Source organism: Lautropia dentalis (genome assembly GCF_003892345.1).
GTDB classification, from domain to species: domain Bacteria; phylum Pseudomonadota; class Gammaproteobacteria; order Burkholderiales; family Burkholderiaceae_E; genus Lautropia; species Lautropia dentalis.
Window position 1 is genome coordinate 390022 of the sequence record NZ_RRUE01000001.1, and the last position, 115343, is coordinate 505364.

Here is a 115343-nt window from a genome sequence, read left to right on the forward strand (position 1 = left end):
CGTGGGAAGCAAGGCTGAACCCCGGTTGGGCGATGGGGTTCGTACTTGGCATTTGCGTTTGAGTCGTGATCACGTAGATCTTGTTTCGGGTCGTGTAAAGAACCTGAGACATTTTCTGATCTATCGTGTCGAGGGTGATCTGGTCGTGATCGGCCGGTTACTTCATGATGCGACAGAGTTCGGTTCACATCAGGTTGCCGGGCATATCTGGCAGTAATGTCCGCCCTCCAGCGCAACGAAGCATACGGGCATCCAGAATGCATGAAAAGGATGTTCGGGAGATCAGACATCCCTCACATTGTGCCCCTCCCGAATCCACCCCCGCGTCGCCACGACAACCAGCCCCCACAGCACCCACAGCCACGGTGAGCCCCCATTGTCGTGGGCCAGCACCCCAATCGGCAGAACCAGCCCCACCGCGCCGACCCACGGCACCCAGTTGCCGCCCCTGCTCAGCCGTACCAGCGCTGCCAGCGAAAGCACGCTGGCCGCACCGATCACCCAGCGGCTGTCGCCGCGTGCCGGATCCAGCGCCGCAATGGCGCCCCACAAGAAAACGGCAATGCCCAGCAGAATCTGGGCCGCCAGCCGGGCAAGGACTTTCGTGAAGTTCATGGAAACCTGAAAAAACGGGGGCATCAGACGATTTGGGAATACTTCACCATTCCAAACGACTCACGCCGTTGGCAGATCAAGGCATCAGGCAGTGGTTCGAATCATGACTCGAGGTGATATTTCGTCACCTGCTCCACCTCTTCCTTCGCCCCGATGAACAGCGGCACCCGCTGGTGCAGGGAAGTGGGCTGGATGTCCAGAATGCGCTGGCGCCCGTCGGTGGCGGCACCGCCGGCCTGTTCCATCAGCATGGCCATCGGGTTGGCCTCGTACAGCAGCCGCAGCCGGCCGGGACGGTCGGGCGTACGCAGGTCGGCCGGGTACATGAACACGCCACCGCGGTTCATGATGCGGTGAATCTCGGCCACCAGGGCCGCAATCCAGCGCATGTTGTAGTCCTTGCCGCGCGGTCCGGTTTTACCGTCCAGCAGTTCGTCGATGTATTTGCGCACCGGCGGATACCAGTGCCGGCGGTTCGACATGTTGATGGCAAACTCCTGCGTCGCTTCCGGCACGCGATAGCCGCGCTCGGTCAGGTACCAGGCACCGATCTCGCGGTCCAGCGTGAATGCGGCCACCCCGTCGCCCACCGTCATCACCAGCATGGTGGAGGGGCCGTAGATGGCATAGCCGGCGGCCACCTGCTCGCTGCCCGGTCGCAGGAAGTCCTTTTCGGAGGGCTCCTTCACACCTTCCGGTGCACGCAGCACCGAAAATATCGTGCCCACCACCGAATTGATGTCGATGTTCGACGAACCATCCAGCGGGTCGAACAGCAGCAGGAATTCGCCTTTCGGATAACGGTCGGGAATGGTGAAGGGCTGGTCCATTTCCTCCGATGCAATGGCCGCCAGCTGGCCACCCCACAGGTTGGCTTCCAGCAGCGTGTCGTTGGCGATCACGTCCAGTTTCATCTGCTTTTCACCCTGGACGTTCTGGGTGCCCACATCGCCCAGGCTGTTGGTGAGCGCGCCCTTGCCCACGGCCTGGCTGATGCGTTTGCAGGCGCGCGCCACCACTTCCAGCAGCAGGCGCAGCTCGCCGGGGATCAGACCCTTGCTGCGCTGCACCTCCACGAGGTACTGCGTGAGGCTGATGTGCTTTTTCATGATTCCAGCTCCTTGGCAATCACTTCCCGGACATCCGGGGACTGTGCATCCTGTGCGGCCTGGGCAAGGACGGCCTGCATCCGGTCGGCCAGTGCCGGGACGAAACGGCGGTGACGGTTGAGCGTACGCGCCATGCGTGCCGCCACCTGTGGGTTGCTACGGTCCAGACGCAGTACCTGCTCCAGCCACAGGGCGTAGCCTTCACCATCGGGCCGGTGGAATTCGGCCAGATTGCTGTTGAAGAAGGCGTAGAGCAGGGCGCGCACCTTGTTCGGATTCTGGGCGTCCCAGCCGGGATGCGCCATCAGCCGCTTCACCCGGGCCAGCGTGGGTTCGTGGGTGCCGTGCATGGTGGCCTGTGCGGTGAACCATTTGTCCAGCACGTGGGTTTCGTGGCGGTAGACCTCCTCGAAGCGGGCCAGCGCCCATTCGGCATCATCGGCCCCGGCGCGCAGCAGCGCCTGCAGGGCACCCAGACGGTCGGTCAGGTTGTTCGCACCATCGAACTGGGCACGGGCCAGTCCGGCCGCGCCGTCGGCGCCTGCCAGCGTGAGCAGCTGCAGCGCCGTGTTGCCCAGCGCCCGCTGCCCGACCTTCGGCACGTCCAGCGAATACGGCGCCTGCCAGTGCCTGCGCTCTGCCACCTGCCGCAGCCACGGTACCAGTGGCTGCACGATGCGGAGCACGGCCTCATTGCGCCGCGTGCGCAGCCGCTGCGGATCCAGCGGCGTGAGCTGCTCGGCCAGGCGCAGCTCGTCGGGCAGCAGCAGCATCTGCTGGCGCAGGCCGTCGTCCAGCCGGGCATCCGGCAGCGAGGCCATCAGTGCATCGGCCAGCGCCTGCAGGGAGTCCCGGGCGGCGCCGGCAGACGGTGTGGAGCCACCCGTTGGCAGGGCGCTGCCTGCTGAGGTGGAGACACCCGTTACCGCGGAATCGGCAGAGGACGTGACGCCGCCGGATGGGATACCTGTATCTGCTGCCGGCGTACCCTCGCGCACTGCAGCCAGCAGCGCCCGCTCGGCCAGCTGCTGGCCGGCTTCCCAGCGGTTGAACAGGTTGTCGTCGTGCTGCAGCAGGAAGGCCAGATCGGCATCCGTTGCCGGGAAATCCACCACCACCGGCGCCGAAAAATCGCGCAGCAGCGACAGGATCGGGCCACGCGCATCGGCGCTTTCCACCCCCTCGAACACGAAGTCCTGCGAGGGGGCCTTCAGTTCCAGCAGCCGCTGGGCAATGACCGAACCGGCCGCGGCACCCTGCGGCTGGCCACCGGCCGTACCCTGCGCCCCAGCAGCCCCAGCAGCCCCAGCAACGCCAGCAACACCAGCAGCCGAACCAGCTGAACCAGCAGCGCCAGCCGAACCAGCCGAACCAGCCCCGCGTGCCAGCAGCGCCACGTTCACCGGAATGTGCAGCGCCTTTTCAGCCGGCGGCGTCACCGGATTGCCGTCGGTGTCCGGCAGCTGCTGCGTCAGCGACAGCACCAGCCGTTTCGTGGCGGCGTCGTAATGGCTGCGCACCACCAGCCGCGGCGTGCCCGGCGTGCCATACCAGCGCATGAACTGGCCCAGGTCGCGCCCGTTGGCATCGGCCATGGCGCTCACGAAGGCTTCGCAGGTCACGGCCTGTCCGTCATGCCGCTCGAAATACAGGTCCATGCCGCGCCGGAAGCCGTCCACGCCCAGCAGCGTCTGCAGCATCCGGATCACCTCCGAGCCTTTTTCGTACACGGTGGCGGTGTAGAAATTGTCGATAGCCTGGTAGCTGTCCGGGCGGATCGGGTGGCGCATCGGGCCAGCATCTTCGGCAAACTGCACTTGCCGCAGCAGCCGCACGTTGTCCATGCGCTGCAGGGCACGCACGCTGCCGGCGGCCTGCGGGGCCACGCCGGCGGCCATCTGGTCGGCCGTGAATTCCTGGTCGCGGAACACCGTCAGCCCTTCCTTCAGCGTCAGCTGGAACCAGTCGCGGCAGGTGACGCGGTTGCCCGTCCAGTTGTGGAAATACTCGTGACCGATGATCGATTCGATCCACTCGAAATCGGTATCGGTGGCCACGAACGGATCGGCAAACACGTACTTGGCGTTGAAGATGTTCAACCCCTTGTTTTCCATGGCGCCCATGTTGAAATCCGGGGCCGCCACGATCATGAACCGGTCCAGATCCAGCTCCAGCCCGAAGCGCCGCTCGTCCCAGGCAATAGCTTTTTCCAGGCTCTGCAGCGCAAAGCCGGTGCGGTGAATCTCCTCTGGTCTGGTCCACACCTGCAGCAGCACCTCGCGCCCCGAGGCCAGCCGGTAGCGGGTTTCGTTCACCGCCAGCTTCCCGGCCACCAGCGCAAACAGGTAGCAGGGCTTGCGGAACGGATCCTCCCAAACGACCTCGTGCCATTCGGTACCGGCCGCAGCATCCCTGCCGGCACCGGCACCGGCACCGGCACCGGCACCAGCACCACCGACGGCCGCATCAGCAACAGAGCCACCAGAACCACCACCAGCGCTGGCCGTACCCGCCAGCGTGGCCGGCCCGCAGGGCAGCACCGACAGCGCGGCGCGAGCCTCCCGTGCGGCCGGCGCATCATCGGCCAGCAGGTTGCCGTTGGACAGCAGCACCGGATAATCCGCCCGCCGTGCCTGCAGGATGACGCGGAAGGTGCTCATCACGTCCGGCCGGTCCATGAACCAGGTCATGCGGCGAAAGCCCTGTGCCTCGCACTGGGTCAGCAGCGTCCCCTGCGTGGCGTACAACCCGGACAGCTCCAGATTGGCGGCCGGATGGATACGCACCTGGGTGTGCAGCACGAAATGCTCGGGCAGGTCACGCAGCACCAGCTGGCCGTTCTCGATCAGCGATTCGGGCGAGGGCAGGCGGATGTCGTTTACCGCCACCGCCAGGGTCTCCAGCGCCTCGCCATCCAGCCGCAGTGGGGCGTCGGCCGGGGTCTCCGGGCGACGACGGTACTGGCAGGCGGCCGTGACCACCGTATTGTCGGCGTCCAGGCAGAAATGCAGCACCACGCCGTCGACCTGCCAGTCGGGGGCCCGGTAGTCCTCGCGACGCACCACGGTGGACTGGGCCAGGGGGGCACCAGCCGGCGAAGCAGGCTGGGCAGCCACCGAAGACCGGACCTCGACGGAGGGCTGTGCAGCGACTGATGACTGGGCTTCGGCTGATGAATGTGCAGCGGCTGATGAGTGTGCAGCGGCTGGCGACCGGGTTGCGGACTGGGCGGCACCCGGGGTCCGGGAAGGGACGGGTGGCGGGTTGGCTGTGGTGCTGGTCATGGGGCAGGTGCAGGAAAATGTTCTGAACCTGCAAAGAATAACCGTTTCGCCGGGGCTGGACCAAAGCGGCGGCAGGGTGTAGGCGAGCGGGAAAGAAACGGGCGAGCGGCAAAGAAACGGCAGGGCAGGGGATGCCCCATCCCTCACGCCTGTCCCATCCCTTCGGGGTCATGACACGCCCAAAGGAGGCGCACGGGGGCGAAAGCGTTCATGACACGCCCAAGGGGAGCGTGGGGGCAAATGAGGTCATGACACATCTTGGGGCATCACGGGCCGTTGCGGCCCGACGGACGGCAGGAAACGTTGGTTTTTTGCACTGTTGGCGAAACGCCACCTTGCGAAGCAACCCCGAAATGTGAGATCATTTCTAGGTTGAAGCAATAACTATATGATTAATCGAAGAATTTAGCTGTCTGGCGCCAACCCGGGCAGTGGGGTTCTTCAACGGTCTTTTCGGCGGGTCCGCTTTCCTCCGCGCACCGGGCGGCGGGCAGAAGTACATGGACGCCCGGTGTCAGGCGGACCCAGCCGAACCTTTTTTGCCGCCCCCGCACAGGCTTCCGGGGCAGGCACACACTGGCCAGAGCCAGTGTTCATGCGCCTTTTCAGCCCACCTGCGGTGGCCGGGCTCATCCGGCAGCAGGCGCCGCACCGTCAGGCTGCACCCGCTTCCCTCCATTATGCCAGCCCCAGCCGTGCCGGCCGTGCCTGTACTGCATGCGCGCGTGCGCCAGTCCTGCAGGCAGCGTCTGCACATCCCGTGCGCCCCTCACCCCGCTCGCGTGCCCTGTCGCGTGACTGGGTGGCACCACGACGTAGTGCCCTGTCGCGTGACTGGGTGGCACCACGACAGTAGTGCCCCGTCGCGTGATTGGGTAGCACCACGACAGCAGTGCCCCGTCGCGTGGTTGAGTGGCACCACGACAGCAGTGCTCTGTCGCCTGATCGGCTGGCGCCGCGACCCTATCGAGGGATGCAACGCTCACTCACGCCCATACAGCGTGATCTCCCACCAGTACAGCTTGCCGTGGTTGCCTGTTCGGCGGTCGGCCATGCCCAGCGTCCAGCTGCGGCTGGTGGCGGTGGCAGCCGGTTCATCCATGTGCCGGCGCAGCCCGAAGCGAAAATCCTTCAGTCCCACGCAGCGTGTGCCCTGCCGGGAACCGTCGCTGCCCAGCCGGTAGCAGTCGTGCGGGGTGGCCAGCGTGCTCACCTGGCCCAGCGGACTGGTCAGGGTGATGTGCAGGTCACCCGGGCCGGGGTGCTGGCGCCGGTAGTTGTCCGACACGGCCGTCATCCGCACGTCCACGTGCTCGATGTGCTGGATGGGGCAGTCGGCCGGAATGTCGATGGCCGACAGCAGCCCGTCCTGCACGGGCACGTTCTCGTCGATGCCGCCGTTGCCTTTGCCCCTGGTGTCCTCCATGCTTCCGGAGCTGTCCGTGTTGTCCGGGGCTGCGCCGGTCGTGGCCGGAATCCGTTCCGGAATGGCGCCGCGCACCTTCTTCCGGTACGGCCCGCACTGGCGCACCGATTCGCTGCCGCCCACACTGGACCACTGCCGGGCCAGCTTCACCGCAGCCTGCGCATCCACCCCGCCAAAACCGTAGTGGTGGTGATAGCGCAGCGACGATCCGGGCAGGCTGCGCCATCCCGGCGAGCCGGCATCCACCTGCCGGGCCGAGTGCGCCAGAACCAGCGGCACATCCCGCCAGGTCAGGTCGGGGTTGGCCTGCAGCATCAGCGCCACCACCCCCGACACCATTGGCACGGCGGCCGAGGTGCCATTGAAATTGTCGCGGTAGCCCTGTCCGGGCAGCAGGGTGGTAATGCCTGCCTGCCAGTCCCCGTAGCCCGTGCGTGAATCGCCCGAGGGCGCACATACCGTCAGGTTGGGGCCGGCCTCGCTGTACAGCGTGCGCCTGCCGCCCGCATTCACGGCGCATACCGTCACCATGCCGTAGTGGCTGACGTTGCTGTCGTACACCGAATAGTCGCCGGTCTGCGCGCCATTGCCGCCCGCAAATACATACACGGCCCCCTTGCCGCCGCGTCCCTCGCGCAGTCCGCGGCCCAGTGCCGAGGCCAGCGCCCCGTCTCCGGCCGACACATGCTCGAAGTGGCCCGTATCCAGCGCCCCCCAGCTGTTGCTGTAGATCTGGTTGTCTGCCAGTCCGCGTGTCAGCGCATCCAGCAGGCTCACGTCCGTCTGGTGGGCCAGCGCGTTGTAGGCCACCAGTCCGGCCCGGGGCGCCACGCCCACGCCGCCAAGACCATTGTCGTCCCGCGCGGCCACGATGCCGGCCACCGCAGTGCCATGATCATCACTGGGAGTGACGGGCAGTGGCAGGGCGTTGCCCTGTCCTTCGGGCAGATAGTTGTGGCTTGCGCCCGGCACCACGTTGGGCAGCAGATCGTCGTGCAGCACGTCCACCCCGTTGTCCACCACCGCCAGACGGATGCCCTCGCCGCGGAACTGCCGGTGCAGCCCGCCCAGGTTCAGATCCTCACCGGCCACCGCATTCAGCGTGCTGCCGGTATTGCGCAGGTGCCATTGCTGGGCGCGCAGCGGGTCACTGGTGGTGAACGGGGCGGGAGCAGGGGGAGAGGAATCGGTCCGTGCCGTCGCGACCGTGCCGGGGCTCGTGGACATGCCCGTGGCCGTGGCGCGGGTCACGGGCGGGATATCGGCGGCTGTACTGCTGGCCATTGCGCTCCCTGCTGCCGTGCGGCCGGCCATCGTGTTGCTCGCTGTCGTGCTGCCAGCAGTCATGCTGCCGGGGGGCTGGCCATTGGGGGCCGGCGTTGGGTCAACCGTTACCAGGTTACCGGGCGTGCCGGAGGGGCTGTCTTCGGTGACGGGGGGCGCTGTCTGCAGGGAACTGTCCCCGATGACGGGCATCCCTGCTGGCAATTGCTCCCCTTCGGCGATGGGGGAAACGGTCTGCAAGGTGTCACCGCCGCCCCCGCAGGCGCCCAGTGCCAGCAGCAGCCAGGGGGACAGATGCAGCACGATCTGACGGGCGTTGTTTTTCATGCAAAGGGTCCGGAAAATTGTGCAGCCGTCAATGGTCCGACAGGTCAATGGCCTCAGATCAATGGCCGGACAGCAGAATCGACCAGCGTTTGAGCTGACCGCCCGCACTGGCGCTGTGATCGGCCAGCGACAGGGTCCAGTCCCGGCTGTTGCCGGTAAAGAAGGGCTCGCCCATGTGGCGTGTGATGCCGATGCTGAATTTCGTCAGTCCTTCGCAGGTACCCAGCACGCTTTCGCCCAGGGCGTTGTATTCGTAGCAGGGGTGGGGCAGTACCAGCGTGCTCGTGCGTCCGCTCGGGCTGGTCAGCGCAATGTGCAGCTTGCCGGAATCCGGATGCTCTGCCTTGCCGCCGGCGTCGGTGATTTCCAGCGTCACTTCCACGTGTTCCACGGTGCCCGCCGGGCAGGAGCCATCGTCGGGCAGCGTGATGCTGTCGGTCATGCCATCGGCCACGGGCGCGTTGTAGTCGAGCTTCTCCGCAAAATCATCCAGCGCGTCATAATCGGTCAGCGGCGTGGATTTCGGAATGCTGCGGCCCACCTCGTGTGTGACCGTGCCGCAGCGCTTCACCGCGTCACTGCCGCCCACCGATGGCCAGGTGCGTGCCAGTGCCACGGCCGCCGTCGCATCGGCCACGCCAAAGCCATAGGCGTGGTGATAATGCCAGGGGCCATACTGCGTCCAGCCGGCCGACTGCGCATCCACCTTGCGTGCACTCTGCGCCAGCACCAGCGGCACGTCCCGCCAGGTCAGCTTCGGGTTGGCCTGCAGCATCAGCGCCACCACGCCCGACACCATGGGCGCTGCCGCCGAGGTATCGCTGAAACGTGCCGTGTAGGTGTCGTTCAGATGGGTGGTTTCCACCAGCGGCAGCGTTTTGCGTTCCTCTTCATCTCCGGCACTGCCTGCGGGGGCACAGACCAGCAGGTTTGGCCCCATCTCACTGTAGTGGGCGTGCAGCCCGGCGGCATGCGTGCTGCACGCCGCCATCACGCCATACAGGGTCACGTTGCCATCGTAGGCGCTGTAGTCACCCAGGCTGTGGCCATTGCCTGCCGAGAACACATAAATGGAACCCAGCCCGTTGCGGCCTTTTTTCAGTCCTGCATTGATCACGCCGGACAGCGCCACGCGGCTGGGCAGGGCGTCCTGGTACTGGCCGGTGTCGTCACCGCCCCAGCTGTTGCTGTAGATGTCGGTGTCCTCCACATGGCGCTGCAGCGCGTCCAGAATGTCCAGATCCGTTCCGCCCGACATGGCATTGAAACTGCGCAGCTGCGCCCGGGGCGCTACACCGCGAATGCCCACGCCATTGTCGTCGCGTGCGGCAATGATGCCGGCCACGGCCGTGCCATGGTCCTGGTCCTTCGTGCACGGCACGGCCCACGGGCTGCCCACGGGCCAGTCCGGCAGCTCGGCCAGATAGTTGTAGCTGCCGCCGGGCACCATGTTCTGGCGCAGGTCTTCGTGCGTCATCTCGATGCCATCGTCCACCACGGCAATGCGCACGTCTTCGCCCCGGTACCGGCTGTGCAGCGTGCCCAGATGCAGGTCTTCGCCGGCCACTGTGCCGGCCTGGCTGCCGTCATTGTGCAGGTACCACTGCAGATGTGTCAGCGGATCCGCGCCGGTCAGCGCGGCCGGGGCCGGTTTGTCTTCGTAGCGCAGGGGGCACCCGGCCGAACTCAGCAGCTTGACGGCCGGAGGCTTGCCGGTGTCCACACCGTCCGGATCATTGCTGTCCGCATCACGTGAGCCGTTCGTTCCGGGGGTAACACCGTTCGGGCTGTTCGTGCTCGTGCCACTGGGTGTGCCTGGGGCGTTCCCTGTAGATGTTCCGCCAGCAGACGAGCCGCTGGCCGATGAGCCGTCTGCGCCGGGTGAACCGGTACCGCTTGCCCCGCTGCTGCCATTCGAACCTGTGCCCGACGGGCTGGCCACGCTGCCTGTGCCGCTCTGCGGTGCACGTCCGGAAGCGTCCGATGAGCCGGTGGAACCGCTGCCATTGTTCGTTGACGGGTCATATCCGGGGCCGGTCTGACTGCCCGTGCCACCGCGCGCCAGTGTTCCGCCCGGTTGCGTGACGGGTGGGGCACCGGAGGTGCCATCCCCCATGCGCGCAATCGGGCCATCGCCGCAGCTCGCCAGCAGACAGAGCAGAAAGGGCGCGTACCAGGGCAACAGGGTCTGTTTTGGCAGCTTCATGGCAGAAAACACGGAAAGGGCGGGGCCGCACAGGGATAACGGCACGGCCCCGCAGGGAAAAGGTCCAGAAAACCATCCGCGCGGATAGCGGATGGCCAGACCTTCATCTCCTCCCGGCATCCCGCTCAGCCCCGTGACGGTGCCTTCAGCTTAAGGAAGGCCATGCCCATGTGTTCCTGCCGTTCTTCCGGCCGGACTGAAATGGCCCCCTGTGCGGCAGGTGATGTGCCCGTGGCGTTGCTGCGGGCCAACGGACGGGGCGTTGGTCAGGCGCACGCTCAACGCCCCCAGAACGTGATTTCCCAGTCCTTCAGCTGGCCGGTGCTGCCCTGCACCCGGTCCGAAGTCACCAGCTTCCACGTCCGGTTGCTGCCACTGGCCACCGGTTCTTCCAGATGCCGGCGTACGCCGAAGTGGAAATTGCTCAGGCCCTCGCAGGCCGAGAGGGTCAGCTGCTCCTCGTCATCGATTCCGGTCGGCGTGCTTCCCGTGCAGGGGTGGGGCAGCATCAGCGTGCTCACCGTGCCCAGCGGACTGACCAGTGCCATCTGCAGATCCCCCGAATTGGGATGCTGGCCGCTGCCGTTGGCGCCGGTGGTGGTCACCCGCACATCCACATGCTCGATGTGCTGGATACCGCAGCTGGCGGGTATCTGAATGGCCGATTCCAGGCCGTTCTGCGGGGCGGCGTTGTAATCCAGTGTGTCGGCCAGATCCAGCAGCGTGTTGAAGAACTGGTCTTCCGTGCTGCCGTCCTGCTTCACCTTCGGGGTCCCATCGACAGCCTGCTGCGCCACGATATGCTCTTCCGGAATGGCCTTGTTCACCGTTGCCTTCACCGGGCCACATTTCGTCAGCAGTTCGCTGCCCCCCACACTCTGCCAGTTTTTGGCCAGCGCCACCGCTGCTTCGGCATTGGCCACGCCAAAACCGTAACTGTGGCTGTAGTGCAGGGTGTCGTAGGTGCCGTTGCCATACCCCAATGGGCTGCGACGCTCGCGCCAGCCGCCTTTCTCCGCATCCACCTTGCGGGCGGTGCGGGCCAGAATCAGCGGCACGTCCCGCCAGGTCAGTTCCGGTCGCGCCTGCAGCATCAGCGCGATCACACCCGACACCATCGGTGCCGTGGCCGAGGTGCCGGCAAAGTCGTCGATGTAGGTATTGTTGAGGCCGGTGGTCACCGTGGCGGGCAAATTGGGCAGGGCATCATTGCGGTCGCCCGAGGGGGCACACACCGTCAGGTCGGCCCCGCGTTCACTGTATTGCGCCCGAATGCCGGCTGCGTTGGTTGCACAGGCCGTGACTACACCCAGCGAACTCACCAGACCGTCCAGCGAGCCATAATCGCCCTCTTGTGCACCATTGCCGCCAGAAAACACGTAGATCACACCACGTTGCTCGCGTCCCTGCTTCAGGCCCTTGTCCAGGGTGGCATTGAAGAGTTCCCAGCTGCCGGAGGGCAAACCCGGCTGGCCGTTGTCATCCGGACCCCAGCTGTTGTTGTAGATGTGGTTTTTGTCGATGTCGCGGGTCAGGGCACCCAGCTGGTCGTCCAGCAGGTTGCTGGCCAGAATGTTGTAGCCCACCAGATTGGCCCGGGGCGCCACGCCGGCGCTGCCCACGCCATTGCCATCACGCGCGGCCACGATGCCCGCCACTGCGGTGCCGTGGCTGTCGCTCTCCGAACAGGGCATGGGATAGTCTTCGGGGCCGTCGGTCGTCTGGCTGCCCACATTCAGCAGGAACGGGGGCAACCCCGTCGCGCCCGCCTTTTTCCGGTAATTGTGGCTGCCGGGTACGACATTCGGAGCCAGGTCTTCGTGTGTCACTTCCAGCCCGTCATCCAGCACGGCCACGCGAATGCCCTGACCCCGGTAGCCCATATTCCATACTGGCTTGATGCGCAGGTCCTCGCCGGCCACCATACCCGCCCGTCTGTACAGGTTGCCATGGTTTTCCAGATGCCATGCTTCGGTCAGGCGCGGGTCGGTGCCGGCCTTGATGGTCCGGTTGGGGTTGGGCAGCGTGTATTTCAGGCTGCAGCTGGTGCTGCTGATCAGGTCCCCCGGCTTCAGCGTACTGGTGGTGGAGGACTGCGCAGCGGCAGAACCCTGGCCGGGTCTGGCAGAGGCCGCGCCCGTGGTGGTCGTGTCCGTCTGGGTAGAGGCTGCCGCGCCGGGGGGGCGACCGGTGCCGCTCGTGCCCGGGGCTGTTCCGGGAGTGGGGGTGTTCGTCGTTGCGGTTATGGTTCCGGCTGTTGGCGTGGTTCCGGTTATTGGCGTAGTTCCGGCCATTGGTGTGGCCGAGCCCGTCGTTCCCGCTGCCGGTTTTCCTGCGGCCGGGTGTTCCGGTGCCGTGTTTGTTGTGGGAAGATCGTTCGTGTGCGTATTATCTGTGATGTGTACCACCGGCGTGGAGGGCAGGGATACAGGCGAGTCGTTACCCGCGAGAAACGAGGCAGGCGTGCCATCGGCGGGCCTTTCGATCACCAGATCCCCCACCTGCAGCACCGTGATCTTCGTGCTCCCGTCGTCACCGCCTCCACCGCCACAGGCGCTCAGCGCCAGTGTGGAGAGGCCCAGGGCCAGGGTGTGGGCAAGATGTGTCTTTTTCATGATGGACGGGCAGCGTGGGGAGTGTCCGCTCGGAAAACTGCGGGGCAGAGCGGGAGGGAGACAGAAAGGCGCAAAAAGGAATTCACGAAAAGGCACGGGCTGGTGTGGTGTGCACAGCAGACCGTGCCGTCAGGTGTTCAGCGGCCGTAGAAGGTGATGCTCCAGTCCTTCAGCCGGCCGGTATGGCCCGTTACGCGGTCGACCACCGAGAGCGTCCAGGTGCGGTTGCTGCCATTGGCTACCGGTTCTTCCAGGTGACGGCGCACGCCGTACTGGAAACCGTCGCCCGGTTCATTGCAGAGGGATGTGACGATGCCCTGCGTACCATCCTTTTTCAGATAGGGTGACTGGCAGGCGTGCGGAACGGTCAGCGTACTCACCGTGCCCAGCGGGCTTTGGAGTGTCATCTGCAGGTCACCCATGCTGGGGTGCTGGCCCGATCCTGCATCATCCGTGAAATTCACCTTCACATCGATGTGTTCGATGTGGCGAATGGCGCAGGTGCTGTCCACCTCTGCCGTCGAGCTGATGCCATCGGTCACGGCCTGGTTGTAGTCCAGGGCCTCGGTGACGGCCAGCAGCTGCAGTCGTGCCGTTCCGTCCAGGCCCTGGCCCTTGTCACGGTTGGTACCGAAGGTGGTGCCGGCTTCCGGAATGGGCTGGTTGACGCTCACCGAACGCACCACACATTTTTTCTGGGTGCTGCTGCCGCCCACGCTCTGCCAGTCACGGGCCAGCTTCACGGCATCTTCGGCATTCGCCACGCCGAAGCCGTAGCTGTGGCTGTAGTGCAGCGTGTTCCAGGCATTGCTGGCGGCGCGGATGGGACTGCTGTAATCCTTCCACTGGCCGTTTTCTTCATCCACCTTGCGGGCGGTACGGGCCAGAATCAGCGGCACGTCGCGCCAGGTCAGTTTCGAATTGGCCTGCAGCATCAACGCCACCACGCCCGACACCATCGGTGCGGCCGCCGAGGTGCCGTTGAAGGTATCGGTGTAGAGATTCAGGTCGGTACCTTTCGTGCCTTCCTCTTCGTTGTCGGTTCCGACGGTGGTCGTGGCCACGCCGGGCAGGGTGGTGCCTTCACTGGCTTCGGCCGAGGGGGCGCACACCGTCAGGTTGGGGCCGCGTTCGCTGTAGAAGGCCCGTTCGCCGGCAGCATTGGTTGCACATACGGTAACCACCCCCCGTTCACCCACATAACCGTCCAGGAGGGAATAATCTCCCTTGTCTGCACCGTTGCCGCCGGCAAACACGTAGATGCTGCCCAGACCGCCCCGTCCGGTGCTCAGCCCCCGTTCCAGCGCATCCCGGTGTGCAGAGGCATTTTCATAGCCAAAGAAGTGCCCCCAGTCCTGATTGCCCCAGCTGTTGCTGTAGATATGGTTCTTGTCCAGATCCCGCACAAGGGCGTCCAGCTTGTCGGCTTCCTGTTCGGTCACCAGGGCGTTCAGGCCCACCAGGCTGGCATGCGGGGCCACGCCTACCATGCCCACACCGTTGCCGTTGCGGGCGGCAATGACGCCGGCCACCGAGGTGCCGTGTGCTTCTTCGCTCGTGCAGGGCACTGGATAATCGGCATGGCCGTCGGATGTGCCATTGGCCGTCTTGCGGTAGTTGTGGCTGCCGGGCACCACGTTGGCCCGCAGGTCCTCGTGCATCAGCAGCAGCGCGTCATCGATCACCGCCACGCGCACGCCGTGCCCATCGACGCCCTGATTCCACACGCCCGTCACTCGCAGATCTTCTCCGCTCTTCATGCCAGCGTAGCCCGTCAGGCTCCCGGTGTTCTTCAGGTGCCACTGCAGGAATTCCTGCGGGTCGGCACCGGCGCTTTCGGCCCTGCGCTGGGAGCTGTCCACTTCGTACTGCAGCGGGCATTCCTTCGGGCTCACCTTCAGCGGGCCGGCCGGTGTTGCCGTGTTGTTGCCTGCTCCGTTGCCGCCCGCAGCAGAGGTGGTTCCGCCACTGCTGGCATTGCTGATATTCGTGCCAGTGCCGCTTCCCGCGTTGCCGGTGTTGGTGGTATTGCCGGTGCCGGCCGCATTGCCATGGTTACCCGGCCGTGTGATCTGCGAGTCAGCCTGTGTGGCACCTCTGGCCGGCTGAAGGGACGAGGCACCCGGCTGGCTGCCGTTATCCGGGAACAGGTTGGCCGGGCTGGTACCACCACCGGCTCCGCCGCCGCAGGCAGCCAGCAGCGTCAGCAGCAGGGGGGCAGACAGGTACGACCTGGGCAGGTGCTTCAGTTTCATGGCGAGGCTGGCATTCCGCAAAAGGTTCGGTGCAAAACGGGTTTGCACGCACAATGCGGCACTCTAGCAACGCCGTTGCTTCATGGCATCAGTTTGGGCCGAAGGGGTTGACGGGCGGTTGAGTTTTGCGGGCGGCAGGCGGGTGCCGGGTGCGTGAACCTTTTGGCAAAATCCGGTGTGCCCGTGAAATTTGCAGGGATGAAGCGTGACCGATGCATTTCTTCTGAGGAGACAGCGCGCGAGAAATGCCTTCCTGTGGGAGCAGGGGGGGATCGATGTTCCCTTCTGCCGTGATGAGCAGGGGCAGGCTGTGGTCGATGTTTCCTTCTGCAGCGATGAACAGGGCCAGGACGCGTGCCGCGCAATGAAAAAGCCCGGATGCATACCGGAAAAACCGGTACCCATCCGGGCCTGTGCTGCGGTTGTGTCGCAGAAGCGCCTGATCAGCCTGACATCCGTGCGCCGGAGTCATGTATGGCCGGTGGCGGGGCCTGTTTGGCTGGGTCTTTTTTCGCCGCAGCCATTTTTGTACCCACCTCCGCATGGTGCCCCTGGGGGGCTCTCCGGGGGAGGCGTGGCAGTTTCAGCGCCTTCTATTATTTCAGCGCCCGCCTGGTCCACCAGTTCGGGCTCACGTCCGCAAATACGCCTTTTGCGTTGGCCTGGTTGGCCATTTCGATGGTTTCCAGGCCCGCCGGGCTTTTGGCCACCCAGACGCGCGGGGTGATCATGCGGTCCGGCGTCAGGCCGGCGCTTTCCAGCTGGGCACGACCCTCGGCCTCGGAAACGTCGGCCTTCAGCGTCACGATCAGGCCGCCGGGCAGGCCATAGCTGCGGCCGGCCGAATCACGCAGTACCGGTGACACGGTGGCGCTGCTGCTGCTCTTGAGCGTGCCCTTGGTGGCCTTCAGGCTTTTCAGCTGTTTGGCCTCGGCCGTGCTGGCCTTGCGTACCTGGGTGCGGCTGCCGAACTGCACCACGTGGGCGGTATCGATCTGGAAGCTGCGCACCGTGCTGCCGGGGCCGATCAGCTGGACGATGCCGGCATCGGCCGCCTGCACGGACGACAGGCCCAGGAACAGGGCGGACAGGCCGATGGCCAGAGTCTGGATCAGGGTGTTCTTGCGCATGATGGGTGAGGTTTTCGGTGGGCAGAAAGGGTGTGATTGTGGGGGATTGTCACCGGCCGTAGAAGGTGATGGACCAGTTGCCCAGCCGGCCGGTATTGCCTGCACGACGGTCGGCAACGCCCAGCGTCCAGGTGCTGCTGCCGGAGGTGGCCACCACGGGTTCCTCCATGTGGCGGCTCAGGCCGAAGGTGAAGTTCTTCAGGCCACTGCAGGCGTTGACGGGGGTTCGGGTGGAGTTGGTGACGTAATAGCACTGGTGCGGTACGGTCAGCGTGCTGGTCTGGCCACTGGGGCTGGTCAGCGTCATCTGCAGGTCACCCGGGTTGGGGTGGTCCCCGGTGCCGGCCGCATTGGTGGCCGTGACGGTTACATCGATGTGCTCGATGTGGTTCAGTGTGCAGGTGGACGGGCTGACGCTGGAGGTGATGCCGTCGGTCACCGGCTGGTTCAGGCTGGCGGGGTTCTGGAAGGGGTTGGCCAGCTGGCTGTCGGTCACCGGGTTGACCTCGGGGATGCCCGTATTGGCGGTCACGTTGTAGGGGCCGCACTGCTTCATCGTCTGACTGCCGCCCACGCTCTGCCAGGTGCGCGCCTGGGCCACGGCAGCGGCCGCGTCGGCCACGCCGAAGCCGTATTCGTGGTTGAAGTGGTAGCCCTCGTAGCTGGTCCAGCCAGCGCTGCTGCTGTTTACCTGCCGGGCGGTTTTGGCCAGAATCAGCCGCACGTCACGCCAGCTCAGATTGGGGTTGGCCTGCAGCATCAGGGCCACCACGCCGGAGATCATCGGCGTGGCCGCCGAGGTGCCGCTGAATTCGTCACTGTAGGCGTTCTGCAGCCCGGTGGTGCTTACGCTGGGCAGGTTGCTGGCGGTTTTCTGGCCAGAGCCCGAGGACGGGGCACAGACCAGCAGGTTCGGGCCGGGTTCGCTGTAGACGGCGCGCTTGCCCGAAGCGTCGGTGGCGCAGACGGGCAGGGCGCCCAGCACGCTTGCGTTGCCATCCAGCACCGAGTAGTCGCCGTACTCGCCGCCGTTGCCGGCCGCAAAGGTGAAGATGCTGCCCAGTTTGTTGCGGCCGTTGTCGAGGCCGTTGCGAATGGTTTTGGCATGCGTGGCGCCATCGGTCGGTGCATTGAAGAGACCGTCGTCGCTGGCGCCCCAGCTGTTGTTGTAGATGTGGTTCTTGTCCTGGTCGCGCACCATGGCGTCCAGCGCGTCGGCACTGTTGCCGCTCTGCAGGGCGTTGTAGCCCACCAGGCTGGTCCGCGGGGCCACACCACGCACGCCGATGCCGTTGCTGTCGCGGGCACCGATCACGCCGGCCACATTCGTGCCGTGGCTCTGCCCGGCGTCGCAGGGCATGGGCCAGGGGCTGCCGCGCTTCCAGCTGCCGTCGCTGATGTAGTTGTAGCTGGCACCCTCCACCACGTTGGGTGCGAGGTCGTCGTGGGTCACTTCCAGACCGTCGTCCACCACCGCCACGCGGATGCCTTCACCCCGGGCGCCCAGCGAGTTCCAGACCTGGGTCACGTCCAGATCCTCGGCGGCCCGCATGCCGCTGTAGCCGGTGAGGCTGCCGGTGTTCTGCAGGTACCACTGGGAGGGAAAGAGCGGGTCATTGCCGCTGCCCTGGGATGCAGCCGCCTGGGCATAGTATTTGAGCGAGCAGCTGCTGCCATTGAGCAGGGTGCCCTGGCGGGGCGTATTGCTGCTGGAACCACCGTCATCACCGTTGCCACCACTGCCGCTGCAGGCGGCCAGCAGGGCGGTCAGCAGAAGGGGAACGGTTCTGCGGGTCAGCAACGGAAGGGAGGAAGCGTTCATGGAGGCTCCAGAAAACGGCGAACATGCCATTGTCGCGGATTGGGGCTGCGTCCGTGTGACGCCATGTGATCACTGTGTGGACGCGTGGCCAGAAATCACCGGTTTTGTACGCTCTTCACAACAACTGCCCGGCAATGGTTGATCTGCTGGCAGGGGCATGCCGGGCGATTCCCGCCCGCACTGGGCGACGGGCGTGCCGGTACGCGTTCTGCGCGTGTCCGGTGCGTCGTGTCAACGCGGGGAGGCCGGAGATGGATGACAGCACGAAGCGGTGGAGATCTCCCGGCGGCCGGAGGTTCCCCGGGAGGCTGACCTGGGGGTGCCCAGCATGGGCGCACACCTGCGGCGGCCAGTCCCGCCACAAGCATCAACGGCCGTACAGCGTCAGCTCCCAGTAGCGCAGCTGGGCCGGTCTGGCCGTGGGCTGTGTGTTGCGGTCCACCACCGACAGCGTCCACTGGTCGTTCTTCTGCATCCGGGCCGGCTGGTCCAGGAAGCGGGTGACGCCGAAGGTGAAGCTGCCCAGCCCGGTGCAGGGTGTGGGTTTGGGGTAGGCGCCGCCCTCGGGGGATTCGAAGCACAGGTGCGGCAGGGCCAGTGTGGCCACCTGGCCGCTGGGGGCCGTCAGTGTCATCTGCAGGCTGCCGGCGTCGAAGGCTTCTTCGTCCTTCGTGGCGTCAAGCACGCTCATCTTCACGTAAGTGTGTTCGATGTGGCGGATGTCGCAGTCCGCCGGCACGGGGATGGCGTGCTGGATGCCACCTTCGGGCGCCTGGTTCATGCCCAGGCCGGTGGCCGGAATGGCTGCCTGTGCAATGGGCTGGTTCAGCTCGACGCGATAGGGGCCACATTTCTTCTGCTGGTCGCTGCCGCCCACACTGTTCCAGCGGCGCGCCATGGTCACGGCCGCCTCGGCGTCCACCACGCCAAAGCCATACTCGTGGTTGTAGTTCAGGACGCGCCAGTGGGTCCAGCCCTTGTGGTCGGGGTCTACCTTGCGGGCACTGCGGGCCAGCACCAGGCGTACGTCACGCCAGGTCAGGCGGGGTTTGCCTGCAGCATCAGGGCCACCACGCCCGACACCATCGGGGCGGCAGCGGAGGTGCCGCTGAAATCGGTGCTGTAGGTGTTCTGCAGCCCGGTGCTGGGGGCGCCCAGCTGCGCCGGGGTCTGCTGGCCCTGCTGCGGGAAGTCGCCACTGGGGGCGCACACCAGCAGGTTCGAGCCCGGTTCGCTGTACGAGGCGCGCTTGCCCAGCGAGTTGGTGGCGCAGACGCCCACCGTGCCCATGGTGGAGACGCCCGATTCGTAGTTGGAGAAATCGCCGAACGTGCCTCCATTGCCCGCGGCAAACACATAGATGGCGCCCCGGCCGTTGCGCCCCTCGCGCAGCCCCTGGGCCAGCAGGGCCTGCCAGGCGCTGATGCTGGGGTTGGCGTGCTGGAAGTGACCCCAGTTGCTCTGGCCCCAGCTGTTGTTGTAGATGTGGTTGTGCTTCAGGTCGCGCGTCAGCGCATCCAGCACGTCGGCGGCTGCGCCGGTGGCCAGCGGGTTGTAGCCTACCAGCGAAGCACGCGGTGCCACGCCCGACAGGCCCGTGCCGTTGAAGTCGCGGGCCGCGATCAGCCCGCCCACGGCCGTTCCGTGGGTCTGGCCGGCACGGCAGGGCAGGGGCAGGTCATTGCCGCGGTTGTACGGACCATAGTTGTGGCTGGCGCCCGGCACCACGTTTTCCACCAGGTCTTCGTGAATCACGTCCAGCCCGTCGTCCACCACGGCCACGCGTACGCCTTCACCCCGGCCCCGGCGCCAGATGCCGTTCAGGTGCAGGTCCTCACCGGCCTTCGTGCCGGGCAGCGAGCCGTCGTTGTACAGGTGCCACTGGGTGGCCAGCAGCGGGTCCTTGCCCAGAATCAGCGGCGAAGGGGTGGGGGCCTTGTAGAGCAGCGCGCATTCGGCCGGGCTGATCGTGTCGCCCGGCTGCACCTTGCTGCCCAGTACCCGGGTGGTGGGGCTGCCCCAGGTTCTGTGCCAGCCGGTCGTGCCTGTGGCCGTGACGGTGGGCCTTGAGGGCGTTGTGCACGGCCGTCGGTGACGGGTTCGGTTCTTTGCCCGTGCCACCCTCACCGCAGGCGGCCAGCAGGGAAAGAATCAGGGCAGGGAGGGCGCAACGTCGCAGGGGCGGACGAAGAGAGGTCATGATGATGGCAGGGATGAAGGGAAAGACGGGCCTGACAGGGCAGCCAGCCTCGCCTGGGCACAGAGGCTCGTGAGCACGCGACCGGGGTCTGCGTGGTGATGAACGAGTCCATGGCACGTACGGGCGGCCGTGTCGGGGAGCGCATCATAAATGGTTCATCCCCGTTCCGTTCGGTTCCTGACCGGTGGACATGTCCCGGCGGTCTGCCTGTGTTGCGTCCGTGCAAAGCCGTCATGGCAGGCCGCAGCAGGGAGACCGGTCAGGGCGGTCCGTGCTGATGGGGCTGTCGTTGCATGCAAATAGGGGTTCTGCTGAAACCGGCACAGGACTGGTGGCCCCGCTCACGCTCCAGGCGCGGGGGGCAGACCCGCCCCAACGTCTTCGCCTGCACCCAGCCGGTCCCTGGTCAACACCCGGTCAACACCCGGTCAGCATCCGGCCAGCACCTGACCAGTGTGCGGGAGCCCAGGGACATCGGTTCTTTCATGGAGTTGAAGCCCTGCTGACCCGGTCTGGCCATGGTTCGCATCACGGGCCGACGGCTTTCCCCTGCGGGCAAAAGGGGCGCTTTTCTGCTGAAAAATGTGGCAGAACGATACATGCCACGGATATGGCCGGGGGCGGGGCAGATTGGCCTCCGGCTTTGGCGCGTTCGGTCCCTGAATCAAGGTAGAATCCGCGCATATTGCCGCTTCTGGGCGGCAGCCCGGCGTTTTTCTGCGCCAACGGGCAGGGGTGCCGTGGCCGTTGGTGGCCTGCATGGCGCCAGCCTGTTTGCCCGCCGGGTTTGGCAAATGACAAGGCACAGCCAACCAGTCAGAGGTATGAATGAACAAAAGTGATCTGATCGAGAAGATCTCCAGCGACGCCGACATCAGCAAGGCATCCGCCGAACGGGTGCTGACCTCGGTCATGAATACCATCATGGACGCCGTCGCCGGCGGTGATCGTGTGACGCTCGTGGGCTTCGGCACCTTCCACGCCAGCAAGCGCGCCGGCCGTACCGGCCTGAACCCGCGTACCGGCGAAAAGATCGAGATCGCTGCCGCCAACGTGCCCAAGTTCACCCCGGGCGCCGCCTTCAAGGAAGCTGCCAACAAGGCGAAGTAAACGCATCGGCCGCGCGCCCGCCCGGAAACGGCCGTTTCCGCCGGCAGGCGCACCACGTGGGCGCCTGCCGCAGGGTTGGGCGCCTGTTTTTTTAGGGACCCTCTGCAAAAGTCTGCGAGCGCTTTGGGCCCAGGATCGGGATGAGCCAGAAGGCGCCATTTGGCGGCAATAGCAGGGCTATTGGCGGCAAATGGCAACGCACTGGATCGCCCGAGCATGGAGACCAAAGTGCCGCAGGACTTTTGCAGAGGGTCCTTGGTGCTCAGAGCCCTGCCTGCAGCTGGGCCAGCTGCTCCTGCAGGCTGATGATCTGCCCCTGCCAGTAGCGCACCGAGCCGAACCACGGAAAGGCCGCCGGGAAGGCTGGGTCTTCCCAGCGCTCGGCCAGCCAGGCGCTGTGACGGATGATGCGCAGCGTCCGCAGTGGTTCCACCAGCGCCAGTTCACGCCGTTCGAACGGGCGGATCAGCTCGTAACCGGCCAGCAGTTCCTGCATGGCCTGCGAAACCGCGTTGCTGCCGTCGGCCTCGGCATCCTGCTGGCCGGCCGCATCGGCAATCATCCACAGATCCTGCATGGCCGGGCCGCTGCAGCAGTCGTCCAGATCCACGAAGTGCGGGCCATGGGCCTCCGTCCACAGCAGGTTGCCCAGATGACAGTCGCCATGCAGGCGGATCTGCGTGAAGTCGGCCACCACGGGCTGGTGCAGCGACGGATGCAGCCGCCGTTCGGCCAGCTCGCAGCAGCGCCGCGCCAGCGTTTCCCAGTTGTGGCGCACCTCGGGCGGCAGCCACGGGCAGCCGATCACCCGTTCGATGGAGGCCCAGCCGGCACGCTCCACGTCCAGCGCCAGCCGGTGCACGAAACCGCGCCGGGCGCCCACCTGGTGGATGCGGGCAATGAACTGCCCGATCCGTTCCCGCATGGCCGGCCCCTGGTGGATGTTGTCCAGCTCGGGCACCCGTCCGCCCTGGCGCCGGTAGACCGCCACATAGAAGCCATGGCTCTCGAAGAGCGTGTCGGCCAGGGGGCTGTCTGGTGTGGAGAGGTTGCCTGGTGCCGGAAGGCCGCTCTTCCGTGAGGAAGCGCTGGTTGCAGTGCCAGCGTTTTCGTGCCGGCCGGAGTCATGCCGGTCGGGGGCCATCAGCGCTTCGCGATGCAGCGGGGCTGCCAGCGGAATCTCTGCGGCGGCGATCTCGTGGGCAAAGGCATGCTCTTCCAGCAGTTGGTTGCGGTCCCAGCGGTCGGGGCGGTAGAACTTGGCCACCCGGCTGTCCCCGTCTTCCAGCCCCACCAGATACACCCGGTTCTCGAAACTGTTGAGGGCCTGCAGCCGGCCGTCGCAACGCAGACCGATCTCTTCCAGCGCGGCCAGTACCGTGTTGGGGGTCAGCCGGGCAAAGGGCTGAAGGGAGCTGTGCGGCGCATCATTCATGGTGCATCCCCGTTGGATCCTGATCCGCCAACGATACGCCATCTGGCGACCGGTGGCCAATTGGGGAAGGTGCTGCGTTGCGGCGTGCTGCCCGGGTGATTTCCGGGACCATGGCGCACGCTGCGCCTTGCAGTGCGTTCCGTGTGACGCGTGCGATGAGATGTGCGCTATGGAATGTGCGCTGTGAGATGCATTTCGTGCAACGTACGAGGTGTGCGGCGGAGGTTTTGAGTGCGGTGCGGAGGTTTGGGGCGTGAGGACGTCAGCGCGAGGGCCGCTCCCGGTCGCCGGAGTCCGTTGCAGCCAGCTGTGCATCCACCAGTCGCAGGGCCTCCTCGGCGGACAGGGGAGTAGGCTCGTCGTCATCGACATCATCGCTGGCGTTGGCTCCGTCCAGCGTGTCGCCAGTGTCGTCCACTTCATCACCCTCATCCGCCGCCAGCCGGCGCCGGCGGGTCAGCCGCCAGATGCCGGCGCCGGCGGCCAGCAGCATCACGGCCGGGCCTGCCCAGAGGATGCTGTTCTGCCACGACCAGGTGGGCCGGTACAGCACGAACTCGCCATAACGGTCCACCAGATAGTCCTTGATCTGCCGGTCATCCAGGCCCCGGTCGATCAGCCGCACCACCTCCAGCCGCAGGTCCTTCGCCAGGTCGGCGTGCGAATCCAGTAGCGTCTGGTTCTGGCACACCAGACAGCGCAGCTCGTGCGCCAGCGCCCGGAAGCGCGCCGTGTGCATCACGGCCTCGGCGTGGGGGTCTTCCGTGTCACTGCCCGTGGGGGCGCCGCTGCCATTGCTGGCGGCAGGTGCTTCATTGCCATTTTGCATACCACTGCCTGCGGGCATGCCGCTAGCACCGGGCGTTTTACCTCCGTCCTCCTGGAGGGCGGTGGCTGGTGTGGTCGAATTGATGGGGGCCGATGTCTGTGCGTGAAGCGGTGCGGCCATCAGGGCAGTGACGATGGCAGCCGTTGCCAGCGCGATACGGCCTATGGCCATACTCATTTCAGCACCAGCACCAGCACCAGCACCAGCACCAGCACCTGTACCTGTACCTGTACCTGCAGCCGGGCCAGATGCAGCCGGGTTTTTCGTGCGCGTGTGCACCGGGCCTTGCGGGATGGATGTTGCCGGCAGTGCCGCCGCCTGTCGGTGTACCGTCATCATTTGGCTTCCGCCTCCAGCTTTTCGATGGCCGGCAGCAGCTCGTTCTGCAGGGTCTCGATGGAGATGGCTCCCACGATCTTGCGCCGGATGCGACCCTCGCCGTCGATCAGGAAGGTTTCGGGCACGCCGTACACCCCAAAATCGATGGCCGTGCGTCCCTGCGCATCCACCATGATCTCGTCGAACGGATTGCCGTTGCGGGCCAGCCAGCGGCGCGCGTCTTCCGGCCGGTCCTTGTAGTTCATGCCCACCATCCGGATGCGATGGCGCTGCGCCAGTGCCATCATCTGCGGGTGCTCCTGCAGACAGGGCATGCACCACGAGGCCCAGACATTGAGCAGATAGGGCTTGCCCCGCAGGCTGGCCGAGCTGATGCTGTTTGTGCCGTTTGTGCCGTTTGCGCTGGTGTCTGGCGTCTGGGGGGCCTTGCTGGCTGCAGGCTGTGTGTCACCAGCAGCGGGTGTTTGGGCCGTCTGCGTCCCTGCTGCCTGTGTTCCCGCCGCCTGTGATCCGGCCGGTGCATTTCCGGATGCTTTGCCTGCTTCTGTGGCTTTCACCGGAGCTGCCACGCCCGCCAGTCGTGGCAGCTCGAAGGCCGGGGCTTCCTTGCCGATCAGCGGCGATGGAATCTCGTTGGGGTTGCGGCCCAGCCCCAGCAGCAGAAACACCGCCAGCACCACGAAAAAACCGGCAGGCAGCAGGTAACGCCACGAAAACAGCCCAGCCTTGCGGGCAGGCTTTTTCCGGCGTTTTCGGGGTGAGGCGGAAGCGTTCATGGCTGGAGTAGTGGTGCGGATCTACGGAAAAGGAGCGGGAGGGAAGGGCAGCAACAAGGACAGGGGATGGAAGCAACAAGGGCAGGGGATGGCAGCAAGGGGCAGGGAAGGGCAAGTCGTGCCGGCACCAGGTGTAACGGTCCTTCCGGAAAGATCGCTGACGCGTCACACGGCAAATGTTCAGCGCTCACCCGCGCCACGCCGCTTCTCGTGCACTCTGCGCCGGTAGCGTTTGTCGCACATGGCCATGAAGCCGCCCAGTGCCATCAGCACGCAGCCGCCCCAGATCCAGTCCACGAAGGGCTTGATCCACACCAGCATCGTCCAGCGGCCGTCGGGTAGCTTCTCGCCCAGGGCCACGTACACGTCGCCGGTCAGGCGGGTCTCGATGGCGGCCTCGGTCTGACCCATGCCCATGCGGCCGGTGTAGGCGCGTTTTTCGGGGTGCAGCAGGGTGAAGAACGCACCGTCGTGCCGCACTTCCACCTTGCCCTGGATGGCCAGGTAGTTGGGACCGGGTACTTCGCGGATGTCCTGCAGCCGGAATTCATAATCACCCAGCTGCATGCTCTGGCCGGGTGCCAGGGCCTCGTCGGCCTCGCGTTCCAGCGTGGTCACGCCGGCCACGCCGATGATGAACACCCCCACGCCGATGTGCGCCACCAGCATGCCCCAGAATGCCGCCGGCAGGGCATGGGCACGTTCGGCCAGCGTTCGCCGGGTCTGTACCTGCTGCATCGGCTGAACCTGATTCCCCTGCAACGCCCGCTCAGGTGAGGGCTGCGTATCAGCCCCTTGCTGCGGTTGCCGGGCTGGCGCCTGATTGCCCTGCATCTGCCCGGCCCTGCCGGCCGGCCACAGCCGCTCGGCCAGCAGAGCCAGTGCCGAGGCAATGGCCCAGAAGCCGATGAACGCGCCCACGGCAAACACCACCGCCCCTCCGAAACCGGCACCACCTTCGGCTGGCGGCGCCAGCCGGGTGGCCGAGAACCGCCCCGACATCACGGCCACCAGCACTGTGCTGATCACCGATACACCCAGTGCCCAGCGCAGGCGCCGGAACAGGTCGGGCACCGGCGCATTGCGCCAGCGGGCTACCGGACCGATGCCCATCAGGAAAATGGCCGGTGCCATCAGCGGCACGAACACCGCCTCGAAGTAGGGTGCCCCCACCGAAATCTTGCCCAGCTGCAGCGTGTCGAGCAGCATCGGGTACATGGTGCCGAGGAAGATGGCTGCGCAGGCCACCACCAGCAGCAGGTTGTTGGCCAGCAGCAGGCTCTCGCGCGAGCTGACGGAAAACACCGCTGGCGCATTGCCGGCCGCCAGTTTTGGGGCGCGCCACGCATACAGCACCAGCGAGCCGCCGATCACCACCACCAGGAACGCCAGGATGAACACGCCGCGCGCCGGATCGGTGGCAAAGGCATGCACCGAGGTGAGCACGCCCGAGCGCACGATGAAGGTGCCCACCAGGCTCAGGCTGAATGCCGCAATGGCCAGCAGCAGCGTCCAGTTGCGGAAGGTGCCGCGCAGTTCGGTGACGATGAGCGAGTGCATCAGCGCCGTACCCACCAGCCAGGGCATGAACGAGGCGTTCTCGACCGGATCCCAGAACCACCAGCCGCCCCAGCCCAGCTCGTAATAGGCCCACCAGCTGCCCAGCGTGATGCCCAGCGTGAGAAAGCACCAGGCCGCGATGGTCCAGGGCCGGGCCCAGCGTGTCCAGGCCGCATCTACCCGGCCGCCCAGCATGGCGGCAATGGCAAAGGCAAAGGCCACCGAAAAGCCCACATAGCCCAGATACAGCATGGGCGGGTGCAGCACCATGCCCGGATCCTGCAGCAGCGGGTTCAGGTCACGTCCGTCGGCCGGGGCCGGCAGCTCGCGCTCGAACGGATTGGACGTGGTGAGCAGAAAGAGCAGAAAGCCCATCGACACGAAGCCCAGCACGCCCAGCACCCGGCTGCGCACCTGCATGCCCAGCGTGCGGCCAAAGCCGGCCACGGCTCCCGTCCAAACCGACAGCATCAGCGCCCACAGCAGCATCGAGCCCTCGTGCGAGCCCCAGGTGGCGGCGATGCGGTAGGGCAGGGGCAGCAGCCGGTTGCTGTTGGCGGCCACGTTGCGCAGCGAAAAATCGTGATGCACGAACGACCAGGCCAGACAGCCGAAGGCCAGCAGCATCATCAGCATCTGCAGCACGGTGGCCCGGTGGCCCACCTGCATCAGCCGGCCATCGGTACGGTGGGCACCCCAGATGCCCGAAAAAAACTGCACCACGGCCAGCGCCAGCGCCAGCCACAGCGCGTAGTGTCCAATCTCTGCAATCACTGGGATTTGAAGGTATCGATGGTATCGGGGTGGACCTTCTTCATGGCTTCGGCGGCCTCGGGCGGCATGTAGTTCTCGTCGTGCTTGGCCAGCACTTCCGAGGCGGTGAAGAGACCATCGGCCCCCAGCCGGCCCTGCGTCACCACGCCCTTGCCCTCGCGGAACAGGTCGGGCAGCGTGCCCACGTAGGTCACGGTGATCTGGTGGTCACCGTCGGTGACCACGAACTGCACCCGCGTGCCCTCGCGTTTGAGGCTGCCCGGTTCGACCAGCCCGCCAATGCGGAAGGTGCGTCCCTCGGGGGCCTCGTGGTTGGCCACCTGCGTGGGGGTATAGAAGAAGACGATATTGCTGTTGAGCGCGTAGAGCAGCAGTCCGGCCACCACCGCCAGCGCCACCAGACCGGAGGCAATCCAGGCGAAGCGTTTCTGGCGGGGGGTCATGAACCGCTGTCTTCCAGTTGATGACGTGCCTGGCGGCGACGGCCGGCCAGCAGGACCAGCTCGGCCAGCAGGGCCACCAGGGAAAGACCGTAGGCGATGAGGACGTAATGCCAGTGCGTCATGGCGGATAACGGAGATATCGCAAGAGGAGAGCTGACGATACCCCCGGTGCATCCGCACTCGTTGATCGAGGTCAACGGTCGGGGCTTTCCATCCGGCAGACGGTCAGAAGGTGTGTCGGACGGGTGCAAAGCGCGGTGTGGACTGATTCCCGTTCAGAATTTTTTGACCAAAATCAACAGGATGGCGTGTCTGCTGCCTGTCCGTCATCACATGCTGCATCGATGGTGTCCTGTCTGCGCAGTGCGCCCTGTCAGCCCACGGCCGGGGTCAGCGCGGGGACGAATGAGTTCATGACACACGCCAGTGCGGGCATGCAGGCTGGCAGGTTCGCGCCCGGATTCACTTCGACAGCTGCTGCACCCACTGCGTATGTGCCTCCCGCATCAGGATGATGCTTCTGGCCCGGTGCAGCACCACCGCCACGCTGTAGCACCAGGCTGCCAGCATCATCACGAGCATGGCCAGCAGCATCACCGTGGCCATTTTCGAGCCGCTCACCGGATTCACGCTCGAGCCCTGGTGCAGCGTGTTCCAGAGGTTGACCGAAAAATAGATGATCGGCACATTGATGCTGCCCACCAGCACCAGAATGGAGCCGGCCCGGTCGGCGCGGTTCTGGTCCTCGATGGCGTGCGTCAGCGCCATGTAACCGAAGTACAGGAACAGCAGGATCAGTGTCGAGGTCATCCGCGCATCCCAGGCCCAGTAGGTGCCCCAGGTGGGCTTGCCCCAGAGGGATCCGGTCCACAGTGCAATGGCGGCCCACAGTGCGCCGGTGGGGGCCAGCGCGGAGATCATCATCGCCGACATGCGGGTACGGAAGCCCAGGTTCAGAATGGCGTAGAAGGCCATCACCAGATAGATGAACATGGCCATCCACGCGGCCGGCACGTGGATGAAGATGATCCGGTACACCTCGCCCTGCTGGAAATCCGTGGGAGCCTCCACGAAGCCCAGCCACAGGCCGAGCAGACAGAGCACGGCGGCACTCACGGCAAACCACGGAATGAGCTTGCCGGCCAGACCATAGAAGCGCTGCGGGGCAGCGTAGGCAAACAGGTTCATGGGTGTGCGTCCTGCAATCGTTCCTGCAAATTCTGTGTCGTGTCTGCGCTGCATCCCATGCCGGTGAGGTGCACGGGGTTTGCGCGGCCTCTGGGACAGTAGGGGGATGTGACGTGAACATCATGTTTCATGGGCAGGCCCTCATTCCAGCGAGGTGCGCAGCGCAAGCGCCACCAGATACGGCCCGCCCCAGACGGCCGCCACCATGGCCGCACCCAGCAGCGCCAGGTGGGACGAAGGCGACAGGCCGGCTGCCAGCATGTCCACGGCGCCCGCCCCGAAAATCAGCACCGGCACGTAGAGCGGCAGCACCAGCAGCGCCACCAGGGCGCCGCCCGCACGTACGCCCAGCGTCAGCGCCGCACCCACCGCGCCCAGCATCAGCAGGGTGGGGGTGCCCAGCAGCAGCGTCAGCACCAGCAGCCCGGCACGGGGCAGGTCCACCGACAGCGCCAGCGCCAGCAGCGGCGTGATGATCACCAGCGGCAGGGCCGACACCAGCCACACCGCCAGCAGCTTGCCTGCCACCAGCGCCGTGGGCGAGCGGCCGCTGGCCAGCATGTGTTCGAGGCTGCCGTCCTGATGGTCGTTGGCAAACAGCATCGGCAGTGCCGTCAGTTGCGCCAGCAGCGCCATCACCCAGATCAGCCCCGGCCCCAGCCGTGCCAGCCATTCGGTTTCCGGCCCCACGGCAAACGGCACCATCAGGCAGGCCAGCACGAAAAAGCCCAGCAGATTCAGCGTGTCGGCGCGCCGGCGCAGCGCAATCGTCAGGTCGCGCTGTAGCGCCCAGCGGAAGGTGCCTTTCATCGTGGTGCATCCCTCATGCAGGCACTCCGTTTATGGCGTATGTCCGTGCCATGGGGTGTGTCCCCGCGACGGTGCGGATACCTGCCCGGCCGGGGATGCCGGCCCGGAGGCGGATGCTGGCCTGGAGGCAGGGGCCGCGCCCGGTGCGGTTTTTGCCCCCAGCCAGAGTTCGTTGGGCGCCCGTGCCGCCAGCACCGGCAGGTGCGTGGCAATCAGCGCGCTGCCACCGGCGTCCAGATGTTTGTTCAGCAGGGCATCCAGCAGCGCACTGCCTTCGGCGTCCAGCGCGGCCGAGGGCTCGTCCAGCAGCCACAGTGGCCGGTGCGGCGCCAGCAGCAGCCGCGCCAGGGCCAGCCGCTGCCGCTGACCCTGCGAGAGCCGGCGGGTTTCCACATGCGTGTGCTTCGCCAGTCCTGCCCGCTCCAGCACGCCGCGCAGCCGGGCGCGGTCCGGACGGGCGCCATCCAGCTCGGCCAGCAGGCGCAGGTTGTCGATGGCCGACAGTTCGCCCTTCAGCCCGTGTGCATGGCCCAGCCACAGGGCGTGCGGGCAGAGTTTTCGGGTGCCGGGCCTGAAGGTTTCGTTTTCCCACGTCAGCTCGCCGGCCTGTACCGGCGTCAGCCCCAGCAGCGCCCGCAGCAGCGTGGACTTGCCGCTGCCGTTGGCGCCGCGCAGCATCAGCGCCGTACCGGATGGCACGGAAAAGTCCAGTGCATCGACCAGCACCTGACGGCCCCGCTCGATACGCAGACCGCTGGCCAGCAGCCTGCCGGTCACCGCCGTGGAAGCGCAGGCGCCTGCTGCAGGTGCGCGGGCCGTCGTCGTGCTCATGGCTTGCCGGCCGCCCCATTGGTCGGGGGCACGGAAGTGTCACGGCCGGCAGTCTCGCCCGCTGGTGGCGCAGAGGTACCGTTGCCGGCGCCCGGATTAGCCCGCGGGCCAGCGCCCGTGCTGTCTGCCTGCTGCCGTGCCGCGTCGATGTACTGCTGCACCTGCTGGTACTGCGGTGTACCGGGCTTGAGCTGCGCCAGCAGCGGTTCCCAGTAGCCCAGGGCTGCCCTGGCGTTGCCGTGGTTCATCTCATGGGCACCGGCCAGCGCCAGTGCCTTGCCATTGCCGGGGTTGAGCTTCAGCGCCTGCTGGATCAGTTCCCACGGCCGGCCTTCGAGCTTCATGCCGGCCCGCTGGCCCAGCGTGTCGGCCAGGTCGGTACGGATCTGTGCTGCCAGCGCCGGATCGGGGCTGTCCAGCTTCAGGGCCTTTTCCAGCGCGGCCGTGGCCCCGTCCAGATCGCCTAGCGCTCGGCGTGAGCGGCCCAGCATCAGCCAGCCTTCCACCAGATCGGGCTCGGCCTCCAGTTTTGCCTCCAGCTGCGCCAGCATTTTGTTCACATCCGGCATCTGCGCCTGCTGGTCGAAGCCCGGCACCACGGCCTCGGGCATGCCGGTAGTACGGTAGAAGGCCAGTGGCATGGCCACCAGCAGCGTGGCAAACACCACCGCCAGCAGCTGGCGGCGGCGGGTCATGCCGGGGCGTTGCTGCGCTGTCATGCCGACCGGCGTGTCGCCGGGGATACCCTGTTCCTCAAGGGTGGCATGCCCGGGGCCGTGCCCCTCCGGCGCCAGATCGGCCAGTGCGGCGGTTGCAAACTCGCGTACCAGCGCCTCGCGCTCGGGTGAATCCTTGGGCAGTGCAGCCAGCTCCTCGTCCAGCCGCTGGCGGCGCTCACGGATGATGTCGCGGTTCAGGCTGGCCCCGTCGTCGCCGATGTGGCCGGCCGCTGCGGCATCGGATGGCGTACCGCGGCGCAGCAGCGGCCACACCACATACAGGCTGACCAGAACGGCTGCAGCAACCAGCAGCCAGAGAAAGAGGGCAGGGGATGACATGCCGGCATTGTCGGGCCAACCGCCGTGGCGGTCAAAGTTCCGATGGCGGTTGGCGTTGTTTCAGGTCAAGGCACAGAAAGGCCCGCCGGACGGATCACGTCGGGCGGGCCCTGTCGGGGAAGGGCGCGGAAGGCCCAGGACTCACTTTCGGATGCAACACCCCTTCCCCAGATGAAGTGTTGCCATGGATCGGACCTGCACCTGCCTGAGCCCCGAAGCGCGGGCCGGTATCGTGCAGCAGCCGGGGCGACCATTGCGGCTGCTCAGGCAGAGCGGTCACCGCTCCCGGAACGCCTCCCGCATCTTCAGGATCGGCTTCAGGATGTAGTCCATCACCGTCTTCTCGCCCGTGCGGATTTCCACCGAGGCCGTCATCCCGGGGATGATCGGCAGCTCCTTGCCGCCCGCGCTCAGTGTCGATGACGTGGTGCGCACCAGCACGCGGTAGTAGCGGTTGCTGCCGGCCGTGCGCTGTTCGTCGTCACGCAGCGTGTCCGGGCTGATCAGCTCCACCTCGCCATGCAGGCCACCGTAGATGGCGTAGTCGTAGGCCGAGATCTTCACCGTCGCCGGCAGGCCGGGGCGCAGGAAGGCCACCTCGTGCGGGCGGATCTTCGCCTCCACCAGCAGCTGGTCTTCCAGCGGAATGATCTCCATGATGTCCTGACCCGGCTGGATCACCCCGCCGCGCGTGTTCATCCGGATGTTCTTCACGATGCCCTTCACCGGCGCCGTCAGCACGGTACGGGTCACCTGGTCCTGCCGGGCGGTCAGTGCCTGTTGCACCTGGGCCAGCTCGGACTCCACGCGCGACAGGTCGTTGGCCGCATCGGCACGGTACTTGTTCACCCGCTCCTGCATGGCGGCCTGCAGGTCGTTGTACTGCCGTTGCAGGCGCAGCAGTTCCGTTTCGGCCACCAGCCCCTTGGCCACCATCGGTCTGGTAATGCCAATCTCGCGAGCCACCAGTGCCTGGCTGGCCTTCGAGGTTTCCATGGCCTGCTGCAGCGACTGCCGGCGGGCGTTGTAGGTGTCCGTCTCGTTGTCCACCACTTCCGTGTCCGACAGCACGTCGTCGGGGAATTTCAGCGGGGTGCCCCGTGCCTCCGCACGCAGGCGGGCAGCCGAGGCCTTCAGGCTGATCACCTTGCTCAGCCCTTCACGGTAGGAGGACTGTGCCTTGGTTTCGTCGATGCGCAGCAGCGGCTGACCCTTTTCCACGGTGGCACCTTCGCGCACCATCATCTCGGACAGAATGCCGCCTTCCAGCGACTGGATCACCTGTTCGCGGCTGGATGCGATGATGCGTGCATCGCCCTTGGTGATTTCTTCCAGCTTGCTGTAATTGGCCCACACGGCGGCCGCCACCAGCAGCGACAGCATCAGCGCCAGCAGCAGAAAGCTGCTTTTCTGGCGATCATTCACCATCGCCTGCTGCATGTCACGCATGAAATCGAAATCGCTGCCGCTGCCGGCATAGACCGGATGCGCAAAGGTATCGCGCGGTTCCACGGCACGCTGGCCGGCCACCACCACGTCCTTGCCCGGGGCAGGGCGCCTGCCGCTGCGGCCGGCCGCGACCCCGGTGGGCGCTGCAGCCGCCACGGCACGGGATTCCGGCCGTGTCGTGCCGGGCTGTGTTTTACCCTGTGTGTTCACGGGTTTTCCTGTGGGTTGTTCATGATTAGGGGTGGAACGTTCAGACACGGCGCACCCCCTGGATCTTGCCTTCCTTCAGGGCCTGCAGCACTGCCTCTTTCGGGCCGTCGGCCACGCGCACACCACCATCCATGATCATCACCCGGTTCACGAAATCCAGCAGCTGCAGCTTGTGCGTCACGAACACCATCGTCTGGCGGGTGGACAGACGCGACAGCGCCTGCATCACCATCGTCTCGGTGGCGGTATCCATGGCGCTGGTCGGTTCGTCCAGCAGCATCACGGCGGGGTTGGCAATCACGGCGCGGGCCAGGGCCACGGCCTGACGCTGGCCACCCGAGAGCCCGTTGCCGCCTTCGCCAATGGGCATGTCGTAGCCGCGCGGATGGCGGCTGGCCATCTGGTGCACACCAAAGGCATCGGCAATGCGCATCATCGAATCGTCATCGATGTGCGGGTTGCCGGCCTTCAGGTTCTCGCGCAGCGTCCCGAAAAACAGTCGCGTATCCTGCCCCACATACAGCACGTGGCGGCGCACGTCGGCCGGTTCGATCTGCTGGATCTCGATGCCATCGAGCTTCACCGAGCCCTCGCGCGGCAGATACAGCCCGGCCAGCACCTTCAGCAGCGTCGATTTGCCGCTGCCGATGCGGCCCAGCACCGCCACCCGCTCACCCGGATTCAGCGTCATGCTCACCTCGCGCACCGAATCGGGCGACATCGGGTCGTAGCGGAAGGCCAGATTCTCGGCCGACAGCGCACCCGTCGTAGTGGGCTTGCGCAGATAGTTCCGTTCCGGATCGCGGTCGGTGGGCGTGTTCATCACACGGTTCAGCGAGGTCAGCGCCGTTTTTGCCTGCTGGTAGCGCACGGCCAGTGCCGTGATGCTCGCAGCCGGTGCAATGGTGCGGCCGGCCAGAATCACCGCGCCGATCAGCGCCCCTTGCGTGAGCGTGCCGTCACCGATCAGATACACGCCCCACACCACCATCGCCACCGTGCACATCGACTGCAGCAGGGCGGTAAAGTTGTTCACCATGGCCGTAATGTTGCGGCTTTTCATCGAGGTGCGGGCGGTGAGGGCCGAGGCGCGCTCGTAGCGGGTCTGCACCTGGCTTTCCATGCGCAGCGCCTTGATGGCCTCGGCACTTTCCAGCGTTTCCACCAGAATGCCCTGCTTGATGCTGCCCTCGCGCAGATGTTCCTTCACATAGCGCGACAGCGGAATCTGTGCCAGCGCCCCCACGATCACCAGAATGGGAATGCAGGCCAGCGGCACCCAGAAGAGCGGCCCCGCAATGGCGTGGATCACCCACACGAACATCAGCACGAAGGGCAGGTCGGTGATGGTGGCCAGTGTGGCAGAGGTGGCAAAATCGCGCACCGATTCGAATTCACGGATGGTGTTGGCAAAGGCCCCGGCCGACTGCGGACGGTTTTCCAGCCGTGACATCATCGCCTGACGGAAAAGTGTCGAGCCCAGCAGCAGGTCGGCCTTCTTGCCGGCGTTGTCCAGCAGCCAGCTTCGCAGGTTGCGCGACAGGTATTCGAACAGCATCGCCACCATCACACCGCTGGCCAGCGCCCACAGCGTGGTGTAGGCCTGGTTCGAAATCACCCGGTCATACACGTTCATCGTGAAGAACGTGCCCGCCAGCGCCAGCACGTTGATCAGCAGCGCCGCAATGGCCGCCTGCATGTAATAACCCCGAAAACGCCAGATCGTGCTCCAGAACCAGTGGCCCTTCGGTTTGTCGATCTCGATCGGGCTGCGCTTGTCCTCGGCAATGGCCGGACGGATCAGCAGGCAGGTGCCGATGTACTGGCGCTGCAGGTCCTCGTGCTTCACTTCCAGCTCGATGGCGCCCTGCTCGCAGGGCAGGATCACCGCCTTGCCGTCGCGGCGCCATTCCAGCAGCAGGCAGGCGCGCAGGTCGTGCAGCAGCAACACCACCGGCAGCTGCAGCGGATTGATGCTGTCGAGTGCGCGATGCTGGATGCGCACCTTGCAGCCGTGCGCTTCGGCAATGCGCATCATGCCGGCGGGTTGCAGTGGCCGCTCGTGCGGAATGCCGGTGGCCAGCGCCTCCTCGCTCTTGTGGATGTCGAAGCGCGCCAGCATCTGCGACAGCGCCGTCAGCAGCGGATCGGGCTGCGGCTGCATCGAGGGCAGTGCAATCTCGGGTTGTGTACTCATGTCGTGGTTGGTTTCTTGCCCGTGTCGGTTTCGGGTCACCGGTCGGGCGTTCGCCATCAGGCGTCGCAGGACCGGTCAGGCAGGCCCGTGTCGTGCCGGGCCTTCAGGGCGTGTCATGGACGGAATGGGTCCATGACACACGCTCAGTTCAGATCGGGCAGCGCCGGAATGCCATTGCGCTGCTGCCGTTCGGCCATCTCCTGCTCGCTCGTCACCGGCGGCAGCGGGGCAATGCCCAGCCGGGGCAGCAGCTGGCCGGTGGCACCCAGCAGCCGGTAACGGGCCTGGGTCAGCTCCGCCTGCTCGGTGGCAGCCCCCAGCCGTGCGGCATAGATTTCGTTTTCGGCGTTGAGCAGGTCGATGATGCTGCGCTTGCCGATCTGGAACTGCTCCCAGTAGGCCTCGCGCACCTTGCGTGTGCTCTCCACCAGTTCCTCGCGGGTGCTCACGCGCCCCACGCGTGACTGGATCTGCGTCCAGTGGCGTGCCACCTCGGTCTGCAGCGTGCGGCGGGTGTTCGACACCGCCTCTTCGGCCGTCAGCACCTGCGCATTGGCAGCCGCTGCCGTGGCCGCGCCCACACCGCCATCGAACGGGCTCCAGTCCGTCACCAGTCCCAGGTCATAGCCGCCGAACCACTCGCGCTTGCCATCGAAATTGCGCGGACTGGTCACGCGCGCCCGCAGGTTCACCGTGGGCTTGACCCAGGCATCGGCCACCGCAGCCGCCTTGCGGGCCGCATTGACCTCGGCACGTCGTGCCAGAATGGCCGGATGGCTGTTGAGCAGGTCCATGGCTTCCTGCAGCGAACGCACCGGTTCGCCCGGTGGCGTGGCGGCCGTCACCCCCTTCACGGGCTGGCCCACCAGCTGCGTCAGCGCCTCGCGGGCCTCGGCCAGCTGTCCCTCGCGGTCGGCCAGCGTGAGCTGTGCCTGCGACAGGCGGGAATTGGTCTGCAGCAGATCGTAGCCGCGGCCCTTGTCGATGCGCACGATTTCGCGCACCCGGGCCTGCAGCGCCTCGATGCCGGCCACATAATCGCGGGCCAGCACCGCCAGATCCTGCTGCTTCACCACTTCTATATAGGCATCGGCCACGCGCAGCGCAATGTCGTCGCGCGAGGCTTCGGTACTGTAGTTGGCGCTGGAGAGCCGTGCCTTCTGGCGGTCGGTCTCGTTGTCGGTACGGCCACCGTCGTACAGCGGCTTGATGGCCTGTGCCCCCAGATCACCACTGCGCTTGTCACGGCCCACGCCCCGCTGGTAAGCCACCGAAGGTTCGGCAATCACGCCGAAGCGGAAATTCATGCCATTGGCCGCGCCCGTCACCTCGTGACGGATGGCTTCGGCATTGCGGCGCGCACCCAGCACGGCCGGATGCAGCTTCAGCGCAATGTCCACCGCCTCCGGCAGCGTCTCGGCCCGGGCGGTGTCCTGCCAGCCGCCAGCCAGTCCGCCCGCCGCCAGCTGCAGGGCCAGCAGGGCGGGCAGCAGGCGCCGGCGGCGCGGCGTGTCGTGGCTGCCGGGCGACGGCAGCCCGTTCGAAGCGGCCGCAGCGCCGGCACGGCCGTGCCCGTGCACGGACGGCGCGTCAGTCGGATGCAGGGAGAGAACGCGGGACGTCCGGGGTGAATGTCTGTTCGTCATGGTCGAGGTTGGCTGGCTGGTTCTTGTGAAGGGGTTTTCGCGGGGGGCGAAAGCGTCCATGACACACAGGGGTCCATGGCACGCGCTGAGCCTCATTCAACGTCCGCGCACGACGGCCGCCGACAGGGGGCATTGTCCTCCCCCGCATCATCCCGGCGGCATGAATGGGCTACGGGGTCGTTTTAACGGCATGGGCGGGCCTATGGTGGTTGCAAAACAACAACTGCCGTGTGTGCGTGCAACGGCAGTGGCGTGCGCGGGAGCAGGGGGCGGCCGCCCGCCTCCCCAATCTGTGCATGGCGCCCTGTCCACGCGCAGATCCGGGGCGGATGCGGGGACGAACCCGCCCACGACACGCGCTAGCCGCGCCCCACCAGCGGCATTTTGGTGGCCATCAGCGTCATGAACTGCACATTGGCCGACAGCGGCAGCCGGGCCATGTCCAGTACCGCCTGCGCCACCAGATGCACATCGATGGTCGGTTCCGTGGCCACGCGCCCGTCGGCCTGCAGAATGCCCTCGGCCATCGGCCGGGTCATGTCGGTGGCCGCGTTGCCGATGTCGATCTGGCTGCACGCGATGTCGAAATCGCGTCCGTCCAGCGAGGCCGCCTTCGTCAGGCCGGTCATGGCGTGCTTGGTGGCCGTGTAGGGCATCGACATTGGCCGCGGTGCGTAGGCCGACACCGAACCATTGTTGATGATGCGCCCGCCACGCGGGTTCTGCGCCTTCATCACCCGGAAGGCGTTCTGGATGCAGTAGAACGGTCCGCTCAGGTTGGTGTCCACCACGGCACGCCACTGCGTGGGCGACAGTGATTCCAGCGGCACCGCCGGTGCACTGATGCCCGCATTGTTGAACAGCACGTCCACGCGCCCAAAATGCGCCACCGTGCGGTCGAACAGGCGCGTCACCGCATCCGGGTCGGTCACATCGGTGGGAATGATCAGCGCGCGGCCCGGCTGTGCGGACTGGTCGGCCGTTTCCTGCAGGGTGATCTGCCGGCGCCCGGCCAGCACCACCCCGTAGCCGGCGGCCAGAAAGGCCAGCGCCACGGCACGGCCAATGCCACTGCCGGCCCCCGTGATCACGGCAATGGGCAGGGCAGGGGCGGGATTGGGAGGAGGATAAAGCATGGTGGCAGCGTCCGTCGTTCTGAATATCGGGTCACCGCGCATTATAGGAGGGCGTTATTTCATGACTTTGCAGTATGTGGGCAGCAGCTTGCCCGGATTCATCCGGTCGTCCGGGTCCAGTGCCGCCTTGATGGCCCGCATCATCTGCAGTTCCAGCGGCTGCTTGTAGCGCGCCAGCTCGGCCAGTCGCAGCACGCCAATCCCATGCTCGGCCGAAATGGCGCCCTCGTGGGCTGCCACCACATCGTGCACGATGTGATTCACCCGCGCCTCGTCCGCCGCAAACGCTTCGTCATACTGCCGTGCAAACTGCGCACGTGGCGATACATTGAAATGCAGGTTGCCATCGCCCAGATGCCCGAACACCGTCAGCCGCACCGCTGGATACGCTGCCCGCAGCTGCGCCTCTGCTGCCACCATGAATTCGGCAATCCGCCCGATGGGCACCGAAATGTCGTGCTTGATGTTGCGCCCCTCGCGGCTCTGTGCGGCCGAGATGTTCTCGCGCAGCGCCCACAGCGCCGCAAACTGCGCCAGCGAGCCCGACAGCACGGCATCGCGCACCGTACCGGCCTCCATGGCCGCCGCCAGCACCGTCTCCAGCCCCTCGCGCGCCGCCGCCTCGCTGTGCAGGCTGCTGGCCTCCAGCAGCACGAACCAGGGACGTGTCACCGGCTGGCGGCCTGCACGGGCCCTGTCGTGTCCGGTGTCTGCGTCATGCCTCGCGCCTGCGTCCTGTCTGGCGTCTGTATCCTGCCCAGCGCCTGGGTCCTGCCCGGCTGGTGTGGCGCCCGCGGCAGCGCCGAAAGGTACTGGCAGCTCCGGAAAATGCCTGTGTACCAGCCCCAGGGCGTCGGCCGACATCAGCTCGAAGGCCGTCAGTTCGGCCGCCAGCCGGCTCTGGGCCTGCACCAGCAGCGCCAGCGCCTGTTCGGGTGCATCCACCTGTGCCAGTGCCACCACCCGGCCCGCCGGCTGCGGAAACAGCTTCAGCACCGCTGCCGTGATGATCCCCAGCGTCCCCTCGGCCCCGATGAACAGGTCGCGCAGGTCGTAGCCGGTATTGTTCTTGCGCAGGCGGTTCAGTCCGTGCCAGACCTCGCCGCTGGCCGTCACCACCTCCAGCCCCAGACACAGCTCGCGCATGTTGCCGTAGCGCAGCACCTGCACCCCGCCTGCATTGGTGGCCAGGTTGCCGCCCACCGTGCAGCTGCCTTCCGAGGCCAGTGACAGCGGAAACAGTCGCCCGTGCGCCGCCGCGGCCGCCTGTGCCGCTGCCAGCGTGCAGCCGGCCTCCACCACCATCGTGCTGCCCGCCAGGTCCACACTGCGCACCCGCTGCAGGTGTTTCAGCGACAGCACGATGACGGGCCGGTCCCGGTCCGGCTGCGGGCCTGCCCCGGTGTCCGTGGCTGATGGTTCCGCCGATGCGGTCGGTGCCGTCGGGTTCGGTGAGGCCGGCGCGGACACGCCGTTGTGCCCTGCAATCGCGCCCCCGACGATACCCGCAGGTACCGAAGCCCCGGTCAGCCCCGTATTGCCCCCCTGCGGCACGATGGCCACCCCGTGCGCCGCACACCAGCGCACCACTGCGGCCACATCGTCCGTGCTGTCGGGCAGGGCCACCGCCAGCGCCGGGCCTCCCCAGCGCTGCCGGTAGTCGCGCACGAAGGAGGTCATCTCGTCCGGTCTCTCCAGCAGCCGGCCCCGGAAAGCGCCGCGCAGGGAGGGCAGCAGGGATGCAGCGTCGAAAAACACATCACCTCCGGTGTAACAAAAATCCGGCGCGAAGCCCGGCAACCCGTGTAGGCTGCAGCACGCAGCACACAGCACACAGCACGCAGCACGCAGCACGGCATCCTGCTGCCATGCAGGGTTTCCGTGTGCCGCTGCCAGGTACGGGTGGCCGTGTGTGGCTGCCATGTCCGGTGCCATGCGTGGCAGTGCCGGCGGGCCATGGCGCAGCAGGGCAGCTCATTTGCCTCCTCTGTGTACGCCACCGTGCCGGTTTTGTAACGCATACGGACGCGCTTGTAAGGCTTTGGCACAGCTGCGCCCATCCATGGGGCCATGCAGGCGTGGCCGACGGATCATCGCCGTATCATTTGCATGATAATCCACCTCCGCTGCCGGTCCGTTCCGGAGCGTGCCCCTGGCGGCACACCCGGCCCGGTGCCCCGGCAGCCCTTTCCGATCTGGTTCGCACAACGTTGAATCCACACGCCGCCACACCCACCTCACCGGGCTTCATGGTGTCCACCCTGCTGCGGCACCGCACCCTCATCCTGCAGATGGCCCGGCGGGAAATCGTTGCCCGCTACCGCGGTTCCGTCATGGGGGTGTTCTGGTCGCTGCTCAACCCGCTGCTCATGCTGGTCGTCTACACCTTCGTCTTCTCGGTGGTGTTCAAGGCGCGCTGGCAGACGGGGGCCCAGCAGAGCCACACCGACTTCGCCATCATCCTGTTCGTGGGTGTCATCGTGCACACCCTGTTCTCGGAGGTGGCCGGTCGCGCACCGTCACTCATCATTTCCAACCCCAGCTACGTCAAGCGCGTGGTGTTCCCGCTCGAAATCCTGCCCGCCGTCAGCCTGCTGTCGGCGCTCTTCCAGGCCGGTGTGAGCATAGCCGTGCTGCTGGTGGCCCTGCTGCTCATGGAAGGGCACATCCCGCTCACCGCCCCGCTCATCGTGGTGGTCTGGATTCCGCTGGTGCTGTTCTCGCTGGGCACCAGCTGGTGGCTGGCTGCGCTGGGTGTGTATGTGCGTGACGTGTCACAGGCCATCGGCGTGGTGCTCACCGTCATGCTGTTCATCTCGCCGGCCTTCTTTTCGCTGGAAGCCATCCCCGAAACCCTGCGTCCGTGGGTCAAGCTCAACCCGCTCACCATCCCCATGACGCAGTCACGCGACGTGCTCATCTGGGGCAACCTGCCCAGCTGGACGGAGTGGGGCCTGTTCACCGCCGGCATGGCGCTGTTCGCATGGCTGGGTTTCGTGTGGTTCCAGAGCATCCGCAGGGGGTTTGCCGATGTCCTCTGAACGCACCCCCAACCCTGCCGTGGCCGGCAGCGCACCGGCGGCTGGTGTCAGTATCTCCGCCGCGACCGGTTCCGCCGTGGCAGGCGCCTCCGCCACTGCCAGCATGGTCCCGGCCGGTGGCACCCAGGCCAGCGGAGTCCCGGCCAGCGCTTCCGGTCCGGCCTTTCCCGACCAGCCCCCGGCCGTCCCGCGGGATCCGGGGCTGGACGACGACGTGGCCATCCGCGTTTCGGGCCTCTCCAAGTGCTTCCAGCTCTACGACAGCCCGGGCCATCTGCTCAAGCAGCTGCTGGTGGGGCGCATGGCCCGGCTGGTGGGCCGCACGCCGCCACAGTATTTCCGCGAGTTCTGGGCGCTGAAGGGGCTGGACTTCACCGTGCGCCGTGGCGAAACCGTGGGCATCGTCGGCCGCAATGGTGCCGGCAAGAGCACCCTGCTGCAGATCCTCTGCGGCACGCTCACCCCCACCGACGGCCATGTGGAAATCCGCGGTCGTGTGGCCGCGCTGCTGGAGCTGGGGGCGGGCTTCAACCCGGAGTTTTCCGGGCGCGAGAACGTCTACCTCAATGGCGCCATCCTGGGCGTGAGCCGTGAGGAAATCGCCCGCCGCTTTGCCGACATCGAGGCCTTTGCCGACATCGGCGAGTTCATCGACCGGCCGGTGAAGTCGTATTCGTCCGGCATGTACGTGCGGCTGGCCTTTGCCGTGTCGGCCTGTATCGACCCCGACGTGCTGATCGTCGACGAAGCGCTGGCCGTGGGCGACGCCAAGTTCCAGGCGAAGTGCTTTCGCCGTTTCGAAGAGCTGGTCTCGCGCGGCACCACCATCCTGCTCGTCACCCATTCCACCGAACAGATCACCCGCCACTGCGACCGCGCCATCCTGCTCGAAGGCGGCGTGGTGCACCAGGAAGGCCCACCCAGGGACGTGGCCAATACCTATCTGGACCTGCTCTTCGGCGTGCAGCGCCGTGACAAACCGGGCAAGGGCGGCAAGGGCAGCACGACGGCCGGCAAGGGGGCCACAGCGGCCGGCAAGAGTTCCGGCACGGCCAGCAACGGTTCCGGAACGGCCAGCAAGGGCGCCATCGCAGCGGGTACGGCCGTGGAGGGAAAATCCGTTGACGCCGACGGCCAGGATGGTGCTGCAGGCCAGGACGATGCCGTGGCCGATGAGGCCAGCAACGGTGATAATGCTGCATTACGACGCCCGGACATCGAGGGTGACGACGACATTTCCGGCCGGATAGCCCGGGCCGCGGCCCGGCAGCCCATCCGGGCGTCGGAGCTGGAAAGCGCGGCACCGGACGCACCGGGGGCGCAAGAGCAGGGCGGCGATGGCGCCCAGACGGGTGCCGGCATCCTGTCATCGCACGGCGAAATGCAGGATGACGACGCCCATAATTCAAAAAACACCCGCCAGGACAGCCCCCTGTCGCTGATTCCGCTCGCTTCTCCCTCGCGCTTCGAAGACCGCCCCGGCTACAACACCGACGAGTACCGCTGGGGCAGCCGCGAGGTGGAAATCACCGACGTGATGGTCACCACCAACGGGCACGACCACACCGTGCGCCTCAACACCGGCGAGCAGGTTCTGGTGGTCGTGTGGGTACGTTTCCGGGTGGACGTGAACGCGCCCATCTACGGCCTCACCATCAAGACGCCGGACGGCATCACCGTCTACGGCAGCAACTCGCGCGACTTCCCCGACGGCCCGGTCATGCAGCCGGCCAGGGCAGGGCAGACCGTGCGGGTGGTGTTCTCGCTGGACCTGCGCATCGGCGCCGGTGATTTTCTGCTGTCGCTGGGCGTGGCCCACGAGATCGGCGGGGGCGAGGTCGAACCGCTCGACCGCCGCTACGACAGCATGCTGCTGCACGTGAGCCGCCAGTCCCGCTGCTACGGGCTGGCCGATTTCGACATGCGGGTGGACATTCAGGCAGACTCATGAGCTACCAGAAAGACACGCGGTACAACCTGTACTTCCGCCCCGAGGCGGAAGCCTTTGGTTACTCCGAGGGCGCCGAGGCCGAGCAGCGCCTGCTCGACATCGTCGAAAGCCTGCACGACCGCAGCACCTTCTCGCCCGAGTATCTCGACAACATCGTCGACTGGTCCACCCGCTACCACTTCAGCCGCGCTCGGCACTGTCTGCTGCGCCCGCTGGACATCGGCCCCGGCGACCGCGTGCTGGAGCTGGGCTGCGGCACCGGTGCCATCACCCGCTATCTGGGCGAAACGGGGGCCGAGGTGACGGCCGTGGAAGGCAGCCTGGCCCGTGCCCGCGTGGCGGCGGCCCGCTGCGCCGATCTGCCCAACGTCACCGTCATTGCCGACGACCTGCAGGGTGCCGAGGTGGAAGGCCCCTACGACTGGGTCACCTTCATCGGCGTGCTCGAATACGCCGCGGCCTATTCGGAGGCCGAAGACCCCTACCAGTCCTACCTGCAGGCCGCCATGCGCCACCTCGAGCCTGGCGGCAAACTGGTGGTGGCCATCGAGAACCAGCTGGGGCTCAAGTATTTCAATGCCTGTGGTGAAGACCACCTCGGCAAGCCCTTCATGGGTATCCAGGATCTCTACCAGCGTACCGGCGGCCCGCGCACCTTCGGCCGCCAGGCCCTGTCCCGCGTGCTGGCCCGGGCCGGCCTGCCGCAGCAGCAGTGGCTGTACCCGTACCCCGACTACAAGGTGCCCAGCATCGTGCTGAGCGATGCTGCGCTTGCGCACCCCGACTTTCAGGCGCACGACCTGCTGCTGCGCAGCGACAGCGAAGACTACAGCGACAACCGCCAGCGCATCTTCGACGAGGCCCTGGTCAACCGCGTGCTGGCGCAGAACGGCCTGCTGGGCGACTTCAGCAACTCCTTCCTCGTCGTGGCCCAGCGGCCGGAACAGCAGGCATGGCAGCCTGCAGCCATGGCCTGGACCTTTGCGGCCGTGCACCGGCACCGCGGCATGGCCACCGAAACCCGCTTCGTCCCGCAGTCGGGCGGCAGCATCCGCGTCACCAAACGGCGCATTCTGCCGCACGAACCCAGCACGCTGCCGCTGGCCGATGGCCACACCATCAGCCTGAACACGCAGGACTCCGACTACTTCCCCGGCCAGCAGATGGCCTGGGCGGCGCTGGCCGCCCATGTGCGCGATGGCAACGTGCCCGCACTGGTCGAGGCCCTGCGCCCGTGGTGCGAAACCCTGCTGTTTGCCGCCCAGGTCGGTGCCTCACCACTGCTGCCGGTGGAGGACGAAGCCGCCGCCCTGGCCGCCGCCGGCATGCCCTGTGCGGCCCCGGGGCAGGGCGCCACGGCAGGGGCCGGTGAGACAGCCGGAGAACCCGGCGTCGACCAGGCAGCCACCCCGCCCGGCACATCCGGTACACAGGCTGCCGGTACACCGGCCGCTGGCGGCGCGCCGGGCAGCCAGCTCGGCTCCCGCGGCCGACCGCTGCGCCTGCTGTCGCTGCCCGGTGGCATGATGGACCTGGTGCCGTTCAACATCCTGACCAGCGAGAGCACGGGCCGTCACCAGGTCATCGACCAGGAATGGGAAGTCTCGTGTCCGGTCCCGGCAGGCTGGGTGCTCACCCGGGGCGTGATGCACGCCCTGCAGACCGGGCTGGTGCCGCACGATGAACTGGGCTCCATTGCCCGCGTGGTCATCGCCCTGGCCGATGCCTGTGGCTACCATGCCACACCCGACGACGTGGAACGCTGGCTGGCGCTGGAAGAACAGTTTCTGCGCGCCGTATCGGTCAAGGCCGTCAGCCACGGCCTATATACTGGCACCCGCCGCCCGGTGCCCATGGTGTTTCCGACCCTGGCCAGCCAGGCCCACGCCCTGCACGAACAGCAGCAGCACACCCACCGGGCCGAAGAAAAGGCCGAGGGCCTGCGCCAGCAGCTGGCGGCCCGCGAACAGGAAAACGTGGCCAGCCTGAAGCAGATCGACGAGGGCCGCCAGCGCGAAAAGGCGCTGGAAGCCCAGATCCAGACCCTGCTGGGCTCGCGCAGCTGGCGCTGGTCCGGCTGGCTGCGCACGCTCCGCCGCCGCAGCCGCATCTGAGCGACCACCGGCCTGTTCTCCGGTCACGGCCCGGCTTTGCCGGGCCGAACCGTTTTTTCCGCTTTTCATCTCTCTTACCGCAGCATGCCCTGTCCAAAGGACACCATGGAATCGCTTCTTTCCCAAGTGCTCGCCTTTCGCCCGGCCCGCCTGGCGCCGCCCTTTGAACAGCAGGGTCACATCCCCTTCGTGGTGTGGCTGGTACGGCAGCTCAAACCCGGCCAGTTCGTGCAGCTGGGCACCCAGTCGGGCAACCTGTACTTTGCCGTCTGCCAGACCGTGGCCGAGCACCAGCTGTCCACCCGCTGCTGTGCCGTGGGAACCTGGCAGGCCGAAGACCTGGCCCTGAAGCAGCTGAAAACTGCTTCCCGCGCTGCAGACGGCAGCACGACGGAGAGCGCCGCAACCGGCACCACGGGCAGCGCAGCAACCGGCACGACGGACAGTGCCACACATGGCGCGATGGACAGCGCCGCAACCGGTACGACGGCCAGCGTCGCCGAAAGCGGTTCGATGGCGGGCAGGGCGACAGGCGGCAAAGCCACGCAGCCGCCCGCCATTCCCGGTGCCACCGAATACAACCGCCAGCACTACGTCCGGTTTTCTGCACTGCTGCGCATGGGCAGCGCCCAGGCCCTGCCACGCTTCGAGCCCGGCAGCATCGACCTGCTGCTGATCGATGGCCGCTACTCGCCCGACACCGTGCGCAACGAGTTCGAAAGCTGGCGTGACCGCCTCTCCGACCGCGCCGTCGTGCTGCTGCTGGGCACGGCCGAAGCCGGCACGGGCGCCGCCGAACTCTGGCCGCAGCTGCAGGCCAGTCACCCGCACGTGCGCTTTGATTACGACCAGGGCATGGGCGTGGTGGCCCTGGGCAGCCAGGTGCCCGATGACATCCTGCAGGCCCTGGCCCGGGTCGGCACCCCCGAGGGGCAGAATCAGCTGCAGAACATGGCCGACATCCAGACGGTCATCCCGCGTACCGCCTGCCTGCAGCTGCAGGTGAATGGCCTGCAGGCCGAACTGGAGGAGAGCCGCGGCCAGCTGGCCCGCCTGCAGGAAGAACGTCGGCAGGAACAGGCCGAACATGCACAGCTGCAGCAGCAGTTTGCCGGCCTGCAGAAAATCGAGGCCGACAGGCTGCAGCAGCGCCTGGACGAGGCCCGCGTGGCACTGGAAGAGGCCCGCGCCGCCCGTGCTGCTGCCGAAAGCCACGCCGTCGAGCTGCACCACCTGGCCACCGCCATGCAGCAGTCGCTGTGCTGGCGCCTCACGGCCCCCATCCGCTGGGTGGGCACCCCCATCAACCGCACCCGCCAGAAGGCCGCGCTGCTGCGCCGCTCCATTGCCCTGCGTGGCGGCGTGGCCAAAACGGCCAGCCAGGCCGTGACCATCCTGAAAAACGAAGGCATGCAGGGCCTGCAGGCCCGCATCGGCAACGCCGAACGCCTGCTGAACGTGCCGGCCGCTGCCGCCCAGGCTGCCCTGCTGCAGCCGGGGGAGGACCCCTACCACGGCTGGCTGCGCCTGTATGACCCCACCGATGCCGACACCATGGCGGCGCTGAAGGCAAAAATCGACGCCATGGACCTGACCACCACCTTCTCGGTGGTGATGCCCGTCTACAACCCGCCCCTGAACTACCTGAAGCAGGCCATCGAATCCGTCCAGGCACAGGTGTACCCGCACTGGGAAATCTGCATTGCCGACGACGCTTCGCCCAACCCCGAGGTGCGCACGCTGCTCACCGAACTGGCCGAAAAGGACAGCCGCATCAAACTGATCTTCCGCGAGAAGAACGGCCATATCTCGGCGGCCACCAACTCGGCCATGGAAATTGCCACCGGCGACTACATCGCGCTGATGGACAACGACGACCTGCTGCCGCCGCATGCGCTGGCGTACATGGCGCTGGCCGTGCACGAGCACCCCAACGCCGGCCTCATCTATTCCGACGAAGACAAGGTCACCGAAGACAACGTCCGCCAGGCGCCATACTTCAAGTGCCAGTTCAACTACGAACTCTTCCTGTCGCAGAACATGATCAGCCACTTCGGCGTGTACCGCCGCAGCGTGCTGGAAGAGATCGGCGGTTTCCGTGTGGGCTACGAAGGCGCCCAGGACTGGGACCTCGCCCTGCGCGTCATTGAGAAGGTGGGGGTGGAGAACATCGTGCACGTGCCGCGCGTGCTCTACCACTGGCGCATCTTCCCCGGCAGCACCGCCCTGGCGTTGGAAGAAAAGGACTACGCCCTGCAGGCCCAGCTCAAGTCCATCTCCTCGCACCTCGAGCGCATGGGCAAGCCCGACTCCGAAGTGTTTCCCGCACCGCGTGTTCCGGGTCTGCTGCGCATCCGCCACAGGCTGCCCAGCCCCGCGCCCCTGGTGAGCATCATCATCCCCACGCGGGACCGGGTGGAACTGGTGTCGATGTGCATCGACTCCATCCTGGAAAAGACCAGCTACCAGCCCTACCAGATCGTCGTGGTGGACAACGGCAGCACCGAAGAGCGCGCCGTGGCCTACCTGAAGGGCCTGGAAGCACACGACAACGTCAGAATCGTGCGGGCCGACATGCCGTTCAACTATTCGGCGCTCAACAACCTGGGCGTGGCGCAGGCCGACGGCGAGTATCTGGTGCTGATGAACAACGACATCGAAATCACCCAGAACGACTGGATCGAGGAAATGCTGGGCTTTGCCAGCCAGCCGGACATCGGCTGCGTGGGGACGCAGCTGTGGTACCCCAACAACACGCTGCAGCATGGTGGCGTGGTGCTGGGCATCGGCGGCGTGGCCTCGCACGCCCACAAGGGCATTCCGCGCGGCAACTTCGGCTACTTTGGCCGGGCCTCGGCGCACCAGATGTTCAGCGCAGTGACAGCTGCCTGCCTGATGGTTCGCAAACGTGTGTACGAGGCCGTGGGCGGCTTCGACGAGACGCTGAAGGTGGCCTACAACGATGTGGACTTCTGCCTGAAAGTTCGTGCCAAAGGATTACGGAACCTTTACAATCCGTTCGCTTCCTTTGTACACCACGAATCTGCCAGCCGCGGCAGCGACCTGGATGGCGAGAACCAGCAGCGCCTGCTGGCCGAGGCGGCCATCATGAAGGGACGCTGGGGGGCGCTGATTGCCGATGACCCGGCTTACAGTCCGAACCTGACGCTGGCTGGGGATGACTTCTCGATGGCTTGGCCGTCGCGGGTTTCCGGGGTGATCAGCCAGACGACGTAGATGTAGTCTGTAATACTCTCTTTTTATCTGTTTCTATGTTGTAGAATCTTTACATTGACCATTTTGCACTGACTGAATGTCAGAAGAAATGGATTTCGGTTCTACCATGGGTGTGCACACTGTTGTGCATTTGCCGCAGATTTTAAGAGAGCTTGTCGTAATGACTGATCGACTTTCTGGTTTTCGAGCTAAAGTCGTCGCCGCCGCAGATGCGTTCTGCGGCATGAAGTGGTTATGGCTGCTCGCAGCGCTGCTCGCGCTGGTGTGGTCGTTGATCATCCCCCCCTTCAAATCGGTGGACGAGCAGGATCACGTGCGCAGAGCCTATCTGCTTCTGCGTGGACAGATTATGCTTGAGACGAATTCCTGCACGGATGGTCAACCACGTTGCCGGAATGGGCGGACTATGTCGGGGGGATATATAGATCAGGGGCTTGAAAATTACCTTGCATTTCGTGAGAGGCAGAATGCAGAAGGAGCAAAAATAACCCTGTCGGCAGAGCAGGAGGCGCGCAAGATCATGTGGGCGGGTCATGATGTTTTTGCGACGACGCCAGGTACTGCCTATTATTTCCCACTGGTGTATGTACCACAAACAATTGGCCTTGGGATTGGCAAGGCACTTAACATACCCGTTCATTTCAGCTATTATTTGGCGCGTATCGTCACTTTGATATCCACTGCTCTGGTATTGGCGCTTGCGTTTCGGATATATTCGCCGTCTTTTACTAATCTGGCGATCCTGTTGTTGCCGATGAGTATGTTTCAGGTCGTGTCAAATAGTCTTGATCCATTTTCATCGGCACTTTCGGTTCTGGCTATCGCCTGCTTTCAGCGAGTCATGAAGTCCGGGCAGGACACACCGCGCTCTGTGATGATACTGATGGCCTCCTCCCTGTTCGTCGTGGCAACGACACGGGCGCATCTGATCAGTATGCTCTTGCTACCGTTTGTGGGCGCTTGGGCATCTCGCAAGAAGTGGGTATGGGTTGTTGCATCGGTGACCGTATTTGCTGTACTGGTATGGATGGCTGTTGCTCTGCCCTCCGCTGTTGATTTTCGCATACAGCGGGCTATGACTACGGGGCAGGTGGCCAGCGCCTATCTGCATGACCCGGCCGAGCTTATAGCGGTGCTGAACCGAACCCTTTCCGACTATGTTACAAGAGTCGGTTATTGGATGTCGTTCATTGGTGCATTCATGGGTGTTCCAGTACCCTTTGTTGTCTATGATGTCCTGTCGGTACTTCTGGGCGGAATCGTGCTGCTGTCGCTGGCTGGTCCGATGGAAATCAGGCAAGCGCTTCTGGCAAGGGGGGCGCTCCTGCTGTGTGGCATGAGCAGTATCTTTCTAGTCTTTCTTGCCTTGCTGGTTTCGTGGAATGACTATCCGGCACAGATCATCAACGGTGTGCAGGGTCGCTACTTCCTCATCCCAGTCATGATGGTTTTGCTTGCAGTTTCCCGCTGGAGTTTTCCTGCCGGATGGCGCCGTGCCCTTCTTGTTCTGTTGCTGTGGATTCTGTTCGCCTTTGGTTTTGCCACAATAACACATCGACTTCTGGCTTCGTACTACATGCCATGGACTGCCCAGAACAAGTTGGTGCTCGGTAAAACGCGTGCAAGCCAACCGCTTCATCCAGACAGTGCCATTCCTGTTCGCTTCGAAAAGACTGCTGAAGCGCTTGCTCCGTCGGTAAACCGGATCGGGGTATTGCTGGCTACCTATCAGCGCAAACTGACGGGGCAAGCGAACATTGCCTTCCTGTCCAAAGATGGCGCAATCGTTACCCGGGATTTCAGTCTCGATGATGTGCGAGATAACGAATACATGTATTTCGATCTGCCTGCCTCCAACTGGGTCGCCGCTGAAATTGTTTTGCATGCAGGCGAGAGTGGCCTCAGTGTATGGGAGTACGAACCGGCCGCCAATCCTTCATCATGGCAGAGCTGTGTCTCTCTCATGACCGAGAAGCGTAGTCGTATGGTGACGAGCGGATGTGTTGGCAGTCAGTAGCAGGGATTTCTCTCCAAAAATCGGAGAGAAAACAAGAGAATCGTAAACCATATAGTTCACAATAGTTGTATGATCGATGGTAACCAGCAACCCGAGGGCGAAACGGGACAAAGAATGTGGCCGGATACGGAAAGACATTCAAGGAAAGAGCAGTGGCCAGACTGACGCCACCGGAGAACGCTGTTGTGGATGTGGTGACGCGAGATCTCCACATTTCGGTAACTACACCGGGGCGCTGGCGATGCCCGAGAGGGGACGGTTAAAGTCAACCTAGTTGTGATGTGATATATCAATCCCCCGCACGTATCCCCAATCGCAAGCCGTGTTTTTGCTGCCGTTTGGGCCTGCATTGATATGAATCTCGGTGAAAGTCAAGGCAGTTGTCCGATGGATCATGCAGCCACCTGTCCGTTATCGCGCGGATTGATGGCTGCCTGAGCCACGCTGTCACGCTCCGGGTTGAGCGTGACCCTCGTGATGGGTTGCCAGTTGCGGGTATTGCCCGACCAGCGTGATGGTGTCTGGCTGCGCGCCATCTCGTACAGACGGTGCCGGGCCTGCAGAATGTCCACGTCCTGTCCGCAATGTCGCTGGCTCGGCGTCACGTAGCCAATCCGGCTGTGCCGGTGTGTAATGAGTCCGTCCTGAACAACCCGCTTCGCCCCTGATTCCCAGTGCCTGAGCCCGGGAACCACCCTGCAGAAATTGCAGGATTTGCGATCATAGGGGCTCGTTTTCTTGCAATTTCTCCGGGGTTCTCATGGGTCCAAAGCCATCACAACCACAGACTGGCGAGCTGTTCGGGTATCCGCTGCGCGATCACCTGAACCTGAAGCATCCGCTGATCCTGCTGGGTGACCGGATCCAGTGGGAGCGCATCGATGCACTGGTGGCGGACCAGTTCAAGTCCCGTACAGGGCGGCCCGCCACGTCCCCACGTCTGATTGCGGGGCTGCTGTATCTGCAGCACGCCTTCGATCTGTCCGACGAGGAAGTGGTGGCAACCTGGGTAGAGAACCCGTACTGGCAGGTCTTTACCGGGGAGATCTATCTGCAGACCAGGCCGCCGATTGATCCGTCCAGCCTGACGCGCTGGCGCAAAAGGCTGGGCGAGGCTGGCGTGGAAGAGATGCTGTCTTTGACGCTGGTTCTGGCGCAGGAACTTGGCATGCTCAAGGAATCCAGCTTCAAGACGGTGATCGTGGACACGACGGTCATGCCGAAGGCGATTGCGCATCCAACGGATTCCCGGCTTCTGGAGCGTACCAGACAGCATCTGGTCAAGGCCGCCAGGGCGCGTGGCCTGAAGCTGCGGCAGAGCTACAGTCGTGTAGCCCCTCAGCTGGCGAGGCAGGTGGGCCGCCATGCGCATGCGAGACAGTTCAAGCGGATGCGAAATGTGCTCGGCAAGCTGCGCAAACGGGTCGGGCGTATCTGGCGGGATATCGACCGGCAACGAGAGCAGGTGACCGGTCCATTGCGTCAATGGCTTGATGACCTGATGGCACGGGCCGAACGGATTCTGACGCAGCAGCCGAAAGACAGGAACAAGCTGTACGCACTGCATGCGCAGGAGGTGGAGTGCATCAGCAAGGGCAAGGCCCGAAATCCCTACGAGTTCGGTGTCAAGGTCTCGATCACCACGACGCACAGGGAAGGTTTCGTTGTGGGCGCAAGATCGATGCCGGGCCGGCCGTACGACGGCCACACCCTGTACGAAGCACTGGAGCAAGCGTCGATTGTGGGAGATTGCCGTATCGACACTGCCGTTGTGGACAAGGGCTATCGCGGTGCTGACGTGCCGGGCGTGAGAATCCTGCGATCAGGACAGAGGCGAGGCGTGACGCGCGGGATCAGGGCGATGATCAGACGCCGCAGTGCCATCGAACCGACGATAGGCCACATGAAGACCGATGGCAAACTTGACCGAAACTGGCTCAAGGGGGCATTGGGAGATGCACTTCACGCAGTGCTGTGCGGTGCCGGACACAACATCCGGCTGCTGCTGCGTCGGCTGCAGCGCCGGCTGCGGCGTTTTTGTGCCTTTATTTTGCTGTCGATTCTGGCCTGTGTATGGCTGATGCTGCCGGATCGGTCAGAAATAACGTTGTAGACGGCAGAGCGGCACCAACCCGGTCCTGTCCAGTCTCTCGGTCGTTCCGTTCAGCAACAGGCTGACGTGCGGATTCTGGGTTGTTCAGGACTGACTCAGATGACCTATCAGCGGCTCGATTGCCTGTCGGCGCCGGACCCATTTGCGCTGGCGTTTCGTCATCGACTTGCTGCGTCCACGGTGCAGGATCTTCACGTCCGGGTTGTCCTGATCCACGCCCCGGTAGCCCAGGTCCACGATCACTTCACGGGGCCGCCGGCCCACATCCTGCAGCAGGATGCCGGTCTGCTCCAGCTGTGCGTTGAGCACGTGCCCGTCATACGGGTTGCCTGCGAAGGTGCGCGCTCCCACCACCAGCCCCTGACGGTGCGTGCAGACGATGCTGGTCTTGACGCCAAACTCGTAGCGCTGCTGCGCCTTGCCCTTGCTGATGCACTGTAAACGATCCATTATGAACATTCTGTTCACCTGACTTGCGTTCAGTCATAGTTGCCTCCTTTGCAACCCGATCAGGATGGAGGCATTCATGACAAACAAGGTGGACTGGGCCGCGCACCTGCAGGCCATCGAGACCGAGGGCATCAGCATCAAGGACTACGCCGCTCGCGAGGGGCTGTCCGCGGCATCGCTGTACTACCACCGTCGGCGGGTCTCGGAGGAAGGCAGGCGCCCGGAAGGAGCTTCACCCCTGGTTGCCGTCCAGCTGGCCGAGCGGCACGCCATCCAGCCCTGCACCGTGTGGCTTGCGCCGGGTGTGCGCATGGAGCTTGCCACGCTGCCTTCGCCGCAGTGGCTGGGGCAGCTGGTGGCCAGCATGAGCGCACAGGTGCACTGATGCATCCGGGCTGCCATATCGACAACGTCTACCTGTGCCGTGAGCCGGTGGACTTCAGAAAGTCCATCGGTGGGCTCTCGGCGCTGGTGGAGCAGCAGCTGCAGATGAGCCCGTTTGACGATGCGCTCTTTGTGTTCGTGAACCGCCAGCGCGACAAGATCAAGGCATTGTACTGGCACCGCAACGGCTTCTGCCTGTGGTACAAGCGACTGGAGAAGGAGCGCTTTGCATGGCCGGCACTGCAGGCGTCGCAGCAGACCTGCACGCTGAGCATGCGGGAGCTGGAGTGGTTGCTCGAAGGGTTCGACCTGTGGCGCAACCGGCCGCACCAGACGCTGCATTATCAGAACACGGTCTGACGGCCGGCTTTCCTGTTTTTAATCCGGTCACAAAACCCGTCATTGGCGGAGACATTTTCTGCATTTGATACGGGTTTATCAGCTGCCACCGGGCTATAATGGCGGGCATGCCACCTGCCCGCCGCCGTTCACCTGCTGCCGCCCCATCACCGGATATTTCTCCGGCCGACTACGGACCACATGGCTCACCCGAAGCCATGCGGCGGTTTGCGCAATACATGCAGCAAGGCATGGCAATGCAGCTCGATGCTGGCACCCGCGACCTGCTGCGCCAGGAATTGCGGCAGGATTTGCGCGATGAGATCGTGAAAGAGCTGCAGGTAGAACTCCGCGAACAAACGCGTGCAGAGCTGCGCGAAGAAATCAAGCAGGAAATCATCGAGGCTGAGATCAAGGCCCGTGTCGATGCCGGGCTCAAATCTCGTATCGAGGCCGAGTTCAAGGCCTGCGTCGAAGCCGAAGTCCTCAAGCGCCTGCGCGTCTATATCAAGGAAATGGAAATGGCGCGCCGGCGCCAGTTCGGCCGCAGTACTGAAACCTCGTCAGCCCAGTACCGGCTCTTCGATGAAGCTGATGCACTGGCAGAGAGCAGCAGTGATGCTGACGACCAGGCGGAGCTGCCCGAAGAGAACACCCGCACCACACCCCGCAAGCCGGCAAAACCCCGTGGCAAGCGCCAGCCGCTGCCGGCGGATCTGCCGCGTGTGGAGATCGTGTATGCAATGCCCGAGGACGAGCGCACCTGCCCCTGCGGTTGCACCATGGCGGAAATCGGTGAGAGTGTTCGTGAGGAGATCGACATCATCCCGATGCAGATCCGGGTGCTGCGTCATGTCTGCAAGCGCTATGCCTGCAGCCGGGGCGATTCGGCACCGCGCACCGCACCGACACCACTGCAGGTGCTGCCCAAAACCAATGCCAGCAATAACCTGCTGGCCATGCTGCTGACCACCAAGTACGTCGATTCCATGCCGCTGGCACGTTTCTCGAACGTGCTGGCCCGCTGTGGCGTCAATGCGCCCCGGCAGACGCTGGCCCGCTGGGTGATCGGTGCGGCACAGGCGCTGCAGCCCATCCACAACCTGCTGCGCGACCACCTGCTGGACAGTCCGGTGATCCACATGGATGAAACCACCGTGCAGGTGCTCAAACAGCCCAACAAGAAAACGGGATCACCCGGCTACATGTGGGTGCAAAAAGGCGGTCCGCCGGACAAGTCGGTGGTGATCTATGACTACGACCCGAGTCGTTCCGGCAAGGTACCGTTGCGCCTGCTCGCGGGCTGGCAAGGTTATCTGATGACCGATGGCTACGAGGGCTACAACGCCGTGGGCAGGACCGAGGGTGTCGAGCACCTGGTGTGCTGGGCACACGCACGGCGTGGTTTCGTCAAGGTCGTGCAGGCCAGCAAGGGCAAGCGGGGACGGGCCAATGAAGCCATGGACATGATCGGCCGGCTCTATGGGATCGAGCGCGAGTTCGCCGATGCCACGGACGAGGCACGCCTCGAGGCGCGGCAGAGCCGCAGCAAGGCGGTGCTGGCCGAACTGCGCGACTGGCTGGACAAAATGCTGCCGCTTGTACCGCCCAAAACCCCATTGGGTCAGGCACTGGGCTACCTGTACCGGTACTGGTCGCGCCTGGTGCGATACGTCGAGCGGGGAGATCTGCCGATAGACAACAATCGGGTGGAGAATGCGATTCGCCCGTTCGTTGTGGGCCGCAAGAACTGGCTGTTCAGTGACACACCGGCGGGTGCGCATGCCAGTGCAGTGGTGTACTCGCTGATCGAGACGGCAAAGGCCAACGGGCGGGAGCCGTATGCGTGGCTGCGTCATGTGCTGCAGCGGCTGCCGTATGCGAAGACGGCAGATGACTACGAGGCGCTGCTGCCGTGGAACCTGTCGGCGCTGGAGCTGGTGGAGGAAGCGATCCGGGCCTGATCAATGGTTTTGTGGATCGTTTACTAATGACCCAATAGAAATCTGCTCAGATTCTGCCCCGAGGGGAGAGGGATGTGATGGAGAAAGGTGCAGGGTGAGGAGTCTTCTCTCCTTTGCCGTATCGGACATTCAGGCACAGCATGGCCAGAAATCCCAGCAGAATCGAGAACCAGAGCGTAGCCAGTCGTGCTCCCACTGCTGCCAGTCCTGCCGTGGCGGGCTCGATACCTTGTGACATCAGCAGTGCTACGATGGTGGCTTCGGTAGATCCCATGCCGCCCGGAATCATCGAAGCCGCTCCAGCCAGCATGGCGATGGGGTAAATGGACTGGCTCACATGCCAGGGCAGAACGATGTCCAGCTGGTGCAGCAGCCAGACAAAGGCGCCTGCCGTGAACAGCCAGGCCATCAGCCCCGTACCCAGCGAAATGGCGGTATCCAGTGGTGTGGCCAGTCGTCGACTTTGGCACAACCCGTCGCGCAGCGTGCGAAGCAGCAGCACCAGTCGCCAGGCATGCAGCCGTCGAAGCGGCACGATGACCTGGTTGAACAACCGCGGGTTCCAGGTGCAGCCCAGCACCACAACCGCAAGTACCAGCACAAAGGCAGACACGCTCGCCATCAATACCGGGCTTTGCGTGGCATGAAAGGTCGCCAGCATCAACACGGCCAGCAAATCGAACAGCCGCTCGTATACAAACACGCCCAGTGTGGTCTGTGCCGGGACCCTTGCGGGCAGCAGGTACCGGATGCGTACCAATTCGCCCACCTTGCCCGGCGTGGCCGTGAAGGCAAAGCCACTCATGTAGGCCAGAAAACTGTAGCCCAGGGGAGGGTAGTGTCCCATGCGGTGCAGCAACCACTGCCAACGCGCAAAACGCACGACGAAGCTGCCCAGCGCAAGGCACGCCATCACTACCAGTGCTGGTCCGAGCTGCGTCAGCCGGGCAAATACCTGTTTCTGTGCATCCAGCCAGATCAGGGTGCCCAGATACAGTAGGGTGATCAGCGCAAAGCCAATCAGTGGTCCCCTGGTCTTCATGGGAATGAGGTTACGTGAAGGATGGATGCAGGCAGCCTTGGCCAGCACCCGGTTACTTGAACGACAGGTGCTTGTGCCCCAGGTAGCTGGAGAACACCGGAACTACCACCCCCACACCATGGGCGATCTCGTGCACGAAGTGCTCAACACCCAGCAGGGGCAGCAGCCAGTCGGCCAGCAGCAGACTGATGGCCCAGGTCTGCAGTACCGCCACCCCGTTGACCAGCACGAAGTACAGGGCCGACTGGTGCAGCGCACGCTGGCTGTTCCGGAACACGAACAGCCTGGCCAGCACGAAGGCAGTGACCATCCCCGTGATGTAGGCCAGCACGATGGCGGCCGAAAAACCCATCCACTGGTTGTACAGGATGCGGCTGCCGAAGTTGACGGCCGCGGCAATGCCTCCGGTCAGCAGAAAGACCAGAAACTGGCGGGACCGGAAGGCGCCGATCATTGCACGGCGTCCCTGGCCATCTGCCGGCCAAAGCCAATGCTTTCGGAAATGCCGCGGTCCTCGGGGTAGTAGTACGAAGTGTCGACTACCCACAGTCCTTCGACGGGCAGCTTCACCGGTGGCAGTTTCGACAGATACCCCGGATCGCAGATGGGTTGTGCATGGCGGTAGCGGCTGACGCGGATGTCGATGAAGTCATCGTCCTGCAGCGCAGGGTTGATCTTTTTCAGGTAGCGGCGCACCTTGTCCAGAAACACATTGTCGTCATCCTGGTACTTCGGGTGTTCGCCCGGCATGTAGAAGGGCACGTACACCACATGATGGCCCAGCGGCCGCAAATTGGTGTACTCCACAATGCCCGGGATGTCCATGTCCGGGTCGTTGGTGTTGAGCCAGAAATTGTCGGTCAGCGGCCTTCTCAGCTTGGCAATCACGCACACCACGGCAATGTTCTTCAGCGCCCGGTACCTTGCCAGAATGTCGGCGGGCAGATCGGGCATGATCTGCGGCACATAGGGCAGCGGGATAGTGCTGATCACACGGTCGAAGGCTTCGGTGCCGGAAGGTGTCTGCACCCCTGTGACCTTGCCATGGTCCATGGTGACCCGTGTGACCGGTGTGGATAGCCGGAACTTGCCGCCGCGCGCCTCGATGGCCTGCTTCATGCCGTTGAGCAGCGTGGCGGACCCGCCATCCAGATAGCCAAGCTTTTCACGGAACAGATCGTAGCGCGAGCGGCCAATGCGCCGGATGCGGCTCCATATCCACGCAGCCGACAGGTTGGGCGTGTAGTCGTAGAACTTCAGCTCGAAGAGCTTTTTCCACAGCACTTCCCAGGCCTCGTCGCCCACCCAGCGCCTGATCCAGCCGGTAGCCTCCACGTTGTCCAGTGGCTTCCAGTCATTGCGACGGGTGGACAGAAAGGCGTGCAGGCCGTAGCGGATCTTTGCCGGCAGGCTCAGCCCACGGAACTTCAGCAGCGCCACCGGATTGCCCCAGGGTTGCAACCGGTTCTGGAACCAGTAGCCCATCTTCGTTTCGGTCCAGTGCATTTTGCTGCTCAGGCCCAGCTCGTCCAGTACCTGCAGGAAGGCATGGTCCGAAATGCAATGGAAGTGGTAGTAGCGTTCGATGTCCAGGCCACCGAAGTCGAAGGTGGCCGTCATGCCCCCCACGCGGTCGTCTGCCTCGAATACCACGGGGTGATGCCCATCCTGCGTCAGCTGGTAGGCCACGGCCAGCCCCATTGGGCCGGCGCCCAGTACGGCAATGCGTTGGGGTGTGGCCATGTTCAGAACTCCAGCACCACGCTGCCGTAGCGTGGGTCGTTGAAGGTTTCATCGATGGCTTCCCTGAACGGCGTTGCCCGCACGCCGAAAATGCCCGGCCAGTCGATCACCTCGAACTCGTCCTTGGCAGAGAGCGCAGCGAGTTGCTGGGTGGTGAAGGGCGGGTTCCTGTCGAACAGCGCCCAGGTCCATAGCAGAGCGTAGAACAGCCCGTAAGGGATGCGCACGATGGGGGTTTTTGCCTTCGTGGCCTTCCTGATTTCGCAGATGATGTCGATGTAGTCGACCTTCTCGTGCCCCGAAATGTTGAAGATGCCGCGGATGTCCGGATGCTCGATGCAGCTGATGATGATGTCGCAGAAGTCGCCCACGTACAGCGGCTGACGCATGTATCTGCCGTCGCCCGGAATGGGGAACACGGGCACCTTCTTCATGAAGCGCGACAGCCAGCCCAGATGCTTGCGGTCGAACCAGCCGAACATCAGTGTGGGCCGCAGGATGGGGCAGGGAATGCCGCTGTCCACCACCAGCTTTTCCTGGTCCTTCTTGGTGTTGGTGTAGAAATCATCCGCCACCGATTCCACCACTGACGAGCTGATGTGCACCAGCTCCGCCACCCGGTACTGACGGATGGTGTCCAGAATCACCTGGCTGGCCGTGACGTTGTTGCGCACGAACTCGCTGTAATCGTTGCCGCCGATCTGTGCCTGCAGCATCACCACCGTATCGGCGTTTTCGAAGTGCTTCTGCCAGTTTCCGGGCTCGGCCACATCCACCAGCTCGACTGTGATGTCTGACTGGATGCGGCGCAGCACGCCCACGTTGTTGGCATGCTTGTCCAGCACGACGATGTTGCGATAGCCCCGGTCCTTCAGACGGGCGACCAGGTTCTGGCCGACCAGTCCGGCGCCGCCGGGGAGGATGATCTTTTTGTTCAGCAGGTCTGTCATTGTGTCAGTTCAGGCAGTAGATGCGGAGTTCCTTGATGGCGGTGGCGTCAGGTGGCTGTTGATGGGGGTCGATATGCAGGAATATATTCCCTGGAAAGGCCGGAAACGCGAACTGGGCCTTGATGTCTCCATTGGGGTACCATCGCCCAAATTTGTATTGTTCACCAAAGCGCTCGTTGTCGCTCCAGTAAAGGGTTACCTCGCCTTGTTGTTCTCGGTGCATGTCCATTTCGACGCCGATGTGACGTGCGTTTCTGCAGGAGAAGCCAGTTGCGATGCTTGATCCGGAGAGGTTGGGAGTGTTGAATCTGTCAGTCAGGTTTTGGTCCGGCATTTTCATCCGGTATGTTGGCTGCTCCGGTGTCTGTGGTGGAAGATGAATGTTCCATGACGGATATGCCTGCCAGACAGGATGAATCGGAATGACGGTTTTTGTGACTTCCGAAAGTTTGACAAACGATTTGAAATGAAGATCGCTCTTCTTGCTGGCGAGGGGCTGTCGGACGCAGAATAGAACCGCCGCCAGAGCCATAACTGCAGTGAGAACACGATGTGCGCCGATCGAAGCGACGCTGATTGAGGCCAGAACCATGGCGTAGGGAACCCAGGTGTAGCGCTGCCCCAATCCCCGTGAGGCAGCGCCAAGTGGGTCAGGAAACAACACATACATGCCTGCTGCACCCATTCCAAGCCCAATGAAAAGAAGCCCCAGCGCTGTCAAACGCTTGATGCGGTTACCCTTGGAAGTAAATATCAGGTATACGTAGCATCCGAGTAAAACAAGGATAAGCAGGTAGCCGAGACCGTTGTTGGCACCCAGAGAAACAAAACGCCATAGTCCTTTGGCCCAGATGGCAGGATCGAAATGGAAATCGTGTATGGAAACCCTGGGTTGTCGAATGGTGTGAATGGCCTGTACGAGGGCTGCAATCGCCATGCAGGCATAGATGGGCCAATTACCTCGCCACGTTCGCCTGGCGGGAATGAGCCAAAACACGACTACGGCGACGACAACTATCGAAAATGGTCCCGTCAGCCCTGCAATGAACGATACCACGGCGAGTACAATGAGTTCGGTACGACTGGAACAGTCCGAACGTGTCATTGCCATGAAGCCAAGCGCCGCACCCAGGTGCCACTGGGCGTTGGTGATAGTGAAGAGTACTTCTCCGTTATGGGGTTGTGCCGCTATGAGAAAGACGGTGATGGCAGCATGCAGTGGCGAGCCACCCATATGGCGGATCAGCCTGGCTGCACAGAAACACATGAAGTAGTACGCAAGAAGCCAGCCGATGAGCAGAACTGCGGGGCGGTCCGTCAGAGGTAGCGGGTCGGCCAGCAGGCTGAACATTCGGGGGTAGAGATGAAGGTAACTCGCGTAAGGTTCCAGCAGGGAGTGCCATCCAAGCGCATGCGCCTGGGATATGAACACGTTTCCGTCTTCCGCCCACAGATGACGTGCCGCAAAGTGACCGAGATGATCTGCCCTGAGCCATAGCCCCAGTGTTGCCAGCAGTAATGCGGGCCAGTAGAAGGACCCTGCGGATTGATGAGAGGACGATGTCTGCATGAATGGTGACTGCGCTCAGATATCCATCCGGTTGAACACGAACGCTGGCAGGTTGCGAATCACCAGCATGATCAACGCCCACTTTCCCGGGGTGTACAGTACGGCCTTGCCCGCATCCACGGCCTTCACGATATCGGCCGCTACCTGTTCCGATGAGGCCAGCCGTGCACCACCCTGTTTCAGGTGTGCCGTCATCGGCGTATCGGTGGGCCCGGGCTTGACCAGCAGCACCTTCACGTCGGTCGCGGCCAGCCGGTGCTGCAGGCCCTGTGCATAGCGTTCCACCAGTCCCTTGGCAGCACCGTACACGTAGTTGGACTTGCGGCCTCGGTCACCGGCCACCGAGCCGATCAGGGCAATGTGGCCTCGGCCCCTCGGCTGCATCACGCCGGCAAAGGCTTCCGCAAACAGTACCGGCGACAGGGCGTTGACCTGCAGGGACAGTGCATTGGCGGCCAGGTCCTGTTGCATGGCCGGCTGGTTGGGCAGCATGCCGTGCGCCACCAGTGCAATGTCGATACCCCCATTCGCGTCCAGCTGCTGCACCAGTGCCGCAATGGCGGCCGGGTCCAGAAAGTCTGCCGTCAGACAGCGGATGCTGGATGCCGGGCTGCGCACTTTCAGGTCGGCCGCGATGGGTTCGAGCTTTTCCAGATTGCGACCCACCAGCACCAGCTCGCGCGGGGTGCGGGCGGCCCACAGTCGGGCACACTGTTCGGCTATGGCCGAGCTTGCGCCCACGATGACGATGCGGTTGGGGGTGTTCAATTCAGGCTCCCATCAGGCGGCGGGACATGGCCGAGCTGATGCCCGGGTCGCGGAAGGGCAGGAATTCGGGCAGGCGCGGATAGCCGGACTCGAACATTGCGCGGGACATGCGGGCATCCTTGGCCGGGTAGAGGCGCCCACCGGCTTCGGTCACGATGGCGTCCAGCCGCTGGAATAGCCGCAGGGTGCGTTCGCCCCGGTTGGGGAAGTCCAGCGCCAGTGTCACGCCCGGCGCCGGAAAGCTCAGCATGCCCGGTGCGGCACGGTTGCCAAAGGTCTTCAGCACGGCCAGAAACGAACCTTCACCCGACTGCGAGATGGCCTGCAGCATGGCCTGCACGGCGTCGCGTCCCTGTGCCACCGGTACGACGCTCTGGTACTGGTAGAAGCCGCGGGGTCCATACATCCGGTTCCATTCCAGCAGGTTGTCCAGTGGGTAGAAGAAAGGCTCGTAATGCACAATGGCTGGCTCGGTCCTGCCCTTGTGCAGGTTGAAGTACGCCCAGTTGAAGGGCCGCAGCGACAGGCCATTCACCAGCGACACTGGTGGCTGTACCGGCATGGTCAGGGCACGTGGCCGTGGCAGGGGGCGGTCGCCGGCGTCCACGTGGTTGCCGCGCATGAACAGGCCCCGTCCCTTGCTGGACAGGCAGTCGATCCACGACACCGAGTATTCCCACGTGCTGGCCGAGGCGTCGGACAGCTGGAAGAACTCGTCCAGACTGGTGTAGGGCAGGGTCTGCGAAGTCAGCCATGGGCCGGGTACCGGCCTAAGCTGCAGTTCGGCCTGCACGATCACGCCGGTCAGCCCCATGCCCCCCACAGTGGCGGCAAACCAGTCGGCCTGCGTGTCCGGACCGCAGGTAATGGTTTCGCCGGTGGTGCGTACCAGCTGCAGCTGGCGGACATGGTCGCCAAACGAACCGGCTGAATGATGGCTCTTGCCGTGCACGTCGTTGGCAATGGCGCCGCCCACGGTGACCAGCTGTGTGCCGGGGCATACAGGCAGCATCCAGCCGCGTGGAACCGTCAGCCGCTGGATGTCGCGCAGCAGCACGCCAGCCTCGCAGCTCAGCCGGCCTGTCTCTTCATCAAAATGGATGAAGCGGTTCAGCCCGCGGGTCAGCCACAGCGGGCCTCCAGGGTTCAGGCAGACATCGCCATAGCTGCGGCCGTTACCGAAGGCAAGCCCCGGCTGGTGCGCTGCACCGGCGGGTGTGGCAGTGCCGTTGCCGTGCCGGTGGGATGGCGCGCCAATCTGCGCGGCCACCCGGGCGGCGTCGAGTGACAGCGGCAGATGCGGCTCGCGCGACAGGCGCCCCCAGGCCGAGAAACGGCTTACCATGGCATGTGCCCCAGAACGCCCGTGCCCATGGCCAGTACCAGCGCGAAAATGGCGCCCGTGGCCAGACTGGTCCGGTCCTTGATGGCAAATACCACCGGGTCATCGTGCATCTCGCCACGGTGGGCGCGCATCCATACCCAGCTCACCCAGAACAGCACCACCGGCACGGCGCCCCACACCAGCTTCGGATGTTCGTACATGGCCATGATGGCATCACTGTTCACGTACAGGGCCAGCACCAGTACGGCGGCATAACCGGCCACAATGCCCATCATCTGGATGATGGGGGCATCGTCACTGTGGTAGCCGCGGCCGTGCAGCGAACCGGTGCCTTTCCTGTGCAGACGCAGCTCGGCATAGCGCTTCACGAAGGCCAGCGACAGGAACAGGAAAATCGAGAAGGCCAGCAGCCAGAATGACAGGCTCTGTCCAATGGCAGCTGCCCCAGCCACGATGCGCAGCGTGTACAGCATGGCCAGTGTAAGGCAATCTATCAGCAGCAGCCGCTTGAGCCGCCACGAATACACGCAGGTCAGCGAAAAATACAGCAGCAGCCATGACAGGAAGGGCGTACCCACCTGCCAGGCCAGCGTCAGGCTTACGCCCAGCAGCACCGGGGCCAGCAATACCCCCTTCCAGGCCGGCACCAGCCCGGAGGCAAAGGGACGCTTGCGCTTGCGTGGGTGCAACCGGTCGCTTTCCAGGTCCAGCAGGTCGTTGGCAATGTAGACGGACGATGCACACAGGCTGAACGACGCAAAGGCCACCGCCAGCAGCCCCCAGGCATGCAGGTTGGTGAGATCATGCGCTGCCAGCAGCGGCACGAACAGCAGGATGTTCTTCATCCACTGGTGCATGCGCAGCACGCGCCGCCAGGCGTTGAAGCCCTGGGGGCGGGCCGGAAACACCCGGGCCACCTCCGTCACGGCGGCGGCCTGGTCGGCCAGCTTCGGGCTGCCATCGACCACGATGGCCTGCCGTGCGTGGCGCCAGACGTAGAGGTCGGTGCTGGAATTGCCGGCGTAGTCGAAACCACGGTCGCCGTAGCGTTCCACCAGTGCGGCCGCCTTGCGGGTACCGGCCAGATTGTCATGGCCGTCGCTGGCAATCACGTCATCGAAAATGCCCAGATGGTCGGCAACCTGCCGGGCAATACGCTGGTCGGAGGCCGTACACAGCACCAGCGTGCGTCCTTCGGCACGCTGTGTCTTCAGCCACTCGATGAGAGGCTGGTTGTAGGGCAGGGTTCTGGGGTCGAGCCGGGTGCGTTCGGCCAGCCGTTCCTTCAGTGTGGCCTTGCCCCGGCGCAACCAGCCCGGAATCTGCAAGGTCTGCAGTGGGTGTTCCCGCAGCAGCTGCAGGGCCGACTCGTGCAGCATGTCGGTGTGGATGAGTGTTCCGTCCAGATCGACGACAAGCGCAGGTTGCACGGTGAAAGGGACTCCCTCGAAAGAGCTGGGCATGGCGGCCACGGATGGAACCCCTGCCAGGTCCGGGGCGACGGTGGAGGCACTCCATGCCCCATGGCGGGGGTGCGCGAACCGGTCAGGCTGCGCAGGAGATTTGGGACCAGGACATGACGGTCGGTCAAAATCAGCGGATGAATGGTATCAACGAGCGGCTATTTGTGTCTATTGTTGCATTGTCGGTACACATTGTAACGAGAATGGCTGTCTGTACTTATTTTGCCGGAGCCCTGATGACAGTTCGTTTCCTTGCAATTTCTTTCGTGGTCTACAGAATTGCGTGAGAGTGGCCGTGAGGTGCAGGTGTATCCAGATGGCCTAATTCGTTCGACCTAATCCGCTTGGCCACCGGCGTGACAGGTTCCTCGCTACCCATCGCCGTCCCTGCTGCAATGTCCGGGTTGTTTCCCTTCAACCCACGAGGCATTCATCATGACAACCGACAACGATGAGCCAAAGGCTTGCCCGCCACCCTCACCGGATGAGGGGTCAGGCGAGGGCGTACCCGGCGCCGGGTTCAGTGTCGTGCCGGCCGGCAGCGGCTCCCGCACGAGGCGCATCAGCCACGACCAGTATTTCAAGTCGCTGATCACCCAGTACCCCCGGCAGGCGCTGGCCCTGTTCGACCCGGCGCGCTTTGCATCGCTGGATGACAGCGTCGTCATCACTCCGCTGCGGCAGGAGCTACCGCCGGATCGCCTAGGTGAGCGCTTCTTCGAGCTGGACATCCCGCTGGAGGTTCGCTGGCCGGACGGCTCGCGCGAGACGATGGTGATACTGATCGAGCAGCAGACCATTCCCAGCCGGTTCCGCATCAAGAAGCTGCTGATGTATTACGTGAAGCTGTCGGAGGTTTTGCATACCGACATCATCACGCCAATCGTCATCTTCCTGCGCGATGGGCGGGACATTCCCGTCCGGCTGGACATGGGGCCGCTGGACAGACGGCACGCGTTCTTCGACTACATCCCCGTGATCCTGCCACGCTGGAAGGCCATCGATCACCTGGGCACCGACAACGTGGTCGAGCAGGTGTTGCTGACGACGATGTCGCGCAAGAACCAGGACAAGGTGTTCATTCTGGGGCAGGCCATCAAGGCGCTGCTCCGGCTGGAGAAGAACATCGACAACCAGCTGAACTTCGAACGGTTCATCCGGACCTACGCGCCGCTTGACGCCGAGGAAGAGTGCCGGTACAACGAAACCTATGCAGATGAGGTCGCACACATGATGAGCGTACGGGAAGAAGTGATCAGTAGCGTGCGGGAAGAGCTGGAACGGAAGGGCGAGGCCCGTGGCCGGCTGATTGGCCGTGAAGAAGGCCGGGAAGAAGGCAGGGAAGAAGGCAGGGAAGAAGGCAGGGAAGAAGGCAGGGGGGACGGCCAGCGCCATACCCTGGCCAGGCTGCTGGCCAGGCGCTTCGGGCCTCTGGATGCCGAAACCACGAAGCGCCTTGCCGCAGGTACGCCGGAACAGATGGATCACTGGACGGATGCCCTGTTGACGGCAGGCTCGCTGGAGGAAGTGTTCCGGTTGCAGTGATCGGCCGACCGGTACAGCGCCGTCGCAAATGCAAGGCTTCGTGCCATGGCCGGCAGGGCAGGTTCTGCCTTGCCTGGCAGTATCTCCAGCGCGGCGGCGCATCGGGGAACATGCCGGACGAGACTGTCCCGTACGCTGATGTAGTCTGCATTGCCGTCACCGTACGGCATCAGCCCCGGTTCGGCCAGGTGGATGTGTTCCGTGATGTCGGCTGTATACGGCACCATGTCCTGCGGGTCTTCACCGTTGATCTGCATGGCCCCCGTGTCCAGCAGCATGCGCAGGGCGGGATGATCCACGGCCCGCACGACTGTGGCGCAGTCCAGGGTGGTGGTCATGAAGTTGGCACCGTACAGGGGGGCCACGGCCTCCAGGCACAGCATTACACCGTGTCGGGCGGCTACATCACCAGCCTGACGGAAGAAGGCCACGGCCTGGTCGTGGGCCTGCGCATCGCTCAGCCCGGTACGGTCACGGCTGCGGGGTGAGCCAAATACCAGCCGGCTGGCGCCCAGTCCGGCCCCGATACGGCACACGTGGTTCAGGTGTTCCAGCAGGGCCTGCTGGCTTTGGATGTCGCCAAAGACGTTCAGCCCTTGGGTGCCGTACAGCAGTGACTGCATGCCTACGATGTCGATGCCGTGGTCCTGCCACCAGCGACGGACGCTACGGATGGCGGCCTCGGTTGCGCCGGTCACGTCCGGAAAATACTTGGTGGGGGCAATGTCGATGGCGTCGATGCCATATTGACGCAGCAGTGCTGCTACGGCAGCGTCGTCCTGTGTATCCCAGGCCAGATTCGAGATGGACAGTCGCATGGTGTTTCAGGCACCTACCGTTACCACGATTCCCACCATGATCAGCACGACACCGGTGAAGTAGCGTGGCGTGAAGCACTCACCCAGCAGGACATGCGTGGCGGCAGGCACGATGACGAAGGCCAGCGCCATGATGGGGTACACACGCCCCAGTTCGGCCGTCTGCAGCACCCATATCCAGAAGATCGTCATCACGCCCATCAGCGAGAGGGCCGCGGCCATCAGCCCTGCGGTGCGTGGTGCAAACCACGAGCCGGTGTCGTTGAGGGCGTTGGCGGCCAGCTTGAAGAGGATCTGTGCGCCGCTCAGCCCCAGGACGCAGATCAGGGCCCAGACGTAGGTCATCATTGATAAATACCCGTTGTGACCATTTTCAGGAACGCACCGCCAGCACGATGCCGGACATGATCAGCGCCACCCCGATGAAATACTGCAGGTGGAACTGCTCGCCAAACATCCAGTGGCTGGCCAGCGGCACCAGTACGAAGGCCAGTGCCGTCAGCGGGTAGACCTTGCCCAGCTCGGCCTTGCGCAGAATCCATATCCAGGCCAGCGTCACGAAGCCATACACGCCCAGCGCAATGACCATCAGCAGCGCGGTTTCGGGCGCAAGCACCGAGCCGGTACGGGAGAGCGACGAGGCCGCCAGCTTGAACAGTACCTGCCCGGCTGCAATGCCAATGACACAGAGCAATGCCTGGAAATGGATCATGACATGAAGGTCAGCCGACCGGCCTGCTGTCGTGATGTGGGACGGGGTGCACGATATTCAGCGTGTCCACGATGCGCTGTTCCTCTTCGGTCAGCGGGGTGCTCTGCCAGCCGGGAACGGAGACGGGGGCGGTGACCGGGCTGGCGGCCTGCTGCTCGGCCGTCATGATGCGCTGCAGTGTGCGTGAGGTGCGCAGGAAGGGCCGCTTGGGTACCGACAGAATATCATGGCCAATGAAGGCCAGGATGAACTGGATGCCCACCAGCAGCGGCAGGGCCGCCAGCATGACGGTACCGGCCGATGCCGTGACGCCCGCGGCACTGCCATGAATCCACTCACGCGTACCGAAGGCGATGCCGAACAGCGTGAGCAGGACGCCCAGAGGCAGCTGCAGTGAGGCCAGCGACAGATCCCGCAGGTAGTAGTTGTAGAAAATGCGCTTGCAGGTGTTCTTGATGTGCTTTTTGAAGAATTCGCCCGCCACCTTCGAGATCCTGAGATTGCTGACCTCATCGCCGTAGGTGGCGTTCATGGGGATGTCCACCACCACGGCCTGCAGCGTGTTGAGCCGGAACAGCATGTCCGACTCGAAGAAGTACCGCTCGCTGATGCGCGCAAAGGGCAGGCTGCGGGCTACGTCCCGGTGCAGGGCCGTATAGCCGTTGGTGGGGTCGAACAGGTTCCAGTAGCCGGAGGAGATCTTGTTGAAGAACGACAGCACGGCGTTGCCGAACAGGCGGATGGTGGGCATGGCCTGGATCTGCTCCAGGTCGAAGAAGCGGTTGCCCTTGGTGTAGTCGGCTTCGCCGGCCAGAATGGGCGCCACGAAGTCGGGCACCATGCCCGGGTCCATCTGCCCGTCGCCGTCGATCTTGACCATGATGTCCATGCCATCGTCCAGCGCGGCCATGTAACCGGTAATGACTGCCGCCCCCACACCTCCATTGACCTGGTGGCGGATGACCTTCACCCGCGGGTCGATGCAGTGGGCTTCAACCAGATCGCCCGAGCCTTCCGGGCAGCAGTCGTCCACCACATACACCGCTGCTACCTCGGGGCCGATGCGGGCCAGCACGTCCAGAATGTGAGCCGTGACCTTGTAGGACGGGATGATGACGGCAATCTTCGCCTGGTAGGGGCTCATGCGCGGACTTTACAGTATTGAAAACCGGAGGGTTATTCTACCTGTTTGTCGATATTAGTTACTTGATAAGGGTAGATTGTTTGTGATGTAAATATGTCAATATAAGCGACCTCGCTACCTTGTCCTGCACGCTCCAAGGGGGCGCGGGGAGGAAAGTGTCCATGACACGCCCGGGAGGAGGAAGGACGCCACTCTGCTGGTGCAGGGCCGGGTATGACTCGCTGTTTGCGGTCGAAAGGGGAGGGGATCAGGCCGGAGCCGTCTTGCTGTGGCGGCTTCTGCGCCACAGTCTCCACCCATACCGCCAGAAACACGCCCGCGTCCAGTACCGCAGCATCCCGCCGATGTGCCAGAGAGTGAAGCGCAGTGACCGGTGGCTCTGCTTGCGGGCGTCGTGCACCACGCGGGCGTCGGCTGCCTGCGCCAGTGTCCAGCCGGCCAGGCACAGACGGCTGCAGATGTCCACGTCCTCGATGTACAGGAAGTACCCCTCGTCGAAGCCCTTGATGGCCCGGTAGGCCCGGGCATCGAACAGCAGGAACATGCCGGCAATCCAGTCCGGATCGCTGCCGTGGTTGGCCGGCTGCAGCTTCTGGCGAATCAGCTCGCGTGGCGTATACAGCCTGCGGGCGGTGTTTTCCAGCCGGCCCTCGGGGCTGTAGATCTGTGGCGCCATCAGGCCACGCTCCGGTACCGCAAAGCCCCTGAGCAGGGCGGGGAAGGGGTCACGGTCGAAGCGCAGGTCCGGGTTGAGCACGGCGAAGTACCGGGTACGGCAGTGCGAAAAGGCCGTGTTGTGGTTGGCGCCGAAGCCCTTCGGGGTTTCGTTGCGGATCATCGTCAGCCGGATGTGGCCGGTGGCAAGCGGCGGCAGCTCCTGCTCGGGCACGTTGGCGGTGTAGATGATCTCGGCCACGTCGGGCGGCATCAGGCGCAGGATGTCCTGCAGCATGCGCAGCGCAATGTCGCGCTGGCCGTGACTGACAACGGAAAGGGTGATGTTCATGTGGCCGGAAAGGGCGCCGGGCCGGCACTGGCCCAGGGAAACAGGAGACTCCCTGATGGGCTGCGTCCGCCAGGAGCAGGCAGCCCACGGCACCGTGGGTATCAGTTGGGGCGCTATTGTCGCGAATATTGGTAAGGGGTGTGTTGCGCCGAAGTTTCAATACCCCGGCTTCGCGTGACGCCGGCCGCCGAATGGCAGGTGGCATAAGGCGGCCAGCCTTGCCGGCGTGACGCTTTGCTGGCACGCGGCCGGGGCCAGCGCGGGGGTGAATGAGCCCATGACATGCGCTGAAGAGGGGTGAATGGGCCAGTGGTGCACACCGGTGGCTGGTTCAGCCCCGGTAGGCGCCGCCCCGCCCCAGCAGCCCGTCCCACAGCCCCCGGTTCATCATGCGGATGCGCGGCCAGCGCGGCGTGGCCACCAGGGCATAGAAGCCGTACTTGATGACGGTCTGGTAGGCGTCCACCACCTTCCAGCGCCAGCCGATGTGTGGCATGCGCTGCAGCAGCAGCGCGTTGCGGAACAGGTAGTAGTGGCGCAGCGGGGAATGGTCCGGCAGGTGCTTGCCCATGAAGGCGATGGGTGTCTCGCCCAGCTGGTGCTGCATGCGGGCATCGCACACGCCCAGCATGCGATAGCCGGCGTGGGCTGCCCGCAGGCACCATTCGATGTCCACATAGTCGATGAACAGCGCCTCGTCCATGTCGCCCACGGCGTCCAGCACGGCCAGCGGGATCAGGCTGCCCGAGGCAATCAGGTGCTCCACCTCGATCAGCTGGCCGGGGCGCTCGCAGGGGCAGCGCACCCGTTTGAAGCCTGCCAGCTGCACGAAGGGCGAGGGGCTGGTGGTCTGGCGCTCGTCCGCATAGCGCGGGCCGGCCGCGGCCACCGGCACGCTGCCGGGCGGCTGCTGCTCGATGGCGGCGCGCAGGGCCGCCACCATGCCCGGTTCGGGGATGCTGTCGTGGTCCAGCAGCAGCACGTGGCGGCTGCTCCGCGCACGCGCCAGCCCTATGCCCACGTTCTGCGCGGCGCCGATGCCGCGGTTCTCATGGAGGGGAGTCAGGCGGATGCGGGGTGGCGGGATGTCCCCGGGGGCAGACCGGACGGGGGACGGCGCCCTTTCGGCCGGGAGCGTTCCGGTTGGGCCGCTGGCTGGCGGCCTTTCTGCGTGGCAGGCGAAATCCGCCAGTGCCGACAGAACCTCCGGTCTGGACCCGTTGTCGATGATCTCCACGAAGCCCACCTGCGCCAGGGTGGCCTGGCACAGCAGCGTCAGGCGGGGCAGGTCGGGGTTGTAGGTCACCACCACGGCCGTGATGTCGCCTGCCGGTCCGCAGGGGGGGGCAGCAGCGGCGGGGTTTTTGGCTGCGGGTGGGCGGCCGGCCGTGGGGCGCGGGTCGGGCTCGTTCAACGAAGCATCCTCGTGGACTGGACAGGGATGGGCACGTGGGGCGTGTCAGGCCCGGCCGTAATTGTCCTGGAACCGCACGATGTCATCCTCGCCCAGGTACTCGCCGCTCTGCACTTCGATCATCACCAGCGGCAGCAGGCCGGGATTTTCCAGCCGGTGGCGGTGGGTGGCCGGGATGTAGGTGGATTCGTTGGTGGCCACGAAGATCTCCTCGTCGCCGTTCACCACCTTTGCCATGCCCTTGACCACGATCCAGTGCTCGTTGCGGTGGTGATGCATCTGCAGGCTGAGGCTCGCCCCCGGTTTGACCTCGATGCGCTTGATCTTGTAGCGCTCGCCCTCGCCCAGAATGGTGTAGGTGCCCCAGGGTCGCGCCACGGTGCGGTGCAGCTGGGCAGCCTCGTGACCGCGTGCCTTCAGTGCCTTCACCACTTCCTTCACCTTCTGGGCCTGGTCGGCGGCGGCCACCAGCAGCGCGTCGGGGGTGTCGATGATCAGCAGGTTGTCCAGCCCCACGGTGGCCACCAGCCGGTCGTCGCTGTTGTGGACATAGGTGTCGTGACTGTCGACGAACACGGTGTCGCCGGTGGTGCGGTTGCCATCGGTATCGGGTTCGGACAGGCTGCGCACGGCATCCCACGAGCCGATGTCGTTCCAGCCAAAGGCGCCGGGCACCACGGCCACCTGGCCGGATTTCTCCATCACGGCATAGTCGATGGAGATGTCGGGGGCCTCGCGAAAGCTCTCGCCCTGGATTTCCACCAGCGTGGCATGGCTGGTGTGGTCGATGCGGGCGTCGGCCAGGCAGGCCCGGGCGGCGTGCAGCACCTCGGGGGCGTGTTGCTGCAGGGCGTCCAGCATGGTCTGGGCGGCAAAGCAGAACATGCCGGAGTTCCACAGGTAGTTGCCGGCAGCCAGCAGCTGCTCGGCCCTTTCACGCGCGGGCTTCTCGATGAAGCGCACCACGTGGTTGCCCTGCGGCACGGTCGTGTTCACGGGCTGGCCGGCCTCGATGTAGCCATAGCCGGTTTCGGGCGCCGTGGGCTGGATGCCGAAGGTGACCAGATGGCCCTGGGCGGCCAGGGCGGCCGCCTGCTGTACCGTGCGGGCAAAGAGGGCCTCGTCGTGGATGAGATGGTCGGCCGGCATGACCAGCATCTGTGCCTCCGCGCCGTGGCGCTCGGCCACCTGCAGCGCGGCCAGGGCAATGGCCGGCGCCGTGTTGCGGCCAAAGGGCTCCAGCAGGAAAGTGGGCGTTTCGGCCTCCTGCGGCAGTGCCAGCTGGAACTCGTCCCTCGACAGGAAGAAGTATTCGCGGTTGGTGACGGTGAGGATCTCGCCCGGTTCGGCCACGCGGCGGGCGCGCCGGTACGTCTTGAACAGCAGGCTCTCGCCGTCGGGCAGCTTCATGAACGGTTTGGGGTGTCCCTCGCGCGAGACGGGCCAGAGCCGGGTGCCGGCACCGCCGGACAGAATGACAGGGATCAGCATGGTGAGTGACTTCCGTGGCATGGCTGCAATGAGCATGATGGTAGCGCCACTTGGCATGCTGCGTTGCAGCATGGCGGAGTCACCGGCTGGGGCGGGGCTGCCTGTGTTCAGGCATTCGATGGATGTGTGCGCCCTGATGCAAGCATGTTCGGCGCGGATGTCCGGTGCCGGAATGGGCGCAGGTCCGGCGTTGTGGCAGGGCAGCACGGCACGCCCTGCGCCTTGGGCGCAGCATCGTTTCACATGAATGCTTATGCAGGATCGTTCATCGCGGCATGCCAGAATCGGCTGCACAGGATAACCAGGGAGCCTCAACGTGCCGAAGGACTTTTGCGGAAGTTCCCAAAGGGGTTTCACGGGAATGAATGAGTACATGACACGCGCCAAAGGCGGCAGGAGAAAACATGGCCAATAAAGCAGATGACCGGAAAAATCGCCAGGCGGTGCAGGGCGTGCAGCGCATGACGCCCTCGGAGGCTTTTGTGGAAACCCTGGTGGCCCAGGGCGTGACGGACATATTCGGCATCATGGGCTCAGCCTTCATGGATGCGATGGATATTTTCACGCCGGCGGGCATCCGTTTCATTTCCACGGTGCACGAACAGGGGGCCGGCCACATGGCCGATGGTTATTCCCGCGCCAGCGGACGGCAGGGGGTGGTGATCGGCCAGAATGGTCCGGGCATCAGCAACTGTGTCACGGCCATTGCAGCGGCTTACTGGGCGCACAGCCCGGTGGTGATCGTCACACCCGAGGCCGGTACGCGCACCATGGGGCTGGGCGGCTTTCAGGAATGCAACCAGCTGCCCATGTTCCAGGAATTCACCAGATATCAGGCCCACGTCAACCACCCGGCGCGCATGGCCGAGTACACGGCGCGCGCCTTCGACCGTGCGCTGTCGGAGCTGGGGCCCACGCAGCTCAATATCCCGCGCGATTATTTCTACGGTGACATCCAGACCGAAATCCCGCAGCCCATCCGGGTGGAGCGCGGTGCCGGCGGCCGCGAAAGTCTCGACCGTGCCGCCGATCTGCTGGCGAACGCGAAGTTTCCGGTGATCGTCTCCGGGGGCGGGGTGGTGATGGCCGATGGGGTGGATGCCTGCCGGGCGCTGGCCGAACGGCTGGGCGCTGCCGTGGTCAACAGCTACCAGCACAACGACAGCTTCCCGGCCAGTCACCCGCTGTGGTGCGGACCGCTGGGCTATCAGGGTTCGAAGGCGGGTATGAAGCTGATTGCACAGGCCGATGTGGTGCTGGCGCTGGGCACCCGGCTGGGGCCGTTCGGCACGCTGCCGCAGCACGGCATGGACTACTGGCCGAAGGATGCACAGATCATCCAGGTGGATGCCGATCACCGGATGCTGGGGCTGGTGAAGAAGATCTCGGTGGGCATCTGCGGCGACGCGAAGGAGGCGGCGCTTGCGCTGCTCGACCGTCTGCAGGGCCGCACCCTGGCCGGTGATGCCACGAAGGCCGAACGCGCAGAGAAAATCCGCGCCGAAAAGGCGGCCTGGGAGCAGGAGCTGGATGCCTGGACGCACGAGACCGACCCCTACAGCCTCGACATGATTCGCGAGCAGCAGGGCGAGACTCCCTTCAGTGGCGGCCAGTACCTGCATCCGCGTCAGGCGCTGCGCGAGCTGGAGCGGGCATTGCCGCCGGACGTGATGGTGTCCACCGACATCGGCAACATCAACTCGGTGGCGCACAGTTACCTGCGCTTCGAAAGGCCCCGCAGCTTCTTTGCGCCGATGAGCTTCGGCAACTGTGGCTACGCCTTCCCCACCATCATCGGTGCCAAGGTGGCGGCCCCGCACCGGCCGGCCGTGGCCTATGTGGGCGATGGTGCCTGGGGGATGAGCTTTGGCGAGATTCTCACCTGCGTGCGCCACGACATTCCGGTCACACCGGTGGTGTTCCACAACCGGCAGTGGGGGGCCGAGAAGAAGAACCAGGTGGACTTCTACAGTCGCCGCTTCGTGGCGGGCGATCTGGAGAGCCCGAGCTTTGCCGGCATCGCGCAGGCCATGGGCGCCGAGGGCATCGTGGCCGACCGGCCGGAAGATGTGGGGCCTGCGCTGAAGAAGGCCATCGACCTGCAGATGAACCACGGCCGGACCTGCATCGTCGAGGTCATGTGCACCCGTGAGCTGGGCGACCCGTTCCGCCGCGATGCGCTCTCCAAACCTGTGCGGTATCTGGAGAAATACCGGGATTACGTCTGACAGGCAACCGGTACCGGCTGACGCTGCCCGTGTCACGTGCTCATGCGTGCCGAAGCGCCGTCGCCTCGTCCCGCGTGCCCGCAGGGAGGCGAGGGTACGACTGAATGCATGGCGCGCCGGCGGCAACGTGCTGGAGGAACGGGCTGGGGGATAACCCTTTCACCGGGGGATATCCCGGGGTGTTGCGGGGCAGCACCATGGGCGCTGGCGGGCAGGGGCTGCAGTAATATGGGCGCTCTTTCGTCTTCACTGCAGAGGTAACGCCATGACCGCACTCGCCTACACCCCGGACCTCTCCCTGCCGGCCCTGCTGCAGGGCATCCAGCAGCGCGCCAGTGCGCTCAACCGGCACATCGTGCTGAGCGAACCCGATGACCCGCGGGTGCTGCGTGCCGGCGTCGAGGCCCTGAAGCGGGGTGTGGCGCACATCACGCTGGTGGGCAGCCGGGCGGCCGTCGAGGCCTGTGCCCGGCAGGAAGGGCTGTCGCTGGAGGGGCTCACGCTGCGCGATCCTGCCACCGATCCCGAAACCGCCGCGCTGGCCCAGCGCCTCGTCGAGCGCCGCCAGCACAAGGGCATGACCCCCGAAAAGGCCCAGACCGAAATCCAGAAACCGCTGGTCTTTGCCAACATGCTGGTCACCGAGGGCAAGGTGGATGGCTCGGTCTCGGGCGCCGTGCACACCACGGCCGACGTGGTGCGCACCGCCATCCAGCTCATCGGCCCGGCGCCGGGCAGCAAGCTGGTCTCGAGCTTCTTCCTGGCGGCGCTGGACAAGCCGCATCACCCGATCCAGGGTGGCCTCATTTACACCGACTGTGGCCTGGTCATCAACCCCTCGTCCGAAGAGCTGGTGGACATTGCCCGTGCCGGTGCCCAGAGCGCCCGCCAGCTGCTGGGCGAGGAACCGCGCGTGGCCCTGCTCTCGTTCTCCACGGCCGGCAGCGGCGGCCATCACCCGGACGTGCTGAAGGTGAAAAAGGCCGTCACCCTGCTGCGTGAGGCCGACACCGGCCTGAAGGTGGACGGCGAGGTGCAGTTCGACGCGGCCATGGTGCCGTCCATTGCCAAACGCAAGCTGCCCGATACCCAGCTGGAAGGCCGCGCCAACGTGCTGGTGTTTCCCAATCTGGATGCCGGCAACATCGGCTACAAGATCACCGAGCGCATCGGCGGCGCTTTCATGGTCGGCCCGCTGCTGCAGGGCCTGGCCAAGCCGGCCAACGACCTGTCGCGCGGCTGTGACACGCCCGACATCGTCAACGCCATTGCCGTCACGGCGCTGCAGGGTGGGTGATGATGAACAGATTCCGGCTGATCTGATCACCAGAGCGCGGCTGACACGAAAAATGCTGGGGGTGATGGTGCACAGACTCCGGCTGATCTGACCGACCGGCCTAATTGGTTTGACCTAACCCGTCTGGCCATCGGCGTGACAGGTTCCTCGCCGCCCATCGCCATCCCTGCTGCAATGCCCGGGTTGTTTTCCTTCAACCCACGAGGCATTCCTCATGACAACCGACAACGATGGGCCGCGGGCATGCCCGCCACCCTCACCGGGTGACGGTGCTGGCAAGGACACGCCCGGTGCCGGGCGCAGCATCGTGCCAGCCGGCGGCTCCCGCACAAGGCGCATCAGCCACGACCAGTACTTCAAGTCACTGATCACCCAGTACCCCCGGCAGGCGCTGGCCCTGTTCGACCCGGCGCGCTTTGCATCGCTGGATGAGAGCGTCATCATCACCCCGCTGCGGCAGGAGCTGCCGCCGGACCGACTGGGCGAGCGCTTCTTCGAGCTGGACATTCCGCTGGAGGTCCGCTGGCCAGACGGTTCGCGCGAGACGATGGTGATTCTGATCGAGCATCAGACCGTCCCCAGCCGGTTTCGCATCAAGAAGCTGCTGAAGTATTACGTGACCCTGTCGGAGGTTCTGCATACCGACATCATCACGCCGATCGTCATCTTCCTGCGTGACGGGCGGGGCATTCCCGCCCGGCTCGACATGGGGCCGCCGGAGAGGCGCTACGCGTTCTTCGACTACATCCCCGTGATCCTGCCGCGCTGGAAGGCCATCGAGCACCTGGGCACGGACAATGTGGTCGAGCAGGTGCTGCTGACGACGATGTCGCGCAAGGGCCAGGACAAGGTGCTCATTCTGGGGCAGGCCATCCAGGCGCTGCTCCGGCTGGAGAAGAACATCGACAACCAGTTGAACTTTGAGCGGTTCATCCGGACCTACGCGCCGCTTGACGCCGAGGAAGAGCGCCGGTACAACAAAACCTATGCAAAGGAGGTCGCACACATGATGAGCGTACGGGAAGAAGTGATCAGTAGCGTGCGGGAAGAGCTGGAGCGGAAGGGCGAGGCTCGTGGCCGGCTGATCGGCCGTGAAGAAGGCAGAGGGGACGGCCAGCGCCATACCCTGGCCAGGCTGCTGGCCAGACGCTTCGGGCCTCTGGATGCCGAAACCGGGAAGCGCTTGGCCGCGGGTACGCCGGAGCAGCTGGACCGGTGGACTGATGCGTTTCTGACGGCAGGTTCGCTGGAGGAGGTATTCCGGTTGCAGTGAATGGCTGGCCGGTTGCGCGACACGTGCCATGGACGAATGAGTTCATGGCACGTGTCGCGCAAGAAGTGCTGGAACAGGTATTGGTTGTTCCGGGTTGAACCAGATCGGCTCATTCGTTTCTCAAGGACTCGACATGTCTGCCAGTTTGAACCCCCGGCCGGCATCAGACGGTGCCACTGGGGGTGGGGGGATCGCGGGGCGGTATCTGCCCGGCATCATGCTGTCGCTGGTCATTGCCGTGGCAGCCAGCTTCGTGTCGGAGCACTATGGCGGGCCAAAGTTCCTGTACGCGCTGCTGATCGGCGTGGCCTTTCACTTCCTGTCGGAAAATGATCGCTGCCGGCCCGGCATCGAGTTCAGCGCCAAAAAGCTGGTGCGTGCCGGTGTGGCGCTGCTGGGGGTGCGCATCGTGGTGTCCGACGTGTCGGCGCTGGGGCTCTGGGGCATTCTGGGGCTGGCCGGTGCCGTGGTGTTCACGCTGTGCTTCGGTGTGCTGATGGCCCGGGTGCTGCGCGTATCGCCCATGTTCGGGCTGCTGTCGGGTGGTGGCACGGGCATCTGCGGCATTTCGGCCACCATGGCCATTTCGTCCACGCTGCCGCAAAGCCCCGAAAGCGAGCGCTGCACCTTGATGAGCGCCATCGGCATTGCCAGCCTGTCCACGGCGGTGATGGTGCTGTACCCGCTGTGGGTACGCTGGTTCGGCATGACGGTGCCCGAGGCGGGGCTTTTTCTGGGTGGTTCCATCCACGACGTGGCCCAGGTGGTGGGGGCCGGCAGCATTCTTTCTCCGGACATTGCAAAGGCTGCCACCCTGGCCAAAATGTTCCGCGTGGCCATGCTGGTGCCGGTGGTGCTGACGCTGTCACTGGTCTTTCGCCGGACGGTGGCTGCCGAGGCCGGCATGGCGCGGCCCCTGGCCGGAGCCGTGCCATTGCAGCAACCGCAAATACCGGAACCTGTGACAACGGGCGCAACAGGGGCAACGGGCGCAACGGTGGCATCGGTGGCATCGGTGGCATCGGCCGCGCCGGCAATGGTACCCGCTGCTGCACCGCAGGGCGCATCCGGCACGTCGGCTGCGTCCGCCAGACGCCCGCCCTTGTTGCCGTTCTTTCTGGTGATGTTCGTGCTGCTGGTGACGGTGAACAGTCTGGGGCTGATCCCTCCGGCTGTGCAGCACGTGGCCAGTGACCTGTCCGGCTGGGCGCTGGTGGTGTCCATCTCGGCGCTGGGCATCAAGACCTCTTTCGAAAAGATTGCCGCCCTGGGCTGGCGTCCGATTGCGCTGATGGTGGCCGAAGCGCTTTTTGTGGCCGCATGGATGATGATGGTGGTGATGCTTATGCGTTGATGCTATTGATAAAGCTGCGTGAACCGGGCTTTCAGGTCTGAAACTCACGCAGCGTTTTTATTTATGCGCAATGGGCGCAAACGGTGCTCTGCTCCGCATTTATAGTGACGTCTTCAATCGCGACACCCGCAGGAGATGTACCGTGGAACAGGCAATTGGCAGATTTGGGGCAGAGGCCCATCCGCTCACAGGCGCAGCCGCAGCGCGCCCCCGCAGGCGCAGCACACAGGGGGGCGCAGCCGGTCATGCGGGCATTGCCGCACGCGACATGGGCGACCAGACGCCTGCAGCCCGGCCAGGGACGGCAGGCGGCCATGGCAGCATTCACGGGGCCGGCGGACATGGGGCCGTTCGTGGCGCAGAAGGACACGAAGCCGTTCACGGTGCCCACGGACATGGATCCGTTCATGGTCGCGGCGTAACGTCCGGCGGTGGCCCCGAAGGGGAGCATGGCGCGCGGCAACCCTACAACCCGACCTACGATCCATTGGTACATCCCACACCGGGGCATGGGCAGCAGTATTCGCCCACCTACTGGATCGACACGGCCGGTACCCCGCCGCAGGACGACGGCCCCATCGACAGCGACCGTGATGTGGATGTGGCCATCATCGGTTCCGGCTTCACGGGGCTGAGCACCGCCATTGCGCTGGCACAGGAGCATGGCATTCGTGCGGTGGTGCTGGAGGCCAACCGCGTGGCCTGGGGCTGCACCACCCGAAATGGGGGGCAGGCCCAGTGCGCCTCGGGCAGGCTGAAGCGTTCGGAATGGATTGCCCGCTGGGGGCTGGACACCGCGCTGGCCCTGCATGCAGAATGCGTGGACGCCATGGATTATTTCCGTGCGCAGATAGCGGACATCGACTGCGATGCGCAGCCCGGCGGCCACCTCTACATTGCACACCGCCCGCAGCGCATGCCGGTGCTGGAAAAGGAGGCGAAGCTGCTGCGCGAGACCTTCCATTACGATGCGCAGATTCTGGATGCCGACACCCTGCGCGGCCAGTACATCGACGATCACGAAGCCGCCGGTGCCATGCACGAACCGGAAGGCATTGGCGTTCACCCCGCCAAACTGGCCTTCGGTTATGTCAGAAAAGCCCGGGCACTGGGGGTGAAGGTCCATCCCGCCAGCCCGGTACTGGGCTGGGAACGGCAGGGTGAAGGTGCCAACGAACGTCATCTGCTGCGCACACCGGGCGGTGTGGTGCGTGCCCGCGTAGTGGGGGTGGCCACCGGTGGCTACACGTCGCAGACGCTGAACCCGCAGCTGAAAGACCGGATCATGCCCATTCTGGCCAATTCCATCGTGACGCGGCCGCTGGCACCCGCCGAAATCGAGGCCAATGGCCTGCGTACGTTCCAGATCATCACCGACACACGGGTGCTGCGACACTACTACCGTGTGCTGCCGGACGGCCGGCTGCAGATCGGTACGCGCAGCGCCATTACCGGCAGTGACGCCACGGCGCCCCGGCACCTGGACCTGGTCCGTGCCGGCCTGGCCCGGAAGTTTCCCGGTCTGCGGGATGTGGACATCGATTACTACTGGTGGGGCTGGGTGGACGTGAGTCACGACATGATGCCGCGCATCGCGCAGCCCGATCCGCATTCGGCCCTTTACTACGCGCTGGGCTATGGCGGCAACGGGGTGTCGTACTCGGCCCAGGCAGGTCGGCGGCTGGCGCAGCACATTGCTGGAAAAACGGCCGATGTACCGAAACTGCCCATTTTCGAGGGGGCACTGCCGTATCCGGATTTTGCCGGCCTGTTCAACGCCCGGTGGCTGGCCCCGTTCCGGCGGCTGGGCCAGTGGGGGCTGTATCACTGGTATCACCTGAAGGACGAGCGGCTGTAATCCGGGCTGCACATGGCTGGCCGGGCGCGACGACAGACGTTGTGCCCGGGACCGTACATGAAAGGCAGGACAGGGAGCGCAAACATGGAAAAGCGAAAAGCCGAAGGGCAGACAATGAAAGGGCAGGCGATGCAGGACGCTGCACAGGACCGGACGGCTGTCGCGCAGACGATGGGCGCCCCCGGCGCATTCCCGAAAAGGCGGCGCAGGAACAGGCGGATCGGCCTGCTGGCGCTGCTGGGCGCCGGCATCGTGGGCATGGGGGCGGCGGCCATGGCACGTGCACCTGCAGTCGCCGGCGCACCGGAAAACGTGCGGATTTCACGCCCGGCACAGGAGGCACGGGAGACCCACACCGCATCTGCAACATCCACGGCGTCGAGTGCATCCAGGACCACCGTGGCAGCCGAGGCGAATGGTGGTGCGGCAGCGGCAGGCGCACACGTCGTGACCTTCAAGCTGGCCATGGGCGATGCGCAGGGGGGCACACAGTGGGAGCTGGCCAAAGCCTTCCGCACGGCCTTCGAGCGCAGGACCGGGGGACGCGCACGGGTGACGGTGTTTCCGAATGGCCAGCTGGGCAGCGAAGAAGATACGGTCAACAATGCCGCACTGGGCACGCTGTCGCTGTCGGTGCTGGCCATCAACAATCTGGCGCCATTCTCGCCGTCGCTGGGCGTGCTGACGCTGCCGTATGTGATTCGCAGCGCCGACGAGGCCCGCACGCTGGTGGAAGGTGACATCGGCCACCAGCTCGTGGAAAACACCGTGCGCGATGCGCAGGTGCGGATCGTCGGCTGGGCGTTTTCGGGGTTCCGGGTGCTGACCAGCTCGCGCCGGCCGGTGGTGTCACTGGAAGATCTGCAGGGGCAGGTGATTCGCGTGCCCAAGAACCGTGTGATGATCGAGACCTGGCGGGCCTGGGGCATCAACCCCTCGCCGCTGGCCTGGTCCGAAACCTTCACGGCCCTGCAGCAGCGCGTGGTGGACGGGCAGGACAACCCCTACACCACGGTGGCTGCCATGCGCTTCGACGAGGTGCAGAAGTACATCACGCCCATCCATTACCTGTTCTCGCTGGAGCCGCTGATCGTCAGCGAGGCCGTGTTCCGCAAACAGTCTCCGGAGGTGCAGCAGGCGCTGCTGGATGCCGGCCGCGAGGCCACGGCACACAGCTTCCGCTACCTGCAGGAGACCGAGCACAAGGTGCGTGACCAGCTGCAGGCCCGCGGCATGCAGATCGTGCAGCCGGCCGATGGTGAGCGGAAATGGATCGAACTGGCACAGAACCAGGTCTGGCCAAAGTTCTACGACGCCGTGGGCGGGCGCGAACGGGTGGAAGCCACCCAGCGGGCGCTGGGACGGTGAACCCGGGCCTGTTGGCCCGTGTGCGTGAGGTGGTGATGGACGGGTTTGCCAGTTCATCTTCGCATGACACGTACCACCTGCCTGTGTGAGGTGGCGATGCCAGAGGAACCGCGGAAAAGATGAAAAACCATGATGACGACCCCGGTCAACACAACGACCCTGGTCAACGCAGCGGTCCCGGTCAGCATAACGGCCCCGGTCAGCACAACGGTTCCGGTCAACAGGTCCGCCGGCATGGTGCCCTGTGGGTGCTTGACCAGGCAGAGGAATTCATCTGCGCCGTGCTGCTGGTGGGCTTCGTGTCGCTGCTGTTTGCGCAGATTGCCAGCCGGCTGCTGTTTGGCTACACCATCCCGTGGGGGGACGAGCTGGCCACGCATCTGTTCGTGTGGTTTGCGTATTTTGGTGCCGTGGTGGCGGCCAAACTGTCGGCACACAACCGGGTGAGCTTTCAGTTCGGGTTTTTCCCGCCGGTGGTGAAGAAGGTGTGCGAGTCACTGGCCGATCTGCTCTGGGTGGCCTTCAACCTGTACTTTGCCTGGCTGTCGGTGGACTTCGTGTTTTTCCGGATGAACCGCTTCTGGCAGTCGCAAACGCTGGGCCTGCCCATGTCGTATTTCTATGCCGTGCTGCCGCTGGCCTTCGTGCTGATGTCGGTACGCATCGTCATCAACAACTGGCGCACGCTGGTGCGTGGCGAGGTGCTGCTGGATCCGGAACAGGCGCAGGTGGTGCAGGCATCGAAGGTGACGCATGCATCGAAGGCGACACACGCATCGAAGGCAGTACACACATCGAAGAAAACGCACGCATCGAAGGTGACGCACGCGGAGCATGATCCTTTGCCGCAACGGATGACGCATTCACGGGAGGGGCAACAATCTGCCCAGCCAGGGCCGTCCAGGACTGCAGGGAGGGATGACCATGGAAAATGATCTCGTGCTGGTCATTTTCGGCAGCTTCCTGGGCCTGCTGCTGCTGGGGGCGCCCATCGTGGTGGCACTGGCCGCGTCGGCGCTGGCCGGCTACTGGACGCTGGGTATCGATCCGATCTCGATGGTGCAGACCGCCTATACCTCGGTGGGGTCATTCCCCCTGATGGCCCTGCCGGCCTTCGTGCTGGCGGGGGCGCTGATGGAGGCAGCCGGCATTTCGCGGCGTCTGGTGGATATTGCCGAGGCGCTGGCTGGACCGGTCACCGGCGGGCTGGGCATGGCTACCGTGCTGGCCTGCGTGTTCTTTGGTTCCATTTCCGGATCGGGGCCGGCCACCACGGCCGCGGTGGGCATGCTGATGGTGCCGGCCATGACGGCGCGCGGTTACGACCGTGCCTATGCGGGCGCCGTCACGGCTGCGTCGGGTGGCATCGGCATCATCATTCCACCGTCCATTCCCATGGTGATCTTCGGCATTTCGGCCATGGGCCTGCAGGTGCCGGTGGAGGCCGTGCAGAAGCATGGCGAGTTTGCCGGCCTGTCCATTCCCAAGCTGTTCATGGCGGGGGCCATACCGGGACTGGTGATGGCGCTGGCGCTGATCGTCATGAATGCCGTCATTTCGCGGCAACGCGGTTACCGGGGGCTGACCGATACCTGGCGTCTGCACACACTGCTCACGGCGGTGCGGCAGGGGGTGTGGTCACTGGTGGCACCGGTGATCATCCTGGGTGGCATTTATTGTGGGCTGTTCACGCCCACGGAGTCTGCCGTGGTGGCCATTGCCTACACGGTGCTGGTGGGGGTGCTGCTGCACCGGGAAATGACCTGGGCAAAAGCCCGCGATGCACTGCGTGCCACCACATGGATCACCGGGCGGGTGCTGCTGATCCTGTTTGCGGCCACCGTGTTCGGCCGGCTGCTGGTGGAAGAGGAGATTCCCGCCCGGCTGGCCGGCATGCTGCTGGGCCTGACCGACAGCCTGAACGTGGTGTGGCTGATCCTGATCGGCCTGCTGCTGTTTGTGGGCATGTTCATGGAAACGCTGGCGGCCATCATGATTCTGGTGCCGGTGCTGATGCCCATCATGTACATGCTGGGGGCCGATCCCACCCATGTGGGCGTAGTGGTGATCTGCGCGTTGTCCATCGGCTTTCAGACCCCGCCACTGGGCGAGAACCTGTTCGTGGCCTCGGGCATCAGCGGCATGACGGTGGAGCGCATCGTGGCGAAGGTGCTGCCCTTCACGCTGGTGAGTGTGATGGCACTGCTGCTGATTGCCTATGTGCCGGAGCTTTCACTGTGGCTGCCGCGGGTGATGGGGTATAAGTGAATATTGGGGGACCGCCGCGTGTCGGGATGGCGTTGGGTGTTGGGGAGGAGGGGCTATGGACAGTGTCGCGTGTTATATTGTTGTAACGCGGCAACATTGCGCCGGATAGATGTATCTTCAGATTGCAGTTGCGTAACGCAAACATAGAATTTTGGCGGTAGTGCGTGTGACTCTCAATACGCACTGTGCTGCTGCGGCCCGCTGACCCATCGTCTGCCGGCCTCTGCGTGCGGCGCCGGCTGTCGCGTTCTGGCTTGTGCGCTCTGCCGGCTGCTGCGCCGTCGCATTGCTGGCTTGTGCGTTCTGCCGGCTGCTGTGCCGTCGCGCTGCTAGCCTGTGCATTCCGCCGGTTGCTGCGCCATCGCTCTGCTGGCCTGTGCATCCTGCCGGCCGTTGCCCGGCCGCGTTGCCCGTCTGTCACGTCCGGCCGGCTGCGAGCACTGGTGTCTGGCTGCAGGCAGCCCCTCCTCCTCCCTTCCTGTACAAAGGCTTATCCATGGCATCCCTGCCTGTCCGTTTTATCCGGTCACGTTCCCTTGTCCGTTCCGGCATGCTGCTCCCGCTGCTGGCTGCCGCTTCGTTTGCCCACGCCCAGGAGGTTGCCGATGCCGGTGAGGCCGGCGACACCGCCCTCGGCGAAGTGATCGTGGTGGGCAAGGTCAAGACCGACAAGACCGAGAAGAGCAATTCCTACACCACGTCGATGATGAGCACGACGACGGGGCTGGAGCTGTCGTCCCGCGAGACGCCCCAGTCGGTGAGCGTGGTGATGCAGAAGCAGATGAAGGATCAGGGGATCAGCCGGCTTTCCGACGCCATGCGCCAGACCACCGGCATCAACGTGGTGCAGGATTCGACCCGCACCCGCTTCCAGTCGCGTGGCTTCTACATCGACCAGATCGAGGAAGACGGCATTGCCTCGCAGGTGCCGGGTTCGGCATCCAACCCGTACCGCAGCGCCAGTACGCTGACGGACATGGTGGTGTACGACCACATCGAGGTGCTGCGGGGTGCAGCCGGCCTGACGCAGGGTAACGGCGAGCCGGGCGGCACCATCAACGCCGTGCGCAAGAAGCCCACGGCCAGACTGCAGGCCAACGCCATGGCATCGGCGGCGCGCTGGGACCGTTACCGTGTGGAAGGCGATGTCTCGGGGCCGCTGAACGACAGCCGCTCGGTGCGAGGCCGCCTGGTGATGGCCGGAGAGAAGGACCGCTCCTTCAAGGACATCGTCCACGGTGATCTGGGCGTCATCTACGGTGTGGTGGACGCCGACGTGGGAGACTCTGCCCTGGTGACGGCTGGTGTGGTGTACCAGCGCGAAAACGACATGCCGGACCCGTTCGGTGTGCCGATGGGTGAGGGGAGGACGGAACTGAACCTGCCGCGGGCCACCTATCTGGGTGCGGCGTGGAACGACACGAAAACCACCAAGCTCAACCCGTTCGTGGAGTTCGACTACTACCTGAACGACGACTGGAAGTTCAACGCCAAGCTGAACTATATCGACACCAAATCGGACCAGATGTTCGGCGCGCTGGCCAATCTGGGCAGCCGTTTCACGGGGGTGGGTGCCAACGGCCTGCTGCCGGTGAACAACCTGCAGCAGTACAACAACGATGGCAAGGATCTGGGCTTCATGGCCCGGGCCACGGGCAAATACGAACTCCTGGGACGCAAGCATGACCTGTTCGTGACACTGAGCGCTTCCACGCAGAAGGAAGACTCGCGCTGGCGCCGTGTGACCAACAGTACCCAGTACAACATTTGGGGCTTCGACCATGGCGTCATTGTCAACCCCGACTGGAACGACTACAGCCAGCTCAACCTCAATGCCACCTACCACAACGAGGTGAAGCAGCATGGCCTGTCACTGGGATCGCGCTTCAACTTCACGGATGCGTGGCACCTGCTGGCCGGCATGCGCTACGCCGGCGTGAAAACCAGCGGAAATTCGTACTTCACCTGGTTCAACGGTGCGGCGGACAACGACTACACCGCCAGCCGTGTGGTGAACAAGAAGAAGGTTTCGCCTTATCTGGGGCTGACCTGGGACTTCAGCGGCACCTCCAGTGCCTATGTGAGCTGGACAGAAATCTTCAAGCCGCAGAGCAGCGTGGACGCCAGCAACAACGTGCTGAAGCCGGTGGTGGGCCACAATGCCGAAATCGGAACCAAATCGTCCTTTCTGGATGAACGCCTGAACCTGTCGTTTGCCCTGTTCCAGATTACGCAGACGAACCGTGCCATGACGGTGGCCGGCCAGCGCTATTCGGTGCCGGAAGGCAAGGTCCGCAGCCGGGGCTTCGAGGTGGAACTGTCGGGTGAAGTGACCCCCGACTGGAACGTGTTTGCCGGTTATACCTTCAACCGCAGCAAATTCATGCGTACCGAAAGCACCACGTACAGCTATGGCACCAATTTCAGCAAGCACACGCCGAAGCACATGCTGCGTGCCTACACCAGCTACAAGCTGCCGGGTGAGCTGAACCAGTGGTCGGTGGGTGGCGGCTTCGAGACGCAGAGCGACATCGACAGCCTGGGCAGTGTGCCGCAGGGTGGCTACACCATCTGGAATGCCAACGTGCATTACGACATCGACCGGAATTTCCGCGTGAGCGTGGTGGGGCGCAACCTGACCGACAAACGCTACTACCTGCCGCAGAAAACTCGCTACCCGGGTGGCAACAACTTCTTCGGCGAGCCGCGCAACCTGATGCTGCAGGTGCACTGGAAGCTGAATTGAACCGCGCTGAACTGGAGGGGCGGGCACTGCCATGATGTCCGGTGCCGCCCATCCCTGATCGACATCAGACGCAGCGCGATCAGGCGTTCAAGGTGTACCGCTGTCTGGGTGTGATGCCGCCCAGTGTCATGTATGGGTGTGGCGGCAGGCACATTTTCACCGGACCGTGGCTCCGTGCGTATCATTGGGGTGACCCGTGACACGAACGGAGCCTTTTTCATGGCCTATGATGAAATCCTTGCCCAGCGCATCCGCGAGCGGCTGGAGAGCATTCCCAGCTACCGCGAGGTGAAGATGTTCGGCGGCCTGTCCTTCATGCTGGATGGGCACATCGTGGCCTTTGCCAGCCGCAGCGGCGACATGATGGTGCGCTGCCCGCCCGAAGACGAGGAGCGCCTGCTGGCCGAGGCCGGAGACACGGCACAGCCGGCCCGCATCGGAAACCGGAAGCAACAGCAGAAGACCACCGGCTGGATCACGGTACGGGCCAATGCGCTGACCGAGCCCGTATTCGACCGGTGGCTGGACATTGCGCTGGACTACAACCAGCGCGCTGGATGATCAGCCCTTGCTGCCGTCCGTGCGAACCAGCATGACCGGAACCGGCGCGATGCGGGCCACCTGCTCGGCATCGCTGCCCAGAAGCAGCCGGTCGATGCCACGGCGGCCGTGCGTGCCCAGGATGATCAGGTCGCAATGCTCGTCCTTAGCCTGCTGGACGATGAGCTCCGAGACACGGTGGTTGCCGCTCTCCACCACGTGCGCAGCTACCGACAGACCGCCGTCACGCAAGGGCTTGGCCGCCTTTTCCAGCAGGGCACGGGCCGTGGCCAGGAAGTGCGGCCGCACCTGCTCGACATAGACCTTCGGGCGCTCGTAGCCGTTGCTGTAGTGCATCTCCTCGACGATGGAGAGCAGGATGATGGAGGCGCCGCTGAGTCTGGCCAGCGCTTCGGCGTGTCTCAGCGCCAGCTGAGCGGTGGCGCTGCCATCCAGGGGGACCAGAAGTTTCTTGTACATGGTTTGCTCCTGCCTTGTTGCCCTTGGGGGTCGTCTTGGTTCTATTGTAAGAGGGGGAGGGGTAAAGGTTGTGGTTATCAATATGCGACGTATATACGAACCACAATGGTCTTGTAGACGGACTCTGAGGCAGGCCATATACTTTGCAAGATAGTCCGAATAGGCTTCGCTGACCCGGATCAGTTAACCAGGATGTTGAACGAACAGCTTGCAGGTCTAACCCAGCCACAACGTGATCGGCTTGCGTTCGTGGAGTTGCGCGTGCGCTTCTTGGGGGAGATACGCCGTCAGGACTTGGTTGCGCGGTTTGGCATCCAATCCGCTGCCGCCTCCAGGGATCTATCGCTGTACAAGGAGTTGGCGCAGGGCAACATCGACTACGACTCCAGGGCCAAGTCGTACGTCCTGGGGGCGAGCTTCACTCCCATCTTCGACTTCCCCCAAGAGCGGGTGCTGTCGTGGCTGACACAGGGTTTTGGTGATGGTGAGCCGATGCTGCTCAAGGCCTGGGTGCTTAGCGAAAGCCCTTCCAGACTTACGCATCCAGATCTGGATGTATTGGCAAGTGTGACCCGGGCTATTCACCAGGCGTGTCCGCTTGGTATTGAGTATCACTCCATCTCCAATGGGCGCACCGAGCGGGAGATTGTCCCGTTCGCGTTGATCGACAACGGTTTACGCTGGCATGTCCGTGCCTTCGATCGGAAGTCCAGCGAGTTCCGGGATTTCGTCATGACCCGGATCAAGCGTCCTGTTGTGCTTAAGGGACACCCAGTGGCGCCCCACGAGGTGAGCGATCAAGATATCCAATGGACCCGCATTGTCGAACTGGAGCTGGTGCCGCATCCGGATCAACCTCGGCCGGAGATCACCGAGATGGATTACGGCATGCAGGGCGGCGTGCTGCGAATAAAGCTGAGGGCGGCCACTGCAGGTTATATCTTGCGCCAGTGGGGCGTGGACTGTTCTCCGGACCACAGCCTGCGCAGCCTTGAACACCGACTTTGGTTGAAAGACCACTTGGCAATTTACGGTGTTCATAGCGCTGTTTTGGCGCCGGGGTACCGATCTTCTGATCAACAACGGCTTGAAGTCGATGCAGAATTAACTCCAAGACTGACTCTAACGTGAACGTAGAAGATAAACACAAGATTAAGTTGGAGCGACTCGGGTTTAGTTATGAGCGCGGCGGCGTCCATACCGCCCGAACGATGATGCTCGCCGAGCTGCGCGCCCTGATGTCCTTTGTGGACGCGGCAGACGCGGCCAAGCCCGACTACCTGGAAGCCATTCAGACTGCCAATTGCCTGGGCAAGCGCTCGGGCAAGACGCGGACGCTGACCTTCCGGCACCTGGCCGACCTCTATGCGCTCGATCCCAACTTATTGGTGTTTCGTGCCCTGCGGTTCTTCTGGCAACGCGATGTGGATGGACAGCCGCTATTGGCAGCGCTGTGCGCCTACTCGCGTGACCCCCTGCTTCGGGCCACGGCTCCCTTTGTCTTGGGCTTCCAGGAAGGGGCCACCGTCACCCGCGAGGCGATGGAGGAGTTCATTGATGCGCAAGAGCCGGGGCGCTTCAGCAAGGCCACGCTCAAGTCCACTGCACAGAACATCAATTCGTCCTGGACCCAGTCAGGTCATCTTGCTGGCCGAGTCCGCAAGGTGCGGGCCCGTGCTGTGGCGACGACAGGTGCGGTGTCATTGGCGCTGCTTCTGGGCTACGTCAGCGGTCTGCGCGGCGAGTCGCTACTCAAGAGCGACTTCACCCGGATGCTCGACTGCTCGTTCGAAAAGACGATCGAGTTGGCCGAGGACGCCTCTCGCCGGGGCTGGATCTCGCTCAAGCGCGTCGGCCAGGTGGTCGAGGTGCTTTTCCCGAACCTGATCACTTCGCAGGAAATGGAGTGGCTCCGTGAGCAGAATTAAGCGTTTGACCCAGTCCTACAGCAAGTACGTGGCTGTCCCATGGCGCGATGACGCCGCTGCCGCCCAGCGCGTCATTTTCTGCGTTTACCACGAGACGGAAGAGCTGCGCCTGCGGGCCAAAGTCGACGAGTTCGAGATCGCAACCCGCGCGGCGGGCCATGACTGGGCGTTGTTCGACTTGACCAATTCGTTCCCGAACTGGCTGGCCTCCCAACGGTACGCCAAGAGCTACTTCCAAAAGCCCAATCTGCTGTCCACGCTGCTGCCCAAGTACCTGAGCTACATCGAAGCCGAGTTCGAGACCTTCCTGCAAGACAAGAACGTCGGCGAAGAGTTTGTCGTGGCGCTCCAAGGCGTGGGCTCTCTGTTCGGCTTCCTGAAGGTCAAGGAGGTCGTGGACAAGCTCGCTCCCAAAGTGAAGGGCCGTCTGCTTGTGTTCTTCCCTGGCAGCTACGAAGACAACAACTACCGCTTGCTGGATGGGTACGACGGGTGGAACTACCTCGCTGTACCGATCACCGCAGACAAAGAATTCTGACTTAGGGGATGCACATGCTCAATCGCGACATCTACCAAAAGGACCCGTCGACCCGCAAGCTGGTCAACGAGGGCGTGGCCAGCGTCAACGACGAAAAAACCAACCAGGCACTGTCCGTCCTGCGGTACGAGCTGGAAACATTCGTCTGCGATGGCCAGTACGAAAAGGGCCTGGAGCACATCCTCGACGTCTACCTGAAGAACATCGAGCAGGCCGAGCAGCCTGCCGTTTGGGTCAGCGGCTTCTATGGCTCGGGCAAATCGCACCTGGTCAAGATGCTGCGGGCCCTCTGGGTCGACAGTGCGTTTGACGACGGCGCCACCGCGCGGGGTATCGCGAACCTGCCACAAGGCGTGAGCGACCAGCTCAAGGAACTCAGCACCCAGGCGAAGCGCCACGGCGGGCTTCATGCGGCGTCTGGCACGCTGGGCTCCAGCTCGCGCGACAAGTCTGTGCGAATGGCCTTGCTGGGCATCCTCTTCAAGTCGGTCGGCCTGCCGGAGCAGTACCCGGTTGCACGCTTTGTCATGTGGCTCCAGCACGAAGGCATCTATGACTCGGTGCGGGGTCATGTTGAGAAGAGCGGCTTCGACTGGAACGAAGAACTCGACAACTTCTACGTGGCCGAGGGTCTGCACGAAGCCCTGGTCAAAGCCAAGCCTAACCTGTTTACGTCGCCAGCGTCTTGCGTCGAGACCCTGAACAACCTGTACCCCTATGTGCAGGACGTCTCCAGTGGCGACATGCTCAAAGCTATTCGCCAGGCGTTGACCCGCGACGGCAAGTTTCCACTCACCTTGGTGGTACTCGACGAGGTACAGCAGTACATCGGCGAGGACAGCCAGCGCTCTATCGACGTGCAGGAAGTGGTCGAGGCCTGCTGCAAGAACATCGGCGCCAAGATGCTCTTCATCGGCACCGGCCAAACCGCGGTCACCGGCACCTCCAACCTCAAGAAACTCGAAGGCCGTTTCACTGTGCGCGTTGAGCTGTCCGACGCCGACGTCGATGCCGTGATCCGTCAGGTCATTCTGGCCAAAAAGCCCGAGGCAAAGGCGCCGGTTGAGCAGGTGATGCAGACCAACTTGGGCGAGATCTCGCGCCACCTGGCCGGCACCACCATCGGCCACCGCGCCGACGACATTCAATTCTTCCCGCAGGACTACCCAATCCTGCCGGTGCGCCGCCGCTTCTGGGAAAACACGCTGCGCGTGCTGGACCAAACCGGTACCGACAGCCAGCTTCGCAACCAGCTCTCGATGATCCACAAGGTCATCCAGACCAATGTGGATGCGCCGGTCGGCAGCGTTGTGCCAGCGGACTACCTTTACTTCGACGCAGCCGACAAGCTGCTGCAGTCGCGCATCCTGCCGCGCAAGGTGCATGAGAAGACCATGGTCTGGGCCAAGGGAACCGATGACCAGCGTCTGATGGCACGGTTCTGCGGCCTGGTCTTCCTCATCAACAAGCTGGCCAGCAGTAACAACGAGATCGGTATCCGCGCCACGGTCGACACGCTGGCTGATCTGCTGGTGGAAGATCTCACACAAGGTTCGAGCGCCTTGCGCAGCAAGCTCCCCGGGTTGCTCGACAAGTGTGAGCTGCTGATGAAGGTGGGTGACGAGTACCGCATCCAGACCGAGGAAAGCGCCGCCTGGAACGACGAGTTCCTCAGCCAGCGCAACAGCCTGGCCAATGAGGCTCACCGCGTGGATGCGGAGCGCGACGATCGCATCCGACGCCGTTTCGGCGAGATGGTGCGCAAACTGTCGTTGACCCAGGGCACCTCGAAGGTCACGCGCGACATCTTCCCTGTATTCGATGCGCAGTTGCCTCCTGACGCCAACGAAAAAGTCTGCGTCTGGGTGCGCGATGGCTGGAGCATCGACGAGAACTCGGTGCGTGCCGATGCTCGCCAGGCGGGCAACCAGTCACCCACCGTGTTCGTGTTCATCCCCAAGCGCTCGGCCGATGACCTGCGCCACTACCTGATCGACTTCAAGGCCGCCAGCGCTACGCTGGACAAACGCGGCGTGCCCAACACCGCCGAGGGCACCGAAGCCCGCTCGGCCATGGAGACCACCAGGCAGACCGCTGAAGGCAAGATCCGCGAACTGCTGCAAGAGGCCTTCTCGGGCGCCCGCGTCTTTCAGGGCGGCGGCAACGAGATCCTGGGCACCGACTTGCAGGAGATGACGTTGGAAGCCGCTACCAACGCTTTGCAGCGGCTCTACCCGCAGTTCCACGTCGCCGATCACGCCGGTTGGCCCAAGGTCTATGAGAAGGCGCAGAAAGGTGCGCCGGACGCCCTCAAGAGCGTGGGCGACGACGGTGAGCCTGCCAAGAACCCGGTTTGCAAGGCCATCCTGGCTTTCATTGCTGGCGGCAAGAAAGGCATCGACATCCGCAAGAACTTCGAAGGCGCCACCTACGGCTGGCCGGGTGACGCGGTGGACGGTGGCATGCAGGTGCTGCTGGTGGCCGGGTTGATCCGCGCTCAGGACGAAAAGGGTCAGACCATCGACCCAAAAGACCTGGAGCGCAAGGTCATCGGCAAGACCATGTTCAAGGTCGAGTCGGCCACCGTTTCGGCAGCCCAGCGCATCCAGATTCGCAAGGTGTTGCAGAAGGTCGGCCTCAGCGCTAAGCAAGGCGAAGAGCTGGCCTACGTGCCGCAGTTTCTGGTCAGCGCGCAAGAACTGGCCAACCGTGCGGGCGGCGATGCCCCTCGCCCAGCACGGCCAGAAACGAAGGGGCTAGAAGAAATCCGCCTCACCGCAGGCAACGAGCAGCTGCTGGCCCTCTACAACCAGCGCGACGAACTCAGCGCCGCTATCGACACATGGACGGATCTGGCAGAGCGCATCGACAAGCGCCTGCCGGCTTGGAACACTCTCAAGCGCCTGCTGGCTCAGGCCAATGGGCTGTCGGGGGCTGAGTTCTTGGTGGCACAGGTCACGCACCTGGAGCAGCAGCGCCAGTTGTTGGAGGAACCTGATCCCGTCACGCCGCTGGTGGCCAGCCTCACTCAGTTGCTGCGTGACGAACTGAACCGCCTGCACACCGATTACCAGACCCGCCACAAGAATGGCATGGCGCGCCTGGACGCCGACACCAACTGGCAGCAGCTGGAGCCTGAGCAGCGCAACAGCCTGCTGGCCGCCCAGAAGCTCACCCTCACCGACGCACCCAAGGTGCAAGTGGCCAACACCGACGAGGTGCTGGCCACAGTGGATCGGCTGTCGCTCTCGTCGTTCGCCGACCGCGTGGCCGCCATTGACTCGCGCTTCGACGCCGTGCTGGTGGCTGCCGCCGAGCTGATGGAACCCAAGGCGCAATTCGTCAAGCTGCCCAGCCGCACCATCAAGTCTGAGGCCGAGATCGACGCCTGGCTGAACGATGCCCGACAAACCATAGCGCAGGCCCTGAAAAACGGCCCGGTCGTTCTTCACTGAGGCCTGAATACGCATGATGCAAGCACTGGATAAAGACCTGCGCAGCGCGCTGGAGAAAACGGTTAAAGCAGCTCGCACGGTTGCTGAAGCTGCTGCGCACGCGGCGGTAGACCAACTGGGCGTTGGCCACGACAAGCCGGAAGCATTTCTGAGCGATGCCGAGAAGGCGCTGCGCAACCGCCTGCGCACTCATGGTAAGCAGCTGGGTGACGCCCGTGACTCGAAGAGCACCAACCCGACTTACGGCAAGCAAGAGGTGCAGCACCTAGTGCAAGAAGTGGCCTACCAGCACTGGCACCGCATGCTGTTCGCCCGCTTCCTGGCCGACAACAACCTGCTGATGTACGACGGCGTGGCCGTCACCATCGAAGAGTGCGATGAACTGGCGCCCGACGAGGGCGCCAAGAGCGGCTGGGAGCTGGCCGGCAAGCTGGCCGCCCGCATGCTGCCGCAGGTGTTCAAACCCGGCTCGCCGGTGTTTGAGCTGACCTTTGCACCCGAACATCAGAGCGAGCTGGAACGCCTGCTGAAGGACCTGCACGATGCCGTGTTCAAAGCCAGCGACAGCCTGGGCTGGGTGTATCAGTTCTGGCAAGCCGACAACAAGGAGCGTATCAACAAGTCCGAGGTGAAAATTGGCGCAGACGAGTTGCCCGCCGTCACCCAGCTCTTCACCGAGCCATACATGGTGGCTTTCTTGCTGCACAACTCGCTCGGCGCATGGTGGGCCACGCGGCATCCGGGCAAACCGTGCCCGGTCAATCTCGACTACTTCCGCACCCTGGAAGACGGTACGCCCGCTGCTGGCAAGTTCGAGGGCTGGCCCAACTCCCTGGCCGACTTCAAGCTGCTCGACCCGTGCTGCGGTTCGGGGCACTTCCTGGTGGCCGCCTTCCTGATGCTGGTGCCGATGCGCATGACAGCGGAGGGCCTGAGTGCCAAAGAGGCGATTAACCGAGTCTTGGCCGAGAACATCCATGGGCTAGAGCTGGACCAGCGCTGCGTGGAAATCGCCGTGTTCGCTGTGGCGCTGGAAGCCTGGCGCTACCCGGACGCATCGGACAAGCCGCTCGGTGTACGGGAGATCCCCGCGCCCAACATCGCCTGCTGTGGGCTAAAAGTGGCGGCCAAGGCGCAGGACTGGGAGGCGCTGGTGCCCGACGAAGCCTCCAACGCCGAGTACGTGCGGCAGGAGTTGCGTCACTTGCATGCCAGCTTTGCCCAAGCGCCCTTGTTGGGTAGCCTGCTTGATCCTTCGCGTAGCCTTAAGAATGACTTGGCGACCTCCAGTTATGAAACGCTGACTGCTTTACTGCGTAAAGCATTGGCAACTGAACGCCACGCAAGCATGCTCAACGAAGACGATGATCGCTGGGAATTGGCATTGAGCGCACAGGGACTGTTGGAGGCTGCAAGGCTACTTGATGTGCGCTACCACTTGGTAATCACAAATGTTCCATACAAAAACTTGAATGAATTGTGTAAAGAATTGCGCGATTTCTGCACAAGATCATATCCAGACGTAAAGGGTGACTTAGCCAATGTATTCCTCGAACGCTGTATAGAGTTAACCAAGCCGTCTTGTTCTGTCCAAGTGGTGATGCCTCAAAATTGGCTTTTCCTTACGAGCTACAAGAGGCAACGCGCAAACTTACTCCAAAAACATACCTGGAACCTTCTTGCGCGATTAGGTCCTGGAGCATTCGAAACAATTTCCGGTGAGGTAGTCAAGGCAATACTTCTGACGCTTGCCAGATCAACGCCACCAGCAGACTCTAATTTTTCGAGTCTTGATACGTCTCTGGAGTCAAATGCGTCGTTGAAAGCCGTCGAATTGAAGAATCAAGCATTGAGGCTTCACTCACAACGTAAGCAAATGAGCCACCCTGACCACAGGGTTGTTCTCGACAAATTGGCAGAGCACAAATTATTACTGAATTACGCCGAATCGTTTGTTGGACTTCAAAACGGAGACACGCCAAGGTATCTATTTTCCTTCTGGGAAATGAATGATGGATGCAGGATTAGTTCGTCTTGGGCATTTTTCCAAATGCCATGTGAAGATGTGTGCTTGTATCAAGGGCGCCATGGACTACTGCGATGGGAAAATGGCGAAGGCAGTTTGCATGAGTCACATCAAGCAAGGATACAGGGCTCTGATGCATGGAACAAAGAGGGGGTTTTGGTACGGCTGACTAAACCGTGCCCAAGCGCAATTTATTCAGGGGATCTGTATGACCAAAGTAGTGCCGCAATTATTCCAAAGGATACGTCTCATTTACCGGCGATCTTTCTTTTCTGCCAGTCTACGGATTTTTTTGAAGAATTAGAAAAAATCGACCAGAAGAGAAATGTCACCAATGCAACCTTTGTAAAAGTGCCGTTTGATTTAGATTTCTGGTCTAGAGAAGCAGCAGAGAAATATCCAATGGGGTTGCCGAAACCTTATTCAGACGACCCAACTCAGTGGATTTTTCATGGCCACCCACAGCCCGCTACTGATTCTCTACAAGTCGCTGTTGCTCGCCTAGTCGGCTACACCTGGCCAGCCGAATCTGATGACGATATGGAGTTCTCTGATGAGGCGCGTCGATGGGTCGCGCGCAGTAAGGTTCTGGCCCCGCATGCCGACAAAGACGGCATCGTCTGCATTCCGCCAGTAGGCCGCGAAGCATCAGCCAGCGACCGTCTGCTGAATCTGCTGGCGGACGCCTACGGTGCAGATTGGAGCAACGACGTCCTTGCACAACTACTAACGGCCGCCGATCACGCCGGCAAATCGCTGGAAACCTGGCTGCGCGACAAGTTCTTCACCCAGCACTGTGCGTTGTTCGGCAATCGCCCGTTTGTGTGGCACATCTGGGACGGCTTGTCCGATGGCTTTGCCGCCTTGGTCAACTATCACAAGCTCGACTACAAGGCGCTGGAAGCCCTGATTTACACCTATCTGGGGGATTGGATCAGCCGCCAAAAGCGCGATGCCGACAACGGCGTAGATGGCGCGCAGGAAAAGCTCGCCGCTGCTGAGACCTTGAAGAAGCGCCTTGAGCTGATTTTGGTGGGCGAGGCCCCCTACGACATCTTTGTGCGCTGGAAGCCCATCGAGCAGCAGCCCACTGGCTGGAACCCCGATCTCAACGATGGTGTGCGCCTCAACATCCGCCCCTTCCTCTCTGTTCCTGATGTCGGAAAAAAAGGTGCCGGTGTTCTGAGAGACAAGCCAAAGAGTCTGCATTGGGAGAAGGATCGCGGTAGCGATGTGCCCTCGGCGCCTTGGTATGAGCTGGGCCTGCAGTACGGCGGCAAGGTGGGCGACCGGATCAATGACCACCACTTGAGCTTGGCCGATAAGCGCAAGGCGCGGGAGAAGGCCAAATGATCAAGTCGGTCAACAACTACCCGGTCTCGCAGCTCTTCGACATCGAGGCAGGTGTCGTCTATGCAATCCCGTGTTACCAGCGTGAGTACACCTGGAGCAAGGCACAGTGGGAATCCCTATTCGATGACGTCGAAGAGAACGACCCTGGGTACTTTCTGGGTTCGATCATCTGCATCAACCAGACCACTGACACCCTGGCGGTGCAGCGGCTGGAGGTGGTGGACGGGCAACAGCGGCTGACGACGCTGTCGCTACTCTTCGCGGCGCTGTACCAGTCGCTGAAGCTGCACGAGAAAGACCTGGATGACGATCAGCGCGTGGAGCTGATCAACCTCAAGCGCAAGCTGGTGCTGAAAAAGGGCGACGACCAATTGCGCGTCATTCCGCAGATTCAGAACAACAACCAGAATGACTACCGTGCCGTCCTGTCCGACGTGGGCGTGATCAGCCCATTCGATACGCCAGCCTACGCGGGCAACCGCAAGATCTTCCGTGCGTTCCGCTACTTCCAGGCGCGCATCGAAGAGATGGTGGACGGCGAGAACGATCGCCTGGCGTCGATCATGGCCTTTCTCGACAAGGTGAGCCAGGCCTGCCTGGTGAAGATCGAGGTGGCCAGTCACGCGGATGCCTACACGTTGTTCGAGTCGCTCAACAACCGGGGCATGCCGCTCACTGCGATCGATCTAATAAAGAACAAGCTGCTGGCCCGGCTAGAAACCACCGAGCCTGGCAAGGTGGACCACTACTTCGACGTGTGGAACAAGCTACTGGGCTATCTAGGCGACGACTCCAGCGTCCAGGAGCGCTTCTTCCGGCACTATTACAACGCATTCAAGGAACCACTGAACGTGCCGTTCCGCAAGGACGAGGACAAGAAGAAGGACCCGCTGGGCCCGGTGGCCACAAGGTCCAACCTGATCCAGATCTACGAAAAGCTGATCAACCAGGACGCCAAGCACCACCTGCAGGCCATCCGTTCCGCTGGTCAGCTGTATGCGCTGATGCTGGCCCGGAATACGGACGAGGCCTGGACTCCGCTGGACAAGCCGCTGAGGGACCTGGACCGCATTCAGGGTGCCCCGTCTTACCTATTGATGCTGTACCTGCTGGTGCGTCGTGAGGCGCTGGGCATCGACGTGGCGCAGCTGGAAGACATCGCGCGGCTGCTGGTCTGCTTCTTCGTTCGACGCAACCTCACCGATACGCCGCCCACCCGTGACCTGACGCGCCTGTTCATGGCCACCATCGACAAGGTGGCAGAGCTTTCGGGTGACGCCGTGGTGACGACGATTCGCGACGAGCTGCTGGCGGTGTCGGCCAGCGACGAGACTTTCCGCAGCAAGCTGGAAGGCGCCATCTACGAGGAGAACGCCGGGGTCACCCGGTTTGTGCTGTGCGCCTTGGCCGAGCAGAGCATGACCAAGGAGACCTGGGTTGATCTGTGGAAGTACGAGGGCAAGCTCTTCGTGTGGACCATCGAGCACATCTTCCTGCAGGGCGACAACATTCCCGCGTCTTGGGTGACGATGATCTCAGACGGAGACGAGAAGAAAGCCAAAGCCATTCAGGAAACGCATGTCCACAAGCTGGGCAACCTGACGGTCTCCGGCTTCAACAGCGCGCTGGGTAACAAGAGCTTCAAGGACAAGCGCGACCGCACCGACAGCAAGGGCCGTGAGGTCGGCTACAAGAACAGACTCAAGCTGAACGCCGAATTGGCGACGGCCGAGGCATGGAGCGTCGAGCAGATCGAAGCGCGGACCACGACGCAGGTGGATCAGGTGATGGGGCTCTTCGCCATGACGGAGGGCCAGCTATGCGCGTGATCGAACATCTTGTCAAGACCCTGCGCGACTCGGCGATCTTCAACCCCGAGGTTCAAGTCGCGCCCTCGTGCATCCTGTGGCCCGACAAGGACCGCCAGTGGGAGGCGGTGATCCCGCGTCTGCAAAGCGAGTTGGCGGAACTCTTGGTGCTGGGCGAGTATGCGCCCGAGAGCCGTACGGGACCGGCCATCTGGCTGCGCTGCGTGATTGCGGGCAAGGCGCCCGATGTCACTTTGCCAGCCGACCGCGTGCCGGTGTTCTACCTGCCCGGCGTAAGCCGCCAGGACCTGCGGGCCATCGAAGACTGCCCGGAGCTCTTGAAGCCCTTGGCCGAGCTGCAGTACCGGGGCGTGATCTGGTCGCAGGCGAACGCCAAGGACTGGACCATCATGGCCTTCCTGAAGTCCGACCAAGGCGGCATGGGTTTGGATGTGGCCCAGGACAACGACGCCAAGAACGCCATGCAACTGGCGCTGTACCGGCTGCTGGATGAAGAGCTTGAACTGCTGAAGGGCAAGCGGTTGGACAAGGACTACTTCAACACCCTGCTGACCGGCGGCGACCCGGTGCGCGACCTGCTGCGGTGGCTGGATCTGGGCGACGCGTTCCAGGCCACGCGCGGCGCCAACGAGTGGAAGGCCTTTGTGGAGGTTTGCAAGTCACAGCTGGCGTTCAACCCCCAGGCTGATGGCGTACTGGCCGGTGCCAGCAAATTGGCGACGCGCGAGGGGCCCTGGCATTCAGTGTGGGAGCGGTACAGCGAAGCACCGAAGCGCTACCCCAACATCCCGAGCCGAATCCGCCAGTGCAAGCCGCCCGACCTGGGCATCTTCGACACGCCTGCCGAAAAGCTTAGCGGCTGGCCGCAATGGAATGACGAGCAGGAGAAGGCGCTGCAGCATGATTTGCTGGCCTTGAGCCATATGCCTGCGCACGAAGCCAGGAAACGGGTGCTGGAACTTGAGAAGGCCCATGCGCTGCGCCGTGAGCTGGTGTGGGCTGAGTTAGGTGAGTCGCCGCTGGCGCTGGCCGCCAAGCACCTGACAGTGGTTGCGGAAGTAAGCAAGACGGCGTTGGCGGCCGGCTCGGTTGCGGACTTACAGGCCATGTACGCCACGCAGGGCTGGCGCGCCGACGATGCGGTGCTGTCAGCGCTGGCGTGCGTCGACAAGGCAGCCGACGTTGACGCGGTGACGGCCGCTGTTCGGGCGATCTATTTACCCTGGCTGGAGGAGTCTGCGCGCTACCTGCAAAAGTTGGTTGATGGATCGAGCTACCCCGGAGGAACGATCGCCAGCGCCAAGGCCTTCGCCGCCTCCAAGGGCGAGTGCGTGCTGTTTGTGGATGGCCTGCGTTTTGATGCGGCTCGCCGTCTCTCAGCGGTCCTGGAGACACGCGGTTGCCAAGTGGCGGAAGCCATGAGCTGGACGGCGCTGCCCAGCGTGACCGCGACCGGCAAGGCAGCTGCTTCGCCAGTGCGGACCAAGATCAGCGGTGCCGACGACTGCGATGACTTCGAACCTTGCGTCGCCGCAACGGGCCAGTCCCTCAAGGGTGGTTACCATCTGAAAAAACTACTGAATGACAACCACTGGAAAGTGCTGGACCGTACCGAGAACGGCAATGGCCAGGGTAACGCGTGGTGCGAATTTGGCGACATCGATAGCGAGGGTCATGCGCGCGGTTGGAAGCTTGCCAAGCACATCGACCCGCTTCTTGCCGAGATTGCAGAACGCATTGGCGCCTTGTTGGCTGCCGGTTGGAACAGCGTCAGGGTGGTGACCGACCATGGCTGGCTACTCATGCCGGGTAAGTTACCCACGATTCAGATGTCCAAGGACCTCACCGACAACAAGTGGGGCCGCTGTGCTGCCATCAAGCCAGGAGCCTCAACCAGTGAGCGCTTGTACCCCTGGTTCTGGAACCCGAACCAGCAGTTTGCTTTGGCTGACGGTGTGAGCTGCTATGGCAAATCGGTGGACTACAACCACGGTGGGTTGAGCCTGCAAGAGTGCCTGGTTCTGGATCTGGTGGTGACCAGAACCGGGGGCATGCCGGGCAAACAGGTGGCCGAGTTCATCGACATTACTTGGAAGGGCTTGCGCTGCACGGTGGCAGTGGATGGCCAGTATGCGAATTTGTCCCTGGATATTCGTACCCAGGCTGGCGATCCGGCATCCAGTGTGGTTGTGAGCGTGAAACCGCTCAAGGACAACGGCACCGCATCTGTGGTTGTTGAAAACGAAGAACTGCAAGGCCACGCGGCGTTTCTGGTTTTGCTCAGCCCATCGGGCGAGCTGGTGGCCGAAGCAAGCACCGTGATCGGCGGAGAATGATGAATGATTGAACTTGATCAGATAGATAAAAAGGCCGCCTCGGTGCTAGACGGGTATCTGGTCCGGAAAGACCTGGTCCGCACCTTCAGTCGGCAGTTTCCGGTACCTACCTATGTGGTCGAGTTCATGCTTGGGCGCTATTGCGCCAGTACTGATCAGGAGGAGATCGACGAAGGGCTGGAGATCGTTCAACGCCAGCTCAAGTCCCGCACGGTGCGTGCCGGCGAGGAAGAACTTTTCAAGGCCAAGGCGCTTGAAACAGGTGAGGTGAAAATCATCGACCTCGTGACGGCGCGCGTGGACAACAAGGGCGAGTACGTGGCCAGCCTGCCGAGCTTGCGCCTGACGGATGTGCGCATTAGCAGCGAACTCGTCAACCAACACGAACGCATGCTGACGGGTGGCTTCTATGCCGAGCTGGGCGTGACGTTCGATGTGGCGATCGCGCAGGAAGCCAAAGGGCGGCCGTTTGGGATTACCTCGCTTCGGGAGATTCAGCTATCGAAGCGCGACGTTCTGGAGACGCTGTCCAAGGCACGCGCCGAATTTACGACTGAGGAGTGGAAGTCGTTTCTGCTGCGGTCTATTGGAATTGAACCAACGGGGCTGAGCGAACGACAGAAGAACGCGCTGCTTCTGCGGATGGTGCCTTTTGTAGAGCGCAACTACAACCTGGTGGAGCTTGGGCCACGTGGTACGGGCAAGAGCCATCTGTTCCAGCAGGTTTCGCCCTACGCCCACCTGATTTCGGGCGGCAAGGCCACAGTGGCCAAGATGTTCGTGGAGAACACGGCCCGTGGTCGTCGTGGCCTAGTGTGCCAGTACGACGTCGTGTGCTTCGATGAAGTGTCGGGCATTTCCTTCGATCAGAAGGACGGCGTGAACATCATGAAGGGTTACATGGAGTCCGGCGAGTTCAGCCGGGGCAAGGAGAGCATTCGAGCGGACGGCAGCATCGTCCTGGTCGGCAACTTCGACGTCGACGTGGAACATCAGCAGCGCGTGGGGCACTTGTTTGGCCCCATGCCGCCAGAGATGCGCGACGATACCGCTTTCATGGACCGCATCCACGCGTTTCTGCCGGGTTGGGACGTACCCAAAATCAATAAGGACTTGGTCACCAATCATTTCGGCCTAGTCAGCGACTTCCTGTCCGAATGCTGGAGCCAGCTTCGGAACCAGAGTCGGGTGAGCGAGTTGCAGAACCGAGTCTTCTTTGGCGGAGCCCTGTCTGGCCGAGACACGAATGCGGTCAACAAGACGGTCAGCGGCCTGCTAAAGCTGTTGTACCCGAGCTCTGACACCCCGGTTCCGGACGAAGACATGGAATGGGCCGTTCGCATCGCCATGGAGGTTCGGCGCCGAGTCAAAGAGCAGCAGAAGCGTGTGGGCGCTGCCGAGTTTCGGAACACGCACTTCAGCTACATCATGGGCGCCGACGGCGTGGAGAAGTTTGTGTCGACGCCTGAGCTGCAAAGCGACAACAGCATTGGCGGCGACCCGCTGGAGCCAGGTCAGGTGTGGACCATCAGCCCGGGTGGCGGCGAAGAAAACTCGGGCCTCTACCGCATCGAGGTCAATGAAGGCCCAGGCTCCGGTGTGAAGGTACTCAACAAGCCAATTCCACCCGCATTCCGCGAGAGCATCGGCTTCGCCGAGCAGAACCTATACGCCAGGTCCATGCAATTGGTGGGTGACAAAGACCCTCGGCAGCATGAATTCACCGTACAGCTTCGGGCGTTTGACGCGGCGAAGTCAGGTGCCAAGCTTGGTGTGGCCTCTTTGGTCGCCCTATGCACGTCACTGTTGAAGCGAAGCGTGCGTGGTGGCTTGATCATCGTCGGCGAGATCAACCTCGGGGGCTCGATCGAACCGGTCCACAACGCGGTCACGATTGCCGAGATCGCCGTTGAGAAAGGTGCGACGTCGCTGCTGATGCCGGTGGCGTGTCGGCGCCAGTTGGTTGACTTGTCCGACGACATGGCGACCAAGATCGACATCCAGTTTTACTCCGACGCCCGCGATGCGTTGTTGAAGGCAATGGTCGAATGAGTGAGTCGACACAGGGAAGCGATAGCTTATTGGTGCTTTTGGGGCCCTCGGCCTGCCTTGTCCTGATACGATCCGATCACGATAGATATAAAGGTTCCGATACACGCGAGCTGGGATACGCGACTCACCAAGTTGCGCGATGGGCGCGCTGGGTGTACACCAAGGCAGAAGGGTCACGTCGGTGTACGAAGCTGCGTTCCGCGGAATTTTCCAACAAAATGTAAGAATATGGACGATCAGTCAAGAAAAAAGCCCGACCGGGATAAGCGATCGGGCTTGGGATGCTGGTGGAGCCGGCGGGAATCGAACCCGCGTCCGAAAGTCTTCTGCAACCAGTTCTACGTGTGTAGTGACGCCTTTAGGATCTCGTTGCCGTTACGCCGACGCACGGGCTCAACCAGCAACCAGCCACCTGGGTTTTAGGCTCTGACGAGGTGGCCCCGCCAGAGACGATTCGGTAAAAATGACACTGCTGCCCCTTGCGGGGCCCGGGCTACCGACAACCCGGTGCAGCGGCTAGGCCTCAAGCGGCCAGTGCGAAACGCTCGTCGTTGGCGTTTATTTGGTTTTCCGGTGGATTAACGAGGTGACGGACCCTCGACACGCCCTGAGCCGCTTCACTACCCCCGTCGAAACCAGGTCGGCCCCAAGAACGTCCATTGTACCTGCCCTGTCAAGAGGGGGGCAGCGGAAGGGCTGTGGGTTGCACGGGGGGCAGGTTTCGGGCGACGGATGGGCAGGTGAGGGTGGTAGTGCACGCAGGCGAGGGGCTGGCAAAGAAGGATCTGCGCCAGCCCACGGCTGTGGAAAGAGGGGTGATATGCCCCCCGGATCATGGATGACTGGGCGCTGCGATCTTCCGGGTCTGGCCGGCCAAAGCCCCGGTCGGCCAAAGCCCCGGTTGTCTGGGACACGAACATGGTAATGGGGAGCGGAGGATGTGTCAGGCGCAGGCTACGGTGATGGCGGTGATGGCGGTGATGGCGGTGATGGCGCCAGAGATGCCCGATTTTGCTGACTCACTGGTCATATTATGGATTTTCTGATGGCATGTCAGTTGGTGCAGATAACCGACAGATCCGTGTGCGTGTCGGCCAGGTCTTTACAGGAACCACAAATGCGCCCTGCTGCTCGCATATCCGGTTATTCACATATTAATTTCACAGATTCGTTTGTTCATATATGAATGTTCGCGGAGGCTCCTCTGTGGTCCTCCCTGTTGTTTTGTGCGGTTGCAGCATGGCCGCCACGGGCGCCGTGGCAGCGAAAAATAGCGTGGTTTTCCTGACAACGACGCTCGGGATTTGATGCAAATCAATGTTTCACTATAGGGGTATGTGAAATTGATGGATGTCAAATATTTCGGATTTTCATTCCGATAGATTGGCTGCAGATGGTTTCGGCCGGGGTGGCCCCGGTCACGGTGTTCACTACAACCCGCTTCATTCCTTAGAGAGGTTTCACCCATGTTTGCTTCTGCGATGCGCAAGGCACTTCTCTGCTCCGCCATCAGTGCTTGCTTCATTGGCACCTCCGCCATGGCTGAAGGGCAGATCGTTTCCGAGACTGGTGGCCTGCCTGGTTACGATGTTGTCAAGGCGCCGGCCAGCATTGCCAAGCTGCCGCGTGTGAAACAAAAGCTGGTTTCGCCCCCGTTCGTGCCCGAGCACACCCTGACGCCGCCGAAGTCCCCGCGGATCGTCGAAGTCGAGATGTTCATCGAAGAGAAGGAAATCGAGGTCGAGCCCGGTGTGTTCATGTGGGCCTTCACCTTCAACGGCCACGTCCCCGGCCCGATGATCATCGTGCACGAGGGTGACTACGTCGAGCTGACGCTGAAGAACCTGGCCAAGAACGAGCTGGTGCACAACATCGACTTCCATGCCTCCACGGGCGCGCTGGGTGCTGGCGAGCTGACCCACGTCCAGCCTGGTCAGGAGGTGAAGGTGCGCTGGAAGGCCACCAAGCCGGGCACCTTCGTGTATCACTGCGCCCCGGGCGGCCCGATGATTCCCTGGCACGTGGTGCACGGCATGAACGGTGCCATCACGGTGCTGCCGAAAGAGGGCCTGCACGACAAGAACGGCAAGAAACTGCACTACGACCGTGCCTACTACATCGGCGAGCAGGACTTCTATCTGCCCCGGGATGAGAAAGGCGAGTTCAAGCGCTACAGCAGCCCGGCCGAGTCGATGGCCGACGACCGCGAGGTCATGGACAAGCTGATCCCGTCGCACATCGTGTTCGGCGAGCGCAAGGGTGCCTACACGGGCGAGAACGCGCTGACGGCCAAGGTTGGCGAGACGGTGATGATCTACCACTCGCAGGCCAACCGCTTCTCGTATCCCCACCTGATCGGTGGTCACGGCGACTACGTCTGGGAGCGCGGCAATCTGGCCGACACCCCGGCGCAGAACCTGGAAACCTGGGCCATCGCCGCCGGTTCGACGGGCGCTGCCATGTACACCTTCAAGCAGCCCGGCGTGTATGTGTACCTGAACCACAACCTGATCGAGGCGGTGGACCTGGGTGCGCTGGCCCAGATCAAGGTGGACGGCAAGTGGCACAACGACCTGATGGAACAGGTCGAGCCGCCGCATGACTCCCCCGAGCCCAAGGCTGCAGACAAGAAGTAAACGTCTGTGAGCACAGGGGAGCCGGAGGGGCCGCAAGCATTTCGGCCCCCCGGGCATGGAGGCCCACGGGTCGGCCGGCAGGCCGGTCGACCGGCGGCCGCCAGCGTCCGCATGGCCATGATTGGCCCGGATGTTCGATAGGGTATGAGCCATCAATGGGCCGAAGGCAGTATGCTGTCATCGGCCCTTCTGTTTTTTCAGGGCGTGGATTTCTGGAGGAGCTTTGTCATGTTGAAACGATGGATGGTGGCTGCCGGGCTGGGCATGATGCTGACGGCGGGTACGGGTATGGCGTTCGGGCAGGGGCCGCTTCAAGTGGCTGCCGCAGAGGCTGGTGCAACCCAGGCGAAGGATGCCGAGCCACAGGGCACGATGATTGCGCCGAAGCAGCCCGTGATGGGCCGGCGTATCACGTTCGATCTGGAAGACGAGAAGGGCAAGGTCACGCAAGACAGCTTCAGGGACAAATACCTGCTGCTGGCAGTCGGGTATTCGTCCTGTCCGGACATCTGTCCGACCACGCTGTTCGAGTACGGCGAGGTGATGAAGGCGCTGAAGAATCCGGACGCGATCGTGCCGGTGTTCGTGACGATCGACCCGGTGAACGACGACGCCAAGCGTCTGAACAGCTATGTCCACTTCTTCGACGAGCGGATCGTGGGGTTGGCGGGCAGCGCGCAGAACATCCGCGCCCTGGCCGACCAGCTGGGTGCTACCTATGGCTACCGGCTGGATGGCAAGAAGCTCGACAAGCCCGAGAAGGGCGTGCCGTATTCGGTCTACCACAGTGCACTGATCTACCTGATCTCGCCGGACCGCCGGCTGGTGGATGTGTACGACTACCAGCTTGGGCCGGAGGCCCTGACGCAGGCGCTGGACGAGGTGCTGGGCGAGCCGGCGAAGGCCGGAGGTGACGCTGCTGGCGGCATGAAGCATGACGGCAACATGAAGGATGAAGGTGGCATGAAACACGACGGCAGCATGAAACACGGCGGTGGCATGCAGGACGGGATGAAGCATGAGGGTGACATGAAACACGGGGATGCCTCTGGTGACGGCAAGCCGGCTCCGGCCGCCGCGTCTGGCGAAGCAGCCTGACAAGGGCAGACGACTGGTCGTCGTGCCCGGCTATTTAACGTTGTGTCGCGTTTTCCGGTATGCTGGCGGAGTTGCGAGAGGCTTTGTGTTCGCAACCCGAGGTTGTGGTGGGAGCGGCTGGCCGATGTGTATGCAGGGCTGTTCCCGTTTGTTTCCCCTGGAGGAGTTTTCCCATGAAAAAAACCATGATGTTTTCCGTTGCTGCCCTGCTGGCTGCTCCGGCGGTGCTGTTTTCGGGTTCTGCGGCCGCTGCCGAGGCTGCTTCGCACACCACGCTGAAAAATTGCGTGATTCAGGAAGTGGTACCGGGCAAGGACATGACGGGGGCCTATGTGACCTTCGTGCACACGGGCGCGCCGGTCAACCTGAAGGGTGCCGAGGTGCCGGACATCAGTCAGCGCGTCGAGCTGCACAACATGGTGATGAACAACGGCGTGATGGAAATGGGTCCGCTGAAGGATCTGACCCTGAACGATGGCGAGCGCGTCTTCAAGAAGGGTGGTGACCATGTGATGCTGTTCGACGTGAAGCAGAAGCCGGCCATTGGCAGCAAGCACACGCTGACGGTGTTCTTCGACGACGGTAGCCAGGCCAGCTGTGATGCGGTGGTGAAGTCGGTGAAGGATGTGATGAAGGATGCCGGCATGTCCGGGCATGGACATCATGGCAAGCATGGCCATCACAAGGGTGGCCACCACAAGGACGGCCACAAGGGCGAAGGGAAGCACTGATCGCCCGGTTTCGTGATGCCGGTACGTCCGGCCGTGCCCTGTTCCGGTGATGTTCCGGTTCTGGCGGCCGGCTTGCCGGACTGATACGGGGCCGTTCTTTCTCCGGGTAGAATCCGGACCAGCATGTTCTGGCCATTGCCCCGGCATGCCCTGATGTGCGGGTGTGCTGGGGCCATCGTTTTTCTGAGGGGGTCACATGAAACGAAGGCAGTTCATTCAGGCGGGTGCCGGTGCTTCACTGGCCATGATGATGGCAGAGGTGATGGGGGAGTCCCGGGAGAAGGGGGCCGAGCTGCCGCCCTGGGCGTCGGCACGCATGTCGAAGTCGTCGGAGGGGCTTTATTCGCCGACACGCCATGTGTTTGCGGCGGACCGCTTCAGCAATTTCATCAGTGTGACTGACATCGTGAGCGGGGCTCACGTGACAACGCTGGATTTCGGCATTCGTCCGCATGTGATGGAGATGTCGCGCGATTCTTCGATGATGGCGGTGGGCTCGCCCGAGTCGAAGTGGATGTACTTCATGGATCTGCGCACGCTCAAACGCCAGCGTGTGGATCTGCCCTCGCCGCTGTTCCAGATGTTCTTCGTGCCGCAGAGCACACTGGTGGCCGTGGCCCTGCGCGACCAGGTGGGGATGATCGACTACAGCGATTTTTCGGTGCGCATCTTCCCGCGCCGTTTCGATTCCGACCAGCGGCAGGCGCTGCTCAACACCTATTATTCGCTGCTGTTCAGCTCGTTTTCGAAGTCGTTCTGGGTGCTGGACGAGGACAGACCCTTCATCTATCACAAGGATGGTGACAGCAAGTCGGACGATGACTGGCGCACCATCGACCTGTCGAAGCACATCGGCAGTGGTTCCGGGCTGGGCATCGGCGTGGCCAGTACGGAAGACGATCTGCTGGCCATCACCACCGACGATGGTTCGGAGGGGCTGGTCTATTTTCCGCAGCAGGACCGGATACTGAGTACGGGGCCGATGCGTACGGTGGGCACGACGAACGAGCCGATGATCATGCCCTACATCGATGCGTACACGCAGCACGTGATCTTTGCGGATGTGCAGGGCAATGTGGCGCTGTTCGACCTGAAGAAGGGCGACGAGAAGCCGCAGCGCTTCACGGTGGACTTTTCGCCGCGCTTCATCCGCACGGGCTGGCTGGAAAGCACATGGATTCTGGCGGGCGACAAGGGCATCATGTTCCAGTCGTTCGACGATCCGTCCGACCGGCGGATCGACCGCTTCCGGCCGGAGATCATGAGCGTCTGGGTGACGGGCGACAGCAAGACGGCGCTGTATTCGCTGGACGAATGGGCGCCGCAGATCTTCCGTTACGACATCCGCACGCGCAGGAAGCTCAAGCCCATCCGGGTGCGCGGCGTGACCATGCCGGCCATGCTGCGGATGGGCAGCAACAACAGTATCTGCTACTGAGTGTGTTCAGGGCCTGCCATCGCAGGCCCGGGCGGGGACTGGCTGGTTCCTGCTGGCGGCCGGCCGGTGTGACAGCTCTGTATGGGCTGGTCATGGCTGGCTGTTCGGGGGCGGTGCCCAGGTAGGGGTTCAGGCCAGGCCCTGCAGCAGGGCATGGAAGTCGGCCACCGAGCTGACGAGGTGGTCGGCCCCCCAGTTGGCGGCTTCGGCGGGGTTGCAGTAGCCGTAGGCGGCGGCAATGGTGGTCATGCCCACGGCCCGGCCAGCCAGGATGTCCCGCTGGTCGTCGCCGATGTAGATGCACTGCTTGCCCGTCAGGCCGGTTTCCTTCAGGGCGCGCTGCATGAGGTCGGGGGCCGGTTTGGGCCGGGGGGCCGAGTCGCCTCCGAAGGCGAGTACGGCGCGATGGCTGAGGTCCAGCCGGTCCATCAGGCTGTGGACCAGATATTCGAGCTTGTTCGAGATGACACCCCAGCGGATCTGCCGGGCCTCCAGCCAGGCCAGCAGGTCGGTCATGCCGGGAAAGAGCCGGGTGTGGGAGGCAATGCTTTTCTCGTAGCGGGTGAGGAACTCGGTGCGCAGGGCAGGGTAGTCGGGGTCGTCGGTGGTGGCGCCCAGGCCGATGTGCAGCAGGCCCCGCGAGCCGGCAGAGGCAAAGGGGCGGTACTCTTCGAGCGGCAGCGGCTTGAGGCCGCGGGCCTCGCGCATGGCATTGACGGGAGCGGCCAGGTCGTCGGCGGTGTCGGCAAGCGTCCCGTCGAGGTCGAAGAAGACGGCGGCGGGCAGGGTTTTGAGCTGTGGCATGAGGTACTGCAGGGAGGAGGAAACGGAAGACACAGGGGCTGCCGGCTGGCGGCAACCGTGAAGCGTGGTCGCTGCCGGACAGTGCAGGGCCAGGGCCTGTCACATGCGATGCGGGGGCGCCGGGCAGGGCGGACCCTTGTGGGGGGATTGCCGGGAGGCTGGGGCGCAATCAGGCCGGTTTGCGGAACGAGGCCATGTAGTTGACGGCCACGTCGCTGGGCGTGAGGCTGTACTGCTGGGTGATGGGGTTGTACACCAGCCCCATGAATGCCTGCAGTTCCAGGCCGGCCTGTCGGGCCATGCGGGCCATTTCGGCGGGGCGGATGAACTTGTTGAAGTCGTGGGTGCCCCGGGGCAGCATCTTGAGGATGTATTCGGCGCCGGCAATGGCAAACAGCCACGATTTGGGGTTGCGGTTGAGGGTGGACAGCAGCACGGTGCCGCCCGGTCTGGCCAGCTGGCTGCAGGCGCGGATGACGGAGGCCGGGTCGGGGACGTGTTCGAGCATTTCCATGCACACCACGACATCGAAGTGGTCAGGCTGACGGGCCGCCAGGTCTTCGACGGCAATTTTTTCGTACTGGGCCGGAACGCCGCTTTCGAGGGCGTGCAGCCGCGCCACCTGCAGGGACTTGTCGGCCAGGTCCACGCCCAGGGTGCTGGCCGGGCCGCTGCTGGCCAGGGCCTCGGTGAGGATGCCGCCGCCGCAGCCCACGTCCACGACGTTCAGGCCCGTGAGGCTGCCGCCGGCCTGTTCGATGATCCAGCCCAGCCGCAGCGGGTTGATGTCGTGCAGGGGCTTGAATTCGCTGTTGGGGTCCCACCAGCGCGAGGCGAGAACCTGGAACTTGTCCAGTTCGGCCTGGTCGACGTTGGTGCGGCTGGCCGGGGCGGGGGACAGGGCTGTCATGGCAGTGGTGTCGTGATGGAGTGTGGGCGGCGTCAGGGTGCGCGCCTGGCCCGTGGTTGCGGGGCAGGGGCGCAGGCCATGGCGGCCGGCCTGAACGGAGGGGCGCAGCCGGGTGACTGCAGCAGTTGTGGGTATTTTACGCCGGGTGCTGGCGTGGGCTGTGTGTGCCGCGTACAGATCATCCTCCCGGGGGCTGGGGGCTTGCATCGGTGTGCGGGAGGGCTGCCGACCGGGGAGGCATGGTACGGCCGCGCGACGGCTGGAGGCGGTGTGGTCGGGGCAGTGCAGCCAGGCGTGTGGTGCAACCGGCACTGGTTGCAGCCGGTGTGTGATGCAGCTGGTGTGTGATGCAGCTGGTGTGTGGTATGGCCGGTGTGTGGTATGGCCGGAGGAATGGGGCAGGCAACAAAAAAGCCACCACGGTGTTACCCATGATGGCTTCTTTCCCACCAGGAGCCCGCCGGAGCGGGCTCTGCGGATGTGGCTTACTGCATGACCTGCCGGCTGCCGACCACTTCGATTTCCACGCGACGGTTTTTCGCGCGGCCATCCTTGGTCTTGTTGCTGGCGATCGGCTGGGCTTCGCCCTTGCCTTCGGTGTAGACCCGGTTGGCTTCGACGCCCTTGCTGACCAGATAGGCCTTGACCGCTTCTGCACGGCGAACCGACAGACGCTGGTTGTAGGCATCATTACCGACGCTGTCGGTGTGGCCAACGGCAACGATCACTTCCAGGGCAACGCCGTCGAGCTGGCCGACGATGTCATCCAGTTTCTGTTTGCCCTCATCCTTCAGGACAGCCTTGTCGAAGCCGAAGAAGGTATCGGCTGCGAAGGAGACTTTTTCACTGGTGGGTTGAGGTGCTGCCGGGGGAGGCGGCGGGGGAGGCGGCGGCGGCGGGGGAGGCGGCGGAGGCGCCTTCGGCACCAGGTCCGGATCACATTCGACGATGGCCTGCGAAGCCTTGAAGCCCCTGTCGTGGTAGCACGTGTTGAACTTGTTGGTTACCACACCACCGTCACGCGAGGTGACGTAGCCAGTATCGTTCTGATCGGCTGTGATGTCAGGGCCCTTCCCCCCGCTGCCTGTAGCGCAGGCGGCGAGCAGCGCTGTCGCAGCCAATGCGCCAAGCTTGACCGATTTTTTCATGTTTCTCCTCTCGGTGAGACGACTCTCAGCTGAAAAACCAGCACCTTGACAAGGACGGTCTCTGGCATGGCCGGATTGTGACCCTGTGCAAAATGCAGTGAGCTTGCGTAAACCCGTCTGCCGGCATGAAACCCGCAGCTGGTGCAATGAGGAATACGCTTGACTCATTGTGCCATAGCAGCCTGTGGCACCGTATGGGCTTTGGCGTGTTCCGCGACGCTGGTGGCCGGAATTGTCGCTTGAGCGCAACATATCGGGCACCGAGTGTTGGCTTTGTGGCGCGCCGGGGGTGTTGAAGGGCTGGTGGCTCTGCCGGGCAGGTGAACGGAAGCGCCTGACGGGGAGGGGAGCGGGGAACGCGAGAGGGGGTACGGGAGGAATGGCGGGAGAGAGATGACGAGAGAAAGATGAAGGGATGGGACAACCGGGCGAGGGATGACGGGCGGATTCCGTGGCCGCCAGGGAGCGGGCGCAATGGGTGATGCCGGGCGAAACCGCTGGATGGGGCCTGGGCAGGGAGTGGTGTGGGTTTCTTGCCGATGGTGGCGCGGGCTTCAGGGTGCCCGGCGGAGTGCGGGACCGGATGGTCTAAAATCAGGGATTCTCTATTGATGGCCGGGGCGTGTCGCCCGGGTTTTTTGTGGGCGCGGGGTCGTGCGCCCCTGGCGGGTGGTGCGCTCTGGTGCAGGCGTTGCAGGTCTGCGGCGGTGCACGTGCCGGCAGGGGGGATGGAACCGGCCGACGTTCTGGGATTCCATGGATCAGGATCAGGATCAATTCGCCAAAGAGACGGTACCGATCAGTCTCGAGCAGGAGATGAAGCGCTCCTTCCTCGATTACGCGATGAGCGTGATCGTGGGGCGGGCACTGCCGGATGTGCGTGACGGCTTGAAGCCCGTGCACCGCCGGGTGCTCTACGCCATGCACGAGCTGAACAACGTCTGGAACCGTCCCTATCTGAAGTCGGCCCGCGTGGTGGGCGATGTGATGGGTAAGTATCACCCGCACGGCGACTCCGCGATCTACGACACGGTGGTGCGAATGGCGCAGGATTTCTCGCTGCGCTATACGCTGGTCGATGGCCAGGGCAACTTCGGTTCGGTGGACGGCGACCCGCCGGCGGCCATGCGTTACACCGAGATCCGCCTGCGCAAGATTGCCGGCGAGATGGTGGCCGACATCGACAAGGACACGGTGGACTACGGGCCGAACTACGATGGCTCCACCACCGAGCCGCTGGTGCTGCCGGCCCGGATTCCCAATCTGCTGATCAACGGCAGTACCGGCATTGCGGTGGCGATGGCCACCAACATTCCGCCGCACAATCTGCACGAAGTGGTGGCGGCCTGCCTGCTGCTGCTCGAGAACCCGGACGCGTCGATCGATGAGCTGATCGAGAAGATCCCGGCGCCGGACTTTCCCACCGGAGCGCTGATCTATGGCGTGGCCGGGGTGCGCGAGGGCTATCGTACCGGCCGTGGCCGGGTGGTGATGCGCGCCCGCACGCACTTCGAGGACATGGACAAGGCGGGCAACCGCCAGGCGATCATCGTCGACGAGATCCCCTATCAGGTCAACAAGGCGGTGCTGCAGCAGAAGATCGCCGAGCTGGTCAACGAGAAGAAGATCGAGGGCATTTCCGACATCCGCGACGAGTCCGACAAGCAGGGCATGCGGGTGGTGATCGAACTCAAGCGCGGCGAGAACGCCGAGGTGGTGCTGAACAACCTGTTCAAGCTGACGCAGCTGCAGGACAGTTTCGGCATCAACATGGTGGCGCTGGTCGATGGCCAGCCGCGGCTGCTGAACCTGAAGCAGGTGCTGGAGGCCTTCCTGGCGCACCGGCGCGAGGTGGTGACGCGGCGTACCGTGTACGAGCTGAACCGGGCGCGCGAGCGGGGTCACATTCTGGAAGGTCTGGCGGTGGCCGTGGTGAACGTGGACGAGATGATCGAGCTGATCAAGACCTCGCCCACGCCGCCGGTGGCCAAGGAACGGCTGCTGGCCCGTACCTGGGCGGCCGGTATTGCGGCCGAGATGGTCGAGCGCGCGGCCGGCGATGCCTCGGCGCTGCGGCCGGCCGGCATCATGCCGCCCAATGCGGGGCTGCAGCCCGACGGGTCGTACCAGCTGTCGGAGGTGCAGGCGGGCGAGATTCTGCAGATGCGCCTGCAGCGGCTGACCGGGTTGGAGCAGGAAAAGATCGTCAGCGAGTACCGCGAGGTGGTGGACCGCATTCTGGACCTGCTGGACATTCTGGCCAAGCCGGCGCGCATCACGGCCATCATCCGCGACGAGCTGGTGGCGGTGGAAACCGAGTTCGGCGGCCCTGACAAGGATCCGCGCCGCTCGCAGATCGAGCTGAATGCCAGCGAGATCGACGTGGAAGACCTGATCACGCCGCAGGACATGGTGGTGACGCTGTCCAATTCCGGCTACATCAAGTCGCAGCCGCTGTCCGAGTACCGGGCGCAGCGCCGCGGTGGCCGGGGCAAGCAGGCGGCCAGCACGAAGGACGACGACTGGGTCGACCAGCTGTTCATTGCCAACACGCACGACACCATTCTGTGCTTCTCCGACCGGGGCCGGGTGTACTGGCTGAAGGTGTGGGAGGTGCCGCAGGGGTCGCGGGCTTCACGTGGCCGGCCGATCGTCAACATGTTCCCGCTGGCCGACAACGAGAAGATCACGGTGGTGCTGCCGGTCAGGACCTTCGACGACGACCACTTCGTGTTCATGGCCACCAGCCTGGGGACGGTGAAGAAGACGGCGCTGTCCGACTTCTCCAACCCGCGCAAGGCAGGCATCATCGCGGTGGATCTGGACGAGGGCGACTACCTGATCGGTGCGGCCGTGACGCACGGCAGTCACGATGTGATGCTGTTCTCCGACGCTGGCAAGGCGGTGCGCTTCCTGGAGACGGACGTGCGGGCGATGGGCCGCACGGCCCGTGGCGTGCGTGGC

The 115343-nt window shown here is 63.9% G+C and carries 80 protein-coding genes, 1 other RNA gene and 2 pseudogenes (2 of these 83 only partly in view); 35 read left to right on the top strand and 48 right to left on the bottom strand.

Annotated features, from left to right (window positions below; genetic code table 11):
• Positions 1-217 carry the 3' portion of a type II toxin-antitoxin system RelE/ParE family toxin gene (locus EHV23_RS01505; protein ID WP_125094401.1) on the top strand. 146 nt of this gene lie to the left of the window's left edge, so the window shows 217 of its 363 coding nt (coding positions 147-363); its start codon lies beyond the left edge, outside the window; it ends in the stop codon at positions 215-217.
• Positions 218-282: 65 nt separating this feature from the next.
• Here the strand turns inward: EHV23_RS01505 and EHV23_RS01510 are convergent, their stop codons facing one another.
• From EHV23_RS01510 to EHV23_RS01560, 11 genes are all read right to left on the bottom strand, one after another.
• Positions 283-615 carry a hypothetical protein gene (locus EHV23_RS01510; protein ID WP_125094402.1) on the bottom strand — a complete coding sequence of 111 codons (333 nt, stop codon included), beginning with the start codon at positions 613-615 and terminating at the stop codon, positions 283-285.
• 101 nt (positions 616-716) lie between these two features.
• Positions 717-1724 carry a class 1 fructose-bisphosphatase gene (locus EHV23_RS01515; protein WP_125094403.1) on the bottom strand — a complete coding sequence of 336 codons (1008 nt, stop codon included), beginning with the start codon at positions 1722-1724 and terminating at the stop codon, positions 717-719.
• Positions 1721-4612: a M1 family metallopeptidase gene (locus EHV23_RS01520; protein WP_420813040.1), complete on the bottom strand. Its 2892-nt coding sequence runs from the start codon at positions 4610-4612 to the stop codon at positions 1721-1723. The genes EHV23_RS01515 and EHV23_RS01520 overlap by 4 nt, the downstream gene beginning before the upstream one ends.
• A gap of 1378 nt (positions 4613-5990) precedes the next feature.
• Positions 5991-8045: a S8 family serine peptidase gene (locus tag EHV23_RS01525; RefSeq protein ID WP_125094405.1), complete on the bottom strand. Its 2055-nt coding sequence runs from the start codon at positions 8043-8045 to the stop codon at positions 5991-5993.
• A gap of 58 nt (positions 8046-8103) precedes the next feature.
• The gene (locus EHV23_RS01530) at positions 8104-10251 is read right to left on the bottom strand and encodes a S8 family serine peptidase (RefSeq protein ID WP_238990229.1); all 2148 of its coding nucleotides are present in this window, start codon (positions 10249-10251) and stop codon (positions 8104-8106) included.
• A 278-nt stretch (positions 10252-10529) separates the two neighbouring features.
• On the bottom strand, positions 10530-12866 hold the full coding sequence (locus EHV23_RS01535; protein WP_238990230.1) for a S8 family serine peptidase: 2337 nt from the start codon (positions 12864-12866) through the stop codon (positions 10530-10532).
• Between the two features lie 137 nt (positions 12867-13003).
• Positions 13004-15121 (bottom strand): S8 family serine peptidase, encoded by a 2118-nt coding sequence (locus EHV23_RS01540; RefSeq protein WP_125094406.1) that lies wholly within the window; start codon positions 15119-15121, stop codon positions 13004-13006.
• Positions 15122-15717: 596 nt separating this feature from the next.
• Entirely contained in the window at positions 15718-16251 is a 534-nt protein-coding gene (locus EHV23_RS01545) for a hypothetical protein (RefSeq protein ID WP_125094407.1), read from the bottom strand.
• 49 nt (positions 16252-16300) lie between these two features.
• Complete coding sequence (locus tag EHV23_RS01550) at positions 16301-18073, bottom strand: S8 family serine peptidase (protein WP_125094408.1); 1773 nt, start codon at positions 18071-18073, stop codon at positions 16301-16303.
• Between the two features lie 367 nt (positions 18074-18440).
• Positions 18441-19091, bottom strand: coding sequence for a hypothetical protein (locus EHV23_RS01555; protein WP_125094409.1), 651 nt, complete (start codon positions 19089-19091; stop codon positions 18441-18443).
• A 20-nt stretch (positions 19092-19111) separates the two neighbouring features.
• Positions 19112-20059 (bottom strand): S8 family peptidase, encoded by a 948-nt coding sequence (locus EHV23_RS01560; RefSeq protein WP_158615779.1) that lies wholly within the window; start codon positions 20057-20059, stop codon positions 19112-19114.
• A gap of 1042 nt (positions 20060-21101) precedes the next feature.
• Between EHV23_RS01560 and EHV23_RS01565 the strand changes: the two genes are divergently transcribed.
• Positions 21102-21383 carry an HU family DNA-binding protein gene (locus tag EHV23_RS01565; RefSeq protein ID WP_125094411.1) on the top strand — a complete coding sequence of 94 codons (282 nt, stop codon included), beginning with the start codon at positions 21102-21104 and terminating at the stop codon, positions 21381-21383.
• Positions 21384-21645: 262 nt separating this feature from the next.
• Here EHV23_RS01565 and EHV23_RS01570 read toward each other — a convergent pair whose 3' ends face one another.
• The 15 genes from EHV23_RS01570 to EHV23_RS01640 form a co-directional block, all read right to left on the bottom strand.
• Positions 21646-22818 carry a serine/threonine protein kinase gene (locus EHV23_RS01570; protein ID WP_158615780.1) on the bottom strand — a complete coding sequence of 391 codons (1173 nt, stop codon included), beginning with the start codon at positions 22816-22818 and terminating at the stop codon, positions 21646-21648.
• Positions 22819-23080: 262 nt separating this feature from the next.
• Positions 23081-23986 carry a cytochrome c-type biogenesis protein gene (locus EHV23_RS15470; protein ID WP_203228848.1) on the bottom strand — a complete coding sequence of 302 codons (906 nt, stop codon included), beginning with the start codon at positions 23984-23986 and terminating at the stop codon, positions 23081-23083.
• Positions 23983-24762: a DsbE family thiol:disulfide interchange protein gene (locus EHV23_RS01580; RefSeq protein WP_125094413.1), complete on the bottom strand. Its 780-nt coding sequence runs from the start codon at positions 24760-24762 to the stop codon at positions 23983-23985. The genes EHV23_RS15470 and EHV23_RS01580 overlap by 4 nt, the downstream gene beginning before the upstream one ends.
• A 180-nt stretch (positions 24763-24942) precedes the next feature.
• Complete coding sequence (locus tag EHV23_RS01585) at positions 24943-27096, bottom strand: heme lyase CcmF/NrfE family subunit (protein WP_158615781.1); 2154 nt, start codon at positions 27094-27096, stop codon at positions 24943-24945.
• Positions 27093-27539 carry a cytochrome c maturation protein CcmE gene (gene ccmE, locus EHV23_RS01590; protein WP_125094415.1) on the bottom strand — a complete coding sequence of 149 codons (447 nt, stop codon included), beginning with the start codon at positions 27537-27539 and terminating at the stop codon, positions 27093-27095. Before ccmE ends, EHV23_RS01585 begins: the two co-directional genes overlap by 4 nt.
• Complete coding sequence (ccmD, locus tag EHV23_RS01595; RefSeq protein ID WP_125094416.1) at positions 27536-27661, bottom strand: heme exporter protein CcmD; 126 nt, start codon at positions 27659-27661, stop codon at positions 27536-27538. The genes ccmE and ccmD overlap by 4 nt, the downstream gene beginning before the upstream one ends.
• Positions 27662-28001: 340 nt before the next feature.
• Positions 28002-28727: a heme ABC transporter permease CcmC gene (ccmC, locus tag EHV23_RS01600; RefSeq protein WP_125094417.1), complete on the bottom strand. Its 726-nt coding sequence runs from the start codon at positions 28725-28727 to the stop codon at positions 28002-28004.
• Between the two features lie 141 nt (positions 28728-28868).
• Complete coding sequence (gene ccmB / locus EHV23_RS01605) at positions 28869-29537, bottom strand: heme exporter protein CcmB (RefSeq protein ID WP_125094418.1); 669 nt, start codon at positions 29535-29537, stop codon at positions 28869-28871.
• 30 nt (positions 29538-29567) lie between these two features.
• The gene (gene ccmA, locus EHV23_RS01610; protein ID WP_125094419.1) at positions 29568-30368 is read right to left on the bottom strand and encodes a heme ABC exporter ATP-binding protein CcmA; all 801 of its coding nucleotides are present in this window, start codon (positions 30366-30368) and stop codon (positions 29568-29570) included.
• Positions 30365-31426, bottom strand: a complete 1062-nt coding sequence (locus EHV23_RS01615; RefSeq protein WP_125094420.1) for a TPR domain-containing protein — start codon at positions 31424-31426, stop codon at positions 30365-30367. The genes ccmA and EHV23_RS01615 overlap by 4 nt, the downstream gene beginning before the upstream one ends.
• A gap of 276 nt (positions 31427-31702) precedes the next feature.
• Complete coding sequence (locus EHV23_RS01620; RefSeq protein ID WP_238990231.1) at positions 31703-33085, bottom strand: HlyD family type I secretion periplasmic adaptor subunit; 1383 nt, start codon at positions 33083-33085, stop codon at positions 31703-31705.
• A 40-nt stretch (positions 33086-33125) separates the two neighbouring features.
• The gene (locus EHV23_RS01625; RefSeq protein WP_158615782.1) at positions 33126-35282 is read right to left on the bottom strand and encodes a type I secretion system permease/ATPase; all 2157 of its coding nucleotides are present in this window, start codon (positions 35280-35282) and stop codon (positions 33126-33128) included.
• A gap of 143 nt (positions 35283-35425) precedes the next feature.
• The gene (locus EHV23_RS01630; RefSeq protein WP_158615783.1) at positions 35426-36928 is read right to left on the bottom strand and encodes a TolC family protein; all 1503 of its coding nucleotides are present in this window, start codon (positions 36926-36928) and stop codon (positions 35426-35428) included.
• A gap of 359 nt (positions 36929-37287) precedes the next feature.
• Positions 37288-38064 (bottom strand): SDR family oxidoreductase, encoded by a 777-nt coding sequence (locus EHV23_RS01635; protein ID WP_125094423.1) that lies wholly within the window; start codon positions 38062-38064, stop codon positions 37288-37290.
• 54 nt (positions 38065-38118) lie between these two features.
• A complete protein-coding gene (locus EHV23_RS01640) occupies positions 38119-39822 on the bottom strand; it encodes an FAD-binding oxidoreductase (protein WP_238990232.1) in 1704 nt (567 codons plus the stop codon).
• A 452-nt stretch (positions 39823-40274) separates the two neighbouring features.
• Between EHV23_RS01640 and EHV23_RS01645 the strand changes: the two genes are divergently transcribed.
• From EHV23_RS01645 to EHV23_RS01665, 5 genes are all read left to right on the top strand, one after another.
• Entirely contained in the window at positions 40275-41105 is an 831-nt protein-coding gene (locus EHV23_RS01645) for an ABC transporter permease (protein WP_125094424.1), read from the top strand.
• On the top strand, positions 41095-43056 hold the full coding sequence (locus EHV23_RS16465) for a Wzt carbohydrate-binding domain-containing protein (RefSeq protein WP_125094425.1): 1962 nt from the start codon (positions 41095-41097) through the stop codon (positions 43054-43056). Before EHV23_RS01645 ends, EHV23_RS16465 begins: the two co-directional genes overlap by 11 nt.
• Positions 43053-45170 (top strand): class I SAM-dependent methyltransferase, encoded by a 2118-nt coding sequence (locus EHV23_RS01655; protein ID WP_125094426.1) that lies wholly within the window; start codon positions 43053-43055, stop codon positions 45168-45170. Before EHV23_RS16465 ends, EHV23_RS01655 begins: the two co-directional genes overlap by 4 nt.
• Before the next feature lie 105 nt (positions 45171-45275).
• On the top strand, positions 45276-48407 hold the full coding sequence (locus tag EHV23_RS01660) for a glycosyltransferase (protein WP_158615784.1): 3132 nt from the start codon (positions 45276-45278) through the stop codon (positions 48405-48407).
• Between the two features lie 76 nt (positions 48408-48483).
• Positions 48484-50424: a DUF2142 domain-containing protein gene (locus EHV23_RS01665; protein WP_125094428.1), complete on the top strand. Its 1941-nt coding sequence runs from the start codon at positions 48484-48486 to the stop codon at positions 50422-50424.
• Between the two features lie 392 nt (positions 50425-50816).
• Here the strand turns inward: EHV23_RS01665 and EHV23_RS01670 are convergent.
• Positions 50817-51053 (bottom strand): annotated as a pseudogene (locus EHV23_RS01670) (IS3-like element ISAzo10 family transposase); the annotation flags it as partial.
• A gap of 131 nt (positions 51054-51184) precedes the next feature.
• Between EHV23_RS01670 and EHV23_RS01675 the strand changes: the two are divergent.
• Positions 51185-52537, top strand: coding sequence for an IS5 family transposase (locus tag EHV23_RS01675; protein ID WP_125094430.1), 1353 nt, complete (start codon positions 51185-51187; stop codon positions 52535-52537).
• Between the two features lie 96 nt (positions 52538-52633).
• Here EHV23_RS01675 and EHV23_RS01680 read toward each other — a convergent pair.
• A pseudogene (locus EHV23_RS01680) lies at positions 52634-52978 on the bottom strand (transposase); the annotation flags it as partial.
• Between the two features lie 85 nt (positions 52979-53063).
• Between EHV23_RS01680 and tnpA the strand changes: the two are divergent.
• From tnpA to tnpC, 3 genes are all read left to right on the top strand, one after another.
• Complete coding sequence (gene tnpA, locus EHV23_RS01685) at positions 53064-53372, top strand: IS66 family insertion sequence element accessory protein TnpA (RefSeq protein ID WP_125094432.1); 309 nt, start codon at positions 53064-53066, stop codon at positions 53370-53372.
• The gene (gene tnpB / locus EHV23_RS01690) at positions 53372-53731 is read left to right on the top strand and encodes an IS66 family insertion sequence element accessory protein TnpB (RefSeq protein WP_125094433.1); all 360 of its coding nucleotides are present in this window, start codon (positions 53372-53374) and stop codon (positions 53729-53731) included. Before tnpA ends, tnpB begins: the two co-directional genes overlap by 1 nt.
• Before the next feature lie 107 nt (positions 53732-53838).
• Entirely contained in the window at positions 53839-55674 is a 1836-nt protein-coding gene (gene tnpC, locus EHV23_RS01695) for an IS66 family transposase (protein WP_158615786.1), read from the top strand.
• Between the two features lie 46 nt (positions 55675-55720).
• On the opposite strand, the gene EHV23_RS01700 is transcribed toward tnpC, so the two are convergent.
• From EHV23_RS01700 to EHV23_RS01735, 8 genes are read right to left on the bottom strand one after another with little or no spacing between them, the layout of a single operon-like run.
• Positions 55721-56716, bottom strand: a complete 996-nt coding sequence (locus EHV23_RS01700; RefSeq protein ID WP_125094435.1) for a lysylphosphatidylglycerol synthase transmembrane domain-containing protein — start codon at positions 56714-56716, stop codon at positions 55721-55723.
• 52 nt (positions 56717-56768) lie between these two features.
• Positions 56769-57170: a GtrA family protein gene (locus tag EHV23_RS01705; RefSeq protein ID WP_125094436.1), complete on the bottom strand. Its 402-nt coding sequence runs from the start codon at positions 57168-57170 to the stop codon at positions 56769-56771.
• Positions 57167-58459: an NAD(P)/FAD-dependent oxidoreductase gene (locus EHV23_RS01710; RefSeq protein WP_125094437.1), complete on the bottom strand. Its 1293-nt coding sequence runs from the start codon at positions 58457-58459 to the stop codon at positions 57167-57169. Before EHV23_RS01710 ends, EHV23_RS01705 begins: the two co-directional genes overlap by 4 nt.
• Positions 58460-58461: 2 nt before the next feature.
• Positions 58462-59409 carry an NAD-dependent epimerase/dehydratase family protein gene (locus EHV23_RS01715; RefSeq protein WP_125094438.1) on the bottom strand — a complete coding sequence of 316 codons (948 nt, stop codon included), beginning with the start codon at positions 59407-59409 and terminating at the stop codon, positions 58462-58464.
• A 4-nt stretch (positions 59410-59413) separates the two neighbouring features.
• A complete protein-coding gene (locus EHV23_RS01720) occupies positions 59414-60979 on the bottom strand; it encodes a hypothetical protein (protein WP_125094439.1) in 1566 nt (521 codons plus the stop codon).
• Positions 60980-60994: 15 nt separating this feature from the next.
• Positions 60995-61747 carry an SDR family NAD(P)-dependent oxidoreductase gene (locus EHV23_RS01725; RefSeq protein ID WP_125094440.1) on the bottom strand — a complete coding sequence of 251 codons (753 nt, stop codon included), beginning with the start codon at positions 61745-61747 and terminating at the stop codon, positions 60995-60997.
• Between the two features lies 1 nt (position 61748).
• Positions 61749-63092 carry an FAD-binding oxidoreductase gene (locus EHV23_RS01730; protein WP_125094441.1) on the bottom strand — a complete coding sequence of 448 codons (1344 nt, stop codon included), beginning with the start codon at positions 63090-63092 and terminating at the stop codon, positions 61749-61751.
• A complete protein-coding gene (locus tag EHV23_RS01735; protein WP_420813023.1) occupies positions 63086-64522 on the bottom strand; it encodes a UbiA family prenyltransferase in 1437 nt (478 codons plus the stop codon). Before EHV23_RS01735 ends, EHV23_RS01730 begins: the two co-directional genes overlap by 7 nt.
• A gap of 468 nt (positions 64523-64990) precedes the next feature.
• Between EHV23_RS01735 and EHV23_RS01740 the strand changes: the two genes are divergently transcribed.
• Positions 64991-66100 (top strand): RpnC/YadD family protein, encoded by a 1110-nt coding sequence (locus EHV23_RS01740; protein WP_125094443.1) that lies wholly within the window; start codon positions 64991-64993, stop codon positions 66098-66100.
• Here the strand turns inward: EHV23_RS01740 and EHV23_RS01745 are convergent.
• The 7 genes from EHV23_RS01745 to EHV23_RS01775 form a co-directional block, all read right to left on the bottom strand.
• A complete protein-coding gene (locus tag EHV23_RS01745) occupies positions 66040-66918 on the bottom strand; it encodes a sugar phosphate isomerase/epimerase family protein (protein WP_125094444.1) in 879 nt (292 codons plus the stop codon). The two genes, EHV23_RS01740 and EHV23_RS01745, sit on opposite strands and share 61 nt — an antisense overlap.
• A 6-nt stretch (positions 66919-66924) precedes the next feature.
• The gene (locus EHV23_RS01750; RefSeq protein ID WP_203228849.1) at positions 66925-67266 is read right to left on the bottom strand and encodes a DMT family transporter; all 342 of its coding nucleotides are present in this window, start codon (positions 67264-67266) and stop codon (positions 66925-66927) included.
• Between the two features lie 25 nt (positions 67267-67291).
• Complete coding sequence (locus EHV23_RS01755; protein ID WP_125094445.1) at positions 67292-67630, bottom strand: EamA family transporter; 339 nt, start codon at positions 67628-67630, stop codon at positions 67292-67294.
• Positions 67631-67640: 10 nt separating this feature from the next.
• A complete protein-coding gene (locus tag EHV23_RS01760; protein ID WP_125094446.1) occupies positions 67641-68774 on the bottom strand; it encodes a glycosyltransferase family 2 protein in 1134 nt (377 codons plus the stop codon).
• 247 nt (positions 68775-69021) lie between these two features.
• On the bottom strand, positions 69022-69780 hold the full coding sequence (locus EHV23_RS01765) for a glycosyltransferase (RefSeq protein WP_125094447.1): 759 nt from the start codon (positions 69778-69780) through the stop codon (positions 69022-69024).
• 331 nt (positions 69781-70111) lie between these two features.
• Positions 70112-71194: a glycosyltransferase family 2 protein gene (locus EHV23_RS01770; RefSeq protein WP_125094448.1), complete on the bottom strand. Its 1083-nt coding sequence runs from the start codon at positions 71192-71194 to the stop codon at positions 70112-70114.
• A gap of 45 nt (positions 71195-71239) precedes the next feature.
• A complete protein-coding gene (locus EHV23_RS01775; protein ID WP_125094449.1) occupies positions 71240-72685 on the bottom strand; it encodes a mannose-1-phosphate guanylyltransferase/mannose-6-phosphate isomerase in 1446 nt (481 codons plus the stop codon).
• Between the two features lie 404 nt (positions 72686-73089).
• Here EHV23_RS01775 and xsc point away from each other — a divergent pair, with 404 nt between their 5' ends.
• The 10 genes from xsc to EHV23_RS01825 all read left to right on the top strand — a co-directional run bounded on the left by xsc (position 73090) and on the right by EHV23_RS01825 (position 87638).
• Positions 73090-74913 (top strand): sulfoacetaldehyde acetyltransferase, encoded by a 1824-nt coding sequence (gene xsc / locus EHV23_RS01780; RefSeq protein WP_238990233.1) that lies wholly within the window; start codon positions 73090-73092, stop codon positions 74911-74913.
• Positions 74914-75178: 265 nt separating this feature from the next.
• Positions 75179-76210, top strand: a complete 1032-nt coding sequence (gene pta / locus EHV23_RS01785; RefSeq protein ID WP_238990234.1) for a phosphate acetyltransferase — start codon at positions 75179-75181, stop codon at positions 76208-76210.
• A gap of 214 nt (positions 76211-76424) precedes the next feature.
• Positions 76425-77483: an RpnC/YadD family protein gene (locus EHV23_RS01790; protein ID WP_125094450.1), complete on the top strand. Its 1059-nt coding sequence runs from the start codon at positions 76425-76427 to the stop codon at positions 77481-77483.
• Positions 77484-77616: 133 nt separating this feature from the next.
• Complete coding sequence (locus EHV23_RS15135; RefSeq protein WP_158615787.1) at positions 77617-78837, top strand: YeiH family protein; 1221 nt, start codon at positions 77617-77619, stop codon at positions 78835-78837.
• Positions 78838-78979: 142 nt separating this feature from the next.
• Positions 78980-80695, top strand: a complete 1716-nt coding sequence (locus EHV23_RS01800; protein WP_238990235.1) for an NAD(P)/FAD-dependent oxidoreductase — start codon at positions 78980-78982, stop codon at positions 80693-80695.
• An 84-nt stretch (positions 80696-80779) separates the two neighbouring features.
• Complete coding sequence (locus EHV23_RS01805; RefSeq protein ID WP_238990236.1) at positions 80780-82063, top strand: TRAP transporter substrate-binding protein; 1284 nt, start codon at positions 80780-80782, stop codon at positions 82061-82063.
• A gap of 248 nt (positions 82064-82311) precedes the next feature.
• On the top strand, positions 82312-82998 hold the full coding sequence (locus tag EHV23_RS01810; protein WP_238990237.1) for a TRAP transporter small permease: 687 nt from the start codon (positions 82312-82314) through the stop codon (positions 82996-82998).
• Entirely contained in the window at positions 82988-84331 is a 1344-nt protein-coding gene (locus EHV23_RS01815; RefSeq protein WP_125094452.1) for a TRAP transporter large permease, read from the top strand. Before EHV23_RS01810 ends, EHV23_RS01815 begins: the two co-directional genes overlap by 11 nt.
• Positions 84332-84881: 550 nt before the next feature.
• Positions 84882-87077 carry a TonB-dependent siderophore receptor gene (locus EHV23_RS01820; protein ID WP_158615788.1) on the top strand — a complete coding sequence of 732 codons (2196 nt, stop codon included), beginning with the start codon at positions 84882-84884 and terminating at the stop codon, positions 87075-87077.
• Positions 87078-87296: 219 nt separating this feature from the next.
• Complete coding sequence (locus tag EHV23_RS01825) at positions 87297-87638, top strand: TfoX/Sxy family protein (RefSeq protein ID WP_158615789.1); 342 nt, start codon at positions 87297-87299, stop codon at positions 87636-87638.
• On the opposite strand, the gene EHV23_RS01830 is transcribed toward EHV23_RS01825, so the two are convergent.
• The gene (locus tag EHV23_RS01830; protein ID WP_125094455.1) at positions 87639-88097 is read right to left on the bottom strand and encodes a universal stress protein; all 459 of its coding nucleotides are present in this window, start codon (positions 88095-88097) and stop codon (positions 87639-87641) included.
• A 192-nt stretch (positions 88098-88289) separates the two neighbouring features.
• Here EHV23_RS01830 and EHV23_RS01835 point away from each other — a divergent pair, with 192 nt between their 5' ends.
• Genes EHV23_RS01835 through brxL form a run of 8 tightly spaced genes read left to right on the top strand, consistent with a single transcriptional unit; the run spans position 88290 to position 103614 of the window.
• A complete protein-coding gene (locus EHV23_RS01835; protein ID WP_125094456.1) occupies positions 88290-89228 on the top strand; it encodes a helix-turn-helix transcriptional regulator in 939 nt (312 codons plus the stop codon).
• Entirely contained in the window at positions 89225-90025 is an 801-nt protein-coding gene (locus EHV23_RS01840; RefSeq protein ID WP_125094457.1) for a hypothetical protein, read from the top strand. Before EHV23_RS01835 ends, EHV23_RS01840 begins: the two co-directional genes overlap by 4 nt.
• Complete coding sequence (locus tag EHV23_RS01845) at positions 90012-90563, top strand: BREX protein BrxB domain-containing protein (protein ID WP_125094458.1); 552 nt, start codon at positions 90012-90014, stop codon at positions 90561-90563. Before EHV23_RS01840 ends, EHV23_RS01845 begins: the two co-directional genes overlap by 14 nt.
• Positions 90564-90577: 14 nt before the next feature.
• Positions 90578-94018, top strand: a complete 3441-nt coding sequence (gene brxC / locus EHV23_RS01850; RefSeq protein WP_125094459.1) for a BREX system P-loop protein BrxC — start codon at positions 90578-90580, stop codon at positions 94016-94018.
• 13 nt (positions 94019-94031) lie between these two features.
• Positions 94032-97397 (top strand): Eco57I restriction-modification methylase domain-containing protein, encoded by a 3366-nt coding sequence (locus EHV23_RS01855; RefSeq protein ID WP_125094460.1) that lies wholly within the window; start codon positions 94032-94034, stop codon positions 97395-97397.
• Positions 97394-99226, top strand: coding sequence for a DUF262 domain-containing protein (locus EHV23_RS01860; protein WP_125094461.1), 1833 nt, complete (start codon positions 97394-97396; stop codon positions 99224-99226). The genes EHV23_RS01855 and EHV23_RS01860 overlap by 4 nt, the downstream gene beginning before the upstream one ends.
• Positions 99217-101562 carry a BREX-1 system phosphatase PglZ type B gene (pglZ, locus tag EHV23_RS01865; protein ID WP_125094462.1) on the top strand — a complete coding sequence of 782 codons (2346 nt, stop codon included), beginning with the start codon at positions 99217-99219 and terminating at the stop codon, positions 101560-101562. Before EHV23_RS01860 ends, pglZ begins: the two co-directional genes overlap by 10 nt.
• A gap of 3 nt (positions 101563-101565) precedes the next feature.
• The gene (brxL, locus tag EHV23_RS01870) at positions 101566-103614 is read left to right on the top strand and encodes a BREX system Lon protease-like protein BrxL (protein WP_125094463.1); all 2049 of its coding nucleotides are present in this window, start codon (positions 101566-101568) and stop codon (positions 103612-103614) included.
• 285 nt (positions 103615-103899) lie between these two features.
• Here the strand turns inward: brxL and ssrA are convergent.
• Positions 103900-104262: a transfer-messenger RNA gene (ssrA, locus tag EHV23_RS01875) on the bottom strand.
• Between the two features lie 818 nt (positions 104263-105080).
• Between ssrA and nirK the strand changes: the two genes are divergently transcribed.
• The 4 genes from nirK to EHV23_RS01895 all read left to right on the top strand — a co-directional run bounded on the left by nirK (position 105081) and on the right by EHV23_RS01895 (position 109517).
• On the top strand, positions 105081-106250 hold the full coding sequence (gene nirK / locus EHV23_RS01880) for a copper-containing nitrite reductase (protein WP_125094464.1): 1170 nt from the start codon (positions 105081-105083) through the stop codon (positions 106248-106250).
• Positions 106251-106478: 228 nt separating this feature from the next.
• Positions 106479-107348 (top strand): SCO family protein, encoded by an 870-nt coding sequence (locus tag EHV23_RS01885; protein ID WP_238990238.1) that lies wholly within the window; start codon positions 106479-106481, stop codon positions 107346-107348.
• 173 nt (positions 107349-107521) lie between these two features.
• Positions 107522-108079 carry a copper chaperone PCu(A)C gene (locus EHV23_RS01890; protein WP_158615790.1) on the top strand — a complete coding sequence of 186 codons (558 nt, stop codon included), beginning with the start codon at positions 107522-107524 and terminating at the stop codon, positions 108077-108079.
• 196 nt (positions 108080-108275) lie between these two features.
• Positions 108276-109517 (top strand): YncE family protein, encoded by a 1242-nt coding sequence (locus tag EHV23_RS01895; RefSeq protein WP_238990239.1) that lies wholly within the window; start codon positions 108276-108278, stop codon positions 109515-109517.
• A gap of 129 nt (positions 109518-109646) precedes the next feature.
• Here the strand turns inward: EHV23_RS01895 and EHV23_RS01900 are convergent, their stop codons facing one another.
• From EHV23_RS01900 to ompA, 3 genes are all read right to left on the bottom strand, one after another.
• Positions 109647-110321, bottom strand: a complete 675-nt coding sequence (locus EHV23_RS01900) for an HAD family hydrolase (protein ID WP_125094466.1) — start codon at positions 110319-110321, stop codon at positions 109647-109649.
• A 169-nt stretch (positions 110322-110490) separates the two neighbouring features.
• Complete coding sequence (ubiG, locus tag EHV23_RS01905; protein WP_125094467.1) at positions 110491-111231, bottom strand: bifunctional 2-polyprenyl-6-hydroxyphenol methylase/3-demethylubiquinol 3-O-methyltransferase UbiG; 741 nt, start codon at positions 111229-111231, stop codon at positions 110491-110493.
• Between the two features lie 485 nt (positions 111232-111716).
• A complete protein-coding gene (ompA, locus tag EHV23_RS01910) occupies positions 111717-112379 on the bottom strand; it encodes an outer membrane protein OmpA (RefSeq protein ID WP_125094468.1) in 663 nt (220 codons plus the stop codon).
• A 756-nt stretch (positions 112380-113135) separates the two neighbouring features.
• On the opposite strand from ompA, the gene gyrA reads away from it, so the two are divergent.
• A protein-coding gene (gyrA, locus tag EHV23_RS01915; RefSeq protein WP_125094469.1) for a DNA gyrase subunit A crosses the window boundary here: on the top strand, positions 113136-115343 show its 5' portion. 504 nt of this gene lie beyond the right edge of the window; the window shows 2208 of its 2712 coding nt (coding positions 1-2208); the start codon lies at positions 113136-113138; the stop codon falls past the right edge of the window.

Bases quoted from the DNA above. Each gene is read 5' to 3' on its own strand.
- EHV23_RS01760 (WP_125094446.1), bottom strand. From the start codon at position 68,774: ATGAGCCCCTACCAGGCGAAGATTGCCGTCATCATCCCGTCCTACAAG.
- EHV23_RS01900 (WP_125094466.1), bottom strand. From the start codon at position 110,321: ATGCCACAGCTCAAAACCCTGCCCGCCGCCGTCTTCTTCGACCTCGAC.
- brxC (WP_125094459.1), top strand. From the start codon at position 90,578: ATGCTCAATCGCGACATCTACCAAAAGGACCCGTCGACCCGCAAGCTG.
- EHV23_RS01705 (WP_125094436.1), bottom strand. From the start codon at position 57,170: ATGATCGGCGCCTTCCGGTCCCGCCAGTTTCTGGTCTTTCTGCTGACC.
- EHV23_RS01570 (WP_158615780.1), bottom strand. From the start codon at position 22,818: ATGAATGATGCGCCGCACAGCTCCCTTCAGCCCTTTGCCCGGCTGACC.
- ccmA (WP_125094419.1), bottom strand. From the start codon at position 30,368: ATGAGCACGACGACGGCCCGCGCACCTGCAGCAGGCGCCTGCGCTTCC.
- EHV23_RS01715 (WP_125094438.1), bottom strand. From the start codon at position 59,409: ATGACAGACCTGCTGAACAAAAAGATCATCCTCCCCGGCGGCGCCGGA.
- EHV23_RS01655 (WP_125094426.1), top strand. From the start codon at position 43,053: ATGAGCTACCAGAAAGACACGCGGTACAACCTGTACTTCCGCCCCGAG.
- EHV23_RS01665 (WP_125094428.1), top strand. From the start codon at position 48,484: ATGTCAGAAGAAATGGATTTCGGTTCTACCATGGGTGTGCACACTGTT.
- EHV23_RS01580 (WP_125094413.1), bottom strand. From the start codon at position 24,762: ATGAACGCTTCCGCCTCACCCCGAAAACGCCGGAAAAAGCCTGCCCGC.
- pglZ (WP_125094462.1), top strand. From the start codon at position 99,217: ATGCGCGTGATCGAACATCTTGTCAAGACCCTGCGCGACTCGGCGATC.
- xsc (WP_238990233.1), top strand. From the start codon at position 73,090: ATGGCCAATAAAGCAGATGACCGGAAAAATCGCCAGGCGGTGCAGGGC.
- tnpC (WP_158615786.1), top strand. From the start codon at position 53,839: ATGCCACCTGCCCGCCGCCGTTCACCTGCTGCCGCCCCATCACCGGAT.
- nirK (WP_125094464.1), top strand. From the start codon at position 105,081: ATGTTTGCTTCTGCGATGCGCAAGGCACTTCTCTGCTCCGCCATCAGT.
- EHV23_RS01700 (WP_125094435.1), bottom strand. From the start codon at position 56,716: ATGAAGACCAGGGGACCACTGATTGGCTTTGCGCTGATCACCCTACTG.
- EHV23_RS01835 (WP_125094456.1), top strand. From the start codon at position 88,290: ATGTTGAACGAACAGCTTGCAGGTCTAACCCAGCCACAACGTGATCGG.
- EHV23_RS01675 (WP_125094430.1), top strand. From the start codon at position 51,185: ATGGGTCCAAAGCCATCACAACCACAGACTGGCGAGCTGTTCGGGTAT.
- ccmB (WP_125094418.1), bottom strand. From the start codon at position 29,537: ATGAAAGGCACCTTCCGCTGGGCGCTACAGCGCGACCTGACGATTGCG.
- EHV23_RS01895 (WP_238990239.1), top strand. From the start codon at position 108,276: ATGAAACGAAGGCAGTTCATTCAGGCGGGTGCCGGTGCTTCACTGGCC.
- EHV23_RS01550 (WP_125094408.1), bottom strand. From the start codon at position 18,073: ATGAACGCTTCCTCCCTTCCGTTGCTGACCCGCAGAACCGTTCCCCTT.
- EHV23_RS16465 (WP_125094425.1), top strand. From the start codon at position 41,095: ATGTCCTCTGAACGCACCCCCAACCCTGCCGTGGCCGGCAGCGCACCG.
- EHV23_RS01830 (WP_125094455.1), bottom strand. From the start codon at position 88,097: ATGTACAAGAAACTTCTGGTCCCCCTGGATGGCAGCGCCACCGCTCAG.
- brxL (WP_125094463.1), top strand. From the start codon at position 101,566: ATGATTGAACTTGATCAGATAGATAAAAAGGCCGCCTCGGTGCTAGAC.
- EHV23_RS01855 (WP_125094460.1), top strand. From the start codon at position 94,032: ATGATGCAAGCACTGGATAAAGACCTGCGCAGCGCGCTGGAGAAAACG.
- EHV23_RS01805 (WP_238990236.1), top strand. From the start codon at position 80,780: ATGGAAAAGCGAAAAGCCGAAGGGCAGACAATGAAAGGGCAGGCGATG.
- EHV23_RS01740 (WP_125094443.1), top strand. From the start codon at position 64,991: ATGACAACCGACAACGATGAGCCAAAGGCTTGCCCGCCACCCTCACCG.
- EHV23_RS01545 (WP_125094407.1), bottom strand. From the start codon at position 16,251: ATGCGCAAGAACACCCTGATCCAGACTCTGGCCATCGGCCTGTCCGCC.
- EHV23_RS01815 (WP_125094452.1), top strand. From the start codon at position 82,988: ATGGAAAATGATCTCGTGCTGGTCATTTTCGGCAGCTTCCTGGGCCTG.
- EHV23_RS01720 (WP_125094439.1), bottom strand. From the start codon at position 60,979: ATGCAGACATCGTCCTCTCATCAATCCGCAGGGTCCTTCTACTGGCCC.
- EHV23_RS01535 (WP_238990230.1), bottom strand. From the start codon at position 12,866: ATGAAAAAGACACATCTTGCCCACACCCTGGCCCTGGGCCTCTCCACA.
- EHV23_RS01630 (WP_158615783.1), bottom strand. From the start codon at position 36,928: ATGACGAACAGACATTCACCCCGGACGTCCCGCGTTCTCTCCCTGCAT.
- EHV23_RS01625 (WP_158615782.1), bottom strand. From the start codon at position 35,282: ATGAGTACACAACCCGAGATTGCACTGCCCTCGATGCAGCCGCAGCCC.
- EHV23_RS01510 (WP_125094402.1), bottom strand. From the start codon at position 615: ATGAACTTCACGAAAGTCCTTGCCCGGCTGGCGGCCCAGATTCTGCTG.
- EHV23_RS01540 (WP_125094406.1), bottom strand. From the start codon at position 15,121: ATGAAACTGAAGCACCTGCCCAGGTCGTACCTGTCTGCCCCCCTGCTG.
- tnpA (WP_125094432.1), top strand. From the start codon at position 53,064: ATGACAAACAAGGTGGACTGGGCCGCGCACCTGCAGGCCATCGAGACC.
- EHV23_RS01820 (WP_158615788.1), top strand. From the start codon at position 84,882: ATGCTGCTCCCGCTGCTGGCTGCCGCTTCGTTTGCCCACGCCCAGGAG.
- EHV23_RS01730 (WP_125094441.1), bottom strand. From the start codon at position 63,092: ATGGTAAGCCGTTTCTCGGCCTGGGGGCGCCTGTCGCGCGAGCCGCAT.
- EHV23_RS01775 (WP_125094449.1), bottom strand. From the start codon at position 72,685: ATGCTGATCCCTGTCATTCTGTCCGGCGGTGCCGGCACCCGGCTCTGG.
- ccmD (WP_125094416.1), bottom strand. From the start codon at position 27,661: ATGACGCACTGGCATTACGTCCTCATCGCCTACGGTCTTTCCCTGGTG.
- EHV23_RS01765 (WP_125094447.1), bottom strand. From the start codon at position 69,780: ATGAACATCACCCTTTCCGTTGTCAGTCACGGCCAGCGCGACATTGCG.
- EHV23_RS01790 (WP_125094450.1), top strand. From the start codon at position 76,425: ATGACAACCGACAACGATGGGCCGCGGGCATGCCCGCCACCCTCACCG.
- EHV23_RS01530 (WP_238990229.1), bottom strand. From the start codon at position 10,251: ATGAAGCTGCCAAAACAGACCCTGTTGCCCTGGTACGCGCCCTTTCTG.
- EHV23_RS01525 (WP_125094405.1), bottom strand. From the start codon at position 8,045: ATGAAAAACAACGCCCGTCAGATCGTGCTGCATCTGTCCCCCTGGCTG.
- EHV23_RS01750 (WP_203228849.1), bottom strand. From the start codon at position 67,266: ATGATGACCTACGTCTGGGCCCTGATCTGCGTCCTGGGGCTGAGCGGC.
- ompA (WP_125094468.1), bottom strand. From the start codon at position 112,379: ATGAAAAAATCGGTCAAGCTTGGCGCATTGGCTGCGACAGCGCTGCTC.
- EHV23_RS01660 (WP_158615784.1), top strand. From the start codon at position 45,276: ATGGAATCGCTTCTTTCCCAAGTGCTCGCCTTTCGCCCGGCCCGCCTG.
- EHV23_RS01885 (WP_238990238.1), top strand. From the start codon at position 106,479: ATGTTGAAACGATGGATGGTGGCTGCCGGGCTGGGCATGATGCTGACG.
- ccmC (WP_125094417.1), bottom strand. From the start codon at position 28,727: ATGAACCTGTTTGCCTACGCTGCCCCGCAGCGCTTCTATGGTCTGGCC.
- EHV23_RS01890 (WP_158615790.1), top strand. From the start codon at position 107,522: ATGAAAAAAACCATGATGTTTTCCGTTGCTGCCCTGCTGGCTGCTCCG.
- EHV23_RS01860 (WP_125094461.1), top strand. From the start codon at position 97,394: ATGATCAAGTCGGTCAACAACTACCCGGTCTCGCAGCTCTTCGACATC.
- EHV23_RS01755 (WP_125094445.1), bottom strand. From the start codon at position 67,630: ATGATCCATTTCCAGGCATTGCTCTGTGTCATTGGCATTGCAGCCGGG.
- EHV23_RS15470 (WP_203228848.1), bottom strand. From the start codon at position 23,986: ATGATGACGGTACACCGACAGGCGGCGGCACTGCCGGCAACATCCATC.
- EHV23_RS15135 (WP_158615787.1), top strand. From the start codon at position 77,617: ATGTCTGCCAGTTTGAACCCCCGGCCGGCATCAGACGGTGCCACTGGG.
- EHV23_RS01615 (WP_125094420.1), bottom strand. From the start codon at position 31,426: ATGTCATCCCCTGCCCTCTTTCTCTGGCTGCTGGTTGCTGCAGCCGTT.
- EHV23_RS01635 (WP_125094423.1), bottom strand. From the start codon at position 38,064: ATGCTTTATCCTCCTCCCAATCCCGCCCCTGCCCTGCCCATTGCCGTG.
- ubiG (WP_125094467.1), bottom strand. From the start codon at position 111,231: ATGACAGCCCTGTCCCCCGCCCCGGCCAGCCGCACCAACGTCGACCAG.
- EHV23_RS01710 (WP_125094437.1), bottom strand. From the start codon at position 58,459: ATGGCCACACCCCAACGCATTGCCGTACTGGGCGCCGGCCCAATGGGG.
- ccmE (WP_125094415.1), bottom strand. From the start codon at position 27,539: ATGACCCCCCGCCAGAAACGCTTCGCCTGGATTGCCTCCGGTCTGGTG.
- EHV23_RS01515 (WP_125094403.1), bottom strand. From the start codon at position 1,724: ATGAAAAAGCACATCAGCCTCACGCAGTACCTCGTGGAGGTGCAGCGC.
- pta (WP_238990234.1), top strand. From the start codon at position 75,179: ATGACCGCACTCGCCTACACCCCGGACCTCTCCCTGCCGGCCCTGCTG.
- tnpB (WP_125094433.1), top strand. From the start codon at position 53,372: ATGCATCCGGGCTGCCATATCGACAACGTCTACCTGTGCCGTGAGCCG.
- EHV23_RS01745 (WP_125094444.1), bottom strand. From the start codon at position 66,918: ATGCGACTGTCCATCTCGAATCTGGCCTGGGATACACAGGACGACGCT.
- EHV23_RS01565 (WP_125094411.1), top strand. From the start codon at position 21,102: ATGAACAAAAGTGATCTGATCGAGAAGATCTCCAGCGACGCCGACATC.
- EHV23_RS01825 (WP_158615789.1), top strand. From the start codon at position 87,297: ATGGCCTATGATGAAATCCTTGCCCAGCGCATCCGCGAGCGGCTGGAG.